General features: G+C 63.6%; 104 protein-coding genes and 3 rRNA genes (1 of these 107 running past the window's edge). 34 read left to right on the forward strand and 73 right to left on the reverse strand.

The features are described from left to right. Positions 1 to 41: 41 nt before the first annotated feature. From OLW90_RS10745 to OLW90_RS10800, 12 genes are all read right to left on the reverse strand, one after another. Positions 42 to 1586 (reverse strand): acyl-CoA carboxylase subunit beta, encoded by a 1545-nt coding sequence (locus OLW90_RS10745; protein ID WP_319650089.1) that lies wholly within the window; start codon positions 1584 to 1586, stop codon positions 42 to 44. Beyond that, on the reverse strand, positions 1586 to 6460 hold the full coding sequence (gene pks13, locus OLW90_RS10750; RefSeq protein WP_319650090.1) for a polyketide synthase Pks13: 4875 nt from the start codon (positions 6458 to 6460) through the stop codon (positions 1586 to 1588). Before pks13 ends, OLW90_RS10745 begins: the two co-directional genes overlap by 1 nt. A gap of 116 nt (positions 6461 to 6576) precedes the next feature. Then, the gene (locus OLW90_RS10755; protein ID WP_319650091.1) at positions 6577 to 8415 is read right to left on the reverse strand and encodes a FadD32-like long-chain-fatty-acid--AMP ligase; all 1839 of its coding nucleotides are present in this window, start codon (positions 8413 to 8415) and stop codon (positions 6577 to 6579) included. 107 nt (positions 8416 to 8522) lie between these two features. Next, positions 8523 to 9455 (reverse strand): cutinase family protein, encoded by a 933-nt coding sequence (locus tag OLW90_RS10760; RefSeq protein ID WP_319650092.1) that lies wholly within the window; start codon positions 9453 to 9455, stop codon positions 8523 to 8525. 125 nt (positions 9456 to 9580) lie between these two features. Further along, the gene (locus OLW90_RS10765) at positions 9581 to 10096 is read right to left on the reverse strand and encodes a DUF732 domain-containing protein (RefSeq protein ID WP_319650093.1); all 516 of its coding nucleotides are present in this window, start codon (positions 10094 to 10096) and stop codon (positions 9581 to 9583) included. Then, positions 10096 to 12030, reverse strand: coding sequence for an alpha/beta hydrolase-fold protein (locus OLW90_RS10770; protein ID WP_319650094.1), 1935 nt, complete (start codon positions 12028 to 12030; stop codon positions 10096 to 10098). The genes OLW90_RS10765 and OLW90_RS10770 overlap by 1 nt, the downstream gene beginning before the upstream one ends. 300 nt (positions 12031 to 12330) lie before the next feature. After that, a complete protein-coding gene (locus OLW90_RS10775; RefSeq protein ID WP_319650095.1) occupies positions 12331 to 13371 on the reverse strand; it encodes an alpha/beta hydrolase family protein in 1041 nt (346 codons plus the stop codon). A 232-nt stretch (positions 13372 to 13603) separates the two neighbouring features. Next, positions 13604 to 14623, reverse strand: coding sequence for an alpha/beta hydrolase family protein (locus tag OLW90_RS10780; RefSeq protein WP_319650096.1), 1020 nt, complete (start codon positions 14621 to 14623; stop codon positions 13604 to 13606). A gap of 130 nt (positions 14624 to 14753) precedes the next feature. Then, positions 14754 to 15737, reverse strand: a complete 984-nt coding sequence (locus OLW90_RS10785; protein WP_319650097.1) for a decaprenyl-phosphate phosphoribosyltransferase — start codon at positions 15735 to 15737, stop codon at positions 14754 to 14756. A 3-nt stretch (positions 15738 to 15740) separates the two neighbouring features. Continuing rightward, positions 15741 to 16250, reverse strand: coding sequence for a phosphatase PAP2 family protein (locus OLW90_RS10790; RefSeq protein ID WP_319650098.1), 510 nt, complete (start codon positions 16248 to 16250; stop codon positions 15741 to 15743). After that, positions 16243 to 18222 (reverse strand): glycosyltransferase, encoded by a 1980-nt coding sequence (locus tag OLW90_RS10795; RefSeq protein ID WP_413464513.1) that lies wholly within the window; start codon positions 18220 to 18222, stop codon positions 16243 to 16245. Before OLW90_RS10795 ends, OLW90_RS10790 begins: the two co-directional genes overlap by 8 nt. A 193-nt stretch (positions 18223 to 18415) precedes the next feature. Then, positions 18416 to 18643 carry a hypothetical protein gene (locus tag OLW90_RS10800; protein ID WP_319650100.1) on the reverse strand — a complete coding sequence of 76 codons (228 nt, stop codon included), beginning with the start codon at positions 18641 to 18643 and terminating at the stop codon, positions 18416 to 18418. A gap of 403 nt (positions 18644 to 19046) precedes the next feature. Here OLW90_RS10800 and OLW90_RS10805 point away from each other — a divergent pair, with 403 nt between their 5' ends. Continuing rightward, the gene (locus OLW90_RS10805) at positions 19047 to 19484 is read left to right on the forward strand and encodes a helix-turn-helix domain-containing protein (protein WP_319650101.1); all 438 of its coding nucleotides are present in this window, start codon (positions 19047 to 19049) and stop codon (positions 19482 to 19484) included. A gap of 70 nt (positions 19485 to 19554) precedes the next feature. On the opposite strand, the gene glf is transcribed toward OLW90_RS10805, so the two are convergent. Then, entirely contained in the window at positions 19555 to 20754 is a 1200-nt protein-coding gene (gene glf, locus OLW90_RS10810) for a UDP-galactopyranose mutase (RefSeq protein ID WP_319650102.1), read from the reverse strand. 166 nt (positions 20755 to 20920) lie between these two features. On the opposite strand from glf, the gene OLW90_RS10815 reads away from it, so the two are divergent. Further along, a complete protein-coding gene (locus tag OLW90_RS10815) occupies positions 20921 to 22669 on the forward strand; it encodes a peptidoglycan recognition protein (RefSeq protein ID WP_413464532.1) in 1749 nt (582 codons plus the stop codon). Positions 22670 to 23079: 410 nt separating this feature from the next. Here OLW90_RS10815 and OLW90_RS10820 read toward each other — a convergent pair whose 3' ends face one another. The 5 genes from OLW90_RS10820 to OLW90_RS10840 all read right to left on the reverse strand — a co-directional run bounded on the left by OLW90_RS10820 (position 23080) and on the right by OLW90_RS10840 (position 28915). Continuing rightward, complete coding sequence (locus tag OLW90_RS10820) at positions 23080 to 23340, reverse strand: hypothetical protein (RefSeq protein WP_319650103.1); 261 nt, start codon at positions 23338 to 23340, stop codon at positions 23080 to 23082. 350 nt (positions 23341 to 23690) lie between these two features. Continuing rightward, complete coding sequence (locus OLW90_RS10825; RefSeq protein ID WP_319650104.1) at positions 23691 to 24347, reverse strand: ABC transporter ATP-binding protein; 657 nt, start codon at positions 24345 to 24347, stop codon at positions 23691 to 23693. Next, a complete protein-coding gene (locus tag OLW90_RS10830; protein WP_319650105.1) occupies positions 24335 to 26566 on the reverse strand; it encodes a hypothetical protein in 2232 nt (743 codons plus the stop codon). Before OLW90_RS10830 ends, OLW90_RS10825 begins: the two co-directional genes overlap by 13 nt. Positions 26567 to 26667: 101 nt before the next feature. Continuing rightward, positions 26668 to 27510 carry an HAD family hydrolase gene (locus OLW90_RS10835; protein ID WP_319650106.1) on the reverse strand — a complete coding sequence of 281 codons (843 nt, stop codon included), beginning with the start codon at positions 27508 to 27510 and terminating at the stop codon, positions 26668 to 26670. A gap of 268 nt (positions 27511 to 27778) precedes the next feature. Beyond that, on the reverse strand, positions 27779 to 28915 hold the full coding sequence (locus tag OLW90_RS10840) for an MFS transporter (protein ID WP_319650107.1): 1137 nt from the start codon (positions 28913 to 28915) through the stop codon (positions 27779 to 27781). Positions 28916 to 29072: 157 nt separating this feature from the next. Here OLW90_RS10840 and OLW90_RS10845 point away from each other — a divergent pair, with 157 nt between their 5' ends. The 8 genes from OLW90_RS10845 to OLW90_RS10880 all read left to right on the forward strand — a co-directional run bounded on the left by OLW90_RS10845 (position 29073) and on the right by OLW90_RS10880 (position 36754). Continuing rightward, a complete protein-coding gene (locus OLW90_RS10845; RefSeq protein ID WP_319650108.1) occupies positions 29073 to 30086 on the forward strand; it encodes an AfsA-related hotdog domain-containing protein in 1014 nt (337 codons plus the stop codon). Between the two features lie 2 nt (positions 30087 to 30088). Beyond that, on the forward strand, positions 30089 to 30781 hold the full coding sequence (locus tag OLW90_RS10850; protein WP_319650110.1) for an HAD family phosphatase: 693 nt from the start codon (positions 30089 to 30091) through the stop codon (positions 30779 to 30781). Next, positions 30774 to 32291 (forward strand): MFS transporter, encoded by a 1518-nt coding sequence (locus OLW90_RS10855; RefSeq protein ID WP_319650111.1) that lies wholly within the window; start codon positions 30774 to 30776, stop codon positions 32289 to 32291. Before OLW90_RS10850 ends, OLW90_RS10855 begins: the two co-directional genes overlap by 8 nt. 2 nt (positions 32292 to 32293) lie before the next feature. Beyond that, on the forward strand, positions 32294 to 33481 hold the full coding sequence (locus OLW90_RS10860; protein WP_319650112.1) for a cytochrome P450: 1188 nt from the start codon (positions 32294 to 32296) through the stop codon (positions 33479 to 33481). Positions 33482 to 33497: 16 nt separating this feature from the next. Continuing rightward, positions 33498 to 35000 carry an FAD-dependent monooxygenase gene (locus tag OLW90_RS10865; RefSeq protein WP_319650113.1) on the forward strand — a complete coding sequence of 501 codons (1503 nt, stop codon included), beginning with the start codon at positions 33498 to 33500 and terminating at the stop codon, positions 34998 to 35000. Next, positions 34993 to 35844: a GAF domain-containing protein gene (locus OLW90_RS10870; RefSeq protein ID WP_319650114.1), complete on the forward strand. Its 852-nt coding sequence runs from the start codon at positions 34993 to 34995 to the stop codon at positions 35842 to 35844. The genes OLW90_RS10865 and OLW90_RS10870 overlap by 8 nt, the downstream gene beginning before the upstream one ends. Positions 35845 to 36204: 360 nt before the next feature. Then, positions 36205 to 36444, forward strand: coding sequence for a hypothetical protein (locus OLW90_RS10875; RefSeq protein WP_319650115.1), 240 nt, complete (start codon positions 36205 to 36207; stop codon positions 36442 to 36444). Positions 36445 to 36520: 76 nt separating this feature from the next. Then, the gene (locus OLW90_RS10880) at positions 36521 to 36754 is read left to right on the forward strand and encodes a hypothetical protein (protein WP_319650116.1); all 234 of its coding nucleotides are present in this window, start codon (positions 36521 to 36523) and stop codon (positions 36752 to 36754) included. A gap of 118 nt (positions 36755 to 36872) precedes the next feature. Here OLW90_RS10880 and glpK read toward each other — a convergent pair whose 3' ends face one another. The 6 genes from glpK to serS all read right to left on the reverse strand — a co-directional run bounded on the left by glpK (position 36873) and on the right by serS (position 45846). After that, complete coding sequence (gene glpK, locus OLW90_RS10885; protein WP_319650117.1) at positions 36873 to 38405, reverse strand: glycerol kinase GlpK; 1533 nt, start codon at positions 38403 to 38405, stop codon at positions 36873 to 36875. Between the two features lie 127 nt (positions 38406 to 38532). Further along, positions 38533 to 39273, reverse strand: coding sequence for an MIP/aquaporin family protein (locus tag OLW90_RS10890; protein ID WP_319650118.1), 741 nt, complete (start codon positions 39271 to 39273; stop codon positions 38533 to 38535). Further along, entirely contained in the window at positions 39273 to 41003 is a 1731-nt protein-coding gene (locus OLW90_RS10895) for a glycerol-3-phosphate dehydrogenase/oxidase (RefSeq protein ID WP_319650119.1), read from the reverse strand. Before OLW90_RS10895 ends, OLW90_RS10890 begins: the two co-directional genes overlap by 1 nt. A gap of 147 nt (positions 41004 to 41150) precedes the next feature. After that, the gene (locus tag OLW90_RS10900) at positions 41151 to 43040 is read right to left on the reverse strand and encodes a 1-acyl-sn-glycerol-3-phosphate acyltransferase (RefSeq protein WP_319650120.1); all 1890 of its coding nucleotides are present in this window, start codon (positions 43038 to 43040) and stop codon (positions 41151 to 41153) included. Between the two features lie 66 nt (positions 43041 to 43106). Further along, positions 43107 to 44234, reverse strand: a complete 1128-nt coding sequence (locus OLW90_RS10905) for an alpha/beta hydrolase (RefSeq protein ID WP_319650122.1) — start codon at positions 44232 to 44234, stop codon at positions 43107 to 43109. A gap of 355 nt (positions 44235 to 44589) precedes the next feature. Further along, positions 44590 to 45846, reverse strand: coding sequence for a serine--tRNA ligase (gene serS, locus OLW90_RS10910; RefSeq protein WP_319650123.1), 1257 nt, complete (start codon positions 45844 to 45846; stop codon positions 44590 to 44592). 84 nt (positions 45847 to 45930) lie between these two features. Here serS and OLW90_RS10915 point away from each other — a divergent pair, with 84 nt between their 5' ends. The 4 genes from OLW90_RS10915 to OLW90_RS10930 are packed head-to-tail and all read left to right on the forward strand — an operon-like array spanning position 45931 to position 48799. After that, positions 45931 to 46689, forward strand: coding sequence for a GntR family transcriptional regulator (locus OLW90_RS10915; protein WP_319650124.1), 759 nt, complete (start codon positions 45931 to 45933; stop codon positions 46687 to 46689). 5 nt (positions 46690 to 46694) lie between these two features. Beyond that, entirely contained in the window at positions 46695 to 47825 is a 1131-nt protein-coding gene (locus tag OLW90_RS10920; protein WP_319650125.1) for a septum formation family protein, read from the forward strand. After that, positions 47822 to 48169 carry a metallopeptidase family protein gene (locus OLW90_RS10925; RefSeq protein ID WP_319650126.1) on the forward strand — a complete coding sequence of 116 codons (348 nt, stop codon included), beginning with the start codon at positions 47822 to 47824 and terminating at the stop codon, positions 48167 to 48169. The genes OLW90_RS10920 and OLW90_RS10925 overlap by 4 nt, the downstream gene beginning before the upstream one ends. A 51-nt stretch (positions 48170 to 48220) precedes the next feature. Continuing rightward, on the forward strand, positions 48221 to 48799 hold the full coding sequence (locus OLW90_RS10930; RefSeq protein WP_319650127.1) for a GNAT family protein: 579 nt from the start codon (positions 48221 to 48223) through the stop codon (positions 48797 to 48799). Here OLW90_RS10930 and OLW90_RS10935 read toward each other — a convergent pair. The 4 genes from OLW90_RS10935 to pheA form a co-directional block, all read right to left on the reverse strand. Further along, a complete protein-coding gene (locus OLW90_RS10935) occupies positions 48796 to 49041 on the reverse strand; it encodes a hypothetical protein (protein WP_319650128.1) in 246 nt (81 codons plus the stop codon). The genes OLW90_RS10930 and OLW90_RS10935 overlap by 4 nt on opposite strands. 400 nt (positions 49042 to 49441) lie before the next feature. Beyond that, positions 49442 to 49819 (reverse strand): GtrA family protein, encoded by a 378-nt coding sequence (locus OLW90_RS10940; protein ID WP_319650129.1) that lies wholly within the window; start codon positions 49817 to 49819, stop codon positions 49442 to 49444. 7 nt (positions 49820 to 49826) lie between these two features. Beyond that, entirely contained in the window at positions 49827 to 50504 is a 678-nt protein-coding gene (locus OLW90_RS10945; RefSeq protein ID WP_319650131.1) for a histidine phosphatase family protein, read from the reverse strand. Then, complete coding sequence (gene pheA, locus OLW90_RS10950; protein ID WP_319651882.1) at positions 50501 to 51433, reverse strand: prephenate dehydratase; 933 nt, start codon at positions 51431 to 51433, stop codon at positions 50501 to 50503. Before pheA ends, OLW90_RS10945 begins: the two co-directional genes overlap by 4 nt. Positions 51434 to 51458: 25 nt before the next feature. On the opposite strand from pheA, the gene OLW90_RS10955 reads away from it, so the two are divergent. The 4 genes from OLW90_RS10955 to OLW90_RS10970 all read left to right on the forward strand — a co-directional run bounded on the left by OLW90_RS10955 (position 51459) and on the right by OLW90_RS10970 (position 55406). Further along, the gene (locus OLW90_RS10955; RefSeq protein WP_319650132.1) at positions 51459 to 52691 is read left to right on the forward strand and encodes an amidase; all 1233 of its coding nucleotides are present in this window, start codon (positions 51459 to 51461) and stop codon (positions 52689 to 52691) included. Beyond that, the gene (locus tag OLW90_RS10960; RefSeq protein WP_319650133.1) at positions 52669 to 53382 is read left to right on the forward strand and encodes a CPBP family intramembrane glutamic endopeptidase; all 714 of its coding nucleotides are present in this window, start codon (positions 52669 to 52671) and stop codon (positions 53380 to 53382) included. The genes OLW90_RS10955 and OLW90_RS10960 overlap by 23 nt, the downstream gene beginning before the upstream one ends. A gap of 15 nt (positions 53383 to 53397) precedes the next feature. Next, positions 53398 to 54783 (forward strand): LCP family protein, encoded by a 1386-nt coding sequence (locus tag OLW90_RS10965; protein WP_319650135.1) that lies wholly within the window; start codon positions 53398 to 53400, stop codon positions 54781 to 54783. Between the two features lie 290 nt (positions 54784 to 55073). Beyond that, entirely contained in the window at positions 55074 to 55406 is a 333-nt protein-coding gene (locus tag OLW90_RS10970) for a hypothetical protein (RefSeq protein WP_319650137.1), read from the forward strand. Positions 55407 to 55453: 47 nt separating this feature from the next. Here the strand turns inward: OLW90_RS10970 and OLW90_RS10975 are convergent, their stop codons facing one another. From OLW90_RS10975 to OLW90_RS11005, 7 genes are all read right to left on the reverse strand, one after another. After that, a complete protein-coding gene (locus OLW90_RS10975; protein WP_319650138.1) occupies positions 55454 to 55744 on the reverse strand; it encodes a hypothetical protein in 291 nt (96 codons plus the stop codon). Continuing rightward, the gene (locus OLW90_RS10980; protein ID WP_319650139.1) at positions 55744 to 55971 is read right to left on the reverse strand and encodes a hypothetical protein; all 228 of its coding nucleotides are present in this window, start codon (positions 55969 to 55971) and stop codon (positions 55744 to 55746) included. The genes OLW90_RS10975 and OLW90_RS10980 overlap by 1 nt, the downstream gene beginning before the upstream one ends. A gap of 4 nt (positions 55972 to 55975) precedes the next feature. Then, positions 55976 to 56317 (reverse strand): hypothetical protein, encoded by a 342-nt coding sequence (locus tag OLW90_RS10985; protein ID WP_319650140.1) that lies wholly within the window; start codon positions 56315 to 56317, stop codon positions 55976 to 55978. A 107-nt stretch (positions 56318 to 56424) separates the two neighbouring features. After that, entirely contained in the window at positions 56425 to 56712 is a 288-nt protein-coding gene (locus OLW90_RS10990) for a hypothetical protein (RefSeq protein ID WP_319650141.1), read from the reverse strand. A 21-nt stretch (positions 56713 to 56733) separates the two neighbouring features. Next, complete coding sequence (locus tag OLW90_RS10995) at positions 56734 to 57654, reverse strand: DUF5926 family protein (RefSeq protein WP_319650142.1); 921 nt, start codon at positions 57652 to 57654, stop codon at positions 56734 to 56736. Between the two features lie 4 nt (positions 57655 to 57658). Then, positions 57659 to 58366, reverse strand: a complete 708-nt coding sequence (locus OLW90_RS11000; protein WP_319650143.1) for a glycerophosphodiester phosphodiesterase — start codon at positions 58364 to 58366, stop codon at positions 57659 to 57661. A gap of 49 nt (positions 58367 to 58415) precedes the next feature. Next, positions 58416 to 59360: an L-lactate dehydrogenase gene (locus OLW90_RS11005; protein WP_319650144.1), complete on the reverse strand. Its 945-nt coding sequence runs from the start codon at positions 59358 to 59360 to the stop codon at positions 58416 to 58418. 131 nt (positions 59361 to 59491) lie between these two features. On the opposite strand from OLW90_RS11005, the gene OLW90_RS11010 reads away from it, so the two are divergent. After that, entirely contained in the window at positions 59492 to 61231 is a 1740-nt protein-coding gene (locus tag OLW90_RS11010; protein WP_319650145.1) for an alpha/beta-hydrolase family protein, read from the forward strand. An 11-nt stretch (positions 61232 to 61242) separates the two neighbouring features. Here the strand turns inward: OLW90_RS11010 and msrA are convergent, their stop codons facing one another. Then, entirely contained in the window at positions 61243 to 61896 is a 654-nt protein-coding gene (msrA, locus tag OLW90_RS11015) for a peptide-methionine (S)-S-oxide reductase MsrA (protein WP_319650146.1), read from the reverse strand. 191 nt (positions 61897 to 62087) lie between these two features. Between msrA and OLW90_RS11020 the strand changes: the two genes are divergently transcribed. Then, positions 62088 to 62690, forward strand: a complete 603-nt coding sequence (locus OLW90_RS11020; protein ID WP_319650147.1) for a superoxide dismutase — start codon at positions 62088 to 62090, stop codon at positions 62688 to 62690. A gap of 64 nt (positions 62691 to 62754) precedes the next feature. Here the strand turns inward: OLW90_RS11020 and OLW90_RS11025 are convergent, their stop codons facing one another. Continuing rightward, positions 62755 to 63327: an LURP-one-related/scramblase family protein gene (locus tag OLW90_RS11025; RefSeq protein WP_319650148.1), complete on the reverse strand. Its 573-nt coding sequence runs from the start codon at positions 63325 to 63327 to the stop codon at positions 62755 to 62757. An 84-nt stretch (positions 63328 to 63411) separates the two neighbouring features. On the opposite strand from OLW90_RS11025, the gene OLW90_RS11030 reads away from it, so the two are divergent. Further along, the gene (locus OLW90_RS11030; RefSeq protein WP_319650149.1) at positions 63412 to 65139 is read left to right on the forward strand and encodes a cupredoxin domain-containing protein; all 1728 of its coding nucleotides are present in this window, start codon (positions 63412 to 63414) and stop codon (positions 65137 to 65139) included. Between the two features lie 12 nt (positions 65140 to 65151). Here the strand turns inward: OLW90_RS11030 and OLW90_RS11035 are convergent, their stop codons facing one another. Next, positions 65152 to 66663: a TM0106 family RecB-like putative nuclease gene (locus OLW90_RS11035; RefSeq protein ID WP_319650150.1), complete on the reverse strand. Its 1512-nt coding sequence runs from the start codon at positions 66661 to 66663 to the stop codon at positions 65152 to 65154. A gap of 84 nt (positions 66664 to 66747) precedes the next feature. Between OLW90_RS11035 and OLW90_RS11040 the strand changes: the two genes are divergently transcribed. Both OLW90_RS11040 and OLW90_RS11045 read left to right on the forward strand, forming a co-directional pair. Continuing rightward, positions 66748 to 67383, forward strand: coding sequence for a DUF6474 family protein (locus tag OLW90_RS11040; RefSeq protein ID WP_319650151.1), 636 nt, complete (start codon positions 66748 to 66750; stop codon positions 67381 to 67383). A gap of 162 nt (positions 67384 to 67545) precedes the next feature. Then, positions 67546 to 67890 (forward strand): Lsr2 family protein, encoded by a 345-nt coding sequence (locus OLW90_RS11045; protein ID WP_319650152.1) that lies wholly within the window; start codon positions 67546 to 67548, stop codon positions 67888 to 67890. Positions 67891 to 67943: 53 nt separating this feature from the next. Here OLW90_RS11045 and OLW90_RS11050 read toward each other — a convergent pair whose 3' ends face one another. Both OLW90_RS11050 and OLW90_RS11055 read right to left on the reverse strand, forming a co-directional pair. After that, positions 67944 to 68594 carry a response regulator transcription factor gene (locus OLW90_RS11050; protein ID WP_319650153.1) on the reverse strand — a complete coding sequence of 217 codons (651 nt, stop codon included), beginning with the start codon at positions 68592 to 68594 and terminating at the stop codon, positions 67944 to 67946. A 40-nt stretch (positions 68595 to 68634) separates the two neighbouring features. Beyond that, positions 68635 to 69846 carry a sensor histidine kinase gene (locus OLW90_RS11055; protein WP_319650154.1) on the reverse strand — a complete coding sequence of 404 codons (1212 nt, stop codon included), beginning with the start codon at positions 69844 to 69846 and terminating at the stop codon, positions 68635 to 68637. Positions 69847 to 69916: 70 nt separating this feature from the next. On the opposite strand from OLW90_RS11055, the gene yidC reads away from it, so the two are divergent. After that, entirely contained in the window at positions 69917 to 71167 is a 1251-nt protein-coding gene (gene yidC / locus OLW90_RS11060; RefSeq protein ID WP_319650155.1) for a membrane protein insertase YidC, read from the forward strand. Positions 71168 to 71173: 6 nt separating this feature from the next. On the opposite strand, the gene OLW90_RS11065 is transcribed toward yidC, so the two are convergent. From OLW90_RS11065 to OLW90_RS11075, 3 genes are all read right to left on the reverse strand, one after another. Further along, entirely contained in the window at positions 71174 to 71809 is a 636-nt protein-coding gene (locus OLW90_RS11065) for a TetR/AcrR family transcriptional regulator (protein ID WP_319650156.1), read from the reverse strand. Between the two features lie 133 nt (positions 71810 to 71942). Continuing rightward, positions 71943 to 72206 (reverse strand): GlsB/YeaQ/YmgE family stress response membrane protein, encoded by a 264-nt coding sequence (locus OLW90_RS11070; protein ID WP_319650157.1) that lies wholly within the window; start codon positions 72204 to 72206, stop codon positions 71943 to 71945. A 16-nt stretch (positions 72207 to 72222) separates the two neighbouring features. Further along, complete coding sequence (locus OLW90_RS11075) at positions 72223 to 73116, reverse strand: universal stress protein (RefSeq protein WP_319650158.1); 894 nt, start codon at positions 73114 to 73116, stop codon at positions 72223 to 72225. 61 nt (positions 73117 to 73177) lie between these two features. Between OLW90_RS11075 and OLW90_RS11080 the strand changes: the two genes are divergently transcribed. Continuing rightward, positions 73178 to 74152 carry a pseudouridine synthase gene (locus OLW90_RS11080; RefSeq protein ID WP_319650159.1) on the forward strand — a complete coding sequence of 325 codons (975 nt, stop codon included), beginning with the start codon at positions 73178 to 73180 and terminating at the stop codon, positions 74150 to 74152. A 179-nt stretch (positions 74153 to 74331) separates the two neighbouring features. Here OLW90_RS11080 and rrf read toward each other — a convergent pair. The 6 genes from rrf to OLW90_RS11110 all read right to left on the reverse strand — a co-directional run bounded on the left by rrf (position 74332) and on the right by OLW90_RS11110 (position 82194). After that, positions 74332 to 74450 (reverse strand): 5S ribosomal RNA (gene rrf, locus OLW90_RS11085). A gap of 95 nt (positions 74451 to 74545) precedes the next feature. Beyond that, a 23S ribosomal RNA gene (locus OLW90_RS11090) occupies positions 74546 to 77616 on the reverse strand. Positions 77617 to 77866: 250 nt separating this feature from the next. Then, positions 77867 to 79390 (reverse strand): 16S ribosomal RNA (locus OLW90_RS11095). The 16S, 23S and 5S rRNA genes sit together here, the layout of an rRNA operon. Positions 79391 to 79826: 436 nt before the next feature. After that, complete coding sequence (locus tag OLW90_RS11100; RefSeq protein ID WP_319650160.1) at positions 79827 to 80858, reverse strand: hypothetical protein; 1032 nt, start codon at positions 80856 to 80858, stop codon at positions 79827 to 79829. An 86-nt stretch (positions 80859 to 80944) separates the two neighbouring features. Further along, complete coding sequence (locus tag OLW90_RS11105) at positions 80945 to 81823, reverse strand: ABC transporter ATP-binding protein (protein ID WP_319650161.1); 879 nt, start codon at positions 81821 to 81823, stop codon at positions 80945 to 80947. Then, complete coding sequence (locus OLW90_RS11110; protein ID WP_319650163.1) at positions 81820 to 82194, reverse strand: GntR family transcriptional regulator; 375 nt, start codon at positions 82192 to 82194, stop codon at positions 81820 to 81822. The genes OLW90_RS11105 and OLW90_RS11110 overlap by 4 nt, the downstream gene beginning before the upstream one ends. 234 nt (positions 82195 to 82428) lie before the next feature. Between OLW90_RS11110 and OLW90_RS11115 the strand changes: the two genes are divergently transcribed. Next, the gene (locus OLW90_RS11115; protein WP_319650164.1) at positions 82429 to 83763 is read left to right on the forward strand and encodes an NYN domain-containing protein; all 1335 of its coding nucleotides are present in this window, start codon (positions 82429 to 82431) and stop codon (positions 83761 to 83763) included. A gap of 5 nt (positions 83764 to 83768) precedes the next feature. Here the strand turns inward: OLW90_RS11115 and OLW90_RS11120 are convergent, their stop codons facing one another. Both OLW90_RS11120 and trxA read right to left on the reverse strand, forming a co-directional pair. Further along, positions 83769 to 84599, reverse strand: a complete 831-nt coding sequence (locus OLW90_RS11120; protein WP_319650165.1) for a PspA/IM30 family protein — start codon at positions 84597 to 84599, stop codon at positions 83769 to 83771. A gap of 141 nt (positions 84600 to 84740) precedes the next feature. Beyond that, on the reverse strand, positions 84741 to 85118 hold the full coding sequence (trxA, locus tag OLW90_RS11125) for a thioredoxin (RefSeq protein ID WP_319650166.1): 378 nt from the start codon (positions 85116 to 85118) through the stop codon (positions 84741 to 84743). Between the two features lie 136 nt (positions 85119 to 85254). Between trxA and OLW90_RS11130 the strand changes: the two genes are divergently transcribed. Beyond that, positions 85255 to 87480, forward strand: a complete 2226-nt coding sequence (locus tag OLW90_RS11130) for a heavy metal translocating P-type ATPase (RefSeq protein WP_319650167.1) — start codon at positions 85255 to 85257, stop codon at positions 87478 to 87480. Between the two features lie 67 nt (positions 87481 to 87547). Here OLW90_RS11130 and OLW90_RS11135 read toward each other — a convergent pair whose 3' ends face one another. The 3 genes from OLW90_RS11135 to OLW90_RS11145 form a co-directional block, all read right to left on the reverse strand. Beyond that, the gene (locus OLW90_RS11135) at positions 87548 to 88132 is read right to left on the reverse strand and encodes a PadR family transcriptional regulator (protein WP_319650168.1); all 585 of its coding nucleotides are present in this window, start codon (positions 88130 to 88132) and stop codon (positions 87548 to 87550) included. Between the two features lie 99 nt (positions 88133 to 88231). Further along, positions 88232 to 89686 carry a replicative DNA helicase gene (gene dnaB / locus OLW90_RS11140; RefSeq protein WP_319650169.1) on the reverse strand — a complete coding sequence of 485 codons (1455 nt, stop codon included), beginning with the start codon at positions 89684 to 89686 and terminating at the stop codon, positions 88232 to 88234. Beyond that, a complete protein-coding gene (locus OLW90_RS11145; RefSeq protein ID WP_319650170.1) occupies positions 89683 to 91518 on the reverse strand; it encodes a glycoside hydrolase family 15 protein in 1836 nt (611 codons plus the stop codon). The genes dnaB and OLW90_RS11145 overlap by 4 nt, the downstream gene beginning before the upstream one ends. A gap of 737 nt (positions 91519 to 92255) precedes the next feature. Between OLW90_RS11145 and OLW90_RS11150 the strand changes: the two genes are divergently transcribed. Next, complete coding sequence (locus OLW90_RS11150) at positions 92256 to 93215, forward strand: alpha/beta hydrolase (RefSeq protein ID WP_319650172.1); 960 nt, start codon at positions 92256 to 92258, stop codon at positions 93213 to 93215. A 316-nt stretch (positions 93216 to 93531) separates the two neighbouring features. Here OLW90_RS11150 and rplI read toward each other — a convergent pair whose 3' ends face one another. From rplI to OLW90_RS11185, 7 genes are all read right to left on the reverse strand, one after another. Continuing rightward, on the reverse strand, positions 93532 to 93984 hold the full coding sequence (rplI, locus tag OLW90_RS11155; RefSeq protein WP_319650173.1) for a 50S ribosomal protein L9: 453 nt from the start codon (positions 93982 to 93984) through the stop codon (positions 93532 to 93534). A 54-nt stretch (positions 93985 to 94038) separates the two neighbouring features. Next, complete coding sequence (locus tag OLW90_RS11160) at positions 94039 to 94623, reverse strand: single-stranded DNA-binding protein (RefSeq protein WP_319650174.1); 585 nt, start codon at positions 94621 to 94623, stop codon at positions 94039 to 94041. 86 nt (positions 94624 to 94709) lie between these two features. After that, positions 94710 to 94997: a 30S ribosomal protein S6 gene (rpsF, locus tag OLW90_RS11165; protein WP_186337400.1), complete on the reverse strand. Its 288-nt coding sequence runs from the start codon at positions 94995 to 94997 to the stop codon at positions 94710 to 94712. Positions 94998 to 95134: 137 nt separating this feature from the next. Continuing rightward, a complete protein-coding gene (locus OLW90_RS11170; protein ID WP_319650175.1) occupies positions 95135 to 95329 on the reverse strand; it encodes a hypothetical protein in 195 nt (64 codons plus the stop codon). Continuing rightward, positions 95326 to 96747: a glycosyltransferase 87 family protein gene (locus tag OLW90_RS11175; protein WP_319650176.1), complete on the reverse strand. Its 1422-nt coding sequence runs from the start codon at positions 96745 to 96747 to the stop codon at positions 95326 to 95328. The genes OLW90_RS11170 and OLW90_RS11175 overlap by 4 nt, the downstream gene beginning before the upstream one ends. A gap of 22 nt (positions 96748 to 96769) precedes the next feature. After that, positions 96770 to 98998, reverse strand: a complete 2229-nt coding sequence (locus OLW90_RS11180) for a transglycosylase domain-containing protein (RefSeq protein WP_319651883.1) — start codon at positions 98996 to 98998, stop codon at positions 96770 to 96772. Between the two features lie 169 nt (positions 98999 to 99167). After that, the gene (locus tag OLW90_RS11185; RefSeq protein ID WP_319650177.1) at positions 99168 to 99557 is read right to left on the reverse strand and encodes a DUF5318 family protein; all 390 of its coding nucleotides are present in this window, start codon (positions 99555 to 99557) and stop codon (positions 99168 to 99170) included. A 97-nt stretch (positions 99558 to 99654) separates the two neighbouring features. Between OLW90_RS11185 and OLW90_RS11190 the strand changes: the two genes are divergently transcribed. From OLW90_RS11190 to OLW90_RS11205, 4 genes are all read left to right on the forward strand, one after another. Then, the gene (locus OLW90_RS11190; protein ID WP_319650178.1) at positions 99655 to 100107 is read left to right on the forward strand and encodes a MarR family transcriptional regulator; all 453 of its coding nucleotides are present in this window, start codon (positions 99655 to 99657) and stop codon (positions 100105 to 100107) included. A gap of 81 nt (positions 100108 to 100188) precedes the next feature. Further along, positions 100189 to 101169 carry a universal stress protein gene (locus OLW90_RS11195; RefSeq protein ID WP_319650179.1) on the forward strand — a complete coding sequence of 327 codons (981 nt, stop codon included), beginning with the start codon at positions 100189 to 100191 and terminating at the stop codon, positions 101167 to 101169. A gap of 143 nt (positions 101170 to 101312) precedes the next feature. Beyond that, the gene (locus tag OLW90_RS11200) at positions 101313 to 101948 is read left to right on the forward strand and encodes an SDR family NAD(P)-dependent oxidoreductase (protein ID WP_413464473.1); all 636 of its coding nucleotides are present in this window, start codon (positions 101313 to 101315) and stop codon (positions 101946 to 101948) included. Continuing rightward, positions 101945 to 102433: a hypothetical protein gene (locus tag OLW90_RS11205; RefSeq protein ID WP_319650180.1), complete on the forward strand. Its 489-nt coding sequence runs from the start codon at positions 101945 to 101947 to the stop codon at positions 102431 to 102433. The genes OLW90_RS11200 and OLW90_RS11205 overlap by 4 nt, the downstream gene beginning before the upstream one ends. A gap of 59 nt (positions 102434 to 102492) precedes the next feature. Here the strand turns inward: OLW90_RS11205 and OLW90_RS11210 are convergent, their stop codons facing one another. Genes OLW90_RS11210 through OLW90_RS11230 form a run of 5 tightly spaced genes read right to left on the reverse strand, consistent with a single transcriptional unit; the run spans position 102493 to position 104824 of the window. After that, positions 102493 to 102813: an antibiotic biosynthesis monooxygenase gene (locus tag OLW90_RS11210; RefSeq protein ID WP_319650181.1), complete on the reverse strand. Its 321-nt coding sequence runs from the start codon at positions 102811 to 102813 to the stop codon at positions 102493 to 102495. A gap of 44 nt (positions 102814 to 102857) precedes the next feature. Then, a complete protein-coding gene (locus tag OLW90_RS11215) occupies positions 102858 to 103190 on the reverse strand; it encodes a hypothetical protein (protein ID WP_319650182.1) in 333 nt (110 codons plus the stop codon). Between the two features lie 6 nt (positions 103191 to 103196). Next, positions 103197 to 103598 (reverse strand): DoxX family protein, encoded by a 402-nt coding sequence (locus tag OLW90_RS11220; RefSeq protein ID WP_319650183.1) that lies wholly within the window; start codon positions 103596 to 103598, stop codon positions 103197 to 103199. A 15-nt stretch (positions 103599 to 103613) separates the two neighbouring features. Next, positions 103614 to 104525 (reverse strand): rhodanese-related sulfurtransferase, encoded by a 912-nt coding sequence (locus tag OLW90_RS11225; protein ID WP_319650184.1) that lies wholly within the window; start codon positions 104523 to 104525, stop codon positions 103614 to 103616. Between the two features lie 5 nt (positions 104526 to 104530). Continuing rightward, positions 104531 to 104824 (reverse strand): hypothetical protein, encoded by a 294-nt coding sequence (locus OLW90_RS11230; RefSeq protein WP_319650185.1) that lies wholly within the window; start codon positions 104822 to 104824, stop codon positions 104531 to 104533. A 171-nt stretch (positions 104825 to 104995) separates the two neighbouring features. On the opposite strand from OLW90_RS11230, the gene OLW90_RS11235 reads away from it, so the two are divergent. Next, positions 104996 to 106087, forward strand: a complete 1092-nt coding sequence (locus OLW90_RS11235; protein ID WP_319650186.1) for an inositol-3-phosphate synthase — start codon at positions 104996 to 104998, stop codon at positions 106085 to 106087. Here the strand turns inward: OLW90_RS11235 and OLW90_RS11240 are convergent. The 5 genes from OLW90_RS11240 to OLW90_RS11260 all read right to left on the reverse strand — a co-directional run bounded on the left by OLW90_RS11240 (position 106084) and on the right by OLW90_RS11260 (position 112910). Next, complete coding sequence (locus OLW90_RS11240; protein ID WP_319650188.1) at positions 106084 to 107055, reverse strand: hypothetical protein; 972 nt, start codon at positions 107053 to 107055, stop codon at positions 106084 to 106086. The two genes, OLW90_RS11235 and OLW90_RS11240, sit on opposite strands and share 4 nt — an antisense overlap. A gap of 66 nt (positions 107056 to 107121) precedes the next feature. Beyond that, on the reverse strand, positions 107122 to 108378 hold the full coding sequence (locus tag OLW90_RS11245) for an ABC transporter permease (protein ID WP_319650190.1): 1257 nt from the start codon (positions 108376 to 108378) through the stop codon (positions 107122 to 107124). A 35-nt stretch (positions 108379 to 108413) separates the two neighbouring features. After that, positions 108414 to 109121, reverse strand: a complete 708-nt coding sequence (locus OLW90_RS11250) for an ABC transporter ATP-binding protein (protein WP_319650191.1) — start codon at positions 109119 to 109121, stop codon at positions 108414 to 108416. A gap of 119 nt (positions 109122 to 109240) precedes the next feature. After that, on the reverse strand, positions 109241 to 111193 hold the full coding sequence (locus OLW90_RS11255) for an efflux RND transporter periplasmic adaptor subunit (RefSeq protein WP_319650192.1): 1953 nt from the start codon (positions 111191 to 111193) through the stop codon (positions 109241 to 109243). 229 nt (positions 111194 to 111422) lie between these two features. Then, positions 111423 to 112910 carry a DUF1846 domain-containing protein gene (locus OLW90_RS11260; protein ID WP_319650193.1) on the reverse strand — a complete coding sequence of 496 codons (1488 nt, stop codon included), beginning with the start codon at positions 112908 to 112910 and terminating at the stop codon, positions 111423 to 111425. A gap of 64 nt (positions 112911 to 112974) precedes the next feature. Between OLW90_RS11260 and OLW90_RS11265 the strand changes: the two genes are divergently transcribed. Continuing rightward, a complete protein-coding gene (locus OLW90_RS11265; RefSeq protein ID WP_319650194.1) occupies positions 112975 to 113787 on the forward strand; it encodes an Fpg/Nei family DNA glycosylase in 813 nt (270 codons plus the stop codon). Between the two features lie 26 nt (positions 113788 to 113813). Here the strand turns inward: OLW90_RS11265 and OLW90_RS11270 are convergent, their stop codons facing one another. Both OLW90_RS11270 and OLW90_RS11275 read right to left on the reverse strand, forming a co-directional pair. Continuing rightward, complete coding sequence (locus tag OLW90_RS11270; protein ID WP_319650195.1) at positions 113814 to 114503, reverse strand: ABC transporter ATP-binding protein; 690 nt, start codon at positions 114501 to 114503, stop codon at positions 113814 to 113816. Positions 114504 to 114536: 33 nt separating this feature from the next. Beyond that, positions 114537 to 115343, reverse strand: the 3' portion of a protein-coding gene (locus OLW90_RS11275; RefSeq protein ID WP_319650196.1) for an ABC transporter permease. The gene runs 246 nt beyond the window's last position; the window shows 807 of its 1053 coding nt (coding positions 247–1053); its start codon lies beyond the right edge, outside the window; its stop codon occupies positions 114537 to 114539.

The following is a 115343-nucleotide window of genomic DNA, read 5'->3' on the forward strand; positions in this document are numbered from 1 at the left end:
CGCCACCCAGGCCGCCTGTGACGGCCCACACTGCATCGAAACTACATCGGCGCGATCGGGTGCTTCTTGGGTAGATCGCTCGTCCGCTTGTCCGCCAACTGCCGCAGGGCGCGGCGCAGTTCCAGGCGGGTATCGCGGGGCTGGATCATCGCGTCGAGGAAGCCGCGCTCGGCCGCCACGTAGGGGGAGGTCATGTTCTGATCGTAGAAGTCCATAAAGAGCTTCTTCATCTGATCGCGCTGCTCCGGGGGAGCGGCGGCGAGTTGCTTGCCCTGGATCATCACCACGGCCGCCGCCGCGCCCATCACGGCGATCTGCGCGGTGGGCCAGGCCAGGTTGATGTCACCGGAGAGGTTCTTGGACCCCATCACGGCGTAAGCTCCGCCGTAGGCCTTGCGCACGATGAGCGCCACCTTGGGCACGGTGGCCTCTACCACGGCAAAGGCCAACTTGGCCCCGCGGTGGATCAGGCCCTCCTTTTCCTGCGCCACGCCGGGCAGGTACCCCGGCGTATCCACCACAAAGATCACCGGAATGTTGTAGGCATCGCAGGTACGGATAAAGCGCGCGCCCTTATCGGCGGCGTCGGCGTCGATGCAGCCCGCGTAGTGCATGGGCTGGTTGGCCACGAAGCCCACGGTGCGGCCGTCGATACGGCCGAAGGCGCAGATGAGGTTGGGGGCAAAGTTCTCCTGAATCTCGATGAGATCCTCGTCATCGCCCAGCTGGGAGAGCAGATCCATCATGTCATACCCTGCGTTGGTGTCATCGGGCATGAAGGTATCCAGGGAGCGGGTCTCGGCCACCTCCTCATCGGTGGGGGCCGCCACCACGGGGGCGGGGTCAAAGCAGCTGGAAGGCAGGTGTTCCAGGAGGTCGCGCACCAGGTCAAAGGCCTCGTCCTCGCTGTTGACCACGGCGGAGATGTTGCCGTTGGCCTCCTGCTGGCGCGCGCCGCCCAGTTCGGCGGAACTGATGTCCTCGCCGGTGACCTCGCGGATCACCGCCGGGCCGGTCACGTACATCTCCGTCTCCCCGTCCACGGCGATCACAAAGTCCGTGGTCACGGGCGCGTACACGGCACCGCCAGCGGACTTACCGAGCATGATGGAGATCTGCGGGCTGCGCCCGGAGAGCGGCATTTGGCGGCGAGCGATCTCCGAGTACATGGCCAGGGAGGTCACGGCGTCCTGAATGCGCGCGCCGCCGGAATCCTGAATACCGATCACCGGGCAGCCGATCTTGATGGCCATGTCCATCACCTCCACCACCTTGCGGCCAAAGGTCACGCCCACGGAGCCGCCGTACACGGTCTTATCGTGCGCGTAGACCACCACGGGGCGGCCGTCGATGCGGCCGTAGCCGGTGACCACGCCGTCGGAGTAGATGGCGTCCGGGTCGCCGGGGGTCTTGCCCAGCGCGCCGATCTCCACAAAGGAGCCCTCATCCAGCAGGGCAGCGATGCGCTGTCGGGGCGTGGTGCGCCCGGCCTCGTCGCGCTTGGCGCGGGCGCGCTCGCTGCCGGGGTCCTGCGCCTTATCCAGGCGTTCTTGCAGGTCTGCGAGTTTTTCCGCAGTGGTGGCCACTAGTTCTTATTCCCTTCCAGGCTCTCGATGCGGCGGGTCAGATGCGCCCCCACCGTGGCGATCTCCGGCTCGTCCACCACGGCGAGGTGATCGCCGCGCAACTGCACGATCTCCAGGTCCTTCACGATGGCCGCCCAACCGCCATCCGGCGCGATCTTGGCATAGGCCGGCTCCAGTTCAATGGCGCCCTCGTGCATGCGCTCTGCGCGGAAAAGCAGCACCGGCACCGCCACGTCCGCCCAGCGCCGCATGTCCAGGCGATCCAGAATCCGGTTATCCACAAAACTGGCACGCTGGTGCTCCAGCACCCCGGCGGCCAGGCCGTGCTCGGAGGCGTCGGTAGTGCTCAGGAACTCCGTGAGCATGCTCAGCATGGCCTCCTCACCGGCGGATTCCAGCAGTTCATAGGGCACGGGGAAGTCCAGGCCGTAGGTCTTTTTGGCAAAGGCGGAGTACCGCTCCCAGCGGGCCTTGGTTTCTTCCAGGGTGTCCGGGATCGGCTCGGCGGGCTGCACCGTATCCAGCAGCGCGATGGTGGCCACCTCCACCTCGCCCGCCGCGCGGAGTTGGTGCGCCACCTCGTAGGCCAGCGCGCCGCCAAAGCTCCACCCGCCCAGAATCACCGGGCGGCCCTCCGCGAGTTCCTTGATCTCCTCCAGGTAGGCCGCCGCGCGCTCCGCCAGGGGGCCCTCACGGCGCTCCACTCCGTACACCGGCACGCTCTCCGGCAGGCGACGCATGAGCGGCTGGTACACCACGGAGGAGCCACCGGCCGGGTGGAAGAGGAACACCGAGGGGGCCGTGGAGCCCTCCGCGCGGGCGCGCAGAACCCGGATATTGCCCTCCACCTCGGTTTCCAGGCCCTCGCGCACCAGATCCGCCAGCGGTTCCAGGGTGCGCGCCTGCGCCACCTGCTCCGCCGTGATCTCCACGCCCGCGCGCTCGCTGAGGCGCTGAGCGATCGCCTCGGCCACCTCGGCGGAAACCTCCGGAAGTTGGCTGGTCACGCCCGCGGCCGCCGCACCGCTCAGCCCCGCCCAAGTGGCAAACACCAGGCGCTCGGAGGCATCGCGCGGGGCCACACCCACGCCCTGGCTTTCCGACGCCCCCTCGGCCACCGCAGGCTTCTCCGTCACCGCAGGCTTTTCCGGCGCGGCAGGTTCCTCGGCGGCGGCCTTGCCCGCCACGGCCTGCTCCACCAGGGAGATCACGTCGGCCACGGAACCATCGCGCAGGGCCTGCACCTGGAGGGGCGGGATCTGGAAGTCGTTTTCAATGCGGTTCTTGATCCTCATGCCCATCAGGGAATCCAAGCCCAGATCGATCAGCGGGAGTTCCAGGGGCAGGTCCTCCGCGTCATAGCCCATGGACTCGGAGACGATCGAACGCAGGCGCTCCTCCACCGTCTCCCCGGAGTCCGGGTCCCAGTGGCGCGTCTCCACTTCGATCTCTCCCCCGGCACCGGGAATGCCGGTGGCCTTGGGCGCGGCGGGAGCCGGAGCCGCCGGGGTGGCGAGGGCGCTGGGACTATCGGAGGCACCGGGAGCCACACCCGGAATCCCGGCCGCGAAGCCCTCCGCGAGTACCTGGGAGCCGGTCTGCGCGGCGTACACCGCCACCAAGAGTCCGCCCAGGTGGCGGGTGACCACGGTGGTTACCTCCCCGCTGGCGGGCAGGGCAGCGTGCTCCTGCTTGGCCACCAGTTTGGCCTGGGGGTCGATCTCCGCCACAGCGGCCTCCACCAGGCTCAGCCCAGAGGGAACACGGGCGGCCTCGGTGCCAAAGGCCACGCGGCCGTCGGGAAGCGTGACCCTGGCCCCCGGCAGGCCGCTGGCCCCGCCGGAGGGACGCGCGGAGGTCCAGTACGGCTGCTTCTTCCATTGGGTTCCGGGGGCGCTGGCAAGCGTGGCCCCCAGGCCGCGCACCTTGCGGAAGTCCACGGGAGCGCCGGAAACATACAGGGTGGCCAGCAGATCGCGCAGGGAGGACGCGGCGGGCACCTTGCGCTTGAGAGCAAAGAGCAACTGCGCGTCCGGCTTCCCGGCGGCAAAGGCGGTGCTCATCATGCCCATGAGGGCCACCGGGTTCGGGGCGATCTCCACCAGGGTGGTGTGTCCCGCCGCAAAGGCGGCCTCGGTGGAATCCTGGAACCACACGGCATGACGGGTGCAGCGCAGGAAGTAATCGGCATCGTGCACCATCTCCCCCGGCTGGTACACCCGGCCGCGATCCACGGAACTAAACAGCGGGGTGTGCAGGGGACGCGGGCGCAGGCCCTCGATCTCGGCGGCGAGTTCGCCCAGAATCGGGTCGAGCGCGCTGGTGTGCCCGGCCCCCTTGACGTTGAGGAGCCGCGCAAACTTGCCCTCGGCCTCCAGTTTTTCCACCAGGGCGCTCACGTCCGAGCGCGGGCCGCCCACGGTGGTCATGCCCGGCGCGGTGTACACGGCGGGTTCGATACTGGCAAAGCGCTCGTCCTCGGCGGCTATCTGCTCCAGGGCCTCGGTGGAGAGTTCCACCACGGCCATCGCGCCCAGTTCGTCCTCGGACAGGGAGTTCTCCCCCTCGCCCATCAGGCGGGAGCGGTGGCAGGCGATGCGCAGGGCCTCCTCGGCGCGCAGCCCACCGGAGGCATAGGCCGCCGCGATCTCACCCATGGACATTCCCATCACGCCCGCGGGGCGCACGCCCAGATCCGCCAGCAGATCGGTCAGGGCGATCTGAATGGCGGTGATGGTCACCTGCGCGGTTTCCGTGTTATAGGTCTGTTCATCGTCCAGGATCAGGGCCAGCATGGACCAGCCGGACTCGTACTGCACCAGGGAATCCAGCTCCTCCAGGCGCTCCTTGAACGCCGGGGAGATAGCCACCAGATCCTTGGCCATCTTGCGGTGCTGGGAGCCAAAGCCGGAGTACACAAACACCGGCCCGGTGGCGGCGGGGGCGTCCGCCACGGCGATCCCGGCGGACTTTTTGCCCTCGGCCACCCGACGCAGGCGCGTGATTGCCTCCTCCACGGTGGTGGCCTGCACCACGGCTCGCGAGCGCCCGTGGTTGCGCCCGGCCAGGGTGCGTTCCAGGGCCTTAAGGTCATCGAGCCCCGCACCCTCCAGGTATTCCACCAGCGCCGCCGCCTGCTCCCGACGCCGCGAGGGCAGGTGCCCGGAGACGGGGAGCAGCGCCGTGGCGTCCTCGGGATCGTCCAGAAGCGCCTCCACCCGAGGTTCCAGGGTGGGGTAATCGGCGGGGTCGAAGTCGCTGACCACCACGTGCGCATTGGTGCCGCCGAAGCCAAAGCCGGACACGCCCGCGATCTTGCGCCCGGAGTACTCCGGCCACTCGCGGGGATCCTCCACCACCTCTAGGCGCTCGGAATCAAAGTCGATGTAGGGATTGGGACCCGCGTAGTGCAGGGAGGGTGGCAATACCTCATGGCGCATACCCAGGATCACCTTGGCCAACCCGGCGGAACCGGCGGCAGACTCGGTGTGGCCAAAGTTCGTCTTGGCCGACCCCAGCAGCGTGGGACGGGTGGCCTCGCGGCCCGCGCCCAGCACCTCGCCCAGGGCGGTGGCCTCGATAGGATCGCCCAGCACCGTGCCGGTGCCGTGGGCCTCCACGTAGTCCACCTCGCGGGGGTCGATCCCGGCGTCCGCGTAGGCGCGGCGCAGCACGTCCGCCTGGGCCTCCGGGTTGGGAGCGGTGAGGCCGTTGGAGTGGCCGTCCGAGTTGATGGCGGAGCCGCGCAGCACGGCCAGAATGGTGTCCCCATTGGCCACCGCGTCCGCCACCCGCTTGAGCACAAACACCCCGGCGCCGTCGGCGCGCACAAAGCCATCGGCGTCCTCGGAGAAGGCGTGGATATTCCCGCTGGGGCTGATCACCCCCAGTTCCCCAAAGGAGGTGGAGGCCAGCGGCGCGGACATGATGTTCACGCCACCGGCCAGGGCCACGGAGGTGTCCCCGGCGCGCAGGGCGCGGATCGCCTGGTGGATCGCCACCAGCGAGGAGGAGCACGCGGTATCCACCGCCACCGAGGGGCCCCGGAAGTCAAAGGCATAGGAGACGCGGTTGGGGATCACCGCGCTGGAGGTTCCGGTGAGCGCGTAGGGGTGCGCGGACTGCGGATCGGAGGCGATCAACATGCCGTAATCGTTATTGGTGGAGCCGTAGAACACGCCCACGGGAGTGCCGCGCAGCTCATTGGCGGGCAGGTGGGCGTGCTCCAGGGCCTCCCAGGAGAGTTCCAGCATGATCCGCTGCTGCGGGTCGATATTGGCGGCCTCCAGGGGGGAGAGGCCAAAGAACTCCGCATCAAAGGAGGCAATATCGTCCAGGTAGCCGCCGGCGAGGTTCTGCTCGGCCATCTTGGTGCGGCTCACCGGATCGCCCTGGTACTCCGCCCAGCGCCCCTCCGGGGGCTGGCTGGTGGTGCCGGATCGGCCCTCCACCAGCATGTTCCACATCTCCTCGATGTTGTGTGCGCCGGGGAATCGCGCCGCCATGCCCACCACGGCGATGTCGTGATCCTCGGGCGCGGCGCTCACCCGGGGAGCCGCCGGGGTACCGGCAACCGCACCGCGCACGGCACCGCTAGCCCCGCCGGATACCCCGCCGCTGAGCAGGTGCGTGGCCAATTCCCCGATGGTGGGGTGCTCGTACACCACGGTGGCGTCGAGCTTGCGGCCCAGGAGATTTTCTAATTCCCCGGAGAGCAGCACCGCGTCGCGGGAGGATAGGCCCAGGTTCTCCAGGGGACGATCATCGGTGACCTCGCTGACCGGGACCTCCGTCACCCCCGCCACCCATTCGCGCAGCCATTGGCGCAATTGCGCGGCGGTCATCGTGGTGGGTGCGCTGGGGCTATCTGCCATGCGAGGAGTCTCCCTACAAAGATCATTCGTTGAAGATAATGGTTACTATCGCCGTCCATGTAGGGTACCCTCCGGCACCCCACAATGCGACCGCCGTAGACAAAGGTTCCTGCCGGTCAGCCCAGGTAGTGCTTCCGGGCCACCCGGCGCGCGATCTTGGCGCTCGACGTCCTGGCGATGCTGCCCGCGGCCAAGATCTGCACGTCCTTGGGCGTCACGCCGTGAGCCGCACTCACCGCCGTGCGGATCGCCTGAATCGCCTCCGCGTCGCCGTCCTCGGCGGCCCCCTCGACGCGCTCCGCGAGGATCACCAGGTGCTCCACGTCCTCGCCCGGGATGGAGAAGGCGGCGATCGCGGTGGGCTCCACCTGCTCCGTGGCCTGTCCCACGGTGAACTCGATGTCCTGGGGGTAGTGGTTGCGCCCGGCGATCACGATGAGATCCTTGAGACGCCCGGTGATGAACACCTCGTCATCAATGATCGCGCCCAGGTCGCCGGTGGCCAGCCAGCCCTCGTCCGGCGCGCCCGCCGCGCGGGAGCCCTCCGCCAAGCGCCCGGCCAGGGTGTTAGCAAAGGTCTCAGCGGTTTCCTCCGGGCGGTTCAAATAGCCCGCGGCCATGTGCTCGCCGTGGTTCCACAGTTCCCCGATGGTGCCGTCCGGTACCTCCTGGCGAGTCTCCGGGTTCACCACCGCCAAGCGCTGGGGTGCCACCGACTGCCCGTTGGAGATCAGCGGCACGGCCGCCGGGTGGCCCTTCTCCACCTTCTGCGCCCGACCCTCGGAGAGCGCCTCGCGGTCAAAGTAGGCGATCACGGGGCGCTCCTCGGTCTGCGGGGTGCTCACCAGCAGGGAGGCCTCCGCCAAGCCGTAGGTGGGGCGCAGGCTGGAGCGCTGCAAGCCATAATCCTTAAACTTCTCGTAGAACGCGGTCACCGAGCGCTCCGTGATCGGCTCGGAGCCCAGCACCAGGCCATCCACGAGGGAGAGGTCGGTGTTTTCTCCGGGGTTGCCGTAGCGCACCGCGAGATCGAGGGCAAAGTTGGGCACCACCGTGTACACCGCGAGGTCATCGTCCTGGTCGCGCTTGCTCATCTGCTCGATCCAGCGGGAGGGCTGCTGCACGAAGTCGCGCGGGGCCATTATCTCCGCCTCAAAGCCCAAGATGAGCGCGAACATGCCCAGGATGATGCCCATATCGTGGTGGAGCGGAATCCACAGAATCAGGCGCATGGGGGTGCGCAGGCGTCCAGCGGCAAAGATCTGGAGGGTGTTGGTGATCACCGAGCGGTGGGTGAGCATCACGCCCGCCGGGGTGCGCGTGGAACCCGAGGTGTACTGCAAGAAGGCCGGGAGATCCAGCGGCGCGGTCACACCCCGCTCCGCGAGGTAGGCCTGTGCCTCCGGCTTTTCCAGGGGGTTGGTCCAAGAGGCCGCCACGGCGTCCGGGAGGGCGTCGATAGCGATAATGCGGGGGCGCTCGCCGCCGGGGAGATCGGAGAAGTAGGCGCGCACGGCCTGCGCGGAGAGTTTATTGGTGAGTACCAAGCGCGGGTTGGAATCGTGGAACACGGCCCGCAGGTGGGCATCGTGGCCGGGCTCGCGGGGATCGTACAGCGGCACGGGGGTCATGCCCGCATACAGGGCGCCAAGGAAGCCGAAGAGGTACTCCGGGGTATTGCCCATGAGAATGGCCACGCGCTGGCCGGGCTGGCCCACCTGCTGCAAGCGAGCGGCCACGGCCTTGATCCTGGTGTTGATCTGGGAGCGCGTGTAGTCCACCGCCCCGCCGGTGCCCTGGTAATCCCAGTAGCGCAGGGCCGGACGCTCGCCACCACCGGCGGCAAGTTCCTTCTGGTAGAGCAGTTCGGACAGGCCGGGGAGGGTGAGGCGGGGATCAATGGCGATCTCCCCCTTCTCGTTGAAGAACGAGGCCAGGGCGGACTGAAGATTCATCGGTTCTCCTTAAAACTGGATACGCGCGGCGGGGATATTAGTACTATTAAGCAATCTACCCCACTCGGTAATTTTGCCGGAAATACTACCTCGAGCCTGGGCGAACGCTACGCCGGGGCGGGCGGGGCGTCGATAAGCCCACTGGCCCACTCCACCAGCCATTGGTTGGTGGTGGTGCCGGGGAATACGCTGGGGTTCGTGCCGTACTGCGCGTGTACGCCGCTGGCGGCGATCATGTCCCGCGCGCGGCCAAGCGCGTTGCCCACGTCCCTGGGGGCGTCGCAAATGTGATCGTCCGGGGCGCACACCTGATACACCTTGTCATTGAGCGCCCCGAAGCCGCTGCGGGGGCCGCGCATGGTGGCACCGGGCACGATCGGCTGCACCACGGCGTTGAGCGGCTGCAACGCCACCTCGGCCCCCACCCCGGACACCGGATTACCCACGGGCACCCCCTGCTCCGGCACGCGGCGACCATCGGCCACCAGCGCCATGCCGCGCACGCGCTCGGGCGGAACCACCGGCTCCGGGCCACCCAGTTCCTCCGCAAGGTCCCCCAGGAGCACCGCGCCCTGGGAAAAGCCGGTGAGCACGAAGTCCGTGCCGGGGCACTGCCGGTGCGTCTCCACCATCTCCGCGCGCACGCGGTCGGTGCCCTGGGTGCGGGAGTCGTCGTAGGTCATCTCCCCGGGCGCATTGATGTTGCGGAACTGCGCGGTGTAGGGCAGGGTCCACACCTTCACCCGATCCTGCGGGTAGCGCTCCTGTAAGGGGGTGGTCACGGTGAGCAGGAAGGAAAGGGGGTTCACGTGCGGATGAATGGGATCATCCTCCGCCCCGGATTCCCAGGTGCCCGGCGCGGCGATTACCTCCACCTCGGGGCACCAGTCCGGCTGCTCCGGCGCGGCCTGCGGGGGTGCCTCCTGCTCGGCGGGCACCGGCGCCTCGGGGTCATTGGGGCGCTGCTGCCACTGCACCACGCCCACGCCAATGGCCACCACCACGGCCAGCACCGCGAGAATCGTGAGAACCTTTCGCATTCTCCTCATCGTAGCGGCTTCGGCGGCACCGCCTCGGCGCTCAGAGCGCTGAGCGCGTGGAACGCACTGGGCACATCGGGCACGCTGGACTCACCGGATATACCGGGCGCGCTAAACGCACGCCCTTAGCAGTACGCCTCCCGCGCCGAGTTCTCGATCAACTCAGCCGCCTTCTGCGCGTCCAGCTCGGTAAAGCCCTGCTCCACCAGCTGCCCGCCGATGGCCTGCGCCGTAGCATCCCCCTCGGTGCCCTCCGCCGCCGCGGTACACACGGACTGCGCCGCCGCGATGAGCTGATCGGAAACCTTCTGGGTATCCACGCCCCCATCGGCCACCAGATCCAGGTAACCCTGCTCCTCCGGGGTGGTCGCGCCCTGCGGCTCCGGCAGGGATTCGATCTCCCGGGCACCGGAATCCTGCTCGGACACCGTGCGGGCGGGCTCGGCGGCGCTTTCCGACGCCGCCCTCGTGCTCTCGGTTTTCTCGCCGGACTTCTCCGCCGAGGCCGAGGCCCCCTGGCTGCGGGTCAGCGGAGCCACCGTGTTCTCGGTGCCATCGCCACCCTCCACCGTGGTGCCGCCGCAGGCCGCCACGCCCGCCGCCACGAGGATCGCCATGCCACCCAGCGCTATCCGACGCATTAGGCGTGCTCCTTCTTGATCTGGCCGTTGATCTGGCTGATCTTGCCGTGCTGGAACTCCACGTATTCCCCACCGGCGGGAATCTCCGCCTGATCGGCGGTGGGCCAGCCAAAGGCACCCTGCTCCCACTTGTCCTCGCCCCAGGCGTCAAAGATCGCGCCGTAGCGGATCGCGTGCGCCCCGGAGGCCTCGGAGTGGTAGATATTGCCCTTTTCAAACTGCTGGAGCGTACCGCCCGGAATGCGGATCACGTTGGAGGTGGGCATGCCCAGCCAGGAGGTGGCCGCGCCCAGTTCCGCGTACTTCTGGCCGATGGCACCGCTCAGGCGGAAGGCCTTGGCCTCCTCGCCCTCGCCGCTGCTCACTATCACGCCGTTCTGGAACTGCTGCACCCGGGAATCGCCGGAGGCCACGGCGTCCGATACCGGGTAGCCCAGCTCGCCGTTTTCGTAGTTCGCCCCAGCCCAGGCGTCCATCATGGTGGAACTGACGGGGAAGGCCCCCGTCTCCTCGGACCAGTAGATCGAACCGTGCTCAAAGAGCACGTACTTGCCCTTGCCGTCCGAGGAGGTCAGTTCGGTGGAGCGCGGGAAGCCCAGCCAGGAGGCGGGGCCGCCCAACTCCGCGTACCGGGCATTGATCCGACCAAAGAGCACGTGCGCGCCCGTGGCCTCGGACCAGTATGCCGTGCCGCCCTGGAAGTCCTGGGCCTTGCCCGCGCCACCGGCCACGTCATACTCGTTGTTCACGCAGGAACCGATGTTCCCGGCCTCGGTGGCCTCCGCGATCGCGCCAATGGGTGCGCACTCCGCGCCGCGATCCCCATCCTGCACACCCAGGGAGTCCGCGATCATCGGCCAGGCCTGGGTCATCTCGAACTGCCAGTAGTACCAGGAGTGAATGCCCGCGTCGCGGAAGCGCGCGGTCACGTCCACGCCGGCCTTCTTGGCGTGGTTCACAAAGGTCTGGGTGGTCATGCGGGACACGGCCTCTAGGCCCATGCCCGTCATGCGCGCGGCGGGCTCCGGCACCGTCACCTTGCCGTTTTCCTCGCGCCCAGACCCGGCGGACACGTACACCGGCGTGCCCTTGAGGGCCTCCAGGCCGCGCTTGGGATCGTGGTTCTTCCACTCCTCCGAGCCATAGGGGCCCCACATCTTGGTGGCGCTATACCCCCCGGCGTCCGACATCGCCGCGTTGATCGCCGCGGGCATGCCCGGCGTGGTGGTGTCCAGGTAGCCGGAGAAGGAACCCACGAAGTTAAACAGGCCCGGGTTGTGCGCGGCCAGGTTCACCGCACCGGTGGCACCCATGGAGATGCCCGTGATGGCGCGATCGCCATTGGAGCGGAAGCCCTTATCCAGCACCGGGATCAGTTCCTTGATCAGGAAGCTCTCCCACTTGTAGTGGCGGCCGTTATCCTCCTCCAACCAATCGGAGTAGAAGGAGGACTCCCCGCCCACGGGCAGGATCACATTAACGTTCTTATCGGAGTAGAACTGCTCCAGGTTGGTGGCGCTGGTCCAGCCGTTTTCATCGTCGCGGGCGCGCATACCATCGAGCGCCCACACCTCGGGGAAGGTGCGATCCGGCTGCGAGTGCCAGTCGCGTGCCAGCAGGATCTGCACCTGCACCGGGCTCTGCGGCATGGAGGGGGAATTGATGTACACCGCCACGCGACGGCTGCTCAGCCACTCCACGCGATCCACGCTCACGCCCTCCGGCAGGCCCTGAATCTGGGGCACATCGGTGCGGGTGGGGGCGGGCTGCTGGGAGTCTCCCGGCTTGATGTAATCCGAGAGGCTGATGGGGAGGCTCGGGAGAGCGCTCGCCTGGGTGATCCCGCCGAGGGCGAGCGCTACGACGGTGGGGATCGCCGTGGCAGCAATCCTGAAGGAGCGCCGCTGCGGCGCATGGAATGCGGTGTCGCGCATGTGTTCCTTGTCCTTTACTTCTCAATCGTTTCCGCCGAGCAGCAGAAGTTCCCCTCTTCCGTTGCTCTCTCTGCACATTGCTTCTGTCTGCACACAGTCTAGTCAAGTTTAAGTTTAACTTGAGAGTTTACGGTGGAGACACGCGGTAACGGCACGTTCCGGCAGGATTTCACCGGCTTTTCGACGCCCCGGTACCCCCAGCGGTACCGCACCCCCGCTCCCCACAGCGCTGCCCCCGCACGCAAAAGAGCCGCAGGTTTCCCTGCGGCTCTCCTTAATACCCTGTAACGCGGTGCCCCATTAGGCCCCCAGCGCCTGCAAAATGCGCTCGCGGTTCTGCGCCATCACGTCATTCCACAGCGGCCAGTTATGCAGACCCAGCGGCGGGTACACCTCCGTGTCCACGGCCCCCTCCAGGCGCGCCTTGCCGCTCCACATCTGCGTGGACAGGCGGGATACCTGCTCCAGGCCGCCGCCCACCACCAGGCTCCACGGGTCCTTCAGATCGTCCTCGCGCGGCAGGCCGCTACCAGCCAGCACCAGAACATCGGAGTTGCGCAGGCCACCCATGTTCATGAAGGGATCGTTCTCCACACGCTTGGGGCTCATCAGGGAGCCGTAGAGATTATTGATATTAAAGCCGCCCACGCCCAGGAGCATGAGGCCCATCACCGAGTACGCGCCCGGTACCGTCAGGGTGAGGTAGCCGGACAGAGAGAGCACCTGCTTGAACTGATCCGGATGCTTGGCGGCCAGGTTCATCGCACCGGTGGCGCCCATGGACACGCCCGCCACGGAATTGTTATTGCGCGCCACACCAAAGTTCGCCTCCAGGTAAGCGGGCAGTTCCTGGGTGAGGAAGGTCTCGTAGCGGTAATCCGGGTTAATCATCGGGGCCGCCGGAACCGGCAGCACGCTGGCCGGGGCCTCCCAGTCCGCATAGAAGGAGCCGCGCCCGCCCGTGGGCATGACCAGGGTGACGTTATCGTTTTCAAAGAGCTTGTACACGTTGGAGTCCCGCACCCAGCTGTTCGGGTCCTCCACGGTCAGGCCGCCGAGCAGGTACAGGCCGCCGTTGCCGCCCCGGGAGGCCGGACGGATCTGCACCGGAATGTGCTGGTTCATGGAGGGGGACCACACATCGCAGCGCTGAATCCAGTACAGAGCGGGGTCCCATTCGCAAGTCTCGGTGGAATCGGGACGCAACCAGTCCCGGTTATCGGCGTGGGCTCGGGTCTGGGGCCCGGCCACCATCATTCCCACGGCGGCAATCACGGCCACCAGCACGGCGGCCATCACCTTTTCCATCCGGGGCCTGATCCCGGCGTGTGCACTGCGCATTTTGCTTCCTCACGTCTTTTTATTTATTCGCAGCCATGCGGCCGCACATGGCCGCACATGCCCCAGCCCGGATCGAGGCACCAGGCATGGTCACTGCCATACTTCTTACCACAATATTAACAGCAATCACATAAGCCACATGGATAACATTTTGATCCTAACCGACCTACACACAACGCCGGGCGCGCCACGCCCGGCGTTGCCATTCTTTCTAGGCCAAAGCCCACGGACTCTACGCCGCGCCCATGACCTCCAGCACGCGCGGGCGCACGTGGTTATTGAGCTGATCCACCCACAGGTTCCAGTTGTGCAGACCCACCGCGGGGTAATTCTCGGTGACATTGATGCCCGTCACTCGCGCCTTGCTCGTCCACATCTGACTGGAGGCACGGGAAAGCGTTTCCAACGGGGAGCCCGCCGCGATGTCCTGCGGCGGGAGTTGGTAATCCACCGGAGCCGCTAATCCCGAGGCCGCCGAGACGTACACGTCCGTGCCCCGCAGACCCTCCATGTTGAAGAAGGGATCGTTGGCAAAACGTCGGGGGCTGATCACCGAACCGTACATGTCATTGATATTCAGCCCCACCTGCATCATCGCCACGCGCATGAGGCTCTGTGCGCCGGGCAGGGTGTTGGTGAGGTAACCAGACAGGGAGAACACCTGGCGGAACTGGTTGGGGTGATTGGCCGCCAGAGTCATGGCCCCGGTGGCCCCCATCGAGATACCCAGAACGGAGTTATTGGAGGGGGATACCCCAAAGTGCTGTTGCAGGTACGGAGGGAGTTCCTGGGAAAGGAAGGTCTCCCACTGGTAATTCACGGGATCATTGGCATCGTACTGAGCCGGGGCGTTCCAGTCCGCGTAGAAAGAACCGGGGCCGCCCACCGGCATCACCAGGGTGACGTTGTCATTCTCAAATACCGCCGGGGCGTTGGGCACGCCCATCCAGCCGTTGGTTTCCTCGGTGGCACGCAGGCCGTCCAGGAAGTACAGGCCAGCGTTACCGCCGCGCCCGGCGGGCTGAATCTGCACCGCGATGTTGCGCCCCATCGAGGGCGACCACACATCGCAGCGCTGCACCCAGTAGCCGTGGGGATCCCACTCACAGGTGCCGGTGGCGTCGGGACGCAGACCATCGCGGTTGGCGGCATGAGCCTGCTCCGCCCCCACGGTCATCACGCCCAGGGCGGTCAGCATGGCGGCCACCACGGCCATCACGGCGCGCGGTGCAAAGCGCAAGCCAGACTTCATGGACATACCTCTCTCACGTCAAAGTTCCCCAGCGGGTTCATTCTTTTACTCTCATCATCCATCATCACAGAACCGTTACACACCGGGAAACAACCGAGGCCACAGCGCTTTATGCGGCTCTTATCACGGGCTATACCAGCGCGGGCATGACGTACACCGCCAGCACGATGCACAGGATCCACAGCCCCGCCAGGGCCTGCAATACGCGATCGGAAAGCGCCAGCTCGTCCGGGGCACCGCCATCGCCGCGATCCACGTCGGCAGCATAGCGCAGAACCGCAATGGTGAAGGGCACCATGGAAACCTGGTACCACACGCCGGAGGAAGCGTCCACGGTATTGGACATGTCAAAGCCCCACAGCGCATAACTCATCACCACGGCGGTGGCCGCCAGCGTCCACACAAAGCGCAGGTAGGTGGGGGTATAACCGCGCAGCGACTTGCGGATCTTCGCCCCCGTGCGCTCCGCGAGCAGCAGCTCGGAATAGCGCTTACCCGCCGCCATAAACAGGGAGCCAAAGGCCGCCACCAGCAGGAACCACTGCGAGAGGTCGATCCCGGCCGCCACACCACCGGCCATCGCGCGGAGCATGAACCCGGAGGACACCAGCGCAATATCAATCACCGGCTGGTGCTTCCACCCAAAGCAGTAGCCCAATTGCAGGGCAATGTACACCGCCGCCACGATCGCTAAGCCGTAGCCGGAGGAGGCCAACAGGGAAATACCCAGTGACCCCAGGATCAACACCACGGCCATCGCATAGGCCATGCCCACCGGCAGCACCCCGGCGGCAATCGGCCGGAAGCGCTTGGTGGGGTGCTGGCGATCCGCTTCCACATCGCGGGCGTCGTTGATCAGGTAGATGGAGGAGGCCGCGAGGCAAAAGACCACAAAGGCCAGGGCGACGTCGATAAGCGTGCGCTGATTGAGCAGCGCGTCCGCACCGGCGGCGGCGGGGGCCGCCACCACCAGCACGTTTTTCACCCACTGCTTGGGGCGCAGCGCCTTGATCATGCCGTCGATCAGGTTCTTTGGCGGCTTGCGCTTCTTCGTGTCGTCGATGCCCTCGGTGTGCGGTTCCGAGCTAAAAATGCCCGTCGTCTGCTCCGTCACGCGCTATGCCTTTCCCTTTTCCCTCATCATGGCTTTGCCTATCACCGCGCCCAGCGCGGTACCCGCCACCACATCAGTGGGGTAATGAACTCCCAGCACCATACGCGAGGCCATCATCACCGGCACAATGGCCAGGGGCGCGCGGCTTCCCGTCAGTTCCGCCACCGCCACCGCCGTGGCCGCCGTGGACGTGGCATGCGAGGAGGGAAAGCTCAGCTTGGAGGGGGTGGACACGCCCACCCGAATCCGGGGATCGTGCGGACGCTTGCGGCGCACCACCCGCTTAATGGCTATCGACGCCGCATGGCTCGCCACCGCCGCCGCCCCCACCCGCAGCCACTCGCGGCGTCGCGGCGCGTCCACGCCCGCCCCCGCCGCAGCAATGCCCATCCAGCCCAGGGCGTGCTCGCCAAAGGCGCTCAGGCCCCGCGCAGCGGGAAGCACGCCGGGGCGATCGGCGGCGACCTTTTGCACCGCCACCAGAATGTCCGCCTCAGAAAAACCCTTATGCACCGAAGATCTCCCCCCACTCCTTGCGGCTGGTCAGCCGGGGCATGGCCGCGCGGTATTCCCCGCGCAGCCCCTCGAAGCGTGCGGCCAGTTCCTTGTGCAAGCGCAGCGTCTCTTGCAGCAGCGCCTTGGCCTGCTCCCGGTCGCGCTTGCGGAAGGTCACGCCCTTGCCGTCCGCGGTGGTCACCGTCGCGCTATCCAGGCGGGACAAAGAGAACCACCGCGCCTCGTGCTTGCTGAGGTGTGCCTGCGGCACCTCGTGGTGCTGTTCCTGCGCCGGGCGCGCGGAATGAACCAGGCTCTTGGCCAGCCACCGCAACTTCTTCACCGGGGCGAGCCTGCCGCCGATGTCATGAATGGGCACCCCGCCGGGCAAGCCGGAGGGGCTGGGTAGCGACGCCGCCGAGGGCACCACCTGCGCGTCCGGGTATTGCTTGCGCAGGGCGTTGATCCGGGGCAGGGAACTCTCCAGGATCTCAAAGAGGTGATCCGGCCCGGCCAGGAAGTCCTTGAGAGCCTCGATCTGAATGGCCATCGTGGAATACTCCAGGCACATCGCGTGCTTAAAGGTGGACTTGCGCAGGGACTTGATAATGCCCTTGACGTCACCCCGGTGGTACATGGCCGCCACGATCAAGCGATTGCGCAGGTGGAAATACGCCTGCCAATCAATCGCGTCATCCTTATCCGCCCAGGACATGTGCCAAATAGCCACGCCCGGCCAGGTGGCCGTGGGGAAACCGGCGTCCTTGGCGCGCAGGGAGTACTCCGTATCGTCCCACTTGATAAACAACGGCAGCGGCAGGCCCATCTGCTCCGCCACTACCGTGGGGAACAGGCACATCCACCAGCCGTTATAGTCCACGTCGATGCGGCGGTGAATATCACGGGAGGTCACGGTGCCCAGGGGATCGCCGTGCTTGCCCAGGTCATTCATGGGGTGCTGGGAGAAGTCGTGGTCATAGTGCACGTTCGGGGCGGGCGACCACATGAAGTCCGCGTGGTTCACCACCTCGCCCATCGTGCGCAGCTCGGAGCGCTGCAAGAGGTTAAGCATCTGCCCGCCCACAAAGATCGGCTGGCGGGCGTACCGGGCCACCTGCACCGCGCGCAGGATCGCGTCCGGCTCGATGGCGATGTCATCGTCCATGTAGAGGATATAAGGAGTAGACGGGGTATTCTCCCCCAGCGCCTCATACATAATGCGGGAATACCCGCCCGAGCCACCCAGGTTGCCCTGGCGGAACTCAAAAAAGCGCTCCCCAAAGTGCTCGGTCACGGCCGCATAACCGGGCTCATCCGCCGGGTGCTGGGTGCCCTGATCCGGCATGAGCACCGCGTTGATAACCGCGTCCACCTCCGGGTCCGAGGCCAGGGCCTCCAAGGCCGCCACCGCGTCCTTGGGGCGATTAAAGGTGGGAATACCCACCGTCACGGACTTCTCAAAGGGCCCCACCTGGGTACCGTCCGGCATGGTCTGCGGGCCGGGGGCCTGCGAGGCGAACCAGCCGCCACCGGTAAGCGTCACCGGGGACTCCGCCGTCACGTCAAACCAGTACCAGCCGCCGTCCTCGAAGGGGGCCAGGGAAAGCTCGAACTCGGCGGCGTCGCCAGTGACCTCGGCGGAATCCACCGCGATGCGTCCCCCATCGAAGCGGGAGCGGTACACATCAATGCGGGCGGAACCCTGTACCTCCACGCGCAGCACCACGGAGTCCAGCTGCGACCACCGCCGCCAATAACTCGCGGGGAAGGCATTGAAGTACGTCTCAAAGCTCACCTCCGCGCCCGCCGGAATGTTCACGCTGAGGCGATCCGGGCAGGTGATCCGCTCCTGGGTCTGGTGCGTTTCCATGTAATACAGGCTGCGCACGTCCGCAGGCTCGCCCCGCTTGGGCATGAGCAGGCGCTGGAGTTGTTCCACCGCCTTGACTGTGGGGGTCTCCGCTGTGGTCGTAGAGGTCTTGCTCACGATGTTGATGCTCGCCTTCCCTTTAAGGACGTTCTTTCCTCCGCTATTATCGCCCCTCCAGACTAATTGGTTACCGCGCCCGGCGCGCTAACCCATACTCCCCCGACGCAGCCACGACGCAGCAACGGCCCCAACCCTGCTGGTGAGAGCGGGGCGGGGCCGTGGCTGTATTTTCTGGGGCTTCCGAGAAGCCACTTTAGGCTGCGAGGGAACTCGTCATGCCGCCGTGCAGGCGGTGCTCCAACTCCTCCACTGCCTCGCGCTCGATCAGCACAGTGCGGAAGAGGGCGGGGCTGGACTCCCAGCGGCGGGCCACGCCATCGAGGACGGCGTCAATCAGGCCAATGGAGAGGTCAGCGCCAAATCGGGCGTGAAGGTCCATCCGCACGCTCCAGAGGCGATCAATCTTGGTCATGGTGCTCACGATCCTTTCCTTCAGGTTCACGTCGGAGACTTCGTTTGTTAACTGATTGTTAACCTTAGCGTCACCAAGCGAACAACGCAAGGCATTTCAAATGATGGGAGGTTCAAACGGTTTTTTCCGCCCAGGAGAGTGGGGGTTGTGACGCAGTGCAATCTGCAAATGTGCAGGTGAGCGCGGATAATCGTTACAGAGTCCGGAAAGATAGAGATTTATGTCACAGCCTGACCCCATCGACAACGCAGGCACCCAGAGCGGCAGCACCTCCCGACGAGACCGGCAAGGTCGACGTACCGGCCGCTAAGTGAACGCAAGGTTAACAATCGGCGAACGCTGCCTTCCAGATACAAGCGCAAAGCATTACTCTGACGATCATCCCAGTCCTTTAGCCCAGGGGAGACTCCACATGAGCATCACCGTCAATAAGCACACCGTTCTGCTGACCCCCGAGGAACAGCGCTCTGCGGCGCAGTACATCACCGCGCTGGGCAAAGACACCTCCGATCTCCGAACCCCCGAGGGAAAGAGCCTCCCCTCGGAAGTCAACCACGTGATCGTTCGGGCGCTCCACGCCATCAAAGAGAGCGCCCCCATCTCTATCTCCACCTTGCCCGAAGAGGTCACCACCACTACCGCCGCCGCTATGCTCGGTATCACCCGCCCCACGCTGATGAAGCACGTCCGCAACGGCAGAATCTCCGCGCACATGGTGGGGAGCCATCACAGGCTCTTCTCTAGCGATGTCCTGGTTTTCCGGGAGGAACTCAAGAAGGAAAAGCGCCGGGCCGTCTTTGCCCTCATGGATCTGGAAAACGAGTTAGCGGAGCAGAAACAACAAGGCTGAACGGAACCAGGAAAGGCCCGCTAGCGCTTTTCGCCTAGCGAGCCCTTCCTGCTCAAAGAATGAGGTTCCCTCAGTGCCCCCTGGGCTGCTCCAGCGGCTCCCCGTTCTCAAAGAACGGCGCGAGGTGGTTATCAAAGAGGGAGAGCGCCGCACCGATGGCCATGTGCATGTCCAGGTACTGATAGGTGCCCAGGCGGCCACCAAAGAGCACCTTGTTCTCGCGGGACTCGGCGGCGGCGCGGCGTCGATAAGCTTCCAGGGTGGCGCGATCCTCCGGGGTGTTGATGGGGTAGTAGGGCTCGTCGCCCTCCTCCGCAAAGCGCGAGTACTCCTTCATGATGACGGTCTTGTCCTTGGGGTAGCGGTCGGCGCGCTCGGGGTGGAAGTGGCGGAACTCGTGGATACGGGTCCAGGGGACGTCGGCGTCGTTGTAGTTCATCACCGGGGTGCCCTGGTAATCGCCCACCGGCTCCACGGAGGCCTCAAAGTCCAGGGTGCGCCAGCCCAGTTTGCCCTCGGCGTAGTCGAAGTACCTGTCCAGGGGGCCGGTGTACACCACGGGGGCGTCGGGGGAGGCGGCGCGCAGTTCCTCGCGCGCCTCGAACCAGTCGGTGTTCAGGGAGACGTCGATGAGCTCGTGCTCGGCCATGCGCTCCAGCCAGGCGGTGTAGCCGTCCACGGGCAGGCCCTCGTAGGTGTCCGTGAAGTAACGGTTATCAAAGGTGTAGCGCACCGGCAGGCGGGTGATGTTTCCGGCGGGGAGTTCCTTGGGATCCGTCTGCCACTGCTTGGCGGTGTAATCGCGGATAAAGGCCTCGTACAGAGGGCGGCCGATGAGCGAGATCGCCTTTTCCTCCAGGTTGGCGGCCTCGGCGGGATTCAGGCCGTCCGTCTGTTCCGCGATGAGCGCGCGCGCCTCTTCCGGGGAGTAATAGCGACCAAAGAACTGATTAATCAGACCCAGGCCCATCGGGAATTGATAGGCGGTGCCGCCGTGCATGGCAAACACGCGGTGCTGATAATCGGTGAACTCGGTGAATTGATTGACGTATTCCCACACGCGCTTATTAGAGGTGTGGAAGAGGTGTGCGCCGTACTTGTGGATCTCAATGCCCGTCTCCGGCTCCGCCTCGGAATAAGCATTGCCGCCGATGTGCGCGCGGCGTTCCACGATGAGCACCCGCTTGCCCAGTTGGCTCGCCGCGCGCTCGGCCACGGTGAGGCCGAACAGGCCGGAGCCCACCACGATGAGGTCATAGGTCTGTGTCATAGGTGCCAGGCTAATCGACGCCGCCCCTGCCGGGCGGAGGGCGCGCGGGGTTCCGGTTGTACAGCCCGTGGGCGATTCACAGCAACCACGCTGATTATATTCAGCCTCCATTGAAACACTGGCGTCTCTAACCTCAATTGTCTACGATAATCAACATCTATCCCTCATGGCACACCCCATGCACCGAGAACACGCCGAGGAGAACGCCACCGTGCAGCAACGCCGACACCTGATCGCGCCCCGACGCACCTCCACCCTCGCGGTGATCCTGAGCACCTCGCTCGTGGTCACCGCCGCGCTCGGGATCGGCACCGGCATCATCCCCACCGACGTCACCGGGGCCGCGCCCGTGGCCGCCTCGGAATCCTCCGTCTCCTTTGCCGAGGGCACCAACGTGGTGGTCAATGACCCCGCCATCGCCACCCAGGGCGAGGGCGAGGCCGCCCGCACCGTCAAGGAGTTCAGCCGCGAGGAGCCATTCTCCATGTTCGCCCTGACCTGGAACGGCCAGCGCGACATCGCCGCCTTTGTGCGCGCCCAGGCCGCCGACGGCTCCTGGGGCCCCTGGTACAACGCCGAGCCCCTCGACGAGACCGCACCCACCGGAACCACCGGCACCGAACTGATCTACGTGGAGCCCACCAACCGAGTGCAGGTCTCCGTGGCGGGCGTGGACGTGGTGGGGGCACCAGCTCCGGCGGAGGAGGCACCCGCGCCCGCGCCCGTTGAGGCCGCACCGGCCGAGGTTGCCCCGGTTGAGGTTGCCCCTGCCGAAACCCCGGCCCCCGAGGCGTCGGCAAGCGCCACCCCGGAACCCACCGGCGCGCCGCTGCCCACCAACTATGGCGACATCAAACCCGTGGCCGAGGTTGCCGACGCCGCCGACCTCCAGGCCGTGTTCATCGACGGCAACGCCCAGGGCGGCGGGATCGCGCTGGCTGCCGAGTCCGAGAGTTACGGCATGCCCGAGGTGGTCTCCCGCGCCGGTTGGGGAGCCGATGAATCCATCCGCTGCCAGGACGCCACCGTGGACGATCAAGTTTCCGCCCTAACCATTCACCACACCGCCGGTTCCAATAACTATTCCCAGGCCCAGGCCCCCGGCGTGGTGCGCAGCATTTACCAGTACCACGCCCAGACCCTCGGTTGGTGCGACATCGGATACAACGCCCTGGTGGATAAGTACGGCACCATCTACGAGGGCCGCTACGGCGGACTCAACCAGGCCGTGCAGGGCGCGCACGCGGGCGGCTTCAACCAGAACACCTGGGGCATTTCCATGATGGGCAACTACGAATCCATCACCCCGCCGCAGGAAACTCTCGACGCCGTGGGCCGCCTGGCCGGGTGGCGCGCCGCCCTGGCGGGATTCGACCCCACGGGGGAGGACCTGCATTACTCCGAGGGAACCTCCTTTACCAAGTACGCCTACGGCACCGAGGTCACCCTGCCCAATATCTTCGCCCACCGCGACGTGGGCCTAACCACCTGCCCCGGCGACGCCGGATACGCCCAGATGGACACCATCCGGGCCATCGCCAAGGAAACCTATGACTCCCTGGCGGACGCGCTGGCCGAGACTGAAACGTCAGAGACCTCGGAGGTGGAAACTTCCGAGGTAGAGACGACGAGTGCGGTGCCCACCGACTCGGTGATCCCCTCCGAGACTGCGGCTGCAACCTCTGCCCCCGCGACTTCCTCCCCCGTGTTCTCGGAGCAGGCCGGTGTGGATGCAGGTGCAATTGATGCCCCTGAAACCGCTGCGGCTGGCGCGGGTGCTATTGCCTCGGAGCCCACGGCCGCCCCCTCTGCTCCCGCCCAGGAATCCGGTGCCGGGGCTGGTATTGGGGCCGGAGTGGATGGGGTGACCGGGGCGACTCCGACGGAATATCAGGGGGCTACTGCGACGCAGTAGAACCCCACCAGTCACACAGTGGTGGAGAAAAGTTCGAGTATCACGTACCCAGGTGTGCTCGCGGTGAGATCAAATCCGGTGATGGGCCCACTGCCGTTTTCCGCCCCCTTGGGTTCTTTCTGTTCACCCCATGCGTCACACAGTGGCAGGGAAAGGTCCTTTCCTTTCGCTTGGTGAGCAGTGGGAACCCCACCAGTAACACAGTGGCGAGGAAAAATCACAGCGCCAGGCAAGACCATCTTCGGGGAATCGCCCGCAGTGCCCGAGCACCGACGTGGTTATTATGCTCCGGCCTGGATTCAACCCCCAAGGTATCAGTACTTTTCGGCAGCTTTTAAGCCCCTACTAAACTTAAATACTAGCAATGTACTACATAAGGGGCCCGTTAGTACCAAGTTTTCGCAAATAAATCACGCCGCTTTAAAGAAATGCTCCGTAAGTATCTGCGTGACCACCTCCTGCGGGGTGGCACCACTATCCAAACACACACGGATAACCTCTCCCCGTATATCCTCAGGAAGATCAAGCAAAACAGCCGCTGAACCCCGCTCCCCGTTCCCCAAAGCTTCAATCGGATAACCTGCCTCAGCCTCCGCCACCAACCGTGCTACTTCAACGGAGGTCATCCCATCAATATGATCGACTATTTTTACGCCATTTTCCGTAAACATACCTTTTCAGCCCCTCAACAAAAAATGGTACTTCTTATGCAACTTCATTGCATGAATAACAATTACGGCACCGCGAGCACTGATTACATAAATTATCTCCAGCAGACACTGAGCCGAATCGAAACCGATAACAAGATACTTGGGAGGGCCATCCCGCACCCGTTCACTATACACCGGCAGCGCAAAAGCGTGCCGTATCTCAGCAGGTCGAATCCCATGACATAGAGCCGAGTCAAGTATCTGCATTACCCCATACCCCCTTCTTTATGCTCCACCCCCATAGCAGAATTTAAGGATTAACACTACCACACGAAGAGATTATCTACACAACAGTAATCCTCTCCGACCACTCACCGGAGCCGCCCCAGCGCGTAATCCGCCAGGTTCACCACCCGATCCGCCCGGCGCGCGATAGTCTCATCGTGCGTGACCACCAGCATCGCCTTGCCCTGCTCATGCACCAGGGAGAAAAGTTGATCGGCTACCTCGTCACGGGTGAGGGTATCCAGCGCTCCCGTGGGTTCGTCCGCGAGGATCATGGCGGGGTCCGTCACCAGGGCGCGAGCAATGGCCGCGCGCTGCCGTTCACCGCCGGAAAGATCCCTGGCCAGGGTATTCGGGGACACGCCCAACATATCCAGGAGATTCCCGGCGCGTTCTTCCCCACCACCAGAGCGGTCCATCATCATCTGGGCCACCGCCACGTTATCCCGCGCCGAGAGTTCGGGGATCAATTCCCCATCCTGAAAGATCACGCCGATGTTTTCTCGTCGCACGGCGGCGGCCTGGGCCCGGGATACACCATTCATGCGCCTACCCGCCACCTCGATCTCCCCCACCGGGGCGGGAGCCAGGCCCAACACCTGATTGAGCAGCGTGGACTTGCCCACTCCCGAGGGGCCCACCACGGCCAACGCCTCACCGGCCCGGACTTCCACGTCTAACCCCGTGAAAAGGGTGCGCCCCGGGACGTCGGCACGCAACCCGGAGATTTTTAGGACGTCCATGTTCCCACCTTCCACTCGTTCATCATCATTCGTGCGCGGAAGAAGGACACGGCGGTGGCTACCGCCAGCCCCATTCCCACCGCTGCCGCGCACAGCAGGAGGAAGGGCAGAGCATAGGACGCGGAGGAACCAAAGGAAAGCGCCAGGGCGGAGGAAAGCATGAGCGCCATGCCGCCACCCACCACAAAGCCTAGGAGCACCGGCACACCCAGGCGTACTAACGCCACTCCCCGGAGCACGCGCCCGGAATCCGAGAGCACCACCAGCGGCCCCATGCGCCGCATGGTGGCGGAAACATCCGCCAGAAGCACGATGAAGATGCCGCAGAGCATGATCGCCAGCGCCACGAGGGAAAAGTACCCCACCCAGGCCGCCTGCCGCGCGCCCATGCTCGCACCGTAATAATCCGAGGTGGCGGGGCTCCAGGTGCGCCACATGGGCACGGTGTTTCCAGCCACGGCCTCCTTGATTCCCCGGAGATCGGCGGACTGTCCTTCCGGGTACACCACGGAGATCATCACCTCGCCCAGGTCTTGTTCAATGCCGCCCGCCAGCACCTCATCGAGAGGCACCCGCTGCGCCTCCCGTCCCCCGAAGAGGTAGTGGCGGTACGCCTCGCCTATCGGGGCGTCGTCATGCCCCAACGTCGCGTAGCGCGGCACACACCCGGACTCCCCGCAGACGGTCTGGGTGAGCACGATGGTGGCACCGGGGGCCTGCCGGGAAAGTTCCGGGAGCAGCGCCTCCGAGCCCTGGTAAAAGCCCATCTGGGGAGCGATCTCCACCACGGAATCGCGGAACTCCTCGTGGGCCGCCCGCGCCTCGCGGGAACTCTCCGCCCAGGAGACCAGGAAACCCTGCACCTGCGTGCCCACGAGCAGGCAAGCCGCCACGCTCACACCCAGCACCGCCACAGGACGAATCCCGTGCACGATACCCGCCGCCCCCACGATCACCGCCGGGCTGCGCCGACGCTCTCCCCGCTCCCGCACCACAACGGAAACCCGCAGCATGAGGTATCCCACCAGGGCAAAGAGGGTAAACACCACCACCAGGAGCGCGGCGAGGTACACGAAGAAGAGCAGTTGCGAGCCCGTGCGCTGCACCGCCACCAGCACGCCGACGGCCACCGGGGCCGCCAGGAAGCACGCCAGCGCCCGGCGGGGGCTGAACTCCCGTTCCCGGACGCGCGGCCGATTGGCCGCGAGGTTCTTGGGCACCACCAGGGAGGAACGGAGATAATAAATAAGGAATACCAACCAGGAGCAGAGCATGGCCCCCAGGATCACCGGCAGACCCGCCCGAATATCCACGACCCACGCGCCCGTGCCCATGCCCGGCAGGCGCAGGCCCCATATCGCGGTGAGGGCCACGGCCACGCCGGAAAACGCTATCGCGCCTAGCAGGGGCCACCACACCTGCGCCGCCATCCACCGCAGGCGCTCCCGCCAGGAATATCCCAGGGTAAAGAGCAGCATGTTCTGCCGCTGCCTCCCCTCGCGACCCTGTGCCACGGCAATGGCTCCCAGGATCGCGGCGGCCACCCCCACCGTCAGGGCATACGCGGCGGTGGCCAGGGGAAGGGGAGCCATCTCTATGACCTCACCCGTCCCCACGCCCTCGGCACCGTGCCCCTCGGCTCCGTGAGCCGCAGTGCCGTAGCCCTCGGCCCCGTACCCCACCCCGGCGGTCATGAAGTTCTCCCGCACCTCTTCCGGCATGGCGCGGGGCACCACGTAGGCCAGGGCCTCGTTCTCGGTGGCTAGGCCCTCCCTCCCAATGGTGCCCACCACCTGGCCATACCGGGAATCCAATCCCTCCTCGGCCGCCAACTCCCGCAACGCCGGAGAAAGCACCGCCTCGCCCGGAGCGGGCCACTGCGTCACGCCCGGCGGGAGGGGCGCTCCCTCCGCCAGGGGCCACAGATATATCAAGGTGGCGTCCAGTGGGGTATCCACCATCGAGTCATGCACCTCGCGGTAGAGGAAAGCGGCCGACTCCCCCTCGGCAGCGTCGGAGGCATCGGGGGCATCAGCGGCGAGAACGGGCGTGCGGGCAGCGTCCCGCTCCCCGATACCGGAGTATGTGGCATACATCGTTCCCAACCCCGCGCTGACCAATCCAAGAATAAGGAGAGCAAGGAAAAGCGTCACCGAGACAAAACGGGGCGGGCGGGCCAGGTAGCCCAGCCCGCTCGCCCCGGAGGGGAAGCGTCTCATGAGAACCCCCATCGTCCTCCGCCCAAAAGGGCACATGTGAGATGAATTACTTTCACAAAAGGTACGGCACGGCGAGTTCTAAGGCAATCCTCACCTACCCCCTAAAACCACCCCTCCAACACCTGTGCCACGCCGCACTCGTCGTTGGTGCCCGTCACCAGATCCGCCGCCTCCTTCACCACCGAGGCCGCGTTACCCATCGCCACGCCTATCCCAGCCCAACGCAACATCTCAATGTCATTGGGCATGTCACCAAAACACACCACGCGCTCCCGATCCACCCCGTACCTGCGCGCCAGATCCGCCACGGCGAGCCCCTTGGTCACCCCCGGGGCCGCCACCTCCAACATTCCCTCCGGCATGGAATACGTCAGGTGCGCCGCCCGTGGATCCAAGGCCGGGGCGATCGCCTCATACATCTGCGCGGAGGTCATGTACTCGTTGCGCAGCAGCAACTTCACGGCGGGCTCCGCCAGCACCTCCGCCTCCTCCCGCACGGAGAAGCCCTGCGCCTCCCAGGTGTGCACGTACTGCGGGCTGACCACAAAGAGTTCCTCCTCCGGATCAAAAGCGGAGGCACCGCACCGCTCCACGGCCACGCTCACCTGCGGATATTCCACACCCGCCCGCAGCAGCGCCTCCCGCGCCCGCGCCACCACGTCCCGCATGGTGCCCGGGGCAAGCTCGTGCGCCCGCAGGATAGTGTCCGTGGCGGGATCGTAAAGCACCGCGCCATTCGCCGTGGCACACACCGGGCGGACCGGCAGCTGCTCCAGCACCGGAAAAATCCAGCGGTGCGGCCTCCCCGTGGCCAGCGCCACCGCGCATTGCTTATCGACGGCCCTCCGCAGTACCGCCCGCAGCCGCTCCGGCACCCGCTCCGCGGAGGTGATGAGGGTTCCATCAATATCGCTGACGATGAGCTGAGGAGGCGCGGTAGTCACGGGGTTGATTGTAGCGGGGTGACAGTATCATTCCCGAACAACCGCTCCGCGATAGCAGTAGCGCAAAGAGCAACCAGGACACAAGATAAAACATATGCAGAGAACACGGCATAATGATCTTCCAATGCGTGACGAATCATCGGCGCCGTCCCGCCCAGCCCCGCCACTGCTACAGAATACGGAACTCCACTACCAACCCCTTTTGCCGACCCTGCCATAACCTGCACTACCGCCACAGATATTGCTGAACAGACAAAAGAAAGTGGAATTATCGACAGGAAGATTGCTCCAATATAAAAACGTTAGACGGGTACAGTCCAGGAAAGTTGAACAGTAATATTATCGGACTGATACCACAGAGAATGACGAGATAATTTTTATATCGCCGCAGAGGGTTCTTGCCATCCCAGAAAAGCCCCGCCACAAAAACAAATATCGAGAATACTAACGTTTGAAGAAACGATATAATCAACATTTTACGCTCTGAAATTCCAAAGTACTCTACCCCAACAACAACCACGGTAGATACCCATAAATTATAGCAAACCACAGTCCCTGACGACATGAAAAATATCGCCGAAAACTTAGCAAAACTCAACCTGCTCGAAATTTTACTCTCTACCAAGGGCGCCGATCTACCCGCGGAATCATCCATACACCATAAGAAAATAAGTATCACCAATCCCGCAACGGCCCCCAACGCAAGCGGAATACGCCAGCCCCACACATACATCCCGCCATCTTCCAATAAAAGATCAAATAATAATATCACAAGCAAAGAAACACATTTCCCCGCAGCAGCCATGGAGTAAACAAGTGAAGAAGAAACTCCTCCTCCCCGCCTCTCGGTCAAGTCAAAACTCGCCACATTAACCGCAGCACTCACCCCGCCATGCGCAAATCCCAACAAAATACGCCACAGCAACATTAGATAAAACGCCAACCAAGCCTGCCCCGATCCCGAAGGAACTACCGCCATAAACGATACCGATAGGACGACCACCAACATCCCCAATTTCATGGCACGGAGATATCCATAGATATCCGACATCTTTCCAAAGAAATATCCACCCACCGGACGCGATAAGAACCCTATTGCAAAGATTAATAATCCCATCCCTTCAGAATTTTCTATCTCACCCCATAAGCCTCCTGATAAGTACGGAAGTAAAGCAAGATATGTCACCCACTCATAGCCCTCCACACCCGAAACCGATCCAAGAATCAACGAGCGCTGACGCAACCTTGACGAATCATCCCGCTTACACATGCCAGCAATAGAACCATAGATCCAGACCAAAGTGTGAAATACACCACTGAAAAGATTGGGCTGGCCACCTGACCTGCACATTTTCTTGAAGATGCTTGACCACACCCTCCCCATCCACGCTGCCTCAACTTGCACAACTCGAAGATCCCACTCATCATGTGGGCATTGGACTGAGAGTCGCTCCGTAGGCCCCTTGCCAACAAGCCCAAGCCTCATCCGATTGCACCGAACGAAAATCGTGCTATGTAACGGCACCGATTCCATGCAACAAGAGGCACATCAAGGGGTCACCATGAGTAGTACAACGACATCTCCGCTTTCCCACTCCACTCTCGTCCCCCGAGAAAAAGTCCATCGCGACGCACTCTCGGAGGTGTACTTAACCGACATCATCTGCGATCGGTTCCCCCATTTCCGAGTAGGGATTCATCTCCCAAAGTCTCACAGCTACTACAGCGATCACATTGGCCTTGCTGAAGATCACTATGATCCACTCCTATTGCTGGAGACTTTTCGCCAAACATCCATCCTCATCACCCATACCCATCTCAATGTAGATCTCAATCAAGCTTTCATCTTTAACTATGGGGAACTTCACGTAAGTTCCCATGAGGCTACACAGATCAGAGTCTCTCCCGGCAATGGAGAGATAAGTGCCACCATTACCGACGAGAAAAAACGAGGTGATGAGACAATCGGCATAACCCTAGACATGACCTGCATTCTTCATGGCCGCACCGCCGCTACCATGAAGATGATCATTCAGTGGATGCCCAAAAACGTATGGACGCGCATCAGAAATAAAGGTAGGGAACGGATAGATCTTCCAGTATATTCACCCAACGCATATCCCGACCCAAGCCGAAGCTCGCACGCTCTACCAGGAGCACATATTCCAGAAGTACTTGGCAGAAGAATTGATCGCAATATTGTCCTAGGAGGATATTGCGATCGAGAAGAAAAATTTCAAGTCGATATTCTCGTCGATCAGCACCACCCCAGCCTATTCGATCATCCGCTTGATCATATCCCTGGAGCTGTCCTCTTTGAAGCATTACGCCAAGCAGGAATACTCTTTGCACATGAAAAATACGCACTGAGCGCACGCCGGCTCCTTCTTCAATCTCTTGCCATCGAGTTCCTTCGTTTCGGAGAACTCGATCTACACACCAAGGCCATCGTCAGAGAAAAAGAGTCCACCGCCGTAGGCTTCACCGTGTCAATTGATCTTGTCCAGGAAGATGAAACTATCGCACGCGGGGAAGCCAACTTCACAAAACAACCAATACTTGGAAGTGAGGAATAACTATGGAAATCATCATACCCAAGCATGGAAAACATTCCCGCTATAGCACTATCTTCTTCGACTTCGGCGGAGTCCTCTCTCCCCCTCTTGAAGTTCTATTTCAGTCCTATGAAGAAAAAACGGGAATTAAAAAGGAAGAATTAGCAAATGCTATGTACAGCGTAGCAAAAGAGATGGAGATTCCTACGCTAGCCCCAATTGAACTTGCACTACTCACAGAAGAGGAGTGGATGATACGAATTCACTCTTGGCTCAATAAGAGAAAGATAGATACGTCTAAATCCGACCTAGACTTTGGGCGACAATGGTTCTCCGGCCATGAGGTAAACGGCTCAATGAAAGAACTTCTACTGAAGCTAAAGGCTAGCGGATACAGGGTAGGTATACTCACTAATAATGTAAGAGAGTGGGAACCTTACTGGCGTTCGATGGTTTGCCTCGATGATCATGTAGACGCAATCATCGATTCTTATGCCGTGGGAGTACGGAAGCCGGATCCGGGCATCTTCCACCTCGCAGCCGAAAAGATCTCTTCCGACCCTAATCAGTGCATCCTGATTGACGACCTTATGGAGAACTGTCTATCCGCAGAATCTTGCGGGTGGTCTCCAGTTCAATTCTCAAGCAATAAACAGGTAATACAAGACATCATTGGCCTACTGCGCCAAGAAGTGAAGGATGATAGCCATGACTAAAAGCACTCAGGGGAAACCTAATGTCCTCCTCGCCGCCATCCTTCTTGCCGTAGTGATCGTACCAATGGGAGTATCGGGAACCGGAGTAGCGTTACCCTATATCGCCTCCGACCTGGGATCTCATCCGGCCCAGTTGCAATGGGTTGTCAATGGGTTTAATTTGACTTTTGCGGTATTCAGCCTGGTTGCCGGATCCATATCCGACCACTTGGGACGAAAGCGTGGATTGCTCCTAGGGTCTCTCATATTTGGACTTTCCAGCATACTTAGCGCCCTAGCGCCAAATCTTATAGTTCTTGATATAGCTCGTGGTATCGCAGGAATTGGTGCTGCAATCATATTCGCCTGTTCGGGAGCATTGCTTGCCGTCACCTTTTCAGGAGCGGCCTCTGCCCGTGCATTCGCTTTATTCGGCACCGCGGCTGGCGTCGGACTTGGTCTCGGCCCCACCGTCTCCTCACTGGCAATTGCAGTAACAGGATGGAAGGGGATATTTTGGTTCAGCACAGTGGCTATAGGCATCTCAATCATCCTTGCATTAGCCTCAAATATAAGAGATACTTCCACCACCAGTCAAAGTAAGGTAGACTATCCAGGTGCTGTCACTTTTGCCGCCTCATTGAGCCTAATTATTACCGGCATAGCCCAAAGCAATACTTGGGGGTGGGCTTCCCCTGGCACGGTCACCCTCATCTGCCTAGGCATAGCCTTATTTGCCGCTTTCATTCTAATAGAGAAAAAAGCAGCTAACCCCCTTCTCGATTTGAGCTTGCTCAAATCTCCCCGCCTGGTGGGCCTTCTTTCCGTACCAGTTGCAGGCGCAATAGGATTTGTAACCTTACTCACCTACTATCCCACTTTTCTCACTACCGTCTGGGGATTATCTTCGCAGAAACTAGGAATCGCCATGCTTATCATGACTATTCCAGTAGTTATCGGCCCCCTTATCGCCGGAAAACTCTACAACAAAGGAGTTTCTGCTAAGATTATTCTATCCAGCAGTATTGTATTCTTTGCGCTCGGCGCAGCCCTCCTCACACTCCAGGACACAACCCCAAATATTCCCTCTCTTGTCATCCCATTCCTCATAATTGGGCTTGGGTTTGGACTAGGAGTCGGACTAGTTAATGGTCAAGCCATTGGATCAGTTCCCGAAGAAAAATCTGGAATGGTATCGGGCCTCGTTTCCACTGTTCGATTGGGGAGTGAGGCGATAGTAGTTGCAGTATTCGCAGGAATCTTGAGCACCAGCGTCGGAACAGGTGTCAAGAAAATACTCCCCGATAATATCCCGGAGGCAGATAAAAAAGAAATCATTAATAAAGTAGTCAGTGGAGAAATCGGAGGCATACATACTCCCGATATTGCGATAAATTCCCTACAAGCAGCCTTTAGTCAAGGACTAACCCCAATCCTATGGACACTTGCAGCAATAAGTCTTATGCTATCCATCGCAGTTGCCGCATTGCTAAGTAATCGAAATACTGAAGCTAAAGCTACGGAAGGATAAACATGAATCCCCTTGTTACAGATATTCCAAATCTAGATACGCCCGCCCCCTATATTCGCGAGTGGAAGGGACAAGATGGCCTAACCCGGATTCAACTCCCCAGCGGCCACGAGGCAATCAGCCTTACCGATTACGATCAGGTTAAAGCCCTCATGCTCGACCGCACCGCCAGCCGGTCCCTCTGCAACGTAGAGGGCGGTCCCTCATTCATGCCGACCAACTGGGCGCCAGAGGTCCTCATTAATCTCGATGCTCCTGTCCATGGCCAGGTTCGTAGATTCGTTTCTCACGAGTTTAGCGCTCGCGCTATCAGTGCTCTCGTTCCCACGATCATCGACTTAACCCATCAATGCCTCGATACTCTACAAGAATCTTCCCAACCAGATCTTGTTACAGACGTATTTCGTATCGTTCCTGCACAGGTAGTCTGCACTATACTTGGAGTAAGCACAGATCTCGCCACATGGATGAATAACCTAGGGCGGATAATACAGATGGCGCCCCGTGACAATATTGAGATAATTGAAGAATCCTGGACGGAGCTATACGGCTGGGTTCAACGGCTGGTGGCAGGAGAAGAGTATTCTACTCCCGGAGGCTTGGTCGATGTCTATAGAAAGCGTTCCACCCAACCAGAATTCCATGATCTCTCCGAGACCCTCATAGCTGGAACAGTCATGGGAATCGTCCTCGGCGGTGATAATAGCGTAAGCACCATGCTTTCAAAAATCGTCTATGCAGCTTTAGCTTTTCCCAAATTCTACAGCGGAATTGTCTCAGGAAAAATACCAGTAGAGGGTTTCGTTGAGGAGATCTTGCGCCTTATGCCGCTAGGCACTCCCGGCTCCTTCCCTCGAAAACTCACACAACCCCTCCCTATTGGCGATAAAGAATTATCGGTGGGCACAATCGTTTATCCGCACATCAATGCGGCCAATCGAGACCCCAAGGTATTCGAGAAACCACTAGAGATCAATCCTTTCCGTCCCGGGAAAAAGCACCTACAATACGGTTACGGCATGCACCGCTGCATGGGTTCCGCTCTAGCGCAAATCGAGCTCATTACGATAATTGAAACTATTGTGGAACGTTTTCCTAATATCCAACTTTCTCTTGCCCCCTCGGATATACCCTGGGATAGAGGAATAGGTTTGCGCAGACCTTCCCATCTTCCCGTTTTCCTTGGCTAGAAAGGGTCAGAAGATCATGAAAAAACACTATGACGTAGTTATCGTCGGTGGTGGCCCCGTAGGAATGTTGGTCTCCAATGAGTTAGCACTTCACGATATTTCCGCTGTGGTGCTGGAAAAACGTCACACGATCAGTGAATACCCGAAAGCAGGCACCTATCATGCGCGTGCTATCTCTACTCTGATCCGTCGGGGCATCGTCGCTTCTCCGCGTCGCACTACCGATCACTTAGCTAACACAGTCGAACCTTTTCAGTTCGCGGGCTACCCCTGGCTCAGTCTCCGCACACGCACAATTGATGGCCCAGTCATGCTTGGAATCGCACAAGCGGATCTCGAACGAGCAATTAGCCGCCATGCGGAAAGCTGCGGTGCGCAAATTTTGCGAGGGCATTGTGTGACTGCCGTTTCACAAACAGAGACGGAGGCTTCTATCCAGTCTTTTGACGCTGAAGGGAATGAGTGCTCTTTCACCGCAGACTACGTCATTGGCGCTGACGGTGGACGGAGCATAGTACGGCAATCAGGAGATTTTGATATTCAAGAATATGCTCCCACCATGCGGGCCATGCTCGGTTTAGTCTCCCTCCCCCACCCAAATCAGATTCCTAACGGCTGGTCGCACACTCCTCGAGGGTGGACTCTACTGAACCATAACCCCTACGGGGAGAGCCGACTGATTGTTTTTGAATTCGATGGCCCAGTCTCCGATCGTAAGACTCCGGTTACCCCCGAAGAGTTTTCTTCCGCCGTTGAACGCGTCGTCGGCAACCCCGTAGAACTCGTTTCTCCTCATTACTTGAATCGGTTTAGCGATTATAGTCGCATAGCCCGAAACTATCGAGATCGCCGCCTCTTCCTCGCCGGGGATGCCGCACACATCCATTACCCTCTCGGAGGCCAAGGCCTCAATACCGGAATCATTGATGCGGTGAACCTGGGATGGAAAATCAGTGCAGTCCTCTGTGGGGCGGCCGAGGAACAATTGCTCGATACTTACGGAAGCGAACGGGAATCAGCAGGCCAATGGCTGATTAATAATACTCGCCTGCAATCCCTCATGATGAACCCTGCCCCTATCTACGACACAATCCGTCACACCATGGCGGAGATGCTCTGCCACCAGGAATCACACGATTGGCTAGCCGACCGTATCAATGGGGTGTCTGCTCAATACAGCGTGGGATTGGAGGAATATCCGTATCTTGATGGAACGTTCATGCCCGATTTAGAAATCGTGGTAGATGAGGAGATTACTACTATTAGCAAACTGCTCGGTGATGGTAAATTTTTACTTCTTTCAACGAAAAAAGTCCTCGAAAATATCACAATTCCTAAGTTCACTAATCCCATACCCCTCAGCAAGGAACTACACAATGACTTCCCGGAAGTCATTGTCGTTCGTCCCGATGGTTATATTGCATGGGCAGGCAGAGCGAAAGAAGAGAAAACTATGTTATCCTGCTTGCGTAGTTACTTCTCACTGACCTGCGATGACGAGGAAAAGGCACATGACTGAGAGTTGGTTCCTTGTAGACACGGTAGGTGATTCCCCCTCCGTCCTGCGTATCGGCGCTCGGTCAAAACAATGGCGTCCACTCTCCAATGAATTCCGAGGATCAGTGCGCACCACCGTCCTTCGACTCTTAGAGACCGTCCTGAATAACCTCAAACAATCTCAGGTGCTTGTAGATCTTGCCGGACCACGTCTAGCCGTAGCCTTTCCAGTATTAGGAGTTACACGCCACGTCCACGGGGTACTGATGTGGATAGGTGATCCCACATATAGCCTCCCCAGAGAACCAGAAACAGAGGCATGGGAGTGGGACCTTTCCGATCGGATCGTTCCCTCCGCCGTTGTTAAAACCAAAACTCCTTTTTCACCAGGAGAAACGCTGACAGACTGGCTATCCCGTTTTTCCCGACCAGCAGATATTCTGCGTGTAGCTCAACAAATCCGCACAGCGCAAACGGGAGCAAGACATAGTGGGGAGTATCTTGATCAACACCAGCGCGTCCATAAGTACACAATGCGGTGCGTGGATACCTTTGAGGGCACCAGAGTGGTAGGTGTCTCTGTAATTCTGCCAGAGATCCTCCCCCTCACCGATGCTGATGTTGTATCTAGGTATGTATTAGATCAGACCGTAAAGGCGGCAAAACACGCACCCGCTTTCCTGGACGCTGATTCACACCGCGTGGTTGCGTGGCTTTCTCCACAACGGCCCAATCTCCCCGAGGCCGTATTACACGGTTTTGATCCCCTCCCTATCCTGCCCGGGGAAACCACGCCAGTGGCCACCACACGTGACATCCTCCTCGCTCATATCCCCGTACAGCCCAATCCCCGGCAGCTTGCCTAGCGATCCACAACCCCAGTTGTACTGCCCAGAGAGAATGTCCAGTCTGGTGATCGGCGGTCACTTCCCGATCTCGGAATAAGATCTATCCCTACAGTAGCCCCTGCGCCAGGGCGCAGTTCCGATAACGATTCGCTTCACCGTACATGCCCCACTCGAGCCTTCGTTCTCCCGATTAGCAATCCCTCATCTCATGCGTAGCTCCCCAGAACAGACCCCTGACCTCATTGGGAGGACGAAGCAACGCAGGACACCCCATCTGACCCAAACAGTTGCACGGTGATTTATTTCATGGAAGAATATAAATATCGCCAAAGATCCTTCACCCGTTTGGCGATTACCTAACCTGTAAGGAAAAGGACGATGAGCAAGAAATTCACCCAGATTGCATCCGGCATAGCCGCGACGTTCCTCATTTCACTCGCCTCTCCGGCCGCACATTCCGAGCCCCTCACCACTGCCACAACAGCAGCGGTAAATGAAGATAAAACCGCAATCCCCCAGAACACAGACAGCAAAACCCATACTACTCACCCCACCAAGGAGACCACCGGGTTCCGGGATTCCTATGGTAAAGCAATCACCGGAAAACGATGTACCTAGTGCCCCCAGGTGGAACAGTCAGGCTCGATCCTGCCGGGGTTGAAGATGAAATTCTATTTGCCGCAAGGAGCTAAAAATGGACAGCAAATTTAAAGATCCCAAAACCGCAGCAACTGCCGTACTATCCGTCATCGCCGGAGTCCTCGCATACTGCTTCCTCATCGCCCCAGCCTTTGCCGATACCCCTTATTGGGATACCGCCTCACAGCAATTCATGGATAAGGGTATTGGTTACTCGATCATAGCCCTAGCGCTTGGAGCAATCTGGCTGACAGCCATTTTCTTCTCAAAGAAAAAGGAAGCCAAATAGAATGAGCCCTATGCGCGGACTCCTCGCGCATAGGCCTCATTTTCTTACCCACATCCCCATATGAAAACGTGCCACCGGGGCACCCCAACCCCGGCGGCACACCCTCATAGAGTAGGACCTAGTCCGCGTCATACTCCCAGTTCAGGGAGCGCTTCACGGCACGCTGCCACTCCCCATACAGGGCGTCCACCTGCTCTTGGTCCATCGCGGGCTTCCACACGGTGGTGGCGTCCTTATCCTGACGCAGCACGTCCAGGCTGTCCCAGTACCCCACGGAGATGCCGGCGGCCAGGGCCGCGCCGGTGGCGGTGGTCTCGATATTCTTGGGCCGCACCACGTTGGTGCCCAGGATGTCCGCCTGGAACTGCATGAGCAGTTCGTTCATGGTCATGCCACCGTCCACGCGCAGGTCGGTGATCTCCACGCCGGAGTCGGCCACCATCGCGTCGGCCACCTCGCGGGTCTGGTAGGCGGTGGCCTCCAGCACGGCGCGGGCCAGGTGCTTGCGGTTGGCAAAGCGGGTCAGGCCTACGATGACGCCGCGGGCGTCGGGCCGCCAGTGCGGGGCAAAGAGCCCGGAGAAGGCGGGGACGATGTACACGCCACCGTTATCGGGCACCTCGCGGGCGAGGTTTTCGATCTGCCCGGAGTTAGGGATGATCTGGAGGTTATCGCGCAGCCACTGCACCAGGGAGCCGCCCATGGAAACGGAACCCTCCAGGGCGTAGACGGGGCGCTCGCCCTCGATTTGGAAACACACGGTGGTGATCAGGCCGTTATCGCTCCACTTGGGCGTGGTGCCGGTGTTGAGGAGCAGGAATAGGCCGGTGCCGTAGGTGTTCTTGGCGTCGCCGGGGCGGAAGCAGCCCTGGCCGAACATGGCGGCCTGCTGGTCGCCCAGGACGGCGCGGATCGGCACGCCGGGCAGGGAGCCGCGGGCGCGGACCTTGCGGAAGTCGCCCAGGGAGGGGCGGATTTCCGGGAGCATGGACATGGGAATGTCCATGGCCTTGCACAGCTCGGGGTCCCATTGCAGGGTCTCCAGGTCCATCAGGAGGGTGCGCGAGGCGTTGGTGACGTCGGTGGCGTGGACGGCGGGCTCGCCCTCATCGCCCTCGGCGCCGCCGGTGAGGTTCCACAGCAGCCAGGTGTCGATGGTGCCAAAGAGGAGGTCGCCGGCCTCGGCGCGCTCGCGCGCCCCCTCCACGTTGTCCAGGATCCACTTGATCTTGGGCCCGGAGGGGTAGGAGTTGATGCGCAGGCCGGTGGTCTTGCGCCAGCGATCGGGGCCCTCCTCGCCGGAGAGTTCCACGCAGAGGTCGCTGGTACGGGTGTCCTGCCACACGATCGCGTTGTACACCGGCTCGCCGGTGTTTTTGTCCCAGACGATGGTGGTCTCGCGCTGGTTGGTGATGCCCACGGCGGTGATGTCGTGGCTGGCCACGTCACTGTCCGCGAGCGCGCTGCCCACGGCGCGGCGGGTGTTGTCCCAGATCTCGATGGGATCGTGCTCCACCCAGCCCTTTTGGGGGAAGATCTGCTCGTGCTCGAACTGCCCCGAGGCCACCTGGTTGCCGTCGTGGTCGAAGATGATGCAGCGCGTCGAGGTCGTGCCCTGGTCGATGGCCGCAACGTATTTGCTCTGGCTCATTTGGTTCACTTGCTCCGTTGTGTCTATCCGCATTGTTCTATACAACTAAGCCCCCGCGAGGGGGCCGTCGTTACTGCTACTGCGCTTCGCGCAGCGCCCTGTCTCTCCTTACGTACTCTAGCGATCTCTAGAGCGCGGCGAGCAGACCCACCGCCACGGCCGCCAGCATGGGGCCCGCCACGGGCACCCAGGCGTAACCCCAGTTGGGGTCACCCTTGCCGGGGATCGGCAGCAGGAAGGCGTAGGCCAGGCGGGGGCCGAAGTCACGCACCGGGTTCAGGGCGTAACCCGTGGGGGTACCCAGGGACATGCCGATGGCCACGATCACAAAGGCCACACCGAAGTAGGTCAGCGGGCCGAGTTCGCCGCCGGTGGGGCCGAAGGCAATGAAGATCAGCAGCACCGAGGTGGCGATGAACTCCGTGACGGTGTTCCAAGCGTTGTTCGGCTCGGCGGGAGCGGTGAAGAACACGCTGCTGCCCACGTTCTTGTTAGCTCCGGTGACGTTGCCCTGTTCGTCGAGGTTGTTGGCGTCGAAAAGCTGCTTGAACGCAGCCCAGGCCAACACCGCGCCGAAGATGGCTCCCAGGAGTTGTCCGCCCACGTATGCGGGCACCAGCGACCAGGACACCGCACCCTTGATCGCCAGCATGACGGTGACGGCCGGGTTGAGGTGTCCGCCGGAGACATCGGCCACGCTGGCGCCCACGTAGACCGCCATGCCCCAGCCAAAGGCGATGAGCACCCAGCCGGTGCCTTTACCGCCGGAGGTGCGCAGCGCGTTCACCGCGCACACGCCGTTGCCCAGGAGCAACAGCAGGGTGGTTCCAAGGAACTCCCATAGGAAAGCGTCAGTAGCAGTAAGCATCAGTCCTCCACCGAAGTGTCAATTGCTTGTCGGGAATCGGCAGCCTCGGTGACGATCGTGTTTGCGTCCTCATCCGTGAGTGCCTTCTCTGCTGCGAGCTCGGCTTCAATGCGCTCGCGGAAGGTGGCGATTTCCTTCGCCTTGGTGTCCTCGTCCCAACCCAGCACGGGAGCGATGAGGTCAGCCACGGCCTCGGCAGAGTCAAGACCACGATGAGAATACTCCATGACCACGCGCAGGCGGCGGCCCAGCACATCCTCCAGGTGCAGCGCGCCCTCGTGGGTGACGGCGTAGAGCACCTCGGCATTGAGGTAACCCGGCGCGGCCGCCACGGTATCCAGCAGGCTCTTATCCTCGGCGGCCGGGGCCAGCACCTCCTCGAAGAGGGAGCCGTAGCGGCCCAGCAGGTGCTCGATCTGCTTCTCGCTCAGCCCGTGGCGCGCGGCCAGGGTGGGCACCTGATTGGCCAGGGCGTGGTAGCCATCCGCGCCCAGGATCGGGGTTTGATCCGTCACGGACTCGGAAACTTGCTTGTGTACGTCCTGAAGCGCCAGGTCCACGGCATCCTTGCCGATCACGCGGTAGGTGGTGTACTTGCCACCGGCCACGGAGACCAGGCCGGGCACGCTGCGGGCCACGGCGTGATTGCGCGAGAGGTTGGTGGTGGAGTCCGAGCTGCCCTCCAGCAGGGGGCGCAGGCCGGAGTACACGCCCACGATGTCCGAGTGGGTGATCTGGCGGCGCACGCGCTTGTTCACCTCGGTGAGGATGTAATCAATATCCGCGCGGGTAGGGGCGGGATCGGGCTTGCTCAGCGTCTTGGCCCAGTCCGTGTCCGTGGTGCCGATGATCCAGTAATCGCCCCAGGGCATGACAAAGAGCACGGACTTCTCGGTGACGAAGGTCAGGGCGGAATCGGCCTCCAGCACGTTCTTGGGCACCACGATGTGTACGCCCTTGGAGGCGTGCACGGAGAACTTGCCCTTGGTGCCCGCCATCTTCTCGATCTCGTCGTTCCACACGCCGGTGGCGTTGATGAACACGGAGCCGCGAATGGTGGTCTCCGCGCCGGTATCGGTATCGCGCAGGCGGGCGGACACCACGCGGCCGTTAATCTTGTCCAGGCCGGTGACCTGGGTGGAGGTGCGCACCACGGCGCCGTACTCGGCGGCGGTGCGCAGCACCATCATGGTGTGGCGGGCATCGTCCACCTGGGTGTCGTAGTAGCGCACGCCGCCCACCACGGCGTCCTCGCGCAGGCCGGGATTGCGCTTGAGCACGCTGGAGCGGGTGAGGTGCTTCTGCATGGGAACGGACTTTGCGCCGCCCATGAGGTCATACAGGGTGAAGCCGCCGAACATCATCACGCGCTCCCACAGGCGGTGGGTGAGCGGGAAGATGAAGCGCAACGGCTTGACCAGGTGCGGGGCCAGAGTGGACATGTTCAGCTCGCGCTCGCGCAGGGACTCCGCCACCAGGCGGAAATCGAACATCGCCAGGTAGCGCAGGCCGCCGTGGAACATCTTGGAGGAGCGGGAGGAGGTACCGGCGGCGAAGTCGCGGGTCTCCACCACGGCGACCTTCAGACCACGGGTGGCGGCATCGACGGCAGCGCCCGCGCCCACGGAGCCGCCGCCGATGATTACGACGTCAAACTCCTCCTCGCCAAAGCGCCGCCAGGCGTTCTCGTAGGATTCGGGATTAAAAGTCTGCTTGCTTGTGGAAGCCATTGGTAGTAGTTCTACCCCTCTCTTCACGGTCGGCTATCGCTCGTGTTTTACGGCTTCACAGTAGCAAAAAGGCAGGGCAATACCGCTTGTCCAAAATGTCCACATTATGGTTTTGACCTGCGGAGTATGCGCTTTGCTCGGGGGTAGTTAGGCCTCCGGCTCCGCCTCCTGGGCCACGGCGTCCAAAAGCGGATGAAGTACCTCCGCCACGCCCGCCTCATCGCTTATCGACGTCGCGCTGGCCGCCTTTTTCAGCACCTCAGAGGGGGCGTCCGCCATCGCCACCGCCTTGCCCACCGCTTCGAGCACCGGAATGTCCGAGAAAGAGGCGCCAAAGGCCACCGCTTGGGCGGGGGTAATGTGCAGGGAATCCAGCGCCCGAAAAACGCCTAGACCTTTATTTGTCCCTGCCGGAAGGAGGTGCAGGCCGCGGCCCAGGGTGGGGACTATTTCCGCCACCTCTTTCAATTCTTTCCGCAGGTGGGAGGCTGTTTTTTTGAGATCCGCCTCCGCCACCTTCAGCACGCCCACCATGTTGTGATATTCCTCACCGTTAAGTCCGGTGCGCCACTCCAAAGACACACCCTGTCCCGCCTCCGCCACCGCGTTCTCCACGGCGCGCGTCCCCTCGGGATCAAAAAAGCTCTGGCTCAGCACCTCCCCCTCGGCGTCCAGCACCACCGCGCCGTCGTAACACACGCCCACGGTGGGCAGATCCAGCGCGGCGGCGGCCCGCCGCCACTCGTCCGGGCCAAACTCCGTGGTGAGCACGATGCTCGCCCCCTCCCCCGCCGCGCGGCGCAGGGCCTGCGCATCGCGCTCGTCGATAGTCCCATCGGTGCCCAGCAGGGAGCCCTCGATATTGCACACGATCGCCGCCGGAATCCCGCTGAATTGCGAGGTCACCCGGTGCGGCAACTTGCTCACGATCTGCTTGGACTGCGCGGCCAGGCGGGTCAGGGCCTCGTCCAGGCGCGAGCCCTCGTAGCGCTCCCACCCGCTGCTGGCCAGCTGGGAATACAGCATGGCGGCGCTGTTCTTGGCCTGCTCCATCGAGGTGGCAATGCGATCGCGCCCCTCCTTGGCCCCCTGGGAGACCTCGGCGGCCAACTCATCCATGTTGTTTTTCAACCACACCATCATGGCGGTGCGATCCTCCCCGCCGGAATCCTGGGCGAGTTTTTCCTGCGCGGAATCATAGGCCTCATAAGCCCCGGCCACCAGGTTGCGGCTGACCTCCCTGATCTTCTCGCTCAGCCCGGTGAGGTCCTCGCTGAGCTTGCGGATGCGGTAGCGCTCCTTTTCCACCGCGCTATCCTCCCGCTGGGTCACCTCCGGGGAGGGGGCGCCGCCGCCAAAACGCGCGGGAACCCAAAACTCGTTGGCCGGAAACTCCCCGTAATCGCGCTGATACTGCTCCCAGAGGTTCTCCAGGCCCGCCTGCATCTGCCCGCGCAGTACCTCGGTGTTCTCCTCCGGCGAGCCCTCCGGCTCCCAGGGCTCCAGCACGGAAAGATAAATGGGCGTGCGGCTGCGCCCCAGGTTGCGCTTGCCGCCCTTGGTCCACAGCCGCTGGGAGCCAAAGGACACCAACGGAATCACCGGAACCCCGGCCTCCTGGGCGATGCGCACCGCCCCGGTGCGCAGGTTCTTGATCTCAAAGCTGCGGGAGATGGTGGCCTCCGGGAAGATCCCCACGATCTGCCCCGCCGAAGCCTTGCGCACCGCCTCCTCGAAGGAGGCCGCGCCGTCGATGCGATCCACCGGAATGTGCTCCATGATCCGCATGAGGGCACCCACCCCCGGCTTTTCAAAGATGGTGGACTTGGTCATGTACCGCACCAGGCGTCCGCGCAGGTGAGGCACGTATCCGCCGAGAATAAAGTCCATGTACCCGGAATGGTTCATCACCAACACCGCACCGCCCTTGCGCGGTATCCGATCCCGGCCCTCCACGTGCATTTGGAGGCCCTGGACGGCAATAACAGCGCGCGCCACACGGATGATGCCTCGATAAACCATATCCTTCAGAAACATAAACGGGAGTATAGTTCAGGCCAGCCGCGCGACGCGCGAGGTTTGTGCCGCATGTGCGGCACTTTTTTAGACGTTATGGGCGTTAAGCCAGTTGATCACCTTGTCCATCGCCTCGCCCTTGGCGGGCTCGTTGAACACCTCGTGCATCTGGCCCTCCCAGTACACGATCTCCTTGTCCTGGGAGGCAATGCCGTTGTACCAGTCCTGGGCGAAGTAGCTGGGCACCAGGCCGTCCTTGGTGCCGTGCATGATGAGGGTGGGGGCGGTGAAGCGATCCGCGTTCACCCCGTCATAGAAGCCCGCAAACACCATCTGCTGCACCATGCCCAGGCTCAGCTTCTTGTTCACCAGGGGATCGGTCTCATACTGCGCCGACACCTCGGGATCGGAGGCCACTCCATCCGTGAAGGCGTTGGGCACCTGGATCTGATCGGTGAACGGGGCGGAGGGAACGTGCACGTCCACGCGGCCGGGCAGCACCTGCTGGGCGATCTGCCCGTTGAAGGTAGTCAGCTCCGTCAGCGGCAGGCGCTCGGAGAGGGTGGGGTCCAGCTCGCGCTGCTTCTGGGTGATCTCCTGCGGGGTGATCACCGGGCCCGCCTCGTTGCGCCCGGAGAGGTTGATCGGGGCGCCGCCGCCATTGGTGATGATGCCGGCGACCTCGCCGGGGTACTTGATCCCGTAGAACTGCGCGGCCAGGGCGCCCATCGAGTGCCCGAGCATGAAGGTCTTGACGTTCGGGTTCTCCGCCTTGGCCTTCTGCGTCAGAATGTTCACGTCATCCACCAGGTAGTGGAAGTCATCAATGTGCCCGCGCACCACGGAATTATCGGCCTCGGCGGTCTTGCCGTGGCCCCGGTGATCCAGGCGGTAGACGTTGTAGCCGTCCGCCAGGAGGCGATCGGCCACATAGTCATAGCGGCCGGAGTGCTCGGCCGCGCCGTGCACCACCACCACGTTGCCCTTGGCATTGGGCACGGTCTGGGACTTCCAGTACACCTGGGTGTTCTTGCCGTCCGCGCTGGTGAAGTAGCCCTCGTTCACGGCGGCCTGGGGGGCGGCCGCCACCGGAGCCGCGCCAGGTGCCGGAGCGATAACCTGGGCACCGGCCGCGGCGGGGGTCAGGCCAGCCAGGGCGAGGCTCAGGGCCGAGCCTGCGGCGACAACGCGGAGGGACTTGCGCTGGGAGGTCATGAGTTTCCTCTTTCTTAACGTCTTTTACTCACGGCAGCCTGCGGCGCGGCCCCTCGCGGAAATATCCAGGAATCGCCGCGCCCGGCGTATTGAGGCAAATCATAACCTCCCCCTTATCCCGGATAAATGGTACGGCTAAGAAAACCTTTCAAAAGTCCTGGTTAGCGTTCTTCCGGCACCCCTATCCGGGTGTATTAGAACGCATATTTGTTTCCCATAAAACATATATCCCCCGCCAATAAGCAGGGGATATACCTGGTGAGGGGCTGGGAATTGCCTTAAGCCTCCGGCTTTATTGAGCACACAGGCCCACCAACGCCACAGGCTCCACAGACCCCGCAGGGCCCATCCAACCCTAGCGAGGCTCCAATACCTCCTTGCCCACGAACGGGCGCAGCGCCTCCGGCACCACCACGGAGCCATCGGCCTGCTGGTTATTCTCCAGGATCGCCACCAGCCAGCGGGTGGTGGCCAGCGTGCCGTTAAGCGTGGCGGCCACCTGGGGCTTGCCGTTCTCATCGCGGTACCGGGTGGACAGGCGGCGCGCCTGGAACGTGGTGCAGTTCGAGGTGGAGGTGAGTTCCCGGTAGGTCTGCTGGGTGGGCACCCAGGCCTCGGTGTCGAACTTCCGCGCGGCGGAGGAGCCAAGGTCGCCGCCCGCGACGTCGATAATGCGATACGGCACCTCCACGGCGGAGAGCATCTCCCGCTCCATGTTCAGCAGCGCCTGGTGCTGAGTGGCGGCCTCCTCCGGCTTGCAGTACACAAACATCTCTAGCTTGTCGAACTGATGCACGCGCAGGATTCCCCTGGTGTCCTTGCCGTAGGAACCGGCCTCGCGGCGGAAGCAAGAGGACCACCCGGCGTACTTGATGGGTCCCTGGGAGAGATCAATGATCTCCTCGGAGTGGTAGCCCGCCAGAGCCACCTCGGAGGTGCCCACCAGGTAGAGGTCATCGCGCTCCAGGTAGTAAATCTCCTCGGAGTGCTCGCCCAAAAAGCCGGTGCCGTTCATAATCTCCGGGCGCACCAGCACCGGGGGAATCATCACCTGGAAGCCGGCGTCGCGCGCCTTCTGCGCGGCGAGGGTGAGCATGCCGAGTTGAAGCAGGGCGCCGTCGCCGGTGAGGTAGTAAAAGCGCGAGCCGGAGACCTTGGTGCCACGCTTCATATCAATCAACCCCAGGGACTCGCCCAGATCCAGGTGATCCTTGGGCTCAAAATCGAACTCGTGCGGCTGGCCCACGTGCTCCAGCACCACGTAATCGTCCTCGCCTCCGGCGGGCGCACCCTCCACCACGTTGCCCAGCTTCATCTGAAGCGCCATCACGCGCTCCTCGGCGGACTTCTGTTCCTCCTCCGCCGCCTTCACGCGCTCCTTGAGTTCATTGGAACCCTCCAACAGCGCGGGGCGCTCCTCGGGGCTGGCCTGGCCGATCTTCTTGCCAAAGGCCTTCTGCTCGCTGCGCAACTCATCGGCCTGCTGAATGGCCTGGCGGCGGGATTCATCGGCGGCGAGCAGGGAATCGACCAGCGCGGGATCCTCCCCGCGGGTGACCTGGGAGGCGCGCACTACATCGGGATTATCGCGGAGAAACTTCAGATCAATCACGCGCTCAAGCCTACCGCCCCCGCCGCTTATCGACGTCGCGCGGCGCGGCGTCGATAAGCACTCCTGCCCCGTAGACTCAACCCCATGCCCCACCCAGAGCTTCCCCCGGGCAAGGTGCTCGGCGGCACCGCGCCCAAGCACACGCAACTGCGGGAAATCCTGGAGGAGTTCTGCGCCACCCGGCTTCAACCCGGCGACATGCTGCCCAGCGAGCGCGCCATCGAGCAAACTTACGGCGTTTCCCGCATCACCGTGCGCCGCGCGCTCAGCGATCTGGTGGCCGCCGGGAAACTCCGCCGCGAGCGCGGCCGAGGGACCTTCGTGGCACCCAGCCCGCTCGTCTCCCGGCCCCACCTGGCCTCCTTTTCCTCCGAAATGCGCGCCCAGGACGTGATGGCCTCCTCCCGCATCCTGCTCGCGGAGCGCAGCGCCCCGCCCCCGGAGGTCGCCCGCTGGTTTGGCACCCCGGAGCACCAACCCCACATTCGGCTGCGCCGCCTGCGCCTGGGTAACAACGAGCCCTATGCCATCGACGACGCCTGGTATCACGCCGGGCTCGCCCCCGACCTGCTGGAAACCGACGTATATAACTCCGTGTACACCATCCTGGAGCGGCGCTACGGGCTACGCATTACCGACGCCACCCAAACCATCACCGCCGTGAGCGCCACCACCGGCGCCGCCGTGCTCCTGGACGTCCCGCCCAAAACCGCGTTACTCAGCATCGAGAGGCAATCACGGGCCGGGGAGGCCCGCGTGGAATACTGTTCCTCCGTGTACCGCACGGACCGCTACCGCATGAAGGCCCGCGTGTCCCGTTCCCGAGATGATTACAGTGGGTAACTGTTATGAGCCTCCCTAAAACCTGGCGCACCGCCCTCTCCGTGCGCACCGCCCTGATCGGTGCCCTCACCTCCGCCGTCGGCCTGGTCTCCTTTAACCTGGTCGCCGGGCAGGAGGACGCCCCCCTCCAGGCCTCCCCCAGCGCCACCAGTTCCTCCCATGCGGAGGATGGCACGAGCACCGAGCACCCGGAGGGTGCCGCCAAGAAAAAGGAAGCCCAGCCCTTCACCGCCGCTCAGCCCGGGGCCTGCCTGACCTGGGACGTGGCCGAGGACGGCACCGTGAGCAACTTCGCGGAGGCCCCCTGCGAGGGCGATCACCGCTTTGAGGTCTCCGCCCGCCAGGATCTGGGCGCCTACCCCTCCTCCGAGTTCGGGGACAAGGCCGCCCCGCCGGACGTGACCCGCCAGGCGCAACTGCGCTCCGAACTCTGCCACAACCCCACGCTGCGCTACCTCGACGGCCGCTTCGACCCCTCCGGGCGCTACTCCATCGCCTCCATCCTCCCGCCCGCCGAGGCTTGGGCCGGTGGCGATCGCACCATGCTCTGCGGCCTGCAATCCACCAACCCCGCAGGTACCCCGGAGATCACCCACGGCACCGTGGGTAGTCAGGACCAGGCCCGCGTGACCCAGCCCGGGCAGTGCGTCTCCGTCAATGCCGCCAACTCCCTCGGCGTGGTGGACTGCGGCGAGGACCACCAGCTGGAAACCACCTCCGTGGTCAATCTCCTGGAAACCTTCCCCGAGGGAATCCCCAGCGTGGAGGACCAGGACAAGCACCTCCAGGAGGTGTGCACCAAGGCCGCCGAGGACTACCTGGGCGGCCCGGAGAACCTGGAAAAGACCACCCTGCAAATCTACTGGGGCAGTATTCCCTCCGAGTCCTGGATCGGCGGCTCGCACAGCGTGAACTGCTCCCTGATCAGCGCCCACGGGGAGAGCGGCTTCAACTCCCTGCGCGGCAGCGCCACCGGGGAGTTCACCATCAACGGCGCGCCGCCTGCGCCCGAGGAGATCACCCCGGCTCCCGCCCCTGCCGCCGACGCGGGTGCTGGCACCGCTCCGGGGGTTACTCCGGGGGACGCTGGCGCCGGGGCCGCCCCCGTGGCCGGACAAGGAGTACCCACCTCATGATCGACATCAGCGACGAGCGCTTCGACGAACTGGTGGATTCCGCCCTGGCCCGAATACCCGATGAGTTTGCCGACCGCATGCAAAACGTGGTGATCCTGGTGCGTGATTACCGCGAGGGCAATTCCAACACTCTGGGGCTCTACGAGGGGGTCTCCCTCACCCGACGCCAATTCACCCACACCGGGCACCTGCCCGATACCATCACGCTCTACCGGGGTGCGCTCATGGACTACTGCACCTCGGAGGCAGACCTAGAGGAGCAGGTATACATCACCGTCATGCACGAGGTGGGCCACTACTTTGGCATGAGCGAGGAGCAACTGCACCGCCTGGGGTGGGGCTAAACCTGGGGGCACATGGGCGGCCTGGCGCGCCACCGGGTAAGTAATTAAGACGTGAAAGATTTTGATTCCCTCCGCGCCTGGGGCGGCGATCTCCTGCGCGGCGAACAGGTTATCCTCCGCCCCGTGCAACCCACCGACACCAGCGCCCTTGCCGCCTGGTGGAACGACACCGGCGAGGCGATCCTCCAACAAAACCGCATCGCCCCGCGCCCCACCCACCACGCGGAAAGCCTCTTTGACTCCTGGAGTTCCAACGACTCCCCCGGCGGCTTCGGCTACGCCATCGAGGATCATCAGGAAAACCTCGTGGGACACGTGACCCTGTGGGGCCTTGCACTCCCGGCACGGATCGGCACCCTGGGCATCGTGATCGGCCCGGAATACCAAGATCAGGGATACGGGAAAGACGCCATGACCATAGCGCTGCGCCTGGCCTTTGAGGAGATGGGCGCGCACAAGGTGGAACTACAGGTGTGGGAATACAACACCCGCGCGCTTGGCCTGTACTCCTCCCTCGGCTTTGTGGAGGAGGGACGCCGCCGGGCCGCCGTGTTCCACCAATCGCGGTTTTATGACCAGGTGCAACTGGGTATGTTGCAGGAGGAGTACGCGGCGGGGAGGGAGGATTAATCCTCCCGCATGATGTGCAGGTATTCGACGAGCGCCTCCTCAATCACCTCAAGGGGTAAGCGATCGGTGGCCATGCAGCGCTGCACCACGGCCGCGCGCACGTCCTGGGGGAAATACGCAAGCACCGCTCCCGGACCCGGCCGCCAGGCAGAGGGGTCTACCTCATAGCCCCGTTCCGCCTCCTGCACCATTGCGTCCAATTCTTCTTTGGTGAAGCCAGCGTAGTCGTCCTCAGCACACACTTCTACCGTAACACCGAAATGAGAATAGCTTTTTCTATCCGCGCCAGAAATTCCCACTATTCACCACTCCCATGGGGCAGAAAAGAATAACTCATCGTTAGTTCATTATGCACTATAAGTTCATAGCCGTGACCATTTCTATTAGCCCCCTCAACCAAGGCGTCAATTTCTTTCAGGTGAAAATGCCTCTACACACCCACATAAGCGAGCGCAAGCAATACCAAAAGAGTCAGGAACGCCACCACAAGAATAACAATTCTCCTATTACTAAGCTCGCGCGATTTTGAGTCTTGAGCACCCATTTAAAACTCCTCCAAGAGAGAAAATTCTATCACGTAACCGTCAGACAATAATTACCCACCGTAGCACAGATCACCCCCATCCCCATTTGATCTTCACATTACCCCCGAAACACCCACCGCGATTGCAGCAGATAATTCAACGTCGTTGCGCACGCCTGGGAGGTCACCCACGCCGCCGTGATCGCCCAGGACCCGCTGTATAAAAAGGCCCGGCACAGCGCGTCCACCGCCACCGCCGTGCCAAAACTCGCCCCGTAGGCAACCCCGGCGCGCAGCACCTCGGCCGGGTTTCTCTTACCGCTAAAGGTCACCATGCTATTGAGCAGGTAGGCCACCGTACTGCCCACGATGAAACTCCCCGCCCGCGAGGGAGCAAAACCCACGCCCAGCCATAACAGCGCGGCGCGCGAGCCATAATCGCACAGGGCGCTGAACACCCCCACTAAAAGGAAGCGCCACAGATTCGCGCTCAACATTAATCCGCTACTGCTCCCGCAGGCTATCCCAGTGCACCACGTCCCAGTGCCCAAAGTCCCGCACGCCCTCATCTCCCACCGGATTGAGTTCTACGTATTGGCAATTAGCCAGGTAGGCGGCAAAGGCCTTCTCCGGGTCTACCCCTGCGGCGTGGGTGCTCACGGTGCGAATGGCCCCGCCATGGCTGACCACCACCACATCGCCCGCCTCGGGCTCCGCGCGCAGGGATTCCGCTATCTCACCGAGCACGGGCTTAAACCTCCCGAGCACGTCTCGGTAACCCTCGCCTCCGGGTATGCGGGCGGCCTCGTCGCCATGCAGCCAGCCATAGAATGCCTGCTGGTAGGCGTGGTGCGCGGCGGCGTCGCCACGCATTTCCATCTCCCCCACGGAAACCTCGTGCAACCCGGCGCGCACACTCACCGGCACGGTGCCTTGGGGGAGCCCACGGGCCTGCTCGTAGGCGGCGGCCACGCCCATCGCGGTTTGTTGGGCGCGCAGGGCCACGGAGGTGACGATCTCGCGGATACGGCCCGGTCGTTGGGCCAGCGTCAGGCCGCCCTCGGTGGCCTGGGCGCGGCCGATCTCGGTGAGTTCCGCGCCCGGTGGGCGAGTATCGAGCAGCCGGGAGGCATTGCTATAGGTGCGCCCGTGGCGCAACAGAATCAGGTGAGCGGTGGTCATGGTAATTCCTTTCCGGTGCGGGCGGCGGTCACCCAGTCCATCACGGCGGCCACAGCCCCCTCGGCCTCCACCGAACCCTCCGCGCCCCCGGCGGGCCAGGAGCCCAGGAAGGTGAGGGTCTCCGCGCGCAGCCAGAGGTCGCGCAGGGCCTCGGCCACGGGGGTGTCGTCGATATGCCCCACCAGGTCCACGTAGAAGTGATAAGCGCCCAGCCGGTCGCGGGTGGGGCGGGATTCGATGCGGCTCATGTCCACGCCTCGACGCGCGAACTCGCCCAGGGCGGCGGCGAGGGTTCCCGGCTGGTTGGGCAGGGTGAACACCACGGAGGTGCGGTCCTTTCCGGTGCGCGGGGTGGGCACGCCGCGCGGCCCCACCAGCACGAAGCGGGTGCGGGCCTCGGCCACGTCCGCGATGTTTTCCGCCAGGACGTCAAGGTTCCAGAGGTGCGCCGCGCGGTGGGGCGCGGCGGCGGCGTCGGCATGGCCCTCCGCCACGGCGCGCGCGGCGGCGGCGTTGGAGGAAGCGGGAACGAACTGCGCCTCCGGCAGGTGCCGGGCCAGCCACCCGCGTATTTGTTGGTGCGCCACGGGGTGCGTGCTCAGGGTGCGCACACCCGCGAGGTCGGTGCCGGGGCGCGCCATGAGGCTAAAGGCTATGTGGAGGTCCGTTTCCCGGTAGATCTGCACGCTGGCGCTGCGCAGGGCGTCGAAAGCCTGGGTGACGGGCCCGTCCACGGAGTTTTCAATGGCCAGGCAGGCAAACTGGGCGCGCCCGGTGCTCACCGCCGCCACGGCGCGCGCGGGGCTGTCCACCGGCAAAGGCTCGATCTCCGGGGCGGGCGCGGCAAAGGCCCCCTCCTCCGCGAACTGCCACAGTGCGGCCTCGGTAAAGGTACCCGCGGGGCCCAGGTATGCCACGGTGATCGTCATGGTGTTCCAGCCTATCCTGGTGACCATGCCTTTTGCTGCACCTCCCGGCGGCGGCGCTCCCTCGCCCGTGCAGGCGGTCACGGACTTCGCCCACGCCATCGCCGGTCTGAGCCCCGCCGAGCACGGCTTTAGCCACCTGGGTATTCAGCGTGCCCTGATCCGCGCGGAGGCCCTGGAGCGCACCTCCTGCCTGTGCTCCCGCCCGCTGCACGGCCTGGTGATCCCGGTCAAGGATCTCTACGACGTCGCCGGTATGCCCACCACCTTTGGCTCCCGCGCCCGCACGCGCCAGGCCACCCGCACGGAGCCCTTCGTGCGCCGCCTGCTGGAACGCGGCGTGGTGGTGCCCGGCAAAACGGCCACCTCGGAGCTGGGCATGACGGCCTACCTGGAGCCCACGGACCTGCCCACCGTGGATAATCCGCGCTGGCCGGGCCGCACGCCCGGTGGTTCCTCGGGCGGGGCGGCGGTGGCGGTGGCGCGCGGGCTGGTGTCCGCCGCGCACGCCTCCGATGGCGGCGGTTCCATCAGGATTCCCGCCGCCGCCTGCGGGGTGGTGGGGTACAAGCCCCCGCACGATAGTTCCGGCGGGGTGTTCTCCACCCAGGGTTTCATCACCCGCAGCGTGGAGATGAGCGCCCTGCTCCACGGCCTCACCCTGCCCGCCGAGGTGCCGCGCCTGACGGTGGGACTGCTCACGGAACCGCTCTTCGCGGAGGTTGAGGTGTCCTCACGCTGGGGTAGCGCCGCCGAGCGCGCCGCGCGCCTGCTTATCGACGCCGGGCATCGCGTCATTCCCGTCGCGCCCCCGGCCCAGGCTGGGGAGGTTTTTGGTGCCTTCCGCACGATCTTTAGCGCCCGCGCGGCCACCATTGCCCCGGCCGAGCCCAGCGGGGCGATGGTGCGCCACCTGCGCACCCGGGGCGCGCTCATCTCTCCCCAGGAACTCGCCCAGGCGCAGCGCGTGCAGGCCACCATGCCCGCGCTCGCGGACGTGGACGTGGTGCTCAGCCCCACCCTCGCGCACGATCCCCCGCCCATCGGGCATTTCTCCACACTGCCCCCGGAGGAGGACTTCTGGGCTCAAACCCGCTGGACGCCCTGGGCCTCCTGGTTCAACATGAACGGCCAGGCGGCGGTGAGCGTGCCCTGCGGCGGGGCGGGTGCCTCCGTGCATCTGGGGGCAATCACCGTTCCCCCGGAGATCCTGCTGGCCCTGGCGCGGGAGGTCAGCGATGACGTCACGCCTGCGCCTTGAGATTCTGCTGGTCCTTGCCCTCACCTTTGGCACCGCCGGGGTGCGCGCGACGTTGCGGCTTATCGACGCCCTCGCCTCCGAGGTACCTCTTTCCGAGCAATCCGTGACGCTCAACGCCACCCAGTCCACGCACGCCTGGCTCAATATCGGGTTGCAATTGTGCTCCGCCGTCACGCTCTTTGCCTGGGGCGGGTTGGCACTCTTTCTGCTGAGCCGCGACCGTATTCCGCTTAGCCTTACCCCGCGCCGCAGCGATCTTCCCTGGGGCGCGGGCCTGGCCGCCCTCATCGGTATCCCCGGCCTGCTCTTGTACCTCGGTGCCCTGCACCTGGGCCTGAGCAAGGAGGTCGTGGCGGCTCCCTCGGGTGGGGTGGTGGCCTCGGTGATGCTGCTGGTGAGCGCGGCGACCAATGCCTTCGCGGAGGAGATCGTGGTGGTGCTGTGGTTATGCACGCGCCTGCGCCAACTGGGCTGGTCATGGTGGGCCGTCGCGGCGGCATCCTCCCTGCTGCGCGGCTCCTATCACCTGTATCAGGGGATCAGCGCGGGGGTGGGCAACATCGTCATGGGATTGATATTCTGCTGGTTCTTCCGCCGCACCGGCCGCGTATGGCCCCTGGTGGTGGCGCATTTCCTCATCGACGCCGTGGCTTTCCTCGGCTACTCCGCCCTTGGTGGGCGCCTCCCGTGATCTAGGGTGGTACGCATGGATTCCAGGGGTTATGAGGAACATCGCCGGAATCGCGGAGCCCAGCAGCGCCACGATCCGCGCGGCGACTACGTGCTGCGTGCCGACGGCACTCCGCTCACCGACCGCTACGGCCGCCCCGTGCGGCGGCGCTCCTCCTCGGCCCGTCAGCAGCCGCCCAGGCAACAACCATCCCGCCAACCGCAGGCTCGCCAACAGCACCGGCGCGAGGTTCCGCCGCGCCGCGAACGCCCCCGCCAGGAACGACCGAACCAATACGTGCCGCCCGCCGGAAGTAATCGGCGCGCGCCGCAAGCCCGGCAAACTCCGCCCCCGCGCAATGCCTATGCAGAGGGCCCCGGATACACCCGGCAATACGTACCCCCGGCTCCTTCTACACCCGCGCGGGCGGAATCGCGTCCACCCCGGCGCGCGCCCCGTATGCCGCAGGCGGCGGTAGGAGGAGCCCGGGGATCTGCGCGGAAGCGCCCTCGGCTCTCCCTGCCCTCCTTCGGTTGCCTGGGGTGCGTGGGCTGGCCGCTAGCCATCGTCTTAGTGTTAAGCATCGTGCTCACCCTCTGGGCGGATACCAAACTCACCCGCGTGGAGGCGCTTCCCGAGCAGCAGGTGGATAAGACCTCCGGCACCAATTGGCTGCTCGTGGGTTCCGATTCCCGCCAGGGACTCTCCGAGGAGGACGTGGCGCGCCTGGGCACCGGCGGCGACATCGGCGTGGGCCGTACCGATACCGTCATGCTCCTGCACATTCCCCGCAGCGGCAAGGCCAGCCTCGTTTCCCTCCCCCGCGATTCCTACGTGGCCGTGCCCGGCTACGGCATGGACAAACTCAATGCCGCCTTTACCTATGGCGGCCCGCAACTCCTCACGGAAACGGTGGAGCAAGCCACCGGCCTGCGCATTAATCACTATGCGGAGATCGGCATGGGTGGGCTGGCCAACGTGGTGGACTCCGTGGGCGGCGTGGAGGTGTGCCCGGAGGAGCCCATCGACGATCCCCTCGCGCAACTCTCCATTCAGGCGGGCTGCCAAAAGGTCGATGGCCCCACCGCCCTGGGCTACGTGCGCACCCGCGCCACCGCGGGCGGCGACCTAGACCGCGTGCAGCGCCAGCGTGAGTTCTTCTCTGGACTACTCAAACAAACCACCAGCATGGGCACCCTGCTCAATCCATTCCGCATGATCCCCCTGATTTCCGATACGGCCTCCTCCTTTACCGTCGGTTCCTCCGATCACGTGTGGCACCTCGCGCGGGTGGCCCTGGCCATGCGCTCCGGGGTGGAAACGGTCACGGTGCCCTACGCGGGCTTTGCCGATTATGACGTGGGAAACGTGGTGCTCTGGGACGAGGCCGCCGCCGAGGAACTGTGGGCCTCCATGCGGTAGGCCCGAGGCGGGACACAGCCCCCAACACGGGTAGAGCCCCAGCCCAGCAGAGGAGGAGGGAGTGCTGAGGGCGGGGCCATAGGCCACCCCGTAATAGGGGAACTAGAGACTAGAAGTTCTTGATGGCACGCCGCATGCACAATCACGGGGTTTCTGAGGAAAACATCAAGCCAGAGAGTGATATATGCCATAATCTGCAATCTAGGTGCAGAACTTTTACGGGTAATACTTTTACATCACTACAGATATACGCAAGAAATAATACACCGGGAAGGATGCGTCCATATCTAATGAACATAGAAAAAATTATCATCCGCCACAATGTCTATCCACCGGAGGACATCAACCCCACCTACTACGTATTCTTCTGGACGGAGGAACTCTTCGATGGAGAGATGCATTATCAGCGGGAATCTTTCGCCCTGACGGGAGCCACCTCCGTGATCGAAGCCAATGACTGGCGGCTGACCCACGCTCAGGGACGGCTCTCCGCCCTCATCCTCCCTCAGCCACGGAAAAACTTCCTAGGCATGGAATACCCCGGCCTCATCATTCTCGCCGGGGAGTATCCGGATGGGCCGGAACTCACGGGGAGTCTCCAGGGGCAATTCTTCGCGCCCTGATCCCCCGACATGCCCCGGCCTCTCGCGGCTATTTTAAGGAGCCGCCCCTACCCGCGCGCGGACTTTTCCTGCACAGGGTCCCCCTGGGTTTTCCTCCGCACCGCGATCCTCGGCCGCAGCACAAAATAGATCACCCACCCCACCACCGGGGCCAGCAACACCAGCAGAATCAGCGCCACGGTCTCGGTCACGGTGGCGGGCAGTCTGATGATGTCCACCACCAACGCGATGATGACCACCAAAGAGAACAGCAGAAAACCGCTCCATATCAGATCGTAGGTCATGGGCAGCATGGGGTTGCTGCCGCTCATTTCCAGATTCGCCACTATGCCTATCATCAAATCCAGTCTATAAGCTTTGGCTGCGGCGGCACCGCGTCTATCTCCTCCACAGGAATACCTTTTTCCTCCGCCTCTATCACCTCTGGTGGCACGGGCCGCCCAGCTATCTCGTAATACCAGCGCGGCAGGAACTTCCCCAGGCGGTGCCGGACCGTAATGGTCGCACGGGCCCTGGCCGCCGCCACGCGCGGGGTCTCGCCTTCCCGAAAATAAGATTTAGACATCGGTTTATCCTTCCTCGGAGTCCTCGTGCTCAGAACGCTGCACAATCAGAAAATTGATAATTTCCACCTCAGTATGCGTGGCCAAGGGGCTTTGACTAAGGCAATCTATAAGTTCCCACCCCGTGACCATCACTTCTTCTCGCTCATCATATACCTTTTCCATCGCCCAGGTGTACCGTTTCCACCACTCAGCACGGTTATCGCTCTCGGTTTTCTGCGCCAGGGTCCGTACCGTGTACCTCAACCCCTGCTGCGCGATCGACAGACCCACCCCGGCAACGAGCACCTGTAAGAGACGGACCACCACGTCCCAATCCACCCGACATAACCACAGCGCCACGCTCATGCTCACCACTGTGCCCACCCGCGCCACCACCATGCCCCAGACGTCACCGCCGCTGTGGATAACCCTTGTAATCCACAGCCCCGGCGCGCCCCGTACCGCCTACCGCATCAACTCCGCAGCCCCCGGCTCATCACCACCGCTAGCAGCGCAAACACCACCACACCCACGGCGCTATACCCGGCCATCTGAATAAACTCCCAGGCACGTTCCACCTTGGCGGCCACCTCGATTGCCAGATTTGCCTCCCCACCGTCCAGATTTTCCGCGAATCGGTGAGCCACGTAGACGTTATTAATAGCCCCCGCCACGGTGCCCCCGAGTGCGATTCCGCAGACACAGCTCAGGATGATACTGCCGTCCCGCGCCGTCTCCCTGTTCCATCGCACCGCTCTCACCGTCTCCTTATCGTTTACCCGCTATCGGATCGTCACCTGGCGGGACTTGATGTTCTGCAATTGCTTGCGTTCCTCGGCGTTCAGCGGTTCCTCGCTGGCCACCTCGGCCTCAATCGCCTTATTCAGGGTCACCAGGTCCTGCGCGTAGGTTTCGTGCTCACGGGCGGGGTCAAGGTCAAACACCGGAACCACAAGCCCGTGGGTGCGGAACGTCCCGGCAAAGCGGGAGCCTTCACCCAGGTTCAATTCGCCGCGCGCGGCAATGCGCGCCAGGGCCGCCAGCAGGCGATCCTCGTTGTCCTCCGTGCGCACCCAGCGGATATGGGCCTTATCCCCACCGGGGTAGACCCACCACACGGCACCGGGGACGTCGGCGGTCACGCGGTGGGAGGGCACGATCGCGTCGTTCGCCGCCTGGAGGGCGCGCATGGTGGTGGCATCACCGGTCATGCTCTCGGGCACCCACCAGGAGAAGTCCTGATGAACCTCGATGTCCAGCGGAGCGGCCGGATCGAGCAGATCGCCCAGGGCGGGCTGGGAGCCGTCGGCAGCGGTGGACATCAGGCTTTCCCCCGGCCCGGCCTGCGCCGCCCAATTTAGGGCATGAGCGAGGTCGCGCCCAGGATTGTGGGAACGCGCCTGCACTTGCAGGGCCACCAGGGCCTCGCCGCCGTGCTTTTCCTCGCGCACCAGGGCGGCGGCTGCACCGGGCAGAACCGTTACCAGGCGCACGGGGCGCGTGGCCCCCTTCACCTCTACCGTCGCGGTGGCGGAGGGCACGAACTCCTGAAGCGCCACCAGATCGGCCTCGGAGGCAAATCCGCCGTAGGGGCGGGGGTCCTTTTCCAGGGCGGCGCGCTCGGCGGCCCGCTTGGCGAGCTTGGCCTGGCGGCGGCTCATGCCCTCGGGCAGGTCATCGTTCTTCTTATTCTTCTTGGCCATGCCCTCAAAGATACGTCAAGGCCAGTTCCGGTTTATTAGTCGCCAGCATGTCCACCCCGTGCTCGCGGGCCCACACCATATCCTTCGGCTCGTCCACCGTCCACACATAGGTGGGCAGGGCGCGCGCATGAATCAGCGCCGGGTGCTGCCGCGCACGCTCAATGGACATGCCCAGCCCCGTGGGCACACCCACCGTCGGATCACAGGGGTGCAGCAGGCGGTGCCAGGCTCGTCGCAGGTAAATCCTGTCCATTTGCGGCGCCAGGGAGTGCATTCTGCTTATCGACGCCCCCGCAAAACTAATAACATGCACGCGCGGATCATCGAGCAGGCCGTGGTAGGTCAGCCTGCGCACCAACTGCTCCTCCAGCATGCGGCCATAGCGCAGGGGGTGCTTGGTCTCTATATAGAGGTGGTGGGGGTGCGGCTTGGCCATATCCAGCAGGTGATCCAGGGTAAGCACCTCCTGGGGGTGCTCCTCCGAGCCAAAATCCAAGCGCTGCAATTGCGCCAGGGTGTGCATGGACACGCGCCCGCTGCCGGTGGAAACGCGATCCACGATGGGATCGTGGATACACACCACCTCGCCGTCCCTGGTCAGGCGAATATCGCATTCCACCCCGTGAATGGGTAGTTCAAAGGCCTTTTCATAGGCGATCGCCGTGGACTCCGGGTAGCGGGAAGAATAACCGCGGTGCGCGATGATTTTCACGCCCACAGGTTACGCCGCCTCGCTAGGGTTCGCTGGGTGAAAGAAAAGCCTAGAAGAACTCCCCCTGAATCTCTCGCAGCGTCGCGGCGGAGTGGGCAAAGCGCTCCCGCTCATGCTCGGAGAGATCCAGTTCCACCACTCGCTGAATACCCATGCGATTAATAATCGCCGGGGTGCCAATGTAGATGTCCTTTTCCCCGTACTCGCCCTCCAGGTAGGCGGAAACGGGCAAGGCCACGTCCTGGTTATGCACGATCGCGCGGGTGATCCGGGCCAGCCCCATGCCAATGCCATAGGAGGTGGAACCCTTAGCGTCGATGATGTGGTAGGCGGCGTCGCGGGTCTGCTCGAAGATCTTTTCCAGGCGACCTTCCAACTCGGGGTCCTTTTCCAGCATTCTGCGCATGGATACCCCGGCGATGGTGGCGGAGGAGAGAACGGGGAGTTCGGTATCACCGTGCTCTCCGATGATGTAGGCGTGGACGGAGCTGGGGGCCGTCTCGTAGAGTTCGCCCAGCATGTAGCGGAAGCGGGCGGAGTCCAGCACGGTGCCGGAGCCGATCACCCGTTGGGTGGGCAGGCCGGAGAACTTCCAGGTGGCGTAGGTGAGAATGTCCACCGGATTGGAGGCCACCAGGAAGAGGCCGTCGAATCCGTGGGCCATGACCTCCTCCACGATGGACTTGGTAATCGCCACGTTCTTGTCCACCAGTTGCAGGCGCGTTTCGCCCGGTTTCTGGGCGGCACCGGCGCAGAGCACCACCAGGGCGGCGTCCTCGCAGTCGGCGTAGGTGCCCTTGGTCACGCGGGTACGCGAACCCGCCCAGACCACGCCGTGGTTGAGGTCCATGACGTTGCCTTCGAGTTTCTTTTCATCAATGTCGATGATCGCCAGGTGGTCGATGATCCCCTGATTGACCAGCGCGTAGGCATAGGCCACGCCCACGTCCCCGGCCCCGATGAGAACTACCTTGTTGCCCATGGTGTGCTTCATTTCTCTGCTCCCTTCCACCGCCCATTATGCCCGTTTGGTTGGCTTTCCGCCCGGTTTTTCCGGCCGCCAGGCCCCTGTGTGCCGCGAATAACATCGCGCCGAGCCTCTCACCCTGCAAAGCCTCCCCCGCCATGCGACGATCAGGAACCATGACGTCGAAAGCCCTGGCGCGCCTGGGCACCCTGCTGGCCGATCTCACCCCGATCCTGCGCCTGCGCCGGGTTCCGCATAAAAAGAAGGCCCGAGCCGGAGCCCTCGGCGCGGAGGTCGCCACCTGGTGGGCGCTGAGCCCCTCGCTGCTGCGTCACCCCTGGTGGGCCACGGCGGCCAACCTCGCCTTTGCCCAGAGCATCGGGCACCTCGGCGGAACCCTGCTCGCCTGGCTTCGCCCGCACCGCCACTACCGCTTTTCCCCCATCGCCCACCGCGCCCTCGCCCTCATCACCGCGAGCAGCGTGGCGCTGAGCCTGCGCCGGGGAAGGCAGCAGGCCGCGCTGCTGGGCGAGTCCTACCGCAGGCTTCCGCCCACCGCCGCCGGGATAGCGGCGGGCACGGCCGGGTATGGGCTGGTGCTGTGTTGCGCGCGGCTCACCCGGCGCGGCACCCACGGCACCGCCGCCCTCTTGCACATCGCGCTGCCACCCCAGGTCAGTTCCCTCACGGCCCTCGTCATTGCCGCCCTCACCTGGTCTTTTCTGTGGGATCGGGTGTTTTTCCATCGGCTTCTGCATCGCCTCTCCCGGCGCGCGGAGGTGCTGAATCGGGCCACGCACTCCTTTGCCCGCAGGCCACAAGAACCGCAGCGCTCCGGTTCCCCGAGTTCCCTGGAACGCTGGGATCACCTCGGCGCGCAGGGGCGGATCAACGTGTCTAGCGGGCCGCGCCGCGCCGATATTGCGGCGGTGACCGGCGCCGAGGCGGAGGAACCGATCCGCGTGTTCATCGGGCTCATTCCGGGCCGCAGCCTGGCGGAGGCCGCACGGGCGGCGGTGGCGGAGCTGGAACGCACCGGGGCCTTTGACCGCGAGGTCATCGTGATCACCCACCCCTCCGGCACGGGGTGGCTGCCGGATTATTCGCTGGATTCGGTGGAGTTCCTCACCGGGGGCCGCTGCGCCACGGTGGCCGTGCAGTACACCTATCTGCCCAGCGCGGTGAGTTATTACCAGGATCGGCACGTGGCTTGCGACGCCGCCCATCTCCTCGTCCACGCGATCCTCGCCCGCACCCGGCAGCAGCCCCGGCCGCCCCGCGTTTTCCTCAGCGGGGAGTCCCTGGGGGCCTACGGCATGGCGGGAGTGTTTCCACACCTTAACGACCTGCTCAATCAGGTGGACGGCGCGGTATTCTCCGGCCCGCCGCGCAGCACCCCGCTGCTCTCCTGGGTGCGCGCGCACCGTGAACCCGGCTCCCCCGAGCGCCTACCCCTGCTCAACGGTGGTCGCCACCTGCGGGTATGCGCCCACCCGCAGCACCTTGAGCGCGATCACGCCGGGCGGCCCTACGCTCAACCCTGGGAGTTTCCCCGCGTGATCATCGCCCAGCACGCCTCCGATCCCATCGTGTGGTGGGAACCCCCCCTTTTCTATCGACGCCCCGACTGGCTGCGCGAGCCCGGCTCCCGCAACGTTCCCGCGCCCCCGGCGCAGCGTAGCGACGTCCCCCATCGCATGAGGTGGGTGCCGCTCATCACCGGCTGGCAGGTGGGGATAGACATGCTCACCTGCACCAAGGCCCCCGGCAACCACGGCCACAACTACCACTCGGAGTTCGCCGCGTACTGGGCCGGGGTACTCGGCGTGGAGGCCAGCCCGGAATTACTGCACCGCTGCGTGCGGTGGACGCGGCGCAACGGAAAGCGCCGGGTCTAGCCTCCCCGCGATTAACCGCAGGCGATGCCGGTGCCGTGGTGGGGGCAGTACCCGCCGGGCACCTTGTGCAGGTATTGCTGGTGATCCTCCTCGGCCAGGTAGTACGCCCCGGCGGGCGTCTCCGCCAGGGTGGATACCTCCGTGGTCACGGGGCCAAAGCCGGCGTCGGCAAGCTTCTCCCCGTAGCGCTGCACCAGGGAGCGGATCAGGGCGGCGTCCTCCTCCGTCTCGGTATAAAAGGCGGAGCGGTACTGCGTGCCCACGTCATTGCCCTGCCGGTAGCCCTGGGTGGGATCGTGGGCCTCCAGGGCGGCGGTGATGATCCGCTCTAGGGAAATGCGCTGCGGATCGAATACCACCTGCGCCACCTCGACGTGGTTGGTGCGCCCCGTGCACACCTCTCGATACGTGGGATTGGGGGTCACACCCCCGGCAAAGCCCACCGAGGTGGATTCCACGCCCTCCATCTGCCAGTACATCTTTTCTACGCCCCAGTAGCAGCCAATGCCCACCAGCACGCTGCGCTGCCCCTCGCGCCAGGGGCCGGTGAGCGGGGTGCCCAGCACGGCGTGATCGTGTGGGCGCTCCAGGATCGGTTCGGCGCGCCCGGGCAGAGTTTCCTGCGGAGCGAGTAATTCAGGAGTACTGCTAAAAAGCCAGCCCACGGGGGTTACCTCTTTCCTTAGAACCGTGCTCTCTCGTAGCTCAACACTACGGGCACGGCGGGTATTCCCCGATACTTTCGTGCTCATCCTCGGACAACAGACAACCTTGCAACCTGGGCGAAAGTTCCTATCATGGGGTGGCACGCGGTGCTGCACCGCGCAACTGCACTTTAGACGAAAGGACTTATCTCATGGCTGTCTACGAGCTTCCCGAGCTGGATTACGCCTACGACGCCCTAGAGCCCCACATCTCCGCCGAGATCATGGAGCTGCACCACTCCAAGCACCACGCCACCTACGTGGCCGGTGCCAACGCCGCTCTGGAGGCCCTGGAGAAGGCCCGCGAGGAGGGCACCAACCCGGATCAGATCCGCGCGCTGTCCAAGAACCTGGCCTTCAACCTGGGTGGTCACACCAACCACTCCATCTTCTGGAAGAACCTCTCCCCCAACGGCGGCGGTGAGCCCACCGGCGACCTGGCCGAGGCCATCAACCGGGACTTCGGCTCCTTTGAGAAGTTCAAGGATCACTTCTCCTCCGCCGCCCTGGGCCTGCACGGTTCCGGCTGGGCGGTGCTGGGTTATGACCACATCGCTGGCCGCCTCGTGGTCGAGCAGCTCACCGACCAGCAGGGCAACGTTTCCGCCAACCTCACCCCTCTGCTCATGCTGGACATGTGGGAGCACGCCTTCTACCTCCAGTACAAGAACGTGAAGCCGGATTACGTCAAGGCCGTGTGGAACGTCTTTAACTGGGAGGACGTGGCCGAGCGCCTCGCCGCCGCCCAGAAGTAAGGCACCGCACTACAGGCCCCGCGCCGCCCCTTTCACGGGGGCGGCGCTGTGCATTGCGCACCCCTTAGCTGGATCGCTGCTTTTCCCGCAGCAGATCCAGGGCGATCACGCCGCCCAGCACCGTCGCGTGTAATTCCTCCGGCAATCCGGGGGCGAACTCCACGTGATAGCGCGAATGCCCCATCAGCGCCCGGCCTATCCCGCCCCACTCGCGGCTCACCCGCACCACCTCCTGCTCGTCCACCACAAATTGATAGTTGTAATCCCACACGCTCCCGTGCAATTCCACCACGCGCCCATCCGCCAGGTGCATGTCCACGCGCGAACGGAAGAAGCTCCATCGCTGCCGCAGGTGCGCCAGCGGAGTGCCATCGGGATAAAAGAGGTCCATCGTCTCCCGGAGAAAATTAACCGTATCGCTTAACCTCAACACCGGGGTTTCGTCCACCTCCGTCACCAGGAGTTCTCGCGAACCCATCATCATGCGCCCCAGGAGGGAACCGGAGGTCACCACCCGCCCCACGGGCTGGCCCTCGGGGTTCAGGATGTCAAAGTCATTGCTCACCCAGTTGGTCACCTGCTGCATGATGAGGTGATCGCAGTGCAATAGCGAGGAAAAGTCGGGGTTCTCAGTCATAATCCCGATCATGCCTCATCACGCACGTCACCGCTGGCCCGTTCGAAACACCCCCGCACCACCCCCGCGTCCTAGCATGAGGTCATGGCCGTGGCACAGGATTCTCCGGGGAGGAACCAGCACAGTCGGAATAGTTGGCACCGTCGCGCCAGCAGACCCGTCACCATCTGGCTATTCCTCATCGTCCTCGTCGGGATAAGCCATTCCGCTATCCCGGAATACCGCTGGGTGCTCATTCACACCTTCACCCTGGGCGCGGTGACCAATTCCATCGTGGTGTGGTCGCAATCCTTCACGGAGAAATTCCTGCACCAGCGCCTCCCGGACTCCGCCCGCCCCTGGCAATTGCGCAAGATATGGCTGCTCAACCTTGGTATCGTGGGAGTGCTCGCCGGGCAAGTCGCGGGACTGCTCCCCCTCACCCACACCGGGGCCACCGTGGTATCGCTCGCCCTGCTCTGGCACGCGCTTTCCCTCAGCGCGCAAACTCGCCGGGCACTGAGCACACGGCGCGAACAAGCACAGCGCCTGCTGCCCTCGGTGCTGGGTTATATCGCCTCGGCGCTCTCGCTCACCGGCGGGGCGGTGATCGGCGCGCTGCTGGCCGCCACCGCGCCCGACACCCCGGCCGCCGCCACCGATCTCCACGATCGCCTGCTTCAGGCCCACCTTATCCTCAACGTCCTCGGTTTCCTCGGTCTGGCGGCCGCCGCCTCGCTCACGGTGCTCTTCCCCGCAATCTGGCGCACCCGCCCGGCGCGCACTCGCCCTTGGGCTGCTTGGGCCGCCCTGAGTCTCCACCTGGGCGGACTCCTCGCGGCCGTCGCCGGGGCGCTCGCGGGCCACGCCTGGCTCACCGGCGGGGCGCTGCTTGTGTACGCTCTGGGGTGGCTGCTTTCCTGCGTGGGGTGGGTGCCGCTGATCTTCCGCGCGGGGCTGGAAAAGGCCACGTATGGCTCCCTCTCCGTTACGGCGGCGGTGCTGTGGTTGCTGGCCTGCCTCCTGTGGTTTGCCGTGCGGGTTCTGCACCACGGTCCGCAGGCTGAGTTACCCACCACCGCGTTGCTGGTGGGCTTTGGTGGTCAGTTGCTCATCGGCATGATGAGTTATCTGCTCTCCGTCACCATGCGCGTGCGCTCCGCCTGGGGGCTCCGCGAAACCTATCGCGGTGGCATGCTGCGCCTCACGCTTACCAACGGCGGGCTCCTCTTGTGGTTGGCGGCCGATTACTCCTGGCTGCGCGTGGGCGCCTCCGCGCTCGCCTTCGCGGGCTTGGTTCCTTTCCTGCCGCTCATGGTGCGCGCGATGCGGGCTCAACTGGGGCGTACCCGCGCCGCGCAAGCAGAACACCCTCAAGAAGAACGCCCGGAGATCCCCCATGCCCGAGGTTCCTCGGGGCAGGTGGCCCTGGGGCTCTCCCTCCTGGCGTTGCTGACCGCCCTGTGCGGCGGGCTCGATGGCCCCGGTAGCGCCCCCACCCCACCCAGCGCTACTTCCACCACTAACCCGGAGGAGGGAAACGTCACCAGGGTTCAGGTGAACGCAGGGAACATGATCTTTGAGCCCGCCAGCGTCACCGTGCCCTCGGGCAACCGGCTCATCATCGAGTTGCACAACGGAGATTCCCAGGCCCACGACCTCAAACTCACCAACGGCGCGCGTTCCGGGAGAATAACCCCGGGCGAAAGCACGGAGATCGACGCCGGAATCATCACCGCCGATGTTCCCGGCTGGTGCACCATCGCGGGGCACCACACCAAGGGCATGACCTTCGATGTCAAGGTCGCCACACCGCCGCCCCCGGCTCCTTAGAACACCCCGCCCTCAAGCGCGCAGATCCTCCGCCCCCGGCGCGCCCCCGCTCAACCACGCGCGCACGGCGGCCGTCGCCCGGCAATCGTCCTCGTTGTATCGCAGCAGCAGGCGGCGGGCCGCCGCCGCGTCCCCTGCATCGAGCCCGATGGCCACGCGATAGGCGTTCACGGATTCCTCTCCGTCAAAGCCCTGGTCACGCCACCTAAAACCCGCCTGCGGGGCCACGATCTTGAGCCCCAATCCATAGGGCCCGGCCAGGGAGGAGGTCACAGAATCAAATACGTCCACCCAGTCCTCGCTGCGGATAAAGGCGCGAACCTCCTCCTCGGAGGGGCCACCCGGTAGCCTGCGCGCGGAGGAGCGCAGCCAGTGGTTTTCCCCGTTGCGGGCGTAGCAATACACCCGGAACGTCTGCCCCCGTTCCCGCGCCCGCGCGCGTTGGCCCATGAGCCAGCCCCAGAACTCGGCAAAGTTATGGGCCTCCGCCTCCCCGCCCAGGCCGTCCCAGGTGATAAAGGGCCGATAGTCTCGGCCGTCATACGTTCCCCAGAGGTAGGCACCCTGATCGAGGTAGGCCTCCACGTCGATGTCTATTTCCACCTCGGCGCGCGGCGGGGGGCTTATGGTGCTGCGGCGCAGCACCGGCACGCCGCGCTGCCAGGCCTCCGCCAACGCAGAGGGTTCCCCCAGGTTGGCCTTGGCCAGCCCGGTGACCGTCTCTATCCCGCGCTCGCGGAAACGCCGCCCGCGATCTCCGGGGAGGAAGAGACTGAGGTCATCGGCGGCCCGGAGCATGGGTTCGCAGCGCTCCCAGAATCGACAGGCCGCACACTCCTTGAGGCGACGCGGGGCCGCCGGCACGGGCGCCTCCAGGGCGACATTGACCGCACGCTGAAAGGGCGCGGTGGGGGTGAGGAACACCCGCGCACGATCCTGACCGATGAGCCCACCGAGGCCGGTGCCCAAACCGTATTCCTCCAGCGCGCGGGCCGCCAGGGCCAGCCGGAAACTATCGGAGGAATGATGTTTGAGGGCGTATTCCTCCGGGTGCGGCGCGCTCAACCCCAGGCGCTGCGTGGCGATCACCGGAGTGTGTGCGCCCGGCGCGGGCCGGGCCACGCGGTGATTGGTCACCGCCACCGGCAAGTAGGTGGCGTCGGGAAGCAGGGCCAGAAGCTCCACCTCGGCGCGCCAGGTGATTCCGGCGTGCGTTCCCTCAAACACCGCGCCCTCAATCAGCGTGGCCCCCTGGGCGAGGGCTTCGAGGGTATCCAGGTCCGCGTCCGGCTGGGTGGAATCAATGCGCACGCGCACAAATCGACGCCCCCGCGAGTCTCCCGGCGCGGGGCCCGTGGGAAGGAGTTGCGTTACCGCCGCCACGGCGGTGTGCTTGCGACGCGCCCGGTGCCGCGAGGCTTCCGTGGGCGGGGTGCCAGGGAATCGGCGGCGCTGCACCTGTTTATAACGGCACCCCAGGAGTTCCTGCGCCCTTATCGGGGCAATCTGCGACGGCTTTTCCACAATGTATAAGAGCATAAGACATTCGCACGAGTAAGGTTGAGGCAGCGAAGATCAACATCGGACAACCGCGAAGGATCGCAGAACATGGGAATCCTCAAAAACCTGAGCAAGCGACGCGCCCGCTCCAAGGCCCAGATCAAGGCCGCTAAGACCCGCGCCAAGGCGGAGGTGAAGGCTCAGGCCAAGGCCCGCCAGCGCCAGGCGAAGCTCCTGGCCAAGCAGGAAAAGGGCCTGCTCAAGGCGGAGCATAAGGGCTTGCAGGCCAAGCGCAAGCACGAGCGCAAGATGGCGGAAAATAAATTGGCGCAGATTCAGGCGGGAAAGTTTAACGCCGATAACGTGAAGCGCTGGACCGGCGCGGCGCGCCTGCTCACCCCGGTTCTCCTTCCCCTGGCGTATCGGGCGCTCACGGCTTTGCAGGAGCAGGCCACCTCCGCCCAGGCGCGGCGCCTGGGCGTGACCTCCGATCAAATGGCGCAATTCTCCGGCTACGGCGCCCCGCTGAAGGCTCGTATTCACGGGATCAAAGAGTCCCTGAAGGACTCCGGTTTGCCCTCCGGTTTTGTCCGCGATGTGGAGGATCGCATGGAGGAACTTTCCGCCTCCCTGGACAATGCGGAGTACATGACCGAGGAGCAGCGCCGCCGCGCCCATACCAGTATCGCCAGGGACATTGACCAGGTGACCAATGAGATTCAGGGGCGCCTCAAACAGCGCTAATGATTGCGTTTAGCGATATGTTTCTGGGTAGATAACTACGATTTTTCCTTTGCGACCACACAACTATGTACATACGCACAATGCGATGTACAGTAGTAGTCACCATGAAAAATACGCCGGAGGGGAGCACCCATTCCGGCCATACAACGGAGAGGTTATCCCATGGCTCGCAAGGAAGTCACCCAGTACTTTGATGATCTGAGCGGCACCCCTTTGGACGTGAATGAAGTGAATGTGGTTCGCTTTGCCCTCGATGGCACGGACTACATCATTGATCTTTCTGCCGAGAACGCGGAGAAGTTCCGCGAGATGTTCCGCCCCTACCTGGCCGTGGCGCGCAAGCACGCCGCCCCGGTCAGCGGCCGCCGCAACAGCGGCGCGGCCCGCAACAGCAAGGCCCGCGAGATCCGCCAGTGGGCCCTTGACCAGGGCAAGGACATCGCCCTGCGCGGCAAGATCCCCTCCGAGGTGATTGAGGCCTACAACCAGGCCCACCAGAATCGCTAATTTTTCTCCCACAAAAGCGGCCCCCTCCCCGAGGGTGGCCGCTTTTGTTATGCCTAAATCACGCCTTGTTCTCGCGCGGAGGCCACCGCGGAGGTACGGGAACGCACACCTAACTTATCGTAAATGTGCACCAGATGGGATTTCACCGTGGCCTCAGAAAGCATGAGCTGTTGCCCGATTTCTCGGTTAGAACAACCCTCAGCCACCAGTCCCAAGACCTCCAATTCCCGTGGCGTGAGGGAGGTGCGCGGGGTGCGCACGCGCGTCATCAATCGATCCGCCACCACCGGGGAAAGCGCGGAATCGCCCTCCGCCGCAGAGCGCACCGCCGCCAGGAGTTCCGTCGGAGGGGCGTCCTTGAGCAAATAGCCCACCGCCCCGGCCTCAATGGCCCCGAGAATATCGGCGTCCGTATCGTAATTGGTCACCACCAATACGCGCGGCGGACGCGCCATTGCTTGTTTAATGGCGCGGGTGGCCTCCGCCCCCGTGGTCACCTTGGTGCCCTCCACCCCAGCCCCAAAGCGCAAATCCATGAGAATCACGTCAATGCCCCCGGCGTAGGCGGCGGAAATGGCGGCGTCCGCCGTGGCCACCTCCCCGATCACCTCGATGTCCTCCGCCCCATCGAGGATGGCGCGCAGCCCCATCCGCACGATCTGATGGTCATCGGCCAAAAGAACCCTAATCGTTGAACGACCCATCTAATTTCCTTTTCCTTCCGCGCGGGGGCGTACCTTCGTCTTAGTCTAATACGTCATTTTGTACTGGAATAGCCACGGACATCGCCGTTCCGCTCCCCGGCGCGGATTCCACGCTGAGGGTGCCTCCTACCTCCTCGGCGCGGCGTCGCATAGCATCAAGCCCCACGTGCCCCAGGCCCGCGGGACGCTGCGCCACGGCCTCGGGATCAAAGCCCCGGCCGTTATCCACCACGTCCAGGCGCACCTCCCCGGGCGCATAGCTCACGGTGATCCGCGCGCGGCTGGCCTGGGCGTGTTTGACCACGTTACCCACCGCCCCCTGCGCCACCCGCAGCAGCACGGCCTCCGTTTTCATCGGAAGGGCGCACACCTCCCCCTCGATGTCCACGTCGATCTCCATGTCCACGCTGGCGGCAAAGCTGGTGGCCACGCGGCGCAGGGCGGTCTCCAGCGAGGCGGAGGAGAGCCCCGCCGGTTGCAGCGCCGCGATCATGGCTCGGGCCTCCGCGAGGTTATCGGAGGCGGTGCGGCGCGCCTGGTCGATCCTGGTGACCACCGGGGCGGCCGCCTCCGCGCTCAGCCCCGTGTCCCGCAGGTCCCGCTCGGCGGCGTGGAGCAGCATCTGAATGCTGGAGAGCCCCTGGGCCACGGTGTCGTGGATCTCGTGAGCGATACGCTGGCGCTCGGCCGCGATGCCCGCCGCGTGCTCGGAGGCGGCCAACTGCGTGCGGGTGGCCATGAGTTGGTCGATGAGTTCCTGGCGCTCCCGGCTCACCTGCCACAGGGTGCGGAAGGCGTAATAAATAGCCACCACCACCAGCGCGGATACCGCCGGGCCCATGACCGCCCCCACGGTTAGCCCCTTGGGTATCTGCGCCCCGATGGACACCGCCGTGGCGATCACCACCGCCACCACGCCGCGATAATCGTCCAGCACCCGGAGGTACAGGAAGAACAGGGAAAGGAGCAGGTACACGCTCACGTTGGCCAGGGGCAGCATGAGCACCCACAGCCCGGAAAGCCCGAGGAGCCACGTCAGCCGCGCCACCGGCGGCCAACCCTCCCACAGGTCCGAGCCGAAGAAGTAAAGGAAGGCAAAAAGCGCGCAGATAATCACGTTGATCACCGCGAACTTCCATTCCAGCTGCACCGAGGCGCTCACCGTGACGATGAGCAACACCGAGGTAAGCACGTGAATGCCATTAATCAGGCTATTTTCCCCCGGCCGCTCCGGGCGTTCCACAGTGGTCATACTCCACACGGTACGCTTAGCAGCAGTTTCCCAGCACCTATCCACAAAACTGGAAAGGCGGAATCCCACCGTGCTGAACCTCTTTGTCCTCCCCATCTCGGGGATTATGAAGATGTGGCACCTGTTTTTCCATTCCCTCCTGGGAATAGAGGAACACCATGCGTGGCTGCTCAGCCTCGTGGGGCTCATCATCGCGGTGCGCACCCTCATCGCGCCCTTCGCCTGGATGCAGTTCCGCGCCGCGCGCATATCCGTGCTCATGCGCCCGCATCTCGACGCCGTGCGCCGCGCCTACGCCGAGCGCACCGACCGGCGCGGCATGCTGGAGGAAATGGCGCTCACCAGCAAACTACGCAAGCGCTTCCAATACAAGCCCGCTGCGGGCTGTATCCCACCCATCATCCAACTCATCGCCTTCCTGGGCCTGTATCGCCTGCTGCTGCGGATCGCGCGCCCCACCGAGGGGATCGAGGGCGAGCACCATCGCATTGGGTTCCTCAGCGCTCACGACGTCGATTCCTTCCTGCACAGCACCTTCCTCGGCGTGCCGCTGCCCGCCTACCGCGCCATGAGCCCCGAGCAACTGGAGAACTTGGGCACCACCCGCGCCGAGATCACCGGCATGATCCTGCCCTTCCTCGTGCTCGCGGTGGTGTTTACCGTGCTCAACACGGCGCTCTCCCTGCACCGCACCCGGCAGTCCCTGGATTACGCCTCCGGCTTTGCCCTCAACATCTATAAGATCACGCTCATACTGGCCATCGTAGTGCCCTTCATGCTGGTCTCCGCCGGGCTCTTTGGCCCGCTGCCCGTGGCCATCATCCTGTACTGGTTTGGCAATAACCTCTGGACCCTCCTGCAAAACGCCCTCATTCACCTGGCCCTGCGCAGCCGACTGCCCCTGGACAAGGAGCACCGCGCGTACTTCCAGCGCCAGCGCGAGGAGCACCAGGGGATCCGTCAGCGCGAGCGCGAGGAGCGCCGCGAGATCAGGGCGCTGCGGCTCAAGGGGCTGGGTTCTGCGGAGCACCGCCAACTAGCCACCAAGAAATCACGCCTGCGCAAGGTGCAGCGCGCGGCAGAGAAGAAACACCGCAAGGACATCGCCCAGGCGAAGAAGCAGACGCGGCGCGGCATCATCGCCGAGGCCAAGGCCGCCAAGAAGGGGCAGGCCGGGGCTCCCGCAGTACCCGCTGCTACCGACGCCCAAACCCCCACCGTGGGCAAGCACTCCCTCGACCGGGAATGGGCTGGGCGCATGAGGATCGAGGTGCCCGAGGAGCGCCGAGGCCAAGGCGGACGGCACCGCCGCGAGGAATAAAAGACTCTAGATGGAGTAATCCGCGGGGGGTTCCGCGAGCATCTGGCGGGCCAAGGTGCGCGCCGATTCCAGGGGCTCGATGGTGCGGGACATGCGCGAGCCCGCCACGCCACCATCGAGGAAGATCAACAGGTGCCCGGCCTGAGTCTCGCTGGGATAGCCGTTGCGCAGGGTGAGCAACTGCGTGAGCGTGCTCTTACACCACTGCCGGTGATCCATCACCGCGCGGATAATATCGTGCTCTGCTTCCGTCTCCGGCTTGGGGTACTCACACACGGCGTTGAGGAAGTGAGAACCACGGTAATTCTCCGCGGGCATTTGCTCTATGTATTGATCGAAGAAGGCCAGGATCTTCGCGTCCGCGTCCTGCATGTCCTTGGTGCGCTCGGCCCAGGCCTCGCGCCAGGCGGCGTCGAGACGCTCAATATAGGCCACGACCAGGGCGTCCTTAGAGCCAAAGAGGGAGTAGAGCGAGGCCTTGGCCACGTCCGCCTCGCGGAGGATCCGGTCAATGCCGATGACGCGGACGCCCTCGGTGGTAAAGAGGTTGGTGGCGGAGGCGAGCAGGCGTTCCCGTGGGCTTGGACGGCTCCGCCTGCGCGAGGTGCCGGACGCGGACTTCCGCCCCTTGGTACTGGCCACTGATTCTTGTCCTTCCCTTTACCACCGCAGAACACGTACCCCCACATAATAGACAAATCTGTCCATTTTGACGAAACAACCCCCGGCCCCTGTGCTCACTCACACAGGAACCGGGGGGTTACTCAGGGATAGGCTAGCGGCCGATCTTATTGACGATCGACAACAAAATCACCGAACCCAGCACGCAGGTGAAGAAGCTAAAGATCAGCCCGCCACCGGCAACGTCCACGCCAAAGAGATTCAGGATCCAGCCACCCAACAGACCACCGGCGATACCCACCAGCACGTTGAGCACCAGACCCTGCTGGGCGTCCGTGCCCTTGATCTTGGACGCGACCCATCCGGCAAGACCACCAATAATGACCCAGGCGAGAAAGCCCATGCTCAAGCCGCTCATACGCCACTCCTTATGTTTATTTTTCTGGACGAACCACCATCATAGGACACGGAGCGGACTGCAACAAGGCCCGGGAGGTGGAACCCAGCAACATGCCCTTGAAGCCACCGCGACCATGCGAGCCCACCACCAGCAACTGGGCATTCTCCGCCGCCTCCACCAGGGCACGCACCGGGCGATCCCTGGTGATCACCTTGGTAACCTCCACGTCCGGGTACTGCTCCATGAACGAGGCCAGGCGAGAATCCAACAACTCGCGCTGCTCCGCCTCCACCTCCTCCCACTGCTGCTGCGCGGCGGACAACCCCGCGAGCGAGGCCTGCACCTGCATATCCATCCAGGTGTGCACCGCCACCAGCTCGGCGTCGCGCGCATTCGCCTCAGCGAAGGCGTAATCCGTTGCGCGCTGGGAAACCTCGGAGCCATCCACGCCGATGATCACGGGGCCGTACTTGGTGTTCTCATTGACCGGATTATCCGCGCGAACCACCACCACGGGGCAGGAGGCGTGCGACACCACGGCGGCGGAAACCGAGCCCATCACCATGCCCGACAGCCCGCCCAGGCCACGCGAACCCATGACGATCATCGTCACGTCCTTGGACATCTCCAACAGCATGTCAATCGGAGAGCCCTCCGCGAGGGTGTGCCCGATCTTGATCTCCGGGGCAACCTCGTGCGCGATGCCGCGCGCCTCCTCGATCTTTTCCATCGCCTCGCTCTGGAGGTCGTCGAAAAGCTCCTGCGGGGGCACCATACCCTCCGCGTAGAGGTACTGCGGCATGGTGTAACTCGATGCCAGGCGCAGCGGCACACCCCGCTTATTCGCGGTATTCGCCGCCCAGCGCACAGCCATCTTGGCGGCCTCCGAGCCGTCCACTGCCACAACGATGATTCCTTCTGTACTCATCGCGTCCCCTTTCCTCAGACTGGACCCAACACCCCTCATATTACCCCTCTACAGTGGACACATGGTTGCTTTTCGACGCCGACGCACACCCCCGCCTCTCCCCATCCGCGACGGGCTCAACCCCTCCCGCGTCCGCGTCCCCGAGGGCACCACCCTCACCGCCCAAGAGTTCCTCAGCCACCTGATTCTCTCCCAACGGCACCGGCACCCCGAGGATAATTCCGAGGCCATTCTCGCGCGCTTTCATGCCGGGGAGGTACGGCTCCGCGACGGACAGGCCCTTGCTCCCGGCGACACCCTGCGGCCCGGTACCGACGTGTGGTTCTACCGCACCCCCGCTCCGGAAAAACCCGTGCCCTATGAAATACGGATAATCCACGAGGACGAATCCCTTTTAGTGGTGGATAAACCACCATTCCTAGCCACCATGCCACGCGGCGAGCACATTACCGAGACCGCCACGGTGCGTTTGCGCCGCCTCACCGGCAATAACGACCTCACCCCCGCGCACCGCCTTGACCGGCTCACCTCCGGGCTACTTTTATTTACTAAAAGACCCGAAATACGAGGGGCGTATCAGGAACTCTTTGCCTCGCGGAAAGTCACCAAAACATACGAGGCCATTGCGCCTTACGACGCCGCCTTGGCCGCCGCCTGCGGGGGTTTTAGAGGTTCTGACTCGGGAGAAGCGCGCGTGGAGCACCCCGTGGAATGGCGCTCCCACATCACCAAAACCCCCGGTGACCTCCAGGCCCGAACATGGCCGGAACGAGAGCCCAACGCACATACCACGCTGCTGGGGATTCGGCCCGACCCCGATGGGAAATGGGCGGCTTATACCTTGCGGCCACACACCGGGAAAACGCACCAATTGCGCATGCACATGGCTGCCGCCGGGGTGCCGATCCAGGGGGATCCTCTCTATCCCGTTGTTCGGAGAGAGGAAGAGGATTTCAATAAGCCCTTGCGGCTGCGCGCCATAGGGCTAGAATTCATCGACCCGCTCAACGGGGAGAAAAGGGTATATTCCGTGTGAGGTTAGTACTCATTGTGGTGTGTTTTGGTTGTAGTCCCGCACCCACCCCACAAACACACAACAGACCCCCAGAACACAAGGGAAATCCCCCACCCCCACCACAACAACAAAGAAGAGGGTGGTGTAAAGAAACCATCTCCTGGTTTCCTTACACCACCCTCCTACTTATGAATTTTTAGTGTTGGCGGCAACCTACTCTCCCACACCCCAACGAATGCAGTACCATCAGCATGAAATGGGCTTAGCTACCGGGTTCGAAAAGGGACCGGGCGTTTCCCCACCACCATCAACCACCAACACAACCAACCACCCCACAGGGGCGTGTCATGCCAGACACTGCACAGCAGACGCAAACACCACACAAACTGTGTGCTCGTTACACAACGCATGTTTTTTGTTAAAACTTCGGCCAATTAGTACCAGTCACCACACCACTCACATGGCTTACAGACCTAGCCTATCAACCCCATCATCTACAGGGAACCTCACACGAAACCTCATCTCAAAACAGGCTTCCCGCTTAGATGCTTTCAGCGGTTATCCCTCCCGTACGTAGCCAACCAGCCCTACCCTTGGCAGAATAACTGGCACACCAGAGGTACGTCCAACCCGGTCCTCTCGTACTAGGGTCAGCCTTCTTCAAGTTTCCACGCGCGCGGCGGATAGAGACCGAACTGTCTCACGACGTTCTAAACCCAGCTCGCGTGCCGCTTTAATGGGCGAACAGCCCAACCCTTGGGACCTACTCCAGCCCCAGGATGCGACGAGCCGACATCGAGGTGCCAAACCATCCCGTCGATATGGACTCTTGGGGAAGATCAGCCTGTTATCCCCGGGGTACCTTTTATCCGTTGAGCGACACCACAACCACAAGTAGGTGCCGGATCACTAGTCCCGACTTTCGTCCCTGCTCGAGCCGTCACTCTCACAGTCAAGCTCCCTTATACACTTACACTCAACACCTGATTACCAACCAAGCTGAGGGAACCTTTGGGCGCCTCCGTTACCATTTAGGAGGCAACCGCCCCAGTTAAACTACCCACCAGGCACTGTCCCCAACCCAGATCATGGGCCAAGGTTAAGATGCTCAATCCGACCAGAGTGGTATTTCACCAACGACTCCACACCCACTAGCGTGAATGCCTCACAGTCTCCCACCTATCCTACACAAACCGAACCAAACAACAATACCAAGCTATAGTGAAGGTCCCGGGGTCTTTTCGTCCTGCCGCGCGTAACGAGCATCTTTACTCGTACTGCAATTTCACCGGGCCTGTGGTTGAGACAGCAGGGAAGTCGTTACGCCATTCGTGCAGGTCGGAACTTACCCGACAAGGAATTTCGCTACCTTAGGATGGTTATAGTTACCACCGCCGTTTACTGGGGCTTAAATTCTCCGCTTCGAACACAAAAGCTCTAACAGGTCCTCTTAACCTTCCAGCACCGGGCAGGCGTCAGTCCGTATACATCAACTTCACGTCTTCGCACGGACCTGTGTTTTTAATAAACAGTCGCTTCCCTCTATCCTCTGCGCCCCCACACACCACACCACCGCAAAGATGATGCAACACGTAGGGGTCCCCTTCTCCCGAAGTTACGGGGACAATTTGCCGAATTCCTTAACCACAGTTCACCCGAACGCCTTAGTATACTCTACCAAACCACCAGTGTCGGTTTAGGGTACGGGCCGCACATGCACTCGCTAGAGGCTTTTCTCGACAGTACAGGATCACCAACATCACCCAAAAAAGGGCTACGCATCACGCCTCACACAAACAGATACGGATTTACCAATACCCTGTGCCACACGCTTACACCACAATCCAATAAGTGGCCCAGCTACCTCCCTGCGTCACCCCATCACTTGGCTACTACCAGCTCAGGCCCCACGCACCAACAACACCACAACCTCAAAGAGATTAACAGCATGCCGGTGGGCGGTTAGTATCACCGATTCACCACTTTTCGCACACACACGGGTACCGGAATATCAACCGGTTATCCATCGACTACGCCTGTCGGCCTCGCCTTAGGCCCCGACTCACCCTGGGAAGACGAACTTGACCCAGGAACCCTTAGTTATACGGCGGACAAGATTCTCACTTGCCAAACGTTACTCATGCCTGCATTCTCACTCGCACACACTCCACACAGGGTCACCCCCATGCTTCCACACATGCACGACGCTCCCCTACCCAAACAAAAATGTTTGCCGCGGCTTCGGCGGTGTACTTAAGCCCCACTACATTGTCGGCGCAGAACCACTCGACCAGTGAGCTATTACGCACTCTTTCAAGGATGGCTGCTTCTAAGCCAACCTCCTGGCTGTCTTCGCGATCCCACATCCTTTTCCACTTAGCACACCCTTAGGGGCCTTAGCCGACGATCTGGGCTGTTTCCCTCTCGACCAATGGAGCTTATCCCCCACAGTCTCACTGCCACACAACACTTAAACCAGCATTCGGAGTTTGGCTGACATTGCTAAGATGATAGTCCCGCTCAACCAACCAGTAGCTCTACCTCCAGCAAGCTTATGTGACGCTGCACCTAAATGCATTTCGGGGAGAACCAGCTATCACGGAGTTTGATTAGCCTTTCACCCCTACCCACAGCTCATCCCCGCAGTTTTCAACCTACGTGGGTTCGCGCCTCCACAACCTCTTACAGCTGCTTCACACTGGCCATGGGTAGATCACCCCGCTTCGGGTCCAGAACATGCCACTAACAACACCCCATTAGGATTCGCTTTCGCTACGACTACCCCACACGGGTTAACCTCGCGACATGCCGCTGACTCGCAGGCTCATTCTTCAAAAGGCACGCCATCACCCCACAAAAAGGCTCTGACGGATTGTAGACACACGGTTTCAGGCACTATTTCACTCCCCTCCCGGGGTACTTTTCACCATTCCCTCACGGTACTATCCGCTATCGGTCACACTGAGTATTCAGGCTTACCGGGTGGTCCCGGCAGATTCACAGCAGATTCCACGAGCCCGCTGCTACTCGGGAACACACACCACACAACACCACCAACCTTCACGTACGGGACTCTCACCCACTCCGGCAGGCCATTCCAAACCACTTCCGCTAATCAATGATGTTCTGCGTCGCACTAGGCAGATACGACACGCATGCATCCCACAACCCCTAACACGCAACCCCTGCCAGGTATCACACGCACCAGGTTTAGCCAAAAATCCACGTTCGCTCGCCACTACTAGCGGAATCACAATTGTTTTCTTCTCCTACGGGTACTGAGATGTTTCACTTCCCCGCGTAAACCCCCACACCACCTATACATTCAGCAGTGGGTAACCAGCAATGACACTGGCCAGGTTTCCCCATTCGGACACCCTCGGATCAACGCTCGATTGACAACTCCCCGAGGCCTATCGCGGCCTTCCACGTCCTTCATCGGCTCAGCATGCCAAGGCATCCACCATGCGCCCTTACAAGCAACAAAAACACAACACACAGAAAAATAAAGATGCTCACGTCCACTATACAGTTCTCACACAACACACCCCCACCACCACAACAGCAAACACACAGGCCTACCATCCGGCTAGTGGGGCACAAGACACAACAAACATGCTGCGCCAGACACCCAACAACGCACCAACACACAACCAAACAACCATGTCCACCACACCCACCCACAACAAAAAAAGGCGTGCCTCCACCCAGATTCCAAAAACAAAAACTCCATAGAAAGGAGGTGATCCAGCCGCACCTTCCGGTACGGCTACCTTGTTACGACTTCGTCCCAATCGCCAATCCCACCTTCAACCACTCCCTCCCATAAGGGTTAGGCCATGGTTTTCGGGTGTTACCAACTTTCATGACGTGACGGGCGGTGTGTACAAGGCCCGGGAACGTATTCACCGCAGCGTTGCTGATCTGCGATTACTAGCGACTCCGACTTCATGGGGTCGAGTTGCAGACCCCAATCCGAACTAAGGCCGACTTTACAAGGATTAGCTCCACCTCACGGTATCGCAACCTACTGTACCGACCATTGTAGCATGTGTGAAGCCCTGGACATAAGGGGCATGATGATTTGACGTCATCCCCACCTTCCTCCGAGTTAACCCCGGCAGTCTCTCATGAGTCCCCACCACCACGTGCTGGCAACATAAGACAAGGGTTGCGCTCGTTGCGGGACTTAACCCAACATCTCACGACACGAGCTGACGACAACCATGCACCACCTGTACACCAGCCACAAAGGGAAAACGCATCTCTGCGCCGGTCCGGTGTATGTCAAGCCCAGGTAAGGTTCTTCGCGTTGCATCGAATTAATCCACATGCTCCGCCGCTTGTGCGGGCCCCCGTCAATTCCTTTGAGTTTTAGCCTTGCGGCCGTACTCCCCAGGCGGGGCGCTTAATGCGTTAGCTACGGCACAAACCCCGTGGAAGAGGCTCACACCTAGCGCCCACCGTTTACAGCATGGACTACCAGGGTATCTAATCCTGTTCGCTACCCATGCTTTCGCTCCTCAGCGTCAGTAACTGCCCAGTAACCTGCCTTCGCCATCGGTGTTCCTCCTGATATCTGCGCATTCCACCGCTACACCAGGAATTCCAGTTACCCCTACAGCACTCAAGTTATGCCCGTATCGCCTGCACGCCCGGAGTTAAGCCCCGGAATTTCACAGACGACGCGACAAACCACCTACGAGCTCTTTACGCCCAGTAAATCCGGACAACGCTCGCACCCTACGTATTACCGCGGCTGCTGGCACGTAGTTAGCCGGTGCTTCTTCTCCACCTACCGTCACCCCAAAGGGCTTCGTCGGTAGCGAAAGGAGTTTACAACCCGAAGGCCTTCATCCCCCACGCGGCGTCGCTGCATCAGGCTTGCGCCCATTGTGCAATATTCCCCACTGCTGCCTCCCGTAGGAGTCTGGGCCGTATCTCAGTCCCAATGTGGCCGTACACCCTCTCAGGCCGGCTACCCGTCGACGCCTTGGTAGGCCATTACCCCACCAACAAGCTGATAGGCCGCGAGCTCATCCCCAACCGAAAAAACTTTCCACCCCTCACACTAAAGAGGGGTCCTATCCGGTATTAGACCCAGTTTCCCAAGCTTATCCCGAAGTTGAGGGCAGATCACCCACGTGTTACTCACCCGTTCGCCACTCGAGTACCCCCGAAGGGGCCTTTCCGTTCGACTTGCATGTGTTAAGCACGCCGCCAGCGTTCGTCCTGAGCCAGGATCAAACTCTCCACAAAAAAGGCTCGTGAAAAGCCCAAACCTAGCAAAACAAATAAACTGACAAAAGATTCAAAAACTATTCATCAGCCAACCACCACACCACACAAGGACGTGGTAGCAATATCATCACATGATTATATTCCCATGGCCTGCCGACCATGACTGGCACACACCCCACACCCAACACATGGGTGCGAAAAATAGGGGGGTGTTCCTTGATGAACACAACACTATCTACCGAAACAAAACCACACAGTCCTGTCTCAGTAATTGTGCATTGGTACGCTATCGAGTTCTCACACAACACACGCCACAAACCCATATAACCTACGGGGTAGATTCTCTAGTGAATGTTTCCCCGGGGGTGTCGCGGCGACTCCGATAAATCTACACACCCACCCCACAACACACAAACAACCAGGTCACAAGGCGTTTTTCAGCACTCCGTTTACCTCATGTTTGATCTGCGTTTGCCTGTTTGAGGCCAAAGAAGGCTCCCAGCCCCCAGAATTCGTGCGCGGAGCCGCGGATCAACCAGGGCAGACCCAGCAGAATCACCAGGCCCAGGGCACCCTGGAACAGGAACCACTGGGTAACGCTCACAATCCCGGCAAGGCCGAGCGCCCCGCCAACCGCCGTCGCCGCGATCCCCAGGACTATCCACACCGCGTTGTTCTTGCCAGCCACCGCCAGCAGCACCAGAGCAGGCACCAACACCGCCACGTATCCGAGGCCATAGAGCAGGCCCTGAGTAACCCCAAGCGCCCCCACGACTCCCAGAACCCCCCCCCCGATGAGCGCCGCAAAGTAGATCGGTATCGCGCAGAGGAGGGCCGTCCACCGCGCCCACACCGCGCGAGCGCCGCCAAAGCGAATCCAGTGGGCATAGCTGCGCTGAATTTCCTGTTCCACAGTGAATCCCATCGCCATGGTCGAGACCATCAACGAGACCGCAAAGATTCCCGGAGCGGAAATATCGAAGATCCACCCCAGCAAGGCCGTCACCAGGGCCACAAGAACCATCCCAACGCCCCAACCAAACCAGGCAGTCACCTGCGGCTCCAAGATCCCCTGCCCCACCGGGGTATCGGAATACTTGATCCACTGCCAGGGCCACCACTTCCGCTTGGCCTTGGCGGAACCGGAATCCGTATCCGCGTGGGTGGCCCGCTGCGCTAGCGTTTCACCGATATAAGAGGAACCCAGCGGGCGGAGATCCCTTTTTAGCAACACGCGCAGCGGACGTATCAGCCCCGCTATTCCGAAAAAGATCTGTTCCACGGACCCCGTAGGCAGGGCCCAGAGGATCCCAAGATAAATCGGGATACTGAGCAGCAGGTCGGCCCGCCGGTGCTTGGCCCACACGCGCCGCGAAACGTTCAGAGAGGCATACGCCTCGTCCTCCCGGTGTCCCGCACCCACGACGGCAGTAATCCAGAGAAAAATAAACGCAAGGCTAAACGGATTATTATTTTCACTGCTCAAGACGCTTATCGGGAATAGCATCATGAGTGGATAGAGAACCACCTGCCATCGCCGCGACATCCCCCACCACAACCGCACCGCGTTCATCACTGCGCCTCCTCCACTGCTCGTGCCAGTTCTTCCAGGCTGAGTTGCTGCCCCCGCACCCCGCCGGGAATACCCCGCGCCTCGGCCTCCACCAGGGAGACCGCCAGCACGGCCCGCGCGCTGCCCGCTAGTTCCTCGGTGTGCAGGACGGCGGCCGGGTGGGCGTCGATAAGCCCCCGTACCGCGGCGCTGGGCCCGAGGAAGCTGCTGTAGCCCTCCAGAATCTCGCCCAGGGAGCCGCTTAAGTGCACGCCGGTGCCGTTCATGATGGTCACGGTGTCGAGGAGTTTTTCCGATTCGTGCAGTTCGTGGGTGGAGAGGATAAAGGTGGCGTGGGGGCGGAGATCGCGCTCGGCACGGAGTTCCCGGTAGAAGATGTCGCGCTTTTCCACGTCGAGGCCGAGGTAGGGCTCGTCGAGGAGGGTGAGGTCGCACCCGGCGGCGAGCGCAAAGACCACGCCGAGGGCGGATTTCTGCCCGCGCGAGAGTTCGCTGTATTTCTTGTAGCTGGGCAGGGAGAACTCGCGCAGGAGCGCCAGCGCGCGGCCCTGGTCCCAGGTGGGATAGCGAGCGGCGGCCACGCGGAAAAGCCGCATGGCGTGCCAGCCGGTGGGCAACGGGGCGTCGATACCCGCGAGCGCGATGCGCTGCATGATCTCCGGGTTATCGAAGGGATCGTGACCCCAGATACTCAGGTGGCCATCGTGGGGGAGTTGCCCGGATAGCGCGCGCAGGAGGGTGGTCTTACCCGCGCCGTTGGGGCCGATGAGGCCGTGGATACCGCAGCTAGGGATTTCCAGATTCAGGCCCTGGAAGATGCGCGTCCGGGCGTACCGGGCGCGGAGGTCATGGGCCTGGATCAGGGGAGTGGTGTTCATGAGTACAGTCCTCTGCTTTCTGCCACGCGATCCACGAGGTCGTGGAGTTGGGCTCGGTTGAGATCGAGGCGCAGGGCCTCGTCGATGAGGGGGGCGAGGTAGGTGCCGGGGAAGTCCTCCCGGCGGCGCTCCATGATGAGGCTGCGGGCGTTATCCGTGACGAACATGCCCACGCCGCGCCGCTTGTGCAGCACCCCGGACTCCACCAGCAGCGCGAGTCCCTTGCGGGCGGTGGCTGGGTTGATCTTGTGAAAGGCCGCTAACTCGTTGGTGGAGGGGGCTCGCTGCCCCGGCTCCAGGGTGCCCTCCACGATACTGTCCTCAATAAGCCTGGCTATCTGCTGGAACAGCGGTGCCGCCGCTTCGTCCATGCCCGACCTCCTCTTCGCTGCTTAGTTACTCATGTAACCAACCGACTTAGTGACTGTCAAGGGTTCCGCGCGGCCAGGCGACTGCTTGACGACGACCCCCGCAAAGCCAGCGCCGCACGCCGCAGCCCGCTCAGCAGGAAAAACGCGAGGAACTTCGACGTATGACCCCCTCATGGGGCATGCTGGGGGGTACTGCAATTTAGAGCAATAGTTATGAAACGGAAATTAGGAGCCATGCTTGAACGCACACTCGTGTTCGTGGACACCTCATATCTCTTGGCGAGCTTTTATAACTCGTGGGAGACCGGCGCACGCGCACAGTTAGAAATTGACCTGCCCGAGGTCGTGGGAGTCCTGGGTGGGATGATCGAGAACCAACTACACCAACCTATCCACCGACAACTCTGGTACGACGGCATTCCCGAGACCGGCCCGCACCGCTATCAGCGCGCCCTGCGCTCCTGCAACGGGGTGCAACTGCGCGCGGGACAACTCATCGCCTGGGGCGAGCGTCGCACGCAAAAGGCCGTGGACACCCGCCTAGTGGCGGACATGGTGATCGCCGCCGTGCACCAGCGCTGCACGGACATCGTTCTCGTTTCCGGCGACGCGGACATGATCCCCGGCGTGCAGGAGGCCACCGCGGTCGGTATCCGCGTGCACCTGTACGGCTTTGGCTGGGATTCCATGTCCTCCGCCCTGCGCTACGCCTGCGATACCACCACGATCCTGGACCCGCGCGAGGACTTCTCCGATTCCATGCGCCTCCAGGTGCTCGAAGGGCCGCTGCCCCCCTCGGTGCCCACCAAGCCGCTGGGGGAGACCGAACCCCCGGAGGAACCCGGCCCCACCCTCGTTCCGGAGGCCGCCACCCAGGGCCACCGTCCGCCCAGCACGCCCACCGCCGCGGACAGCGCGGAGCGCCCCGAGCCGCACTGCCCGGAGGACACCGAGGACGCCACGGAGGGGCTCATTGGCACCCCCACTCCCGCCAAGCCGGAAAGCGCGGACCCCGGCGCGAGCGAAGCGGAGGCGGTTGCCCCCGAAACCCCCGCCCCCGCCACAAAACGGGAGGAGCCAGCCGACGCCCCGAGCACCCCGAACGAGGTCGAACCCCAGGCGGAGGAGCCAGCGCCAGCGGCGGCCACCACCCCCTCGGTCGCCCCAACACCCCGGGAGTATGCAGAGCGGCCCAAGCCGACCCCCGCCCCCTCGGCGCCGCCAAAGCCCGCGCCCAAGCCCTCCATGATGGCCCCCAAGCGCAAGCTACGCTCGCGCTACGTGCCACTACCCAATGAGGTCTGGGCCTCCGCCGGTAACCAAACGCCCTACGACGTGGGCCAGCAGTACGCGGCCTGGTGGTATGAGAACGCCGCCTCCACCGAGCAGCGCGATCAGGCGCACCTGCTCTCCGGCGGCGGGCTTCCCCCCGAGGTGGATCGTCCGCTCCTGCAATTTGCCTGCGAGACTCTCCACGAGTACACGCTCTCCGAATCCCAGCGCGTGAACCTGCGCGATGGCTTCCACTCGGGGATCCGGGGCGTGCTCATCAATATCCGGCGGGATTAAGCGCCTTAGCGCTCCGGCGTCGCGTCCCCCGCCGATTCCGCCTCGCTGCGGCCCTCGTTCACTCCCTGTTCGAGGGCCGCAGCGCCATTATCTGCCCCCTCCACCGCGCCGGTGGCTCCGCCATTTAGTTCCGCGCGCAGTTGCTCCAGGCGGGCGGTGGCCTGCATGTCCCGGCCCGCGGCGGCGATCTCGTCCATGCGGGAGGTCATGGAGCCCTCCGTGAGTTCCTGCGCACCCAGCGCATTGGCGTAGCGGCGCTCGATCTTCTCGCGCACCCCGTCCAGGGTGGGGGTGGAATCATCGGCGGTGGCGGTCAGCGCCCCCATCGCCTCATTGGAGGCCTCCTGCATCTTGGCCTGATCCACCTGGGCGCGCAATTGGTCGATCTGGCTCATCTGCTCCTTGAGGCGGGCCTCGGACTCGCGCTGCTTCTGCTGCGCCTGCTCGGCAGCCAGGGAGGCCTGGTGGTGGGAGGTCTTGAGTTCCTCCACCTGCTGCTCCACGGCCACCAACTTGCTGGCAAAGACCTCGGCGGTGTTGGTGTACTCCGTGGCGCGGGCGCTATTGCCCTCGGCGGCCGCCTGATCCGCCATGCTGATGGCCTGCTTGGCCTGATTTTGCAGGGAATCGCGCTCCTTGAGCAGGCGATCCAACTTCATCTCCAACTGGCGCTTATTCCCGATGATCGCCGCAGCCTGCTCGGTAATCTCCTGGTGCTGCTTCTTGGCGGCCTCGGCGGCCTGGTGAATCTGCACCTTGGGGTCGGCATTCTCATCAATCTTCTGATCCAGCGATGCCTTGAGGTACTTCCAGCCCTTGCTGAAGGGATTAGCCATGATCGCGCGTTTCCTTCCTTGGGTTATCGAGGTTGCTCTTTGTCCGCAAACCGTTCCCCCGCGAGTGTACGCAAGCAGCACAAAGGGCACCCGCCCCTGCAAGAGGGGACGGGTGCCCTTTGCGTTGTTGTGAGCAAACGGTTACTGGGCGTCACGCTCCGCGTTCTGCTCCGCCACCTGGCGGCGCACCTCCTCCATGTCCAGGCCCTTGACCTGGCCGATGAGGTCCTCCAGGGCGGCGGGCGGCAGGGCACCGGCATCGCGGTACACCATGATTCCGTCGCGGAAGGCCATCAGGGTGGGGATCGCCTGGATCTCCAGGGCGGCCGCCAACTGCTGGTTTGCCTCCGTGTCCAGCTTGGCAAAGGTCACGTCCTCGTGCTGCTCCGAGGACTTCTCAAAGGTGGGAGCAAAGGCACGGCAGGGGCCGCACCAGGAGGCCCAGGCATCGACGAGGACGATTCCCTCCCCGCTCACGGTCTTTTCAAAGGTGTCCTCGGTGACGTCGATCGTTGCCATGCTTGTGTCTCCTTTTGATTGCTTTTGCGTTACACAGGCTCCAACGCGCGCACCCGGCGCGCTATTCCCCGTCCAGGGTACGGGAAGAGCGCTACCTCCCACCCCTCAATACCCCCTGGGGGTATAGTCTGTGGGCATGGTTACCCAGGCACCCGCGCAGATCGACCTCGGCATCACCGGAATGACCTGCACCTCCTGTTCCTCCCGCGTAGAACGCAAACTCAACAAGATGGAAGGCGTGCGGGCCACCGTCAATTTCGCCACCGAAACCGCCAGCGTCACCTACGATCCCGCGCTCACCGGCCCGGATTCCCTGCTCGCCACGATCCGCGCCACCGGCTACGAGGGGTTCCCGCTGCGCGCGGAGGCCGGGGAAGCGGGGGGCGGGGAGGAAGCAATGGCGGCCGAGGGGGCGTCGAAAAGCAAGCCCGATGCACGCCTGTGGCTCTCCGCGCTGCTAAGCCTGCCGGTGGTGGTGCTCTCCATGATTCCGGCGTGGCAGTTCACGCACTGGCAGTGGCTAGCCTTTGCCCTGATCTCCCCGGTGTTCTTTTGGGGCGGATGGCCCTTCCACCGGGCGGCGCTGATCAACCTGCGCCACGGGGCCTTCACCATGGATACCCTCATCTCATTGGGCTCCACGGCCGCCTATGCGTGGTCCGTGTGGGCACTCTTTTTGGGCGGCGCGGGTGAGCCCGGCATGGTCATGCGCATGAGCCTCAGCGCCCACGCGCACGCCGGGACAGCGGAAATATACCTGGAGACCGTGGGCGTGGTGATCTCCTTTCTGCTGCTGGGACGCTACTTTGAGGAGCGTGCCAAGGGGAAGTCCTCCGAGGCGCTGCGCCACCTGCTGAGCATGGGTGCCAGGGAGGCCACGGTGCTGCGCGGGGAGCGGGAGGAGCGCGTACCCATCGCGGTGCTGGCCGTGGGGGATCGCGCGGTGGTGCGACCGGGGGAGAAGATTCCCGCCGACGGCGTGGTAATCGAGGGCACCTCCGCCGTGGACGAATCCATGCTTACCGGGGAGAGCCTGCCCGTGGAGATGGGCCCCGGCGCGCGGGTCACCGGAGCCACGCTGAATACCACCGGCAGGATCGTCCTGCGCGTGGAGCGGGTGGGGGAGGACACCACCCTGGCGCAGATCGGCAGGCTGGTCAGCCAGGCCCAGGCGGGTAAGGCCCCGGTGCAGCGCCTGGTGGATCGCATAGCGCAGATCTTTGTTCCCGTGGTCATTGCGGTGGCCGCGCTCACCCTCACCGGACACCTGCTGCTTGGTTCCGGCTCGACTGCCGACGCCTTCGCGGCCGCCGTCTCCGTGCTCATCATCGCCTGCCCCTGCGCCCTGGGGCTGGCCACTCCCACGGCCCTGCTGGTGGGCACCGGGCGGGGCGCGCAGATGGGACTGCTGATACGCGGCCCGGAGGCCATCGAGTCCGCGCGGAGGATCGACACCATCGTGCTGGACAAGACCGGCACGGTGACCACCGGGGCAATGAGCCTGCGCGAGGTGATACCCCTGGCGGATCTCTCCGAGCGCGAGGTGCTGGATCTGGCCGCCGCCGTGGAGGCGGGCTCCGAGCACCCCATCGGCCGGACGATAGCGGCGGCGGGTACAGGATTGACCGCCCGCGATGCCCAGGCCCAGCCCGGCCAAGGGATCAGTGCCCAGGTGGCCGGCCGTTCCGTGACCGTGGGCCGCCCGCACGCGGCCCTGCTCGATCACGAGGCCGTGGCGCGGGCCCGGCGCGACGGGACCACTCCCGTGGCGGTGAGCGTGGGGGATACGCCGGTGGGAATCATCGTGGTGGCCGATACCCCCAAGCCCACCTCCGCCGAGGCCGTCACCGCGCTGCGCGACCTAGGCCTGCGCCCCATGCTGCTCACCGGAGATAACGGCGGGGCGGCCACCGCCACCGCGCGGGCCGTGGGGATAGCAGAGGCGGACGTGCTGGCCGAGGTGCTGCCCCAGGACAAGGTGGAACACATCGCCGCCCTACAACGCCAGGGGCGCACCGTGGCGATGGTGGGCGATGGCATGAACGACGCCGCCGCGCTCGCCCAGGCCGACCTTGGCCTGGCGATGGGCGCGGGAACGGACGTGGCCATCGAGGCCTCCGACATCACCCTGATGAACAACGATCTGCGTTCGGCTGCCGACGCCCTCCGCCTGGCCCGGCGCACCCTGGGCACCATCCGGGGCAACCTCTTTTGGGCCTTTGCCTACAACGTGGTGCTCATACCCGTGGCCGCGCTGGGGCTGCTCAACCCGATGTTCGCCGGGATGGCCATGGCGGCCTCCTCGGTGCTCGTGGTGGGCAACTCCCTGCGGCTGCGGGGATTCCGCTCGGCTTTTGTCTAGGTGGTGTTGGCTTGGCCTTTCTTGGCTTGGCCGGTCGCGCCGGGCGCTGCGGGTGCCCTTCACCGCCCTAGCCCAGGGCCTCGATGTCCCGGGCGGCCTTGCGCACGATCTCGGCGGCCTCGGCGGCGCGGCGCTTATCCGAGGCCCGCAGCGCCCGAATGAAGCGGTGCATTTCCCGGTGCAACTGCACCTGGGGCTCCCCCTCGGCATCGTCCTCGCGGTAGGCCTCCAGGATCACCGACCACTCGGGCTCGTTCTCCTTGACCCGTCGCTCGCCCTCCGGGGTGAGGGTGGCGAGTTTGCGGCCGGAGTCCGCAGAGACGGTGATCAGTTGCTCGTCCTCCAGGAGGCTGATGATCGGGTACACGGCACCGGGGCTGGGTGCCCAGTGCCCCTCGGTGCGCTCCTTGATCTCCGTGATGAGTTGGTAGCCGTGCATGGGCTGCTCGCTGAGCAACCAGAGGATCACCGCGCGCAGATCGCCGCGCCCCGCCCGGCCGCCCCGCCCGCGCCCTGGGCCGCGTCCGAAGCCCCACGCCGCCCAAGGGCCGCCGGCGTGCTCCTCGCGGGAACCCCGGAACCGATCCCAGAGGTGGGGGTGGTAGTGATCGCCGTGGTGGTCATGGTGATGGTGGTGATGGAACGGGCGCATGGTGCACTCCTCCCTCGTCAGAGACTCTCGGTTTGCGATATATAACGATATATCTCTAACTATCGCTAGTCAAGGACTGACTAGGGCCAAGGTTCGGTACTAACCCCGGGCCATGTCCACAAACCGCGAGTAATGCAACTGGTGCGCCACGCTCACGGTGTCGATGGGCCCGCCACGGTGCTTGGCCAAAATGATGTCCGCCTCGCCCGCGCGCTCATTATCCTTATCCTGCGAATCCGGGCGATACAGGAGCATAACGATGTCCGCATCCTGCTCCAAGGAGCCCGATTCACGCAGGTCGGACAGTTGCGGGCGCTTATCCGTGCGGGACTCCGGCCCACGGTTGAGCTGCGAGATCGCCACCAGGGGCACATCCAACTCCTTGGCCAGGAGCTTCAGCGAACGCGAGAACTCCGAGACCTCCTGCTGGCGCGATTCCACGCGCTTGCCGGAACTCATCAACTGCAAGTAATCCACCACGATCAATTGCAGATCATGCTTCTGCTTCAACCTCCGGGCCTTGGCCCGAATGTCCATCATGGTCATGTTGGAGGAGTCGTCGATAAACAGCGGGGCCTCGGAGATCTGACCCACTCGGCTGGCCAATTTCTCCCAGGCCACCGCGTCCATGCGGCCGGAACGCATGTCGGAGAGTTTGATCTCCGTCTCCGCGGAAAGCAGGCGCATGGTGATCTCCGTCTTGGACATTTCCAGGGAGAAGATCACGGCGGCCTTGTTGTGCTTGATCGACGCCGAGCGCACAAAGTCCAGAGCCAGGGTGGACTTACCCACACCGGGACGCGCCGCCACAATAATCATCTGGCCACCGTGCAGGCCCTGGGTGAGATCATCGAGGTCAATGAACCCCGTGGGAATGCCCTGCGCCAGGCCACCATTGGAGGTGATCATATCAATCTCATCAATGGTGGGCTGCAAGATGTCCGCCAGCACCTCATAATCCTCGGCGGACTTATCCCGGTTAATGCCAAAGACCTCTTGCTGCGCCATGTCCACCACGGCATCGACCTCGGCGCCCTCCGCGCCCTCATAGCCCAACTGCACCACGCGGGTACCGGCGTCCACCAGTTTGCGCAGCGTGGCCTTTTCCTCCACGATCTCCGCGTAATAGCGCGCATTGGCCGCCGTGGGCACCGAGGCGATGAGCGTGTGCAGATACGGGGCACCGCCCACCCGATCCAGCTCGTTTTGGCGCTCCAATCGCGCCGAGACGATCACCGGATCAATGTCCTTGCTCTCCGAGAAAAGATCAATGATCGCCCGGTAAATCAGGGTGTGGGCCGGGTGGTAGAAATCATCCGGGGCCAGAATCTCGATGATGTCCAGCACCGTATTCGGGCTGAGCAGCATCGCACCGAGCACGCCCTGCTCGGCCTCCCGATCGTGCGGGGGCTGCCGGAAGCCGCCATCCGCCCCGCGACCGCGCCGCTGATAATCGCCGCGCCCCCGATACTCGCCGGATTCCTCGGGAGCCTCCGGCTCCGAGGGGGGAACGTAATCATCGTCAAAGCTCGCGTCATTGACTCCCGCCGTCATGCTTCCTCCTTCAGCGCGGCCTCCGCCCGAGCAATAGCATCCGCCGCCCGGATCAGCGATAGGTGCGAGAACGCCTGCGGGAAGTTCCCCGCCAGGCGCGCCGTGGCGGGATCATACTCCTCCGCCAGCAGGCCCAGATCGGTGGACAGCCCGCACAGCATCTCAAACCGCTCCTTGGCCTCCGCTAATCGGCCCGAGGCGGCGTACTGCTCCACCAGCCAAAAGGCGCACATCACAAAGGGGTATTCCTCCCCCTCCAGGCCATCAATGCCCTCGCCCTCCACGGTGCGATAGCGATACACCAGGCCGTGCTCGTCCACCAGGTCCTCCTCGATACGGGCCACGGTGCTGAGCATGGCGGGGTCGTCGGCAGCAATGAAGCCGGTGTGCGGCAGTTGCAGCAGGGAGGCGTCCACCTCGGTGCCGCCGTAGGTCTGGGTGAAGGTGCCCAGTTCCTCATTCCAGCCGCCCTCCATGATCTCCGCGCGGAGGCGATCCCGGTACCGCGCCCACGTCTCCACATCGCCCTCGTAGCCGTGCTGCTCCACCGCGCGGATCGCCTCATTAAAGGAGGCCCACATCATCACCCGGCCGTGGGTGAAATAGTGCAGGTCACCGCGCATTTCCCAAATGCCATGATCGCGGTCATCGTAATGCTCGATCACGTAATCCAGCAGCTTGACCTGCAAGGCCCAGGAGTAATCCGAATCCTTATAGCCCGCGTCCCGCAGCGCCGCCAGCGCCAGCATGACCTCGCCCACCACATCGGCCTGGTACTGATCCGCCGCGCCATTGCCAATGCGCACCGGGCGGGAATCCTCATAGCCACGCAGGTGCGGCAACTCCTTTTCCGGCAACTCCCGCTCGCCACCCAGGCCGTACATGATCTGCAACTTCGCGGGATCTCCCGCCACCGCGCGCAGCAGCCAGTTGCGCCAGGCCGTCGCACCCTTAATCAAACCGTGCGCCACCATGACCTCCACGGTGAGGGAGGCGTCGCGAAGCCACGTGTAGCGATAATCCCAGTTGCGGCCGCCGCCGAAGGACTCCGGCAACGACGCCGTGGGAGCCGCGACGATGCCGCCGGTTTCCGTATGCGTGAGCGCGCGCAGCACCAGCAGGGAGCGCTCCACCTGGGGGTGCGTGTGCGCGTCCACGTCCAGGCGCTCGATCCAATCGCCCCAGAAATCCTCCGCCGCCGCCAGCGCCACGTCGGGGTTCTCCGGCTCCGGCACCGGCTCCCAGGGCTTAAACCACGTCAAAGACCAATCCGCGCGCTGCCCGGCGCTCAAGGAAACGCTGCCGCCGATCGCGTCCGCGTCATACGCCTCGGCTTCCGTGTCCGGGGTGATCTGCGCGCCCGCCAGCAGCAGCCCCTCCGGACCACCCGTGCACAACAGACCCTGCTCCCCGGTACCCGGCACCTCGATCCAGCGGAACCAGGGCTTGATCCGCGCGTAATTGAAGCTAATCCGCAGATCCATCACCACGTCCACCGTGCCGCTGAGGCACTCCACCCGCCGGATCAGATCCGCCTTGCCGTTGTGCGGGGTCATAAAGTCCAACACCCGGGCGGTACCGGTGGGCGATTCCCACAGCGTTTCCAGGATAAAGGTGCTGCCCACGTATCGACGCCCCGTGACCTCGCCGCCGCGCACCGCGAGCTTCCACCGACCGTCATCGGGATCGCCCAGCAACGCCGTAAACAACGCCCCGGAATCGAAACGGGGAAGACACAGCCAATCAATAGAACCCTCGCGGGAAACCAGGGCCGCCGTGGATTGGTCGGAGAGGAGGGCGTAATCCTCCAGGGGAGTGCTGGTGTTGGGCATAAAGTGTGTCTTTCCTGGTTTGGTTGGCTTGCTCGGTTGGTCTGCTCGGTGGGTGCTCACTGGACGCTTGCTGGATGCTCGCTGACGACGCGCGGAGGCCCGCGGGACATCGAGAGCACCGAGAGCACGGGGCTTTGTTCCCCATAATCTACCCACAATTTTGATCTATGCACAGCGCCGAGAGGCGAGTTATCCACAGGCCTTGTGGATAACCTGTGGAGTTATCCACCGCTGGCCGGGCGCGCTGTACACAACCTCGGCGTGACCCACTCACGATCCCGCCAGTTCTACCACAGAAAATAGGCATATACGCAGGTCACAGCGATTTCTGGCGGCAGCTTTTCTGAAAAAAGACCGCGACACGCCGTTACACCAGGGCATTTGACACCGCCTCCGGGGCTTTGTTAGACCGCCCTCAACGCACTGACCTGCACAGTTATCCCCGGCAGTTTTCCACAGTTATCCACAACCTATCCACAGGGGTGGGGAGGGTGGCTTCGCGGTACTCACGTTCACGCCACACGGGGCGCCACCGCGGGCTACCACCGAGCCGGTAGAGACCGGTAAAGGCTGGTAGAGAGCGCGGCCCGCACGCCACCACCCGAAAGCACAGGTGCCGTCAAGGCAAGCCCACAACGGGCTCGTCCACAGAGCACAATCACCGGAGAGGGCGTATGCTGAGAAAGCAATTCGATAAAACTTGATTTCCCGGAATTATCCCAAACAGGAAGGCAAGGATGCGGCATTTTACTTTTGAACTGCATGACAGAGTTATCCACAAAGAGGTGCGGTTTAACAATCGCTTCGGTATCGAGATTGCCGGGGACATATATATTCCCAAAAATGCGACTGCACAGAGCCCGGCCCTCGTATGTTGCGGCGCATTCGGAGCCGTCAAAGAACAGGCATCCGGGTTCTATGCCAACGCCATGGCCGCCCGGGGATTTATCACTCTTGCCTTTGATGGATCATTTACCGGGGAAAGCGGTGGCCCTCAAAATGTAGCGTCCACCGATGTGATGACCGAAGATGTCATGTCCGCCATCGACGAACTAGGCAGGCAGCCCGAGGTAGATAGGGAGCGCATCGGTCTCATCGGCATCTGTGGCTGGGGCTCCATAGCCCTGCACGCGGCCTCCCTGGACAAGCGAGTTCGGGCGGTGGCCACCGTTTCCATGTTTGATCTCTCCTTTATCGGTGGCGTGGACGAGGAGACAAGGCAGAATACCCTGGATGAATTAGCTGTTCACAGATGGCGGGACGTCGATGCCGGGCGGTTACAGCTTGGGCCGCATCGCTTCCCTCAGGGACCTCCCGAACAAGGGGACAGCGAAGAGAAAGATATGTATGACTACTATCTGAACCGCGCCTTCCATGAAAATTCAATCATCTCCGGCGGAGCCTGGACGGTGACTAACCAAATCTCTCTCATGCACGGTGGGTTACTGGACTTCATCAAGGATATTTCTCCGCGTCCCATTCTTCTCATTCATGGCGAAAACGCTCGCACCAAGGGCAATAGCATCAAGGCCTACGAAAACGCCAGGGAGCCCAAAGAACTGATGATAATTCCCCAGGCCGGACACTGCACCCTTTACGACCGCACAGATAAGATTCCCTTTGATAAACTTGAGGGCTTTTTCCAGGAAAAGATGCAACTCACACCTGACCGCGCAACCCTTCAGATTGGAGACTAATCATAGAAAATAAGAAAGCTATACTCATCATGGTCGGCGCCCTCGCTGCGGGAATTGCGATACTCCTCCTTCCCGGCCTTTTTAATGCTTTCTCCGCCGTCCGGCTGGGTTGGATCATCGGCTTTGGGATAGTCAGCGTGGGAACGCTCACGGCTGTGCGGCTGGGCAAAGGTTCACAGCAGCACGGGAGCCAATAAAACACCAACGGCCCCGCCCCCTGCTACTCAGAGCCGGGGAGGGGCCGTCGGTGTGCTGTTGTCGTTGGGCCATGCCTTAGCCGGAGTATCCGGGGGCTGGCCGCCGTCTACCGCGCGTTTTACGCGGAGACGACCTCAAAGTTCACATTAGCCGCAATATCCTTGTGCAGCTGTGCCTTCACGCGGTACTTGCCGGTCGTCTTGACCAGGTTCTTCGGAAGCTCGATCACGCGCTTATCCAGGTTCGGGCCACCGGCCTTCTTCACTGCGTTCACGATGTCATCGGCCTTCACGGAGCCGAAGAGCTTGCCCTTGTCCGAGGTGCGCACGGAGACCGTCACGCCCTCCAGGGTGTCGAGCTGCTCGCGGATCTCACGGGCGTGGTCGAGGTCGCGGATTGCGCGAGCCTCCTGGGCACGCTTGATGCCCTCGATCTGCTTCTCAGCACCGCGGGTAGCCACGATGGCCAGGCCGCGCGGAAGCAGGTAGTTGCGTCCGTAGCCGTCCTTAACCTCAACGATGTCACCAGCGACACCGAGGTTCTCAACGGCAGCGGTGAGGATCAGTTTCATGATCCCTGCCTTTCGTTGTTGAAAAGAGGATGGTGTGGAAAGGGATCTCTGGGATCAGAACGGGGGCTCGTCGTCCGCCCCGCCGAAACCACCGGCGGGGGGTGCGGAGTTCCAGGGATCGTTCGCCGGGGCGGAGTTACCGCCGCCCATCGGCTGCTGTTGCGGCTGGGAGCCGCCGAAGCCACCCTGGTTGCCCTGCGAGGCCTGCTGGCCGCCGTAGTTGCCGCCAAAGCCACCGCCGGGCTGCCCGCCTCGGTTGCCGCCGCCCTCGCGGGGGTTGCGGTTTACCTGGGCGGAAGCATAACGCAGGGAGGGGCCGACCTCATCGACCTCGATCTCATAGACCGTGCGGTTTTCACCCTCGCGGTTCTGATAGGAACGCTGGCGCAACCGGCCGGTCACGATGATCCGCATTCCCTTGGAGATCGTCTCCGCTACGTTCTCGGCGGCCTGCCGCCACACGTTGCAGGTCAAAAACAGCGCCTCGCCGTCCTCCCACTGGTTCGTCTGAGAGTTGAACCGGCGGGGAGTGGAGGCCACACGGAAGTTAGCCACTGCGGCGCCCGAGGGCGTAAACCGCAGCTCAGGGTCATTGACGCAATTGCCCACGACCGTAATGTTGGTATCTCCCTGTGCCATACTGCTTCACCTTTCTTGTGCGATCAACGGCGGCCACGGGGCCGTATCAGCCAGCCCCCCGGTCATACCCGAGATTCTATCCACTCTTACTTATCGGTGCGCAGAACCTTCGTACGCAGAATGTTGTCGTTGAGGTTCAGGAGACGATCAACCTCATTGACGGTGCTGGACTCGCACTCAAGGTTGATGACGACGTAAACGCCCTCTTCCTTCTTGTCGATCGGGTAGGCCAAGCGGCGCTTGCCCCACACATCGACCTTTTCAACGGTGCCGTTTTCCTTGCGAACCACGTCGAGGAACTTCTCCAGGGACGGGGCTGCGGTGCGTGCATCCTGAGTGGGATCCAGGATGACCATGATTTCGTAGTGACGCACGGACCTCATCACCTCCTATGGTCTAGTAATTGTTATTCGGCTACACCCCTCGTTGGGTGTGGCAGGAGGGTCGTTGCGTCAAGCAACCTTTCAAAGATAGCGCACAGCCAGCCAAAAAGCGAACGCCACCGCCGCCCTTAGGAGTTCGTTCCGGCTGCGTAAAACACCGCGATGGTCACCGGAATCACCGTGACCAGAACCAGCGCCGCCCCACCCAAGGCCCAGGTCAGGGCCACGGGCTTCTTATACATGAAACTGGCAAAGGCCCCCAAGATGCACAGAAAGCCCACGAACACGCTGATCATGGTGACCAGCAGCCACGCCGTGCTCATGCCCTGCGCCCCCTATCTTCTCGCCACGGCAGCAGCGGATCTACCCCGCCCTCTGCCTGATACACCGCGTCCTCTCGCTGGCCCTTGACCTGCTGCACCACCATCACCGCCAGGGCCGTGACCACCCCGCCGCGCACCAGGATCACCACCGTGAAGAACCACAGCGGCAGGCCACTGGCCCCCTCCGCGCCGCTGTAAAGCATGGTCGCGGGGAATACCAGCATCTCCAACACCATCCAGCCCAGCAGCCACCGCCACCGGGGTAGCGCCAGTACCGCCGGAACCAACAGCCACAGGGCGTGCTGCGGGAGCCACGTCCTGCTGACCAGGAGCGTCATGGCCACGAGCAGGAATAGCACCTCCGCCAGGCGCGGGGTGCGGGAGGATGAGAGAACCCACTGCGCCACGATCACGGCACCCACCAGCCACAGTCCGGGCACCAGGATCGTGAGCGCCAGCGGCGGGAACGCCGCGCCCAATCCCTCGCCCACGAGGTGATACAGGGTGCCCCAACCCGCCTCCTGATCCAGCAGGAGCCGATACGGGTCTAACCAGGCCTGGGGATAGAGCACCAGCACCGGGAGGTTTGCTGCCAGCCAGGTGGCCACCGCCGCACCCGCCACGCGGCCCACGAACCTCCACTGGGCCGGGTCCTTGGCGCGCGCGGCCAGCAGCACAAGGGCTAGCAAAAGCAGAACCGGCCACCACTGGAAAGCCGCGCCCACGCCCACCCAGAATCCGGCGCGGAGGGGGCGTCGATACCGCAGGGCATGCAGGGCCGCCACCAGCGCGGCCACCGCGAGCACGTCCCAGCCGTGGAATACGTACACGATCAGCAGGGGGGAGGCTGCCACGAGCACCAGATCCCAGGTTCGGTTGCCCACCAGATCCAGCAGCAGGCGCAGGGCGGCGATCCACAGGCCACCCAGCACCAGGGCCGTGAGGGTGAAGTACCAGGCCGCCGGGGCCACGGGGAAGGGGAGCGCCTGGGCAATCGGATAGGTGAGGTTGCTCAGCGCGCTGAGCAGCCACTGGAATAAGGAGGTGAGCACCGGCTCCGTGGTCACGCGGGCGGCAAAGGGATTGCCCAGCCCCTCCGCGTGATAGGTGCTGTACATGCCAGCGATGTCGCTATAACAGGCGGACATGTATTGACGGTTGCCCGACCAATTCAGGGTGGGTTCCCCCTCGCCCGCCGTGCTCACCAGGCAGTGCGCCTTGGAGAGATAGCCCAGGGAAAGGAAGGTCATGCCCAGGGCCAGCAGCACCCGCAGCGGCGTCCACCAGGGTTGGGTGCCCACGCTCCCGAACCTTCCCACGGGGCCACCGAGGCGTTCAATAAAGCCCGCCGCCAGCGGCTCGGTGCGCGCCGGAGAGACGCGATCGACGGCGCGGGGCGGGCGAGGGGAATACGGCACGGCTCGTCTTTTCCTCCCGGCCTTACAGGCCTAAGAGTTCCCCAACCTCGTTGGGCAGGATCTCCACCATATCGCCGCCCTGGTTATAGTCCTGCGGGTTCGGTCCCGGCGCGGGTTGCTCCGCCGGAGCGGCCGGAGCCGGTGCTGGCGCGGGAGCCGGAGCCGCGGGCTGAGCGGGGGAGGGAGCGGGTTGCTCCGCCGGAGCGGCCGGTGAGGGCTGCTGGGCCGGGGCGTTCTCCGTAGGGCCCTGCTCGGTTCCGGTGTTGGAGTTCGTCGTGCCCGTGGTTCCCGTGCCCGAGGCGGTGGAACCGGAGGTATCGCTCCAGGAGGAGGAACCAGAGGTCGTGCCCGGCGCGGCGTAGCCTCCGCCGTAGTATCCGGTGCCCCAGGTGACCGGTCCGGCCGGGGCGAAGTCCTCAAAGTCTCGGCCATCGAGGGCGCCGTCGAGGGTGGCCTTCCAGATGTCCGTGGGCAGGCCGGAGCCGTACATGGAACCGCCCCAGGCGTTGAGCAGCGGGGAGTTATCCTCGGTGCCCACCCACACGGCGGTGGCCAGCTGCGGGGTGGAACCCACCATCCAGGCGTCCTTGTTGTAGCCGGTATCGCCCAACTGCGTGGTGCCCGTCTTGGAGGCGGAGGGGCGGCCACCGGCAAGGGTCTTGCCGTTGGAGTAGGCCGCGATGGGCTGCATGGCGTCGATCACGTTATCGGCCACCACCTCGTTCACGCGGCGCTCGCCCTCCTGGCCCGCGCGCTCGTAAAGCACCTCGCCGTTGGCCGTCTCCACCTTTTGCACGAAGTGGGGCTGCTGCCACACGCCGCGGTTGGTCAGCGTGGCCACGGCCACCGCCATATCCAGCGGGCGGGACTGGTACTGCCCCAGCACGATGCCCTCGTAGGGCTGCTCGCCGTTCTCCGTGAGCGTCTGCGGGATACCCGGCAGGGAGCGCTCGATGCCCAGGGCGTGCGCCATATCGGCGGTGTCCTGGGTGCCGTTGGCGAGGTCATTTTGCAGGCGGATGAAGCTGGTGTTGTGGGAGTACTTCAGGGCGTCCTTGATGGAGCAGAAGCCGCAGTTGAAGCCCTCCACGTTGTTCACCGTGATCCCACCGGGCAGGGTCACCGGATCGGAGGAGTAGCCGGTGGACAGCGGAATGCCCTGTTGCAGGGCGGCCGCCAGGCCAAAGATCTTGAAGGTGGAGCCGGTTTGCAGGCCCGCGTTGGCGTAATCCCAGCCGTGGGCATCCTCACCGCCGTAGTAGGCGCGCACCGCGCCGCTGGCCGGCTCCACGGACACGGCCGCCGTGCGCACGTTCTCCTGCTCACCCTGGAGGTTATTGTGCACCGCACTCACGGTGGCCTCCTGGGCCTGCTTATCAATGGTGGTGGTGATCTTGAGGCCGCGCGTGGTCACGTCCTGTTCGGTGATGCCCAAGGTTTCCAGTTCCGCCATCACCTGGTTCTTGATCATGCCGTTGGTGCCATCGGCCTCGGTGTAAGCGCTGTAGGAGGCGGGGTCGGTGGTCTCCGGGTACACGGCGTTGGCCCGATCCTGCGGGGTCATGCCGCCGATCTCCACCATGCCGTCCAGCACGTAATTCCAGCGCAACTCGGACTCGGAGCGATTCACCCAGGGATCGAGCTGGCTGGGGCGCTGAATGGCGGCCGCCAGCACGGCGGCCTCCTCCGGGGTGAGTTCCGCAGCGTGCTTGCCAAAGTACGCCTGGGAAGCGGACTCCACGCCATAGGCGTTGCGGCCAAAGTACACGGTGTTGAGGTACGCGGAGAGCACCTCTTCCTTGGACCACTCGTTGGCCATCTTGGTGGAATACACCAACTCGCGCAGCTTACGCTCGATGGAATGCTCGTTGCCCACCAGCATGTTCTTCACGTACTGCTGGGTGATGGTGGAGCCACCGCCGGCGGAACTATCACCGCGCAACTGGCCCAGCACGGCGCGGCCAAAGCCGGTGATAGAGAAGCCTGGGTTGGTCCAGAACTCCCGATCCTCCGCGGCCAGCACGGCGTTGCGCATGCCCTCGGGGATCTGGTCATAGGGGATCTGCTGGCGGTTGCCGTCCGGGGGCACGATGCGCGCCAGTTCCTCGGAGGAATCCGAGGTAAAGATCTGCGAGACCTGCTTGGCGGATAGTTCCTCCGGCTCGGGCACCTTGGCCATGATGTACGCCGCCATGAAGCCAATGATCGGCAGCAGAATGAGCAGGGTGAGAACACCCAGCGAAGTCCACATGATGGGACGCTTGCGGAAGCCTCGCTTGGGCTCATCGTCCTCGTCGAAGTACTCGTCCTCGTACTCCTCGTACTGGCTATTATCTCTTGACACCTACGGTCCCCATCATTGAGCGTGTATTTGACATGCAGGTTACTTGCTTCACCCGGCCCAGGTCTAACCCTCAAGACTAGCCGTGCACACCGGGCTCACCCGGCGCGCCCGCCACGGCTGTGGCGGAACTGACAAGGTGATTCCACCGACACCCCGGGCACACCTCCACCGTGTGCACCGTGACCTCGCCGCGCTCGGCCACCAGCGCCTCGATTTCCTCCTCGTTGCGGGCGGTGCCGGAGCGACGCCCCAGCTCCTCGCCGTGTACCCAGCGCACCACCCGCAGTTCCTCGCCGCCGCACACCGGGCAGGGGCGCTCGGCGGGCTGCCCGTGGAAACGGGCGGCGGTAACGAGGAGGAAGTCGGCGTCGCAAAGCGCCTCCCGGGGCACTTGACCTGCGCGGAAGCGCTGAAGCAGCGTGCGGCGCTGCCACTGATGGCTGACCTCATAGCGGTAATGAATCACGGGGGAAAGCCTAGAGAAAACCGTGCGAGGGGCGCGGCCACCGCCTAAGCCCGTACTGTTTCTGCCTGCATACTTCTTTAGCGCTACAGTAGAGCGTATGAATTCCCCCACCCCTGACGTGGTGGCGCGAAAGGTGCGCCCCGCTCTGACCAAACTGTATGTGATGTACTTCCGCATGGCGAGCCAGTCCAACCTCACTGGCCCGCAGCTTTCCATCATGACCCGGATGAAGGAAAACGGTGAATCGCGGATCAGCCACCTGGCTAAGGAAGAGGGGATCCGTATGCCCACCGCCTCCAATGCGCTGCACCAACTGGAGCAGCGCGGCATGGTGGAGCGCCTCCGCGATACCCACGATCGACGCGGCGTGCGCGTGCGCCTGACCGACCTGGGCATGGCGGAATTAGAGCGAGTGGGCGAGGAGCGCACGCAGAACCTCACCGAGATGCTAGAAAAACTCTCCCCGGAGGAACTGCGCCGTGCCGATGAATTTGTGGACGTGATTAACGTCCTGGCCTCCAAGTACGGCGTGCCCGAGTCTCCCCAGTAACCCGAGTCTCCCCAGTTACGGTATCTCCCTCGCACACCCCGGCATGATGCCCGGCGAGCCCGGCGGCAGGAAGGTGATGGATTGAGCACGGATTCCCCCAAGAGCGCTGCGCAGGACACCCCCTCGCGCGGCCCCCAGCGGATTCTCGTTGCGTGGCGCCCCGACGCCCCCCGGACGGATTCCATCGAGTTTGCCGCCTGGCTCGCCCGCACCGCCGACGTGCAAATCAGGGTGGTCACCACCTTCCTGCGCCCCTGGCCCACCACCTCGCTGCAAAAACTCGGCGGGAAGTACCGCACCTGGCAGGAAAAGCAGCAGCGCGCCTGCCACAAGGCCGTCACCCGCGCCCTGGAGCGGGCACAGATCGACCAGAAGCACTGGGATAAGCACGTATCCGTGTTTGTGGAGGGCCCCTCGCAGCACGCCCTGCTCACCCAGGCCGCCGAGGATTTTGATGCCCACCTGGTGATCCTCGGCTCGCGCGCGGCCGCACCCAAGGGACGGTTCCTGGCCAACTCCACCGCGGACGCCCTGCTCCATTCCTCCCCCAAGGCCCTGGGTTTGGCCCCGCGCTCGGTGAAACTGGCCAAAAACGGCGTCAAGCGCGTGAACTTTGCCTACCTGGGCACCGAGGACACCGACCGCGACCCCAGCCTGGACTACGCCGCCCAGATGGCCCAGGCCTGGGGCACCCCGCTGCGTATCCTTTCCTTTTCCCCCTCGGACATCGCGGACGTCTCCCTGGCCGGGCACTTCAACCTCGCCAAGGAACTCACCCACGATTGGCGCGAGCACTCCCTGGCCATGCTGGATCGCGCGCGGGACTGGATCGCCTCCCGCTACCCCGACCTCGAACTGGAATCCGAGGTGGGCACCGGCCCCGGCTGGGCGGGGGCCGTGGACGCGCTCAAGTGGAAAAAGGGCGACCTGCTCTGCCTGGGTTCTCACCCGCTGGGTCCCATCGAGCGGGTATCCGTGGGCAGCACCGCCACGGATTTTCTCCCGCACGTGCGCATGCCCGTGATTATCTATCAGGTGCCCAGGAAGTCCGCTCCCACATAAGGATGGTGGCGCCATAAAAGCGGTGCTGCTATAAGGACGGTGCCGCACAAGGGCGCGCGGAGGAAATACAGTGGTTCCCGGTGGCGGTGCTCAGGCCGCACCTCGCCCGCAGCCCCTCCTTACTATCCCGAAAGGAAGAAATCATGCCGCACGCCGTTGTCACCGGAGCCAGCAGGGGAGTGGGGCGAGACGTCGCCGCGCTGCTTCTTCGCGCGGGCTGGGAGGTCAGCGCCCAGTATCACTCCCGGCCGGACGAGGGGCTTGGTGTAACCCGGTGGTGGCAGGCGGACTTCCGCCAGCCGCTCCCCGACGATCTTCCCCTGCCCGAGCGGATCGACGCCCTCATTCATTGCGCCGGGATCTGCCCCATCGGCACCACCGACTCCCTGACCCGCCGCGCGTGGGAGGAATCGCTGGCCGTGAACCTGCACGCCCCGGTGGAACTGACCTCCCGGGCGCTGCCCGCGCTGCGGGCCGCGGGCGGGCACATGGTGTACGTCAATTCCGGGGCCGGGCTCCACTCCAAGCCGCAGTGGTCCGCCTACTCCACCGCCAAGCACGCGGCCCGCGCCTGGTGCGACGCGCTGCGCGCCGAGGAACCGGAGATCCGCGTGACCAGCGTGTACCCCGGGCGCATCGCCACGGATATGCAACGCGGAATCGTCGCGGAGCTGGGCGAGGAGTGGCGGCCGGAATCCTACCTGGACACCGCCGAGGTAGCCCAGGCCATCGTGGCGGCGCTGGGCAGCCACACCACGGATATTCAGGTGCGCCCATGACCCCGCCCGCACGCCCCGAGCACCCGGAAAACAACCTACACAGCGACGCCGACTACACCAACAAACTCCCGCCCGCGCCGCACAGCCCGGAGGATCTGGCCCGCGCCACCGACCCCGCCGTGCAGCACGAGCGCAACCGCGCCTCCACCCGCCAGGCTCTCTGGTGGTTGGGTGGCACGGTGGTGCTCTCCGCCGTGGTCTGCCTCGTCCTGGCGCTGCTGGCGCGCGCCCTCGGCGGGCCCTACTGCGAAGCGGGGGAGGCGACCTGGCTGTGCAGCCGCGCCGCGCAGGTGTGGTGGGGGGTGGGTTCTGCCGTGGTGCCCGTGGCGGGGCTCGTCGGCTGCATGGTCATCATGGTGCGCAAACTCCAGCGCTATACCCGCTGGCGCGCCTGGATGGGAATCTTCTGGGTGCTCGTGCCGCACGCCATGATGTGGATGACCACCACGCTGCCCTACGCCATCGTGGGCAACCCGGCGCTGTAGGGGGCTTTCAAGGGTTTGGCTTAGCGACGTCGCCAAGCCGAGCCCGCCAAGCCGCGCGCCTAACCCTCCTCGCAGGAATCCAGCACCACCTCGAACTCCAGGAGTTCCGCCTTGGTGGCGGCGGGGCGGCGCTTCTCCTGGCCCTCGCCCTCCCCGTGGGCGGCCGCCGCGCGGTTATCGCGCCAATCGGCGTAAGAGGCCTCATCCTTCCACCAGGTGACCACAAAGTAGCGTTCCTCCCCGGCGGTGGGGCGCAGCAGCTGGAAGCCCTCGAAGCCGGGAGCCTGATCCACGGCGTGCTTGCGGGCGGCAAAGCGCTCCTCCAGGGTCTCGGCCGCCTCGGCGGGCACGGTCAGGGCGTTGATCTTCACGATGCTCATACGGCCCAGCATAGACCTCCCGAGCGCGCTTAGGGCGTGGGCGCTTAAGCCGTGGTTTCCGGTGTTTTTTGCCTATCCAGCCAGGTGCCCAGGAGTAGGGCCGCCAGCATAATCAGCGGCCAGCTCCACCGGCCAAGGTCCCACGCCGCAGCCGGATCCGTGGCTAAGGTAAAGAGCCACCTCAGCACGATGGTTCCCCCGTAGAGCAGGCAGATATAGGGCCAGCGTTCCCACCCCCGGAAGAGATACGCGGACACCGGAAGCACAAGGGTAAGCGGAATAAGCCACGCCACCCCCTGCTGCACCGCACCGATGGAAAGCGCGATGGCAAAGAGCACGGTGATCACCAGCCCCACTATCACGCGCCTGCGGTGCATACTAAGTTACTTCTTCTTCCTCAATAGACCATCCACGGACAGCGCACCCGGCCCCACGAACACCAGGATGAACAGCGCCCAGCACAGCAGGGCGCTGGCCACGCCGCCGTTATTCAGCAGGGTCAGCCCCTCCGGCTGGTGCATCCAGAAGTACGCCACCGCCATGCTACCGGAGGAGAGGAAGGCGGCGGTGCGGGTGAACAGACCGAGGATCACCAGGCCGCCGCCCACGATCTGAATAGCGGCCGCCCACCAGGTGGGGAAGGCAAAGAGTTCCGGTGCCTCAAACTCCCCGGCCACCGGCCAATCGAAGAAGCGGGAACTACCGTAGAAGAAAAAGATCAGACCAATAGCAATGCGATACAACGCAAGAGCGCCGGGCGTGGCGCGTTCCAAAAAGTTTTGCACGCACCAAGCATAGCCTTAACTGACCTGCTCGCACTCTTTTCGTCCACAATGGTGTATGCCCTCGCCGCCGCTCTCCTCGCCGTTCCAGCAGGAATCGCAGATAAGCACCTGACGGCGGCAGGTATCCTCATTCGCGCAGTTGCGGAAGGAGGTGGTGTGCTCCCCGCAGTGCACGCAGCGTCCCAGGCGCGCGGGGTCGATGCCAAAGTTCATGGTCATCCTGCGATCAAAAACGTACAGCGAGCCCTCCCACAGGCCCTTATTCCCATAGGCCTCTCCGTAGCGGACAATGCCGCCGTCGATCTGGTAGACCTCCTTGAAACCCCGGTTGCGCATGAGCGCGGAGAGCACCTCGCAGCGGATACCGCCCGTGCAGTAGGTGACCACGGGGCGATCCTTGAGGGCGTCATACTTGCCGGACTCCAATTCCGCGATGAAGTCATGCGTGGTGCGCACGTCCGGCACCACGGCGTCTTTGAACCTGCCGATCTGCGCCTCCATCGCATTGCGGCCGTCAAAGAACACCACCTCCTCGCCCCGGCGCTCCACCAGCTCATTGACCTCGTGCGGCTTGAGGTGTACCCCGCCGCCGACCACCCCGTGCTCGTCCACGCGCAGTTCCTCCGGCGCGCCAAAGGCCACGATCTCCTCGCGGGCTTTGACCGAGAGGCGGGGGAAGTCCTCCGCACCACCCTCGGACCACTTGAACTCCATGCCCTTGAAGCCGGGGTATTCGCGGGTCTTTTTGATGTAGCGCTTGCAGGCCGCCATGTCCCCGCCCACGGTGCCGTTGATGCCGTGCCGGGAGATGAGGATCCGCCCGCGCAGCCCTAGGGACTCGCACAGATCGCGCTGCCAGAGGCGCACGGCCTCCGGGTCCGCGATGGGGGTGAACTTGTAATACAGAAGGATTTTCCCGAGCGACACGGCCCTTAGTCTACGCCGCGCCCCTCATCGGCCTCAGCGTCAGGCTGCCGACGCCCCGAGCCCCGGGATTGCCACTCCCGTCGCTTCCGCTCGCGCTGCGAGGGCGTGGGAATAGCCCCCACCACCGCGCCGCCGAGGGTATAAATCACCAGTTCCTTCCAACTGAAATGAATGTCCTCCACGCTCACCGTGGAGCCGATGGTGGAACTAATATCAATGTTAAAGAGCGCCATGAGGCAATAAATTGCGGCACCGATGGCGGCAAATGCGGGGATTGATATTAGTTTCCGCTTCATCATCGTGTATCACCCGATCCCGACGATACCAATACCCCCATCCGGGGGCCACCACCCCCACTCCTTGAACGATTCACCCGCGTTTTCACCCCACAGACGGCCGCCACACGCCCCGCGCGGGCCTACGCTGCCCCACAGGCATATCCCCTCTTACCGAAAGAAGAAAGGTTCCTCATGGGCAACAAGAAGATTCGCGTGGCCATCGCCGGGGTGGGCAACTGCGCCACCTCTCTGATTCAGGGCGTGGAGTATTACCGCGATACCCCGGCCAGCGAGCGCGTTCCGGGCCTCATGCACGTGCAATTCGGGGATTATCACGTGGGCGATATTGAGTTCGTGGCGGCCTTTGACGTGGACGCCGCCAAGGTGGGCCAGGATCTTTCCGCCGCCACGCGGGCCTCGCGGAACTGCACCATCACCATCGCGGAGGTGCCGGAACTGGGCGTGACGGTGCAGCGCGGCCCCACCCTCGATGGCCTGGGCACCCACTACCGCGAGGCGGTTGCGGAATCGGAGGCGGAGCCGGTGGACGTCGCTAATGCCCTGCGGGAGGCAAGCGCGGACGTGCTGGTGTCCTTCCTCCCCGTGGGCTCGGAGGCGGCGGATAAGGCCTACGCGCAGGCCGCGCTGGACGCCGGGTGCGCCTTTGTCAATGCCCTGCCGGTATTCATCGCCTCCGATCCCGAGTGGGCGGAGAAGTTCCGCGCGGCGGGGTTGCCGATCATCGGGGACGATGTGAAGTCCCAGGTGGGGGCCACCATCACGCACCGGGTGCTGGCGCGGCTCTTTGAGGAGCGCGGCGTGCGCCTGGATCGCACCATGCAGCTCAACGTGGGCGGCAACATGGATTTCCAGAACATGCTGGACCGCGAGCGCCTGGAATCCAAAAAGATCTCCAAGACCCAGGCGGTGACCTCGAACTTGCAGGACGGCCCCCTGGCGGGCAAGACCAGCGACCGCAACGTACACATCGGCCCCTCGGATTACGTGGAGTGGCTGGACGACCGCAAGTGGGCCTACGTGCGCCTGGAGGGCACCGCCTTTGGTGGGGTGCCGCTGAACCTGGAATACAAACTAGAGGTGTGGGACTCCCCGAACTCCGCAGGCATCATCATCGACGCCCTCCGCGCCGCCAAGATCGCCCTGGATAGGGGAGTGGGTGGGCCGATCATGCCCGCCTCCTCCTACCTCATGAAGTCCCCGCCGGAGCAGCTTCCCGACGACCTCGCGCGCGAGCGCCTAGAGGAGTTCATCGCGCAGGGCTAGAACTCGCAGCGATACAGACGCTGCGCGTCCGCCCCCAGCCCGGCGGGAATATCCGGCGAGGATTCCAGGAGGGCGAGCGCGCCGAGGCGAACCCGCTCCCGCAACTCCGCCGGGGGTTCGGCCACGCAATGGGTGGGGGAGGCCAGTTGCCGGGCAAAGGAATCCGCGCCGATCCGCGCCCCGCGCACAAGATCGGCGGTGGCGGTATCCCAGCCCATGACCTCCGGCCCCGGCTGGGGCTGTGCACCGGGGTAGTTCTCCACCACGGTGGCGGGGAACACACCCTCCACGTCCGCCTCCCGCAACCTCCCCATCGGGGTCGCCAGGGCATCCACCAGCCGGGGGTGCTGAGCGCTGGAACACGCAATGAGGCCGCCGGGATCGCCCATGCACTGAGTATCCGCGTACCGGCTCACCCGGTATTCCTCCAGGTTCAGCAGGGGAGAAAGGGCCAACGCCACGGCCACGATGGCGGGCAACCACACCGCACCACGCGGCTTTGCCCACACGAGCACCAGCACCGCCACCGCCGCGAAGAACTGCGCCAGCAGCACCCCCGGCTCCGGCTCAAAGCCCAGCAGGCTACCGGTGGCGGAGCCGAGGAGGATCAGTCCCCCGCCGCGCAAGCCCGCCCAGAGCAGCCCCACCGATACCACCGGCCCCAGCACGGGGACCCGGCGCGATACGGCATAGCCCAACGCCAGCACGGCACACACGCTAAGCAGGCTCACCAGAAAGTGCGCGGTGGCCCACCCCGCCATCTCACTCCACCAGCGCGGCCAGGAACGGGAGGCCCAGGCGAACGTCGCTATGGCGGGGAACACCAGGGCCGGGTATATCCGCGGCGCGCGGACCGCAGGAACCGCCAGGGCTATCGACGCCACCACGGCCGCCGGGAAGAGGCTTCCCCCGATCCACTCCGCCGTCCAGAGATATTCCCCCCGCCACGGTTGTTCCCCCCAGAACAACCAGGAACGCCATGCAGGCGCACGAGGCTCCCAGCACCACCCACGGAAGCCACGCCCTCATTTTCTTTACTCGTACCTCAGCGCCTCGATGGGGTTGAGCTTGGCGGCCTTATTGGCCGGGTAGTAGCCGAAGAACATGCCGATGCCCACGGAGAAGAGCAGGGAGATAATCACGCCGCTGATCGGGGGCAACACCACCGTGCCCACGAAGGAGGCGATCGCCATGCCCGCCAGGGCACCGAGCACCACGCCGATGAGGCCACCGAGCAGGCACACGATCATGGCTTCCACGATGAATTGCAGGCGGATGTCGCGGCGTCGGGCGCCCAGAGCCTTGCGCACGCCGATCTCGCGGGTGCGCTCGGTGACGGTGACCAACATAATGTTCATCACGCCGATGCCGCCCACCAGCAGGGAGATGCCGCCGATGGCGGAGACCGCCATGGACATGGAGTTGATCACGGAATTGACCTCCTCCACCTGGTTCTGGAAGTCCGAGACCCGCACCATGTAGTTCTCGTTGCTGGCGTAGATCTGGTCAAAGTAGGACTGCACATCCGCCATCGCCTGATCCCGATCCGCGTCCGGGGAAAGGCGCACGCTGATCTGGCTCAGCGGGGAGGAATAGGAGGTGACGTCCTTTTGCACGGAGTAGGGAATATACGCGGTGGGCATGTTGAAGCCGCCGCCGAAGAACCCACCGCTGGTATCGCCCTTGTACACGCCCACCACGGTGAACAGCGTTTCCTCCTCGCCCACCATCAGGGAGACCTCGGAGCCCAGCGCCTGGGCGGCGTCGCCCATGAAGAGGCTGCTCACGGCCTCGGGGCCGATCACCACGACCTTGCGGGAGTTTTCCAGGTCGGCGTCGGTGATGCCGCGACCGTACTCCACGTCCACGCCCGTCATGCGCAGGTAATCCTCATTCACCCCGCTGATCTGGATGGAGGCGTTGGAGGTATCCGTGACGATGTTGCCGGACTGACCGCCCATGTCACCGATGCCCACGCCGTCGATGGCGTCGCCCATGCGTTCCTTGAGGCCGTTGATCATGTCCAGGGTGAGCGCGTCCTCCTCGTCGGAGACGGCACCGCCGTAGTAATAGATCTCCTCCTCGCCATCGGCCCCGGGGTAGAGGGGCATCTCCTCCTCGTCAGGGATCTCCTGCACGGAAACCTGGAGATCGCTGGCGCCCAGGCGGGAAAGCCCCTCGGTGGTCTCGTTCTGCATGGCCGCGCCGATGGTCTGAATGGTAATCACCGAGGCAATACCGATGATGATGCCCAGCAGCGTGAGCAGGGAGCGCATCTTATTCGTGCGCATGCTGCCCAGGGCAAGGCGGATAGCTTCCATAGTGCTCACAGGTAACCCCCTGAGTTAATCTCCACGCGGCCGTCCACCAGGGTGATGATGCGATCCGTTTCCCGCGCTAGTTCCGGGTTGTGCGTAATAAAGACGATGGAGCGGCCCATCTCCTTGTGCAGGCTGTGGAAAAGATCCATGACCATGCGGCCGGTGGCGCTATCGAGGGCGCCCGTGGGCTCGTCGGCAAGCAAAATCTCGGGGTCATTGGCCAGGGCGCGGGCGATGGCCACGCGCTGCTTCTGACCACCGGAAAGCTCGGAGGGCTGGTGATTCATGCGATCGCCCATGCCCACCATGTCCAGCAATTCCTTGGCGCGGGCGGTGCGCTCGCGGGGGGCAATGCCCGCGTACATCATGGGCATCTCCACGTTGCGCAGGGCGCTGATCCGGCTCACCAGGTTGAAGTTCTGGAACACAAAGCCGATGGTCTGAGCGCGGGTCTGCGCCAGGGAATTATCGTCCGAGTCCAGCACGTTGGTGCCATTAAGCCAATACCCGCCGGAGGTGGGGCGATCCAGCAAGCCGATGATATTCATCAGCGTGGACTTACCAGAGCCGGAGGAACCCACCACGGAAAGGAACTCTCCGCGGCGCACCGAAAGATCAATGCCGTGGAGCACCGTCAATTCATTCGGGGAGCCCTGATTAAAGGTTTTCACGATCGAGCGTAACTCGATCAGGCTGCGCTGCTGTTCTGCCATGAGGGTGCTTTCTATCCTGCCGCTTTTCTTCCTACTGCCCTAAACCAACCCAACCCCGCCGCCCTGCGCCCGCCACGCCTCATGGGGGCGCGCGGAGCGAGGACGACGGGGCACGGAAATTACTCGACGAGGGCGGCCCCGGTGGAAACCGTGACCTTCTTGCCCTCAAGATCCTGGTAGTTGAACGGTTGCAGGATCACCTGATCGGAGGCCTTCAGATCGCCGCCGGTGACGGCCACGAGGTAGCCATCCGTCTCGCCGGTCTGCACCTCGCGCTCCACCACGCGGGAATCGCGGGAGACCACCAGCACCACCTCATTGCCGTTATCGGAGGGGTACACCGCCTCGGCGGGCACCGTCATGGTGTCCTTGGCGATCTCCTGGAGGATCTTGGCACGGGCGGAGGCACCCATGCGCAGGCCCTCGGTGTCGCCGGTCACGGAGATCTCCACGGGGAAGGTCACCTTGGCGCCGCTGCCGCCGGAGGAACTAGCCGCGCTGGAGGCATCCTCCTGCACGGGGCCGTTACCGGCCACGGGGGACACGGAGACGACCTCGCCGGTGAACTCCTTTTCCCCGGTCACGGGGGTGGTGAAGGTCACCGGGGAGCCCTCGGCCACCTTGTCGATGTCCGTCTCCTTGACCTCGCCGCGCAGCTTGAAGGCGGAATCATCGGCCACGGTGAGCATGGCGCCCTCGGCGGTCTGGCCCTCCTTGGCCTTGATGTCCGTGACCACGCCGGCGATGGTGGCCTTCACGGAGGCGTCCTCGATCTGCTCGCGCAGCTTGTCCACGGCCTTCTCGGCCTCCTTGTCCGCGTCATCCGCGTTCTTGCGGGTATCGCGCACCACCTTGGCCTGGGCGTCCACGTCCTTCTGGGTCACGCCGGTATCCACCACGTTGGCCTCCGCCAGCGCCTGGCGCAGGGCCTCCGGCTCGATGTCCGGGTTGGAGCGGGCCTGATCCAGGGTGTACTCGGTGCCGCCGTAGATGATGGTGGCGTTACCGCGCGCGGCCTCGGCCTTGAGGCGCTCGTATTCCTTCTCGGCGGCGTCCACGGCGGCGTCGCCCTCCTTGCGCACCGCATCGGCGTGCTTCTCGGCCTCGGCCAGCTGCTCGTTCAGGTCGTCGGTGTTCAGCGTGGCCACCACCTGATCGGGCTCCACGCGGTCACCCACGGCCACCTCCAGCTTGTCCACCTTGGCGGCGGCCGGGGCGGCGATGGTCTCCGTCTTTTCCGGCTCGATGGTGCCGGAGACGGCAATGCGATTGACGATGCCCTCGGTAGACACCGGCTGCACGTCCGCGGCGGTGAGGTCCGAATCACCGGAGGAATCACCGGCACCGAATACCGAGCGGCAGCCCACGAAGATCAGGAGCAACAGCAGGAGCAGGGCCAGAAGCGTGAGCAGGGTGCGGCGGCGCTTCTTCTTGCGCTCCTCTTCCTCCTCGGAGCCCTCCTTGATGGCCTCCGGGCCCTCCTCGCCGTCCTCGGTGGCGTCCTCCTCGGAGGATCCCTCGGCATCGCCCAGGGCCACGGAATCCTCCGGGATACCCCAGGCGGCGTTCTCCTGGTTCTCCGGGCCCTCCTGCTCACCCATCGCGGTGGTGTTCAGACTGGTGGCGCCGAAGCCCACCTTGTCCTCATCGTTCACGTCCGCGATGGAGAACCCGGCGGCGCCCGCCCTGGTGCTGCCCGCGGCGATCTCCGTCTGCCCGGCGTAATCCTGGCCCGCGTAATCCGCGCCATAGGCGGAGGCCGAGGAAAGGGAATCGGAATCCTGATAATCCTGCGCCGCAGCGGCCTCGGCGGCGGCCGATTCCGCCTCCGCGTCCCCACGGGAGGCAGCGGAGGCGGAATTGTTCACCCCGGTGGCACCGGAGGCCCCGGAAACCCCCGTGGCACCGGCGCCGCCAACGGCACCGGCCAGGCCGGAGGAACCGCGCCCGGAATTATCCCCGGATTGCTCGGAGTTCCTCGTCTTATTATCGCCTCCGCCACGAGGAGGCAGGGGTACCTCGTTATAGAGGGAACCTTCTATGAGCTTTGGCGGATCATTCTCGGTGTTCACGCGCGTTTTTCCCGGTTCCCCACCTGCCCATCACGGCGGCACAGAGGCGGCCGCCGTGCGGCCGCCCAGGCAACCATGCCGATGGCAAGAACCAGGTTCTCCTTTCACCAGGTTAAGAGGTGCTCCACAGTTTGTTGTTACTGAGGTTATCGCATACTTCCCTCCACTGGTGGAGAAACACCCCCACCCTCCCCACAGAAATATTTTTCCCGGTATCCTCCTGCACACCTTAGCGCTTGCGGTAGAGCGCCCGGCGCTGATACTTGGGCTCCGAGGTGACCAAAACGCCCAGGTTACGGAAGATTCCCTCGTCCACCGATCCCAGAATCGTGGTGGTGTGACAGTCACTACCTTTAAGGTTCTTCAACTCCGCTAGCGCCCGGCGCGCCTCGGCGGAGCGGGCGGCGGAAACGGAAAGGGCAATGAGCACCTCATCGGTGTGCAGGCGGGGATTGCGGGAACCCAGGTGCTGGGTTTTCAGGGTTTGAATCGGCTCAATGGAGTCCGGGGACAGGAGATTCACAGACTTCTCAATGCCGGCCAGGTGCTTCAGTGCGTTGAGCACCATCGCGGAGGAGCAGCCCAAAAGATCGGAGGTCTTGCCGGTGATGATGGTGCCGTCGGCAAGCTCCATCGCGGAGGCCGGCTGCCCGGTGGCCTCCTCCACCTCCAGGGCCGGGGCCACCACGCGGCGATCCGCCGCGCTCACCCCCGCCTTGGTCATCACCATCGCCACCCGCTCGGACAGCACCGGATCGCGCTCCTCCCGGCGCTCCTCCACCAGGGCCTTGTAATAGCGGCGAATGATCTCGTGGTTGGCGGCCTCACGGCAGGCGGCATCATCGCTCATGGCATGGCCCGCCATGTTCACGCCCATGTCCGTGGGCGACTGATAGGGGGAGTCCCCCGCGATGAGTTCCAGCATGGACTTCAGCAGCGGGAACACCTCCACATCGCGGTTATAGCTGGTCACCTGCTTGCCGTAGGCGGAGAGGTGGAAGGGGTCGATCACGTTGATGTCATCGAGGTCCACCGTGGCGGCCTCATAGGCCAGGTTCACGGGGTGCTCCAGGGGGAGATTCCAGATGGGGAAGGTCTCAAACTTGGCGTATCCGGCCTGCACGCCGCGCTTGTATTCGTGATACACCTGGCTTAGGCAGGTGGCCAGCTTGCCGGAACCCGGCCCCGGCGCGGTGACCACCACGAGGTCACGGGTGGTTTCCGCGTACTCGTTGCGGCCAAAGCCCTCCTCGCTGATGATCCGGGCGGTATCGGTGGGGTAGCCGGGGATCACGCGGTGCCGCGCCACGGAAAGGCCCAGCTTTTCCAGGCGGGCGATGAAGTCCAGGGCCAGGGAGTTATCGTCCTCCAACTGCGTCATCACCACGTTATTGACCAGGAAGCCGCGCTCGCGGAACACGTCCACCAGGCGCAGCGCGTCCTCCTCGTAGGGGATCCCGAGGTCCGCGCGCACCTTTTGGCGTTGCAGGTCCTTGGCGTTCACGCACACCACGATCTCCACCTCGTCGCGGATGTGCTCCAGCATGGCGATCTTGTTATCCGGGGTGAAGCCGGGCAGCACGCGGGAGGCGTGGAGGTCGTCGAAAAGCTTTCCCCCCATCTCCAGGTAGAGCTTGCCGCCGATCTCGGCGCGGCGCGCGCTGATGTGCTCGGATTGCAGCTGAATGTACTTTTCCCGATCAAAGCCCTGGCTCATGCGTTCCCCTTCCGGTGCTCCTCGCTCGACCGCACCAGCATACCGCCGCCATATACTGTTCCTCATGCCGGAAGGTCACGTCATTCATGGGCTCGCCCACCGCCTCAACGCCGAGTTCGGGGCCAAGCGGGTGGGAGTCTCCTCGCCCCAGGGGCGCTTCGCGCGCGAGGCCGCGCTGCTCGACGGCAGCACCCTGGAGCGCGCGGAGGCCTGGGGCAAGCACCTCTTTATTACTTTCGACGCCACCCACCCCGCCCACATCGTGTACATCCACCTGGGGCTCATCGGGAAACTGGCGGTGCACCCGCACGCCGCGCCGGTGGGGCAGGTGCGGCTGCGCATCACCGACGAGCGCGTGGCCGCCGACCTCCACGGCCCGCAGTGGTGCCGCCTCATCACCGAGGAGGAGCGCGCCGCGGCCATCGCCAAGCAGGGGGCCGACCCCCTACGCGCCGACGCCGACCCCCAGCCGGTGCTGGATACCGTGCTGCGCTCCCGGCGCTCGATTGGCTCCCTGCTCATGGATCAGCACCTCTTTGCCGGGGTGGGCAACATCTATCGGGCCGAAACGCTCTTCCGCCTGGGAATCTCCCCCTTTACCCCCGGGCGCGATCTTTCCCCGGACACCGCTCAGGAAATCTGGGAGGACCTGGTGGACCTCATGCGGGTGGGCGTGGAGCGCGGGCGCATCGACACCGTGCGCGAGGAACACACCCCCGAGGCGATGGGCCGCCCGCCGCGCAAGGACGATCACGGCGGGGAAGTGTACGTGTACCGCCGCGAGGGGCAGCCCTGCTACGTGTGCGGCACGCCGGTGCGGCTTCAGGTCATGGAGGGGCGCAACCTCTTTTGGTGCCCGGCCTGCCAGCCGGAGTAGGGCCCCTGGAGCTCGGGGCCACGCGCCTAGGCCGGGGTGGCGTTAAGGTAGCGGGCCGCGCCATCGCGCAGTTCCAGCACCTCATCGGCCGCATCCAACTGGGAGCGATCGTGCGTGACCATCACGGTGGCCACCTGGTGCGTATCGGTGATCCCGCGCAGCAGGCTCACGATCTCCTGGGAGAGTTCCCGATCCAGCGCGGAGGTGGGCTCATCGGCCAGGATCACGGCGGGATCGCCCATCAGTGCACGCGCGATGTTCACGCGCTGGCGCTGCCCGCCGGAGAGTTCCTGCACCCGGCGGTGCCCCAGACCACCCAGGCCCACCTCCTCCAACAGCCCCTCGGCGCGCTTCTGCGAGGCGCCAGTCAGGCGGCGGCCCCGCAGGTGCTCGGCCATGAGCACCTGCTCGCGCACCGTGAGGGAGGCCAGCAGATTGGGATTCTGGAAGATCATGCCGATGCGCTCGCGGCGCACCTTGCTGCGCCGCGCCTCCGGGGCGCCGTGCAGCGCCTCATCCGCGATGGTCACCGTCCCCGAGGTGGGCACGATCAGCCCGGCCAGCACGGAGAGCAGCGTGGACTTGCCGGAACCGGACTCGCCCACCACGGCGGTGAGGTGCCCTGCGGGCACGCTCATGCTCACCTCGTTTAGGGCCGTGACGGTGCCGGTGCCGTCGGGGAAAACGCAGCTCACGCGGTCAAGAATGATGGTCATGGTGGGTTCCTTTCTTGTAAGTATTCAGTATTTCTAGTTATTCAGCGCCAACTGCGGATCAATCGTGGACACCCGGCGCGTGGCCAGCCAGGCCCCCAGGAGCCCCAGCACCAGCACCCCCACCGTGGGCAGCACCACCGTGACCACGCTGAGGTCAAAGGGCACCACCTGACGCGCCGCCAGCCCCAGCGCCGTGGCCACTACCGCGCCCACCGCCGCGCCGGCGCTTAGGATCAGCGCGGCCTGGCCGAGGCTATCGCGCAGCACATAGCTTTTCGACGCTCCCAGCGCCCGCAGCACCGCAATATCGCGGGTGCGCTGGATCGTCCACACGCTCAAGAAAGCCACGATCACCAGCGCGGAAATGCCATAGAGCAGGCCCTGGATCGACAGCAGGGAGCCGCGCTCGGACTGATACGCGCCCAGGCCCGCGAACGATTCCTTCACGCTCACCGCCGCCGAGCCGGTGGCCTCGGCCGTGTTCTCCCAAACCTCCTGGGGCTCGCCGTCCAGCATGAGCACGGTGGGGGCGGGGGAGTGGGCCACCTCCTTCCAGGTGTCCATGCCCACCCACACCACGGGCAGGTGGCTGTAATACTCCTCGGCCACGGTGCCCGCCACGGGCACCTCCACCCCGCTCATGGTGAGGGTGGCGGGGGCATCGAGAGTATCTGGAAGCAACGCCCCCTCGGCCGGGATCGTGCCGCCGCCGGGAACCTCGCTTCCCTCCGGGAGGCCCAGCACCGCCACGGACGTGGTCTGACTGCCCGCCTGGGCGCTGGTCTGGGTGATTCCCAGCGGGGTGACCTCGGTGACGCCGGGGGTGCTGCGCCAGGCGCT

The sequence above is a fragment of the Corynebacterium sp. 21KM1197 genome (assembly GCF_033783015.1).
Taxonomy (GTDB): domain Bacteria; phylum Actinomycetota; class Actinomycetes; order Mycobacteriales; family Mycobacteriaceae; genus Corynebacterium.

Coding starts and splice junctions, on each gene's coding strand:
- OLW90_RS11150 (WP_319650172.1), top strand. CDS start 92,256: ATGCGGCATTTTACTTTTGAACTGCATGACAGAGTTATCCACAAAGAG.
- OLW90_RS11230 (WP_319650185.1), bottom strand. CDS start 104,824: ATGATGAAGCGGAAACTAATATCAATCCCCGCATTTGCCGCCATCGGT.
- OLW90_RS10865 (WP_319650113.1), top strand. CDS start 33,498: ATGAAAAAACACTATGACGTAGTTATCGTCGGTGGTGGCCCCGTAGGA.
- OLW90_RS11045 (WP_319650152.1), top strand. CDS start 67,546: ATGGCTCGCAAGGAAGTCACCCAGTACTTTGATGATCTGAGCGGCACC.
- OLW90_RS11005 (WP_319650144.1), bottom strand. CDS start 59,360: ATGAAGCACACCATGGGCAACAAGGTAGTTCTCATCGGGGCCGGGGAC.
- pks13 (WP_319650090.1), bottom strand. CDS start 6,460: ATGGCAGATAGCCCCAGCGCACCCACCACGATGACCGCCGCGCAATTG.
- OLW90_RS11105 (WP_319650161.1), bottom strand. CDS start 81,823: ATGAACACCACTCCCCTGATCCAGGCCCATGACCTCCGCGCCCGGTAC.
- OLW90_RS11075 (WP_319650158.1), bottom strand. CDS start 73,116: ATGAGTACAGAAGGAATCATCGTTGTGGCAGTGGACGGCTCGGAGGCC.
- OLW90_RS10965 (WP_319650135.1), top strand. CDS start 53,398: ATGGATTCCAGGGGTTATGAGGAACATCGCCGGAATCGCGGAGCCCAG.
- OLW90_RS10875 (WP_319650115.1), top strand. CDS start 36,205: ATGAGCAAGAAATTCACCCAGATTGCATCCGGCATAGCCGCGACGTTC.
- OLW90_RS11250 (WP_319650191.1), bottom strand. CDS start 109,121: ATGGCAGAACAGCAGCGCAGCCTGATCGAGTTACGCTCGATCGTGAAA.
- OLW90_RS11070 (WP_319650157.1), bottom strand. CDS start 72,206: ATGAGCGGCTTGAGCATGGGCTTTCTCGCCTGGGTCATTATTGGTGGT.
- OLW90_RS10975 (WP_319650138.1), bottom strand. CDS start 55,744: ATGATAGGCATAGTGGCGAATCTGGAAATGAGCGGCAGCAACCCCATG.
- rplI (WP_319650173.1), bottom strand. CDS start 93,984: ATGAAACTGATCCTCACCGCTGCCGTTGAGAACCTCGGTGTCGCTGGT.
- OLW90_RS10905 (WP_319650122.1), bottom strand. CDS start 44,234: ATGACCTCCCAGCGCAAGTCCCTCCGCGTTGTCGCCGCAGGCTCGGCC.
- OLW90_RS11115 (WP_319650164.1), top strand. CDS start 82,429: ATGCTTGAACGCACACTCGTGTTCGTGGACACCTCATATCTCTTGGCG.
- OLW90_RS10830 (WP_319650105.1), bottom strand. CDS start 26,566: ATGAGACGCTTCCCCTCCGGGGCGAGCGGGCTGGGCTACCTGGCCCGC.
- OLW90_RS10820 (WP_319650103.1), bottom strand. CDS start 23,340: ATGTTTACGGAAAATGGCGTAAAAATAGTCGATCATATTGATGGGATG.
- OLW90_RS11030 (WP_319650149.1), top strand. CDS start 63,412: ATGGCCGTGGCACAGGATTCTCCGGGGAGGAACCAGCACAGTCGGAAT.
- OLW90_RS11110 (WP_319650163.1), bottom strand. CDS start 82,194: ATGGACGAAGCGGCGGCACCGCTGTTCCAGCAGATAGCCAGGCTTATT.
- OLW90_RS10925 (WP_319650126.1), top strand. CDS start 47,822: ATGATCGACATCAGCGACGAGCGCTTCGACGAACTGGTGGATTCCGCC.
- OLW90_RS10870 (WP_319650114.1), top strand. CDS start 34,993: ATGACTGAGAGTTGGTTCCTTGTAGACACGGTAGGTGATTCCCCCTCC.
- OLW90_RS10995 (WP_319650142.1), bottom strand. CDS start 57,654: ATGGCCAAGAAGAATAAGAAGAACGATGACCTGCCCGAGGGCATGAGC.
- OLW90_RS11025 (WP_319650148.1), bottom strand. CDS start 63,327: ATGACTGAGAACCCCGACTTTTCCTCGCTATTGCACTGCGATCACCTC.
- OLW90_RS11055 (WP_319650154.1), bottom strand. CDS start 69,846: ATGACCACTGTGGAACGCCCGGAGCGGCCGGGGGAAAATAGCCTGATT.
- OLW90_RS10770 (WP_319650094.1), bottom strand. CDS start 12,030: ATGCGCGACACCGCATTCCATGCGCCGCAGCGGCGCTCCTTCAGGATT.
- OLW90_RS11170 (WP_319650175.1), bottom strand. CDS start 95,329: ATGAGCACGGCGTGGCTGCTGGTCACCATGATCAGCGTGTTCGTGGGC.
- OLW90_RS11135 (WP_319650168.1), bottom strand. CDS start 88,132: ATGCGCCCGTTCCATCACCACCATCACCATGACCACCACGGCGATCAC.
- OLW90_RS11130 (WP_319650167.1), top strand. CDS start 85,255: ATGGTTACCCAGGCACCCGCGCAGATCGACCTCGGCATCACCGGAATG.
- OLW90_RS10805 (WP_319650101.1), top strand. CDS start 19,047: ATGAGCATCACCGTCAATAAGCACACCGTTCTGCTGACCCCCGAGGAA.
- OLW90_RS10955 (WP_319650132.1), top strand. CDS start 51,459: ATGCCTTTTGCTGCACCTCCCGGCGGCGGCGCTCCCTCGCCCGTGCAG.
- OLW90_RS10915 (WP_319650124.1), top strand. CDS start 45,931: ATGCCCCACCCAGAGCTTCCCCCGGGCAAGGTGCTCGGCGGCACCGCG.
- OLW90_RS10980 (WP_319650139.1), bottom strand. CDS start 55,971: ATGTCTAAATCTTATTTTCGGGAAGGCGAGACCCCGCGCGTGGCGGCG.
- OLW90_RS10890 (WP_319650118.1), bottom strand. CDS start 39,273: ATGCTTACTGCTACTGACGCTTTCCTATGGGAGTTCCTTGGAACCACC.
- OLW90_RS11010 (WP_319650145.1), top strand. CDS start 59,492: ATGCGACGATCAGGAACCATGACGTCGAAAGCCCTGGCGCGCCTGGGC.
- OLW90_RS10945 (WP_319650131.1), bottom strand. CDS start 50,504: ATGACCACCGCTCACCTGATTCTGTTGCGCCACGGGCGCACCTATAGC.
- OLW90_RS10760 (WP_319650092.1), bottom strand. CDS start 9,455: ATGCGAAAGGTTCTCACGATTCTCGCGGTGCTGGCCGTGGTGGTGGCC.
- OLW90_RS11265 (WP_319650194.1), top strand. CDS start 112,975: ATGCCGGAAGGTCACGTCATTCATGGGCTCGCCCACCGCCTCAACGCC.
- OLW90_RS11050 (WP_319650153.1), bottom strand. CDS start 68,594: ATGGGTCGTTCAACGATTAGGGTTCTTTTGGCCGATGACCATCAGATC.
- OLW90_RS10860 (WP_319650112.1), top strand. CDS start 32,294: ATGAATCCCCTTGTTACAGATATTCCAAATCTAGATACGCCCGCCCCC.
- OLW90_RS10755 (WP_319650091.1), bottom strand. CDS start 8,415: ATGAATCTTCAGTCCGCCCTGGCCTCGTTCTTCAACGAGAAGGGGGAG.
- pheA (WP_319651882.1), bottom strand. CDS start 51,433: ATGACGATCACCGTGGCATACCTGGGCCCCGCGGGTACCTTTACCGAG.
- glf (WP_319650102.1), bottom strand. CDS start 20,754: ATGACACAGACCTATGACCTCATCGTGGTGGGCTCCGGCCTGTTCGGC.
- OLW90_RS11200 (WP_413464473.1), top strand. CDS start 101,313: ATGCCGCACGCCGTTGTCACCGGAGCCAGCAGGGGAGTGGGGCGAGAC.
- OLW90_RS11205 (WP_319650180.1), top strand. CDS start 101,945: ATGACCCCGCCCGCACGCCCCGAGCACCCGGAAAACAACCTACACAGC.
- OLW90_RS11215 (WP_319650182.1), bottom strand. CDS start 103,190: ATGCACCGCAGGCGCGTGATAGTGGGGCTGGTGATCACCGTGCTCTTT.
- glpK (WP_319650117.1), bottom strand. CDS start 38,405: ATGAGCCAGAGCAAATACGTTGCGGCCATCGACCAGGGCACGACCTCG.
- OLW90_RS10825 (WP_319650104.1), bottom strand. CDS start 24,347: ATGGACGTCCTAAAAATCTCCGGGTTGCGTGCCGACGTCCCGGGGCGC.
- OLW90_RS10940 (WP_319650129.1), bottom strand. CDS start 49,819: ATGTTGAGCGCGAATCTGTGGCGCTTCCTTTTAGTGGGGGTGTTCAGC.
- OLW90_RS11190 (WP_319650178.1), top strand. CDS start 99,655: ATGAATTCCCCCACCCCTGACGTGGTGGCGCGAAAGGTGCGCCCCGCT.
- OLW90_RS10815 (WP_413464532.1), top strand. CDS start 20,921: ATGGCACACCCCATGCACCGAGAACACGCCGAGGAGAACGCCACCGTG.
- OLW90_RS10850 (WP_319650110.1), top strand. CDS start 30,089: ATGGAAATCATCATACCCAAGCATGGAAAACATTCCCGCTATAGCACT.
- OLW90_RS11080 (WP_319650159.1), top strand. CDS start 73,178: ATGGTTGCTTTTCGACGCCGACGCACACCCCCGCCTCTCCCCATCCGC.
- OLW90_RS11040 (WP_319650151.1), top strand. CDS start 66,748: ATGGGAATCCTCAAAAACCTGAGCAAGCGACGCGCCCGCTCCAAGGCC.
- OLW90_RS10895 (WP_319650119.1), bottom strand. CDS start 41,003: ATGGCTTCCACAAGCAAGCAGACTTTTAATCCCGAATCCTACGAGAAC.
- OLW90_RS10960 (WP_319650133.1), top strand. CDS start 52,669: ATGACGTCACGCCTGCGCCTTGAGATTCTGCTGGTCCTTGCCCTCACC.
- OLW90_RS11180 (WP_319651883.1), bottom strand. CDS start 98,998: ATGTGGACTTCGCTGGGTGTTCTCACCCTGCTCATTCTGCTGCCGATC.
- OLW90_RS10780 (WP_319650096.1), bottom strand. CDS start 14,623: ATGAAGTCTGGCTTGCGCTTTGCACCGCGCGCCGTGATGGCCGTGGTG.
- OLW90_RS11235 (WP_319650186.1), top strand. CDS start 104,996: ATGGGCAACAAGAAGATTCGCGTGGCCATCGCCGGGGTGGGCAACTGC.
- OLW90_RS11245 (WP_319650190.1), bottom strand. CDS start 108,378: ATGCGCACGAATAAGATGCGCTCCCTGCTCACGCTGCTGGGCATCATC.
- OLW90_RS11260 (WP_319650193.1), bottom strand. CDS start 112,910: ATGAGCCAGGGCTTTGATCGGGAAAAGTACATTCAGCTGCAATCCGAG.
- OLW90_RS10845 (WP_319650108.1), top strand. CDS start 29,073: ATGAGTAGTACAACGACATCTCCGCTTTCCCACTCCACTCTCGTCCCC.
- trxA (WP_319650166.1), bottom strand. CDS start 85,118: ATGGCAACGATCGACGTCACCGAGGACACCTTTGAAAAGACCGTGAGC.
- dnaB (WP_319650169.1), bottom strand. CDS start 89,686: ATGACGGCGGGAGTCAATGACGCGAGCTTTGACGATGATTACGTTCCC.
- OLW90_RS11270 (WP_319650195.1), bottom strand. CDS start 114,503: ATGACCATCATTCTTGACCGCGTGAGCTGCGTTTTCCCCGACGGCACC.
- OLW90_RS10985 (WP_319650140.1), bottom strand. CDS start 56,317: ATGAGCGTGGCGCTGTGGTTATGTCGGGTGGATTGGGACGTGGTGGTC.
- OLW90_RS10920 (WP_319650125.1), top strand. CDS start 46,695: ATGAGCCTCCCTAAAACCTGGCGCACCGCCCTCTCCGTGCGCACCGCC.
- OLW90_RS10765 (WP_319650093.1), bottom strand. CDS start 10,096: ATGCGTCGGATAGCGCTGGGTGGCATGGCGATCCTCGTGGCGGCGGGC.
- OLW90_RS11210 (WP_319650181.1), bottom strand. CDS start 102,813: ATGAGCATCGTGAAGATCAACGCCCTGACCGTGCCCGCCGAGGCGGCC.
- OLW90_RS10880 (WP_319650116.1), top strand. CDS start 36,521: ATGGACAGCAAATTTAAAGATCCCAAAACCGCAGCAACTGCCGTACTA.
- OLW90_RS11145 (WP_319650170.1), bottom strand. CDS start 91,518: ATGCCCAACACCAGCACTCCCCTGGAGGATTACGCCCTCCTCTCCGAC.
- OLW90_RS10775 (WP_319650095.1), bottom strand. CDS start 13,371: ATGCGCAGTGCACACGCCGGGATCAGGCCCCGGATGGAAAAGGTGATG.
- OLW90_RS11160 (WP_319650174.1), bottom strand. CDS start 94,623: ATGGCACAGGGAGATACCAACATTACGGTCGTGGGCAATTGCGTCAAT.
- OLW90_RS10855 (WP_319650111.1), top strand. CDS start 30,774: ATGACTAAAAGCACTCAGGGGAAACCTAATGTCCTCCTCGCCGCCATC.
- OLW90_RS11020 (WP_319650147.1), top strand. CDS start 62,088: ATGGCTGTCTACGAGCTTCCCGAGCTGGATTACGCCTACGACGCCCTA.
- OLW90_RS10900 (WP_319650120.1), bottom strand. CDS start 43,040: ATGTTTCTGAAGGATATGGTTTATCGAGGCATCATCCGTGTGGCGCGC.
- OLW90_RS10970 (WP_319650137.1), top strand. CDS start 55,074: ATGAACATAGAAAAAATTATCATCCGCCACAATGTCTATCCACCGGAG.
- OLW90_RS11120 (WP_319650165.1), bottom strand. CDS start 84,599: ATGGCTAATCCCTTCAGCAAGGGCTGGAAGTACCTCAAGGCATCGCTG.